The sequence below is a fragment of the Paraburkholderia phenazinium genome, from assembly GCF_900100735.1.
In the GTDB taxonomy this organism is placed as follows: domain Bacteria; phylum Pseudomonadota; class Gammaproteobacteria; order Burkholderiales; family Burkholderiaceae; genus Paraburkholderia; species Paraburkholderia phenazinia.
The window spans coordinates 1-96,580 of the sequence record NZ_FNCJ01000007.1; the positions used below are offsets into that span (position 1 = coordinate 1).

Annotated in this window: 117 protein-coding genes, 1 tRNA gene, 1 rRNA gene and 2 pseudogenes; 33 read left to right on the plus strand and 88 right to left on the minus strand. The window is 59.6% G+C overall.

Features of this window, described 5'->3' with window-relative positions; all coding sequences use genetic code 11:
- Positions 1–164 precede the first annotated feature (164 nt).
- Positions 165–277: ribosomal RNA gene (rrf, locus tag BLQ92_RS16825) — 5S ribosomal RNA — on the plus strand.
- Positions 278–402: 125 nt separating this feature from the next.
- Here rrf and BLQ92_RS16830 read toward each other — a convergent pair.
- The 5 genes from BLQ92_RS16830 to BLQ92_RS16850 all read right to left on the minus strand — a co-directional run bounded on the left by BLQ92_RS16830 (position 403) and on the right by BLQ92_RS16850 (position 4,891).
- Entirely contained in the window at positions 403–1,908 is a 1,506-nt protein-coding gene (locus BLQ92_RS16830) for a coniferyl aldehyde dehydrogenase (protein ID WP_244106473.1), read from the minus strand.
- Positions 1,909–1,931: 23 nt separating this feature from the next.
- On the minus strand, positions 1,932–2,621 hold the full coding sequence (locus tag BLQ92_RS16835) for a type 1 glutamine amidotransferase domain-containing protein (RefSeq protein WP_090685673.1): 690 nt from the start codon (positions 2,619–2,621) through the stop codon (positions 1,932–1,934).
- 148 nt (positions 2,622–2,769) lie between these two features.
- Positions 2,770–3,300 (minus strand): MerR family transcriptional regulator, encoded by a 531-nt coding sequence (locus tag BLQ92_RS16840; protein WP_090685674.1) that lies wholly within the window; start codon positions 3,298–3,300, stop codon positions 2,770–2,772.
- Between the two features lie 84 nt (positions 3,301–3,384).
- Entirely contained in the window at positions 3,385–4,284 is a 900-nt protein-coding gene (locus BLQ92_RS16845) for an acetoacetate decarboxylase (protein ID WP_090685675.1), read from the minus strand.
- Positions 4,285–4,453: 169 nt separating this feature from the next.
- Entirely contained in the window at positions 4,454–4,891 is a 438-nt protein-coding gene (locus BLQ92_RS16850) for a MerR family transcriptional regulator (protein WP_090685676.1), read from the minus strand.
- A 318-nt stretch (positions 4,892–5,209) separates the two neighbouring features.
- Here BLQ92_RS16850 and BLQ92_RS16855 point away from each other — a divergent pair.
- The 5 genes and pseudogenes from BLQ92_RS16855 to BLQ92_RS16875 all read left to right on the plus strand — a co-directional run.
- Positions 5,210–5,389, plus strand: a pseudogene (locus BLQ92_RS16855) (hypothetical protein); the annotation flags it as partial.
- A gap of 184 nt (positions 5,390–5,573) precedes the next feature.
- Complete coding sequence (locus tag BLQ92_RS16860; protein ID WP_090685677.1) at positions 5,574–6,806, plus strand: NADH:flavin oxidoreductase/NADH oxidase family protein; 1,233 nt, start codon at positions 5,574–5,576, stop codon at positions 6,804–6,806.
- Positions 6,807–7,066: 260 nt separating this feature from the next.
- On the plus strand, positions 7,067–7,759 hold the full coding sequence (imuA, locus tag BLQ92_RS16865) for a translesion DNA synthesis-associated protein ImuA (RefSeq protein ID WP_090685977.1): 693 nt from the start codon (positions 7,067–7,069) through the stop codon (positions 7,757–7,759).
- Positions 7,689–9,170: a Y-family DNA polymerase gene (locus BLQ92_RS16870; protein WP_143016605.1), complete on the plus strand. Its 1,482-nt coding sequence runs from the start codon at positions 7,689–7,691 to the stop codon at positions 9,168–9,170. Before imuA ends, BLQ92_RS16870 begins: the two co-directional genes overlap by 71 nt.
- A gap of 6 nt (positions 9,171–9,176) precedes the next feature.
- Positions 9,177–12,326 carry an error-prone DNA polymerase gene (locus BLQ92_RS16875; protein ID WP_090685679.1) on the plus strand — a complete coding sequence of 1,050 codons (3,150 nt, stop codon included), beginning with the start codon at positions 9,177–9,179 and terminating at the stop codon, positions 12,324–12,326.
- A gap of 118 nt (positions 12,327–12,444) precedes the next feature.
- On the opposite strand, the gene BLQ92_RS16880 is transcribed toward BLQ92_RS16875, so the two are convergent.
- A complete protein-coding gene (locus BLQ92_RS16880; RefSeq protein ID WP_090685680.1) occupies positions 12,445–13,380 on the minus strand; it encodes a dTDP-4-dehydrorhamnose reductase family protein in 936 nt (311 codons plus the stop codon).
- A 12-nt stretch (positions 13,381–13,392) separates the two neighbouring features.
- Positions 13,393–13,596, minus strand: a complete 204-nt coding sequence (locus BLQ92_RS16885) for a heavy-metal-associated domain-containing protein (protein ID WP_090685681.1) — start codon at positions 13,594–13,596, stop codon at positions 13,393–13,395.
- A 124-nt stretch (positions 13,597–13,720) separates the two neighbouring features.
- On the opposite strand from BLQ92_RS16885, the gene cueR reads away from it, so the two are divergent.
- From cueR to BLQ92_RS16900, 3 genes are all read left to right on the plus strand, one after another.
- Complete coding sequence (gene cueR, locus BLQ92_RS16890) at positions 13,721–14,146, plus strand: Cu(I)-responsive transcriptional regulator (RefSeq protein WP_090685682.1); 426 nt, start codon at positions 13,721–13,723, stop codon at positions 14,144–14,146.
- Between the two features lie 305 nt (positions 14,147–14,451).
- Positions 14,452–14,598, plus strand: coding sequence for a DUF3563 family protein (locus BLQ92_RS16895; RefSeq protein ID WP_090685683.1), 147 nt, complete (start codon positions 14,452–14,454; stop codon positions 14,596–14,598).
- A gap of 302 nt (positions 14,599–14,900) precedes the next feature.
- Positions 14,901–15,266, plus strand: coding sequence for a hypothetical protein (locus BLQ92_RS16900; protein ID WP_090685684.1), 366 nt, complete (start codon positions 14,901–14,903; stop codon positions 15,264–15,266).
- A 19-nt stretch (positions 15,267–15,285) separates the two neighbouring features.
- On the opposite strand, the gene BLQ92_RS16905 is transcribed toward BLQ92_RS16900, so the two are convergent.
- Together BLQ92_RS16905 and BLQ92_RS16910 are read right to left on the minus strand one after the other, a co-directional pair.
- Positions 15,286–16,131, minus strand: coding sequence for a 23S rRNA (adenine(2030)-N(6))-methyltransferase RlmJ (locus BLQ92_RS16905; protein WP_090685685.1), 846 nt, complete (start codon positions 16,129–16,131; stop codon positions 15,286–15,288).
- 232 nt (positions 16,132–16,363) lie between these two features.
- Positions 16,364–17,335, minus strand: a complete 972-nt coding sequence (locus BLQ92_RS16910; protein ID WP_090685686.1) for a potassium channel beta subunit family protein — start codon at positions 17,333–17,335, stop codon at positions 16,364–16,366.
- A 279-nt stretch (positions 17,336–17,614) separates the two neighbouring features.
- Between BLQ92_RS16910 and BLQ92_RS16915 the strand changes: the two genes are divergently transcribed.
- Positions 17,615–18,412 (plus strand): 3-hydroxybutyrate dehydrogenase, encoded by a 798-nt coding sequence (locus BLQ92_RS16915; RefSeq protein WP_090685687.1) that lies wholly within the window; start codon positions 17,615–17,617, stop codon positions 18,410–18,412.
- A gap of 10 nt (positions 18,413–18,422) precedes the next feature.
- Positions 18,423–19,661, plus strand: a complete 1,239-nt coding sequence (locus tag BLQ92_RS16920; RefSeq protein WP_090685688.1) for a DUF3734 domain-containing protein — start codon at positions 18,423–18,425, stop codon at positions 19,659–19,661.
- 133 nt (positions 19,662–19,794) lie between these two features.
- Here the strand turns inward: BLQ92_RS16920 and BLQ92_RS16925 are convergent, their stop codons facing one another.
- Entirely contained in the window at positions 19,795–20,994 is a 1,200-nt protein-coding gene (locus BLQ92_RS16925) for an amino acid aminotransferase (protein ID WP_090685689.1), read from the minus strand.
- A 456-nt stretch (positions 20,995–21,450) separates the two neighbouring features.
- On the opposite strand from BLQ92_RS16925, the gene uvrB reads away from it, so the two are divergent.
- The 6 genes from uvrB (at position 21,451) to BLQ92_RS16955 (ending at position 27,525) form a co-directional block, all read left to right on the plus strand.
- Positions 21,451–23,544 (plus strand): excinuclease ABC subunit UvrB, encoded by a 2,094-nt coding sequence (gene uvrB / locus BLQ92_RS16930; RefSeq protein WP_090685690.1) that lies wholly within the window; start codon positions 21,451–21,453, stop codon positions 23,542–23,544.
- Positions 23,545–23,866: 322 nt separating this feature from the next.
- Positions 23,867–24,415, plus strand: a complete 549-nt coding sequence (locus tag BLQ92_RS16935; protein WP_090685691.1) for an iron transporter — start codon at positions 23,867–23,869, stop codon at positions 24,413–24,415.
- Between the two features lie 41 nt (positions 24,416–24,456).
- Positions 24,457–24,789 (plus strand): cupredoxin domain-containing protein, encoded by a 333-nt coding sequence (locus tag BLQ92_RS16940; RefSeq protein ID WP_090685692.1) that lies wholly within the window; start codon positions 24,457–24,459, stop codon positions 24,787–24,789.
- Positions 24,790–24,807: 18 nt separating this feature from the next.
- Positions 24,808–25,653, plus strand: a complete 846-nt coding sequence (locus BLQ92_RS16945) for an FTR1 family iron permease (RefSeq protein ID WP_090685693.1) — start codon at positions 24,808–24,810, stop codon at positions 25,651–25,653.
- Positions 25,650–27,074: a 4Fe-4S binding protein gene (locus BLQ92_RS16950; RefSeq protein ID WP_090685694.1), complete on the plus strand. Its 1,425-nt coding sequence runs from the start codon at positions 25,650–25,652 to the stop codon at positions 27,072–27,074. Before BLQ92_RS16945 ends, BLQ92_RS16950 begins: the two co-directional genes overlap by 4 nt.
- A gap of 43 nt (positions 27,075–27,117) precedes the next feature.
- Positions 27,118–27,525 (plus strand): GlcG/HbpS family heme-binding protein, encoded by a 408-nt coding sequence (locus BLQ92_RS16955; RefSeq protein WP_090685695.1) that lies wholly within the window; start codon positions 27,118–27,120, stop codon positions 27,523–27,525.
- Between the two features lie 293 nt (positions 27,526–27,818).
- Here BLQ92_RS16955 and BLQ92_RS16960 read toward each other — a convergent pair whose 3' ends face one another.
- The 4 genes from BLQ92_RS16960 to BLQ92_RS16975 form a co-directional block, all read right to left on the minus strand.
- Entirely contained in the window at positions 27,819–28,085 is a 267-nt protein-coding gene (locus tag BLQ92_RS16960; RefSeq protein ID WP_090685696.1) for a hemin uptake protein HemP, read from the minus strand.
- A gap of 123 nt (positions 28,086–28,208) precedes the next feature.
- Positions 28,209–28,688, minus strand: coding sequence for an SRPBCC family protein (locus BLQ92_RS16965; RefSeq protein ID WP_090685697.1), 480 nt, complete (start codon positions 28,686–28,688; stop codon positions 28,209–28,211).
- Positions 28,689–28,795: 107 nt separating this feature from the next.
- Positions 28,796–29,194: an OsmC family protein gene (locus BLQ92_RS16970; RefSeq protein ID WP_090685698.1), complete on the minus strand. Its 399-nt coding sequence runs from the start codon at positions 29,192–29,194 to the stop codon at positions 28,796–28,798.
- 199 nt (positions 29,195–29,393) lie between these two features.
- The gene (locus BLQ92_RS16975; RefSeq protein ID WP_090685699.1) at positions 29,394–30,266 is read right to left on the minus strand and encodes a pirin family protein; all 873 of its coding nucleotides are present in this window, start codon (positions 30,264–30,266) and stop codon (positions 29,394–29,396) included.
- A gap of 123 nt (positions 30,267–30,389) precedes the next feature.
- Between BLQ92_RS16975 and BLQ92_RS16980 the strand changes: the two genes are divergently transcribed.
- The gene (locus tag BLQ92_RS16980; RefSeq protein ID WP_090685700.1) at positions 30,390–31,397 is read left to right on the plus strand and encodes a LysR family transcriptional regulator; all 1,008 of its coding nucleotides are present in this window, start codon (positions 30,390–30,392) and stop codon (positions 31,395–31,397) included.
- A gap of 459 nt (positions 31,398–31,856) precedes the next feature.
- Here the strand turns inward: BLQ92_RS16980 and BLQ92_RS16990 are convergent, their stop codons facing one another.
- From BLQ92_RS16990 to BLQ92_RS17025, 8 genes are all read right to left on the minus strand, one after another.
- Positions 31,857–32,276, minus strand: a complete 420-nt coding sequence (locus tag BLQ92_RS16990; protein ID WP_090685702.1) for an ExbD/TolR family protein — start codon at positions 32,274–32,276, stop codon at positions 31,857–31,859.
- Between the two features lie 16 nt (positions 32,277–32,292).
- Positions 32,293–33,024, minus strand: a complete 732-nt coding sequence (locus BLQ92_RS16995) for a MotA/TolQ/ExbB proton channel family protein (protein ID WP_090685703.1) — start codon at positions 33,022–33,024, stop codon at positions 32,293–32,295.
- Positions 33,025–33,099: 75 nt separating this feature from the next.
- Positions 33,100–33,840, minus strand: coding sequence for an energy transducer TonB (locus BLQ92_RS17000; RefSeq protein ID WP_090685704.1), 741 nt, complete (start codon positions 33,838–33,840; stop codon positions 33,100–33,102).
- Between the two features lie 243 nt (positions 33,841–34,083).
- Positions 34,084–34,320 (minus strand): (2Fe-2S)-binding protein, encoded by a 237-nt coding sequence (locus BLQ92_RS17005; RefSeq protein WP_090685705.1) that lies wholly within the window; start codon positions 34,318–34,320, stop codon positions 34,084–34,086.
- Between the two features lie 249 nt (positions 34,321–34,569).
- Positions 34,570–35,481 (minus strand): glutamate racemase, encoded by a 912-nt coding sequence (gene murI / locus BLQ92_RS17010; protein WP_090685706.1) that lies wholly within the window; start codon positions 35,479–35,481, stop codon positions 34,570–34,572.
- An 89-nt stretch (positions 35,482–35,570) separates the two neighbouring features.
- Positions 35,571–36,050 carry a bacterioferritin gene (gene bfr, locus BLQ92_RS17015; protein ID WP_090685707.1) on the minus strand — a complete coding sequence of 160 codons (480 nt, stop codon included), beginning with the start codon at positions 36,048–36,050 and terminating at the stop codon, positions 35,571–35,573.
- Between the two features lie 222 nt (positions 36,051–36,272).
- Entirely contained in the window at positions 36,273–37,796 is a 1,524-nt protein-coding gene (locus tag BLQ92_RS17020) for a fumarate hydratase (protein ID WP_090685708.1), read from the minus strand.
- Between the two features lie 55 nt (positions 37,797–37,851).
- Positions 37,852–38,406: a TIGR00645 family protein gene (locus tag BLQ92_RS17025; protein WP_218133043.1), complete on the minus strand. Its 555-nt coding sequence runs from the start codon at positions 38,404–38,406 to the stop codon at positions 37,852–37,854.
- Between the two features lie 620 nt (positions 38,407–39,026).
- On the opposite strand from BLQ92_RS17025, the gene acs reads away from it, so the two are divergent.
- From acs to BLQ92_RS17060, 7 genes are all read left to right on the plus strand, one after another.
- Positions 39,027–41,009, plus strand: a complete 1,983-nt coding sequence (acs, locus tag BLQ92_RS17030; protein WP_090685710.1) for an acetate--CoA ligase — start codon at positions 39,027–39,029, stop codon at positions 41,007–41,009.
- A 256-nt stretch (positions 41,010–41,265) separates the two neighbouring features.
- The gene (locus BLQ92_RS17035; protein ID WP_425194966.1) at positions 41,266–41,583 is read left to right on the plus strand and encodes a DUF4212 domain-containing protein; all 318 of its coding nucleotides are present in this window, start codon (positions 41,266–41,268) and stop codon (positions 41,581–41,583) included.
- A 4-nt stretch (positions 41,584–41,587) separates the two neighbouring features.
- Positions 41,588–43,606 (plus strand): sodium:solute symporter family protein, encoded by a 2,019-nt coding sequence (locus BLQ92_RS17040; RefSeq protein ID WP_090685712.1) that lies wholly within the window; start codon positions 41,588–41,590, stop codon positions 43,604–43,606.
- 103 nt (positions 43,607–43,709) lie between these two features.
- Positions 43,710–43,800 (plus strand) — tRNA-Ser (locus tag BLQ92_RS17045).
- Positions 43,801–43,954: 154 nt separating this feature from the next.
- Positions 43,955–44,368, plus strand: a complete 414-nt coding sequence (locus BLQ92_RS17050) for a phage protein NinX family protein (protein WP_176860761.1) — start codon at positions 43,955–43,957, stop codon at positions 44,366–44,368.
- Positions 44,369–44,434: 66 nt separating this feature from the next.
- Positions 44,435–44,653, plus strand: coding sequence for a hypothetical protein (locus BLQ92_RS17055; RefSeq protein ID WP_090685714.1), 219 nt, complete (start codon positions 44,435–44,437; stop codon positions 44,651–44,653).
- The gene (locus BLQ92_RS17060) at positions 44,650–44,982 is read left to right on the plus strand and encodes a hypothetical protein (RefSeq protein ID WP_090685715.1); all 333 of its coding nucleotides are present in this window, start codon (positions 44,650–44,652) and stop codon (positions 44,980–44,982) included. The genes BLQ92_RS17055 and BLQ92_RS17060 overlap by 4 nt, the downstream gene beginning before the upstream one ends.
- A 102-nt stretch (positions 44,983–45,084) precedes the next feature.
- Here BLQ92_RS17060 and BLQ92_RS17065 read toward each other — a convergent pair whose 3' ends face one another.
- From BLQ92_RS17065 to BLQ92_RS17115, 11 genes are all read right to left on the minus strand, one after another.
- On the minus strand, positions 45,085–45,672 hold the full coding sequence (locus BLQ92_RS17065) for a lipase family protein (protein ID WP_090685716.1): 588 nt from the start codon (positions 45,670–45,672) through the stop codon (positions 45,085–45,087).
- Positions 45,669–46,127, minus strand: a complete 459-nt coding sequence (locus BLQ92_RS17070) for a hypothetical protein (RefSeq protein WP_090685717.1) — start codon at positions 46,125–46,127, stop codon at positions 45,669–45,671. Before BLQ92_RS17070 ends, BLQ92_RS17065 begins: the two co-directional genes overlap by 4 nt.
- Positions 46,128–46,165: 38 nt before the next feature.
- Positions 46,166–46,372 (minus strand): hypothetical protein, encoded by a 207-nt coding sequence (locus BLQ92_RS17075; RefSeq protein WP_090685718.1) that lies wholly within the window; start codon positions 46,370–46,372, stop codon positions 46,166–46,168.
- Positions 46,369–47,013 carry a phospholipase D-like domain-containing protein gene (locus tag BLQ92_RS17080; RefSeq protein ID WP_090685719.1) on the minus strand — a complete coding sequence of 215 codons (645 nt, stop codon included), beginning with the start codon at positions 47,011–47,013 and terminating at the stop codon, positions 46,369–46,371. The genes BLQ92_RS17075 and BLQ92_RS17080 overlap by 4 nt, the downstream gene beginning before the upstream one ends.
- Before the next feature lie 54 nt (positions 47,014–47,067).
- On the minus strand, positions 47,068–47,352 hold the full coding sequence (locus BLQ92_RS17085; protein ID WP_090685720.1) for a hypothetical protein: 285 nt from the start codon (positions 47,350–47,352) through the stop codon (positions 47,068–47,070).
- 9 nt (positions 47,353–47,361) lie between these two features.
- A complete protein-coding gene (locus BLQ92_RS17090; protein ID WP_176860762.1) occupies positions 47,362–48,684 on the minus strand; it encodes a GDSL-type esterase/lipase family protein in 1,323 nt (440 codons plus the stop codon).
- A gap of 118 nt (positions 48,685–48,802) precedes the next feature.
- The gene (locus tag BLQ92_RS17095; RefSeq protein ID WP_143016606.1) at positions 48,803–49,675 is read right to left on the minus strand and encodes a hypothetical protein; all 873 of its coding nucleotides are present in this window, start codon (positions 49,673–49,675) and stop codon (positions 48,803–48,805) included.
- Positions 49,676–49,783: 108 nt separating this feature from the next.
- A complete protein-coding gene (locus BLQ92_RS39400) occupies positions 49,784–50,269 on the minus strand; it encodes a hypothetical protein (RefSeq protein ID WP_143016607.1) in 486 nt (161 codons plus the stop codon).
- Between the two features lie 7 nt (positions 50,270–50,276).
- Positions 50,277–50,717, minus strand: a complete 441-nt coding sequence (locus BLQ92_RS17105; RefSeq protein WP_090685724.1) for a hypothetical protein — start codon at positions 50,715–50,717, stop codon at positions 50,277–50,279.
- Between the two features lie 62 nt (positions 50,718–50,779).
- Positions 50,780–51,223 (minus strand): lysozyme, encoded by a 444-nt coding sequence (locus tag BLQ92_RS17110; RefSeq protein WP_090685725.1) that lies wholly within the window; start codon positions 51,221–51,223, stop codon positions 50,780–50,782.
- Between the two features lie 7 nt (positions 51,224–51,230).
- Positions 51,231–51,440 (minus strand): hypothetical protein, encoded by a 210-nt coding sequence (locus BLQ92_RS17115; RefSeq protein WP_090685726.1) that lies wholly within the window; start codon positions 51,438–51,440, stop codon positions 51,231–51,233.
- A gap of 426 nt (positions 51,441–51,866) precedes the next feature.
- On the opposite strand from BLQ92_RS17115, the gene BLQ92_RS17120 reads away from it, so the two are divergent.
- Genes BLQ92_RS17120 through BLQ92_RS17125 form a run of 3 tightly spaced genes read left to right on the plus strand, consistent with a single transcriptional unit; the run spans position 51,867 to position 53,819 of the window.
- Positions 51,867–52,562: a hypothetical protein gene (locus BLQ92_RS17120; RefSeq protein ID WP_090685727.1), complete on the plus strand. Its 696-nt coding sequence runs from the start codon at positions 51,867–51,869 to the stop codon at positions 52,560–52,562.
- Positions 52,563–52,614: 52 nt separating this feature from the next.
- Positions 52,615–52,782, plus strand: coding sequence for a hypothetical protein (locus BLQ92_RS40025; RefSeq protein ID WP_176860763.1), 168 nt, complete (start codon positions 52,615–52,617; stop codon positions 52,780–52,782).
- A complete protein-coding gene (locus BLQ92_RS17125) occupies positions 52,779–53,819 on the plus strand; it encodes a class I SAM-dependent methyltransferase (RefSeq protein WP_090685728.1) in 1,041 nt (346 codons plus the stop codon). The genes BLQ92_RS40025 and BLQ92_RS17125 overlap by 4 nt, the downstream gene beginning before the upstream one ends.
- 209 nt (positions 53,820–54,028) lie before the next feature.
- Here BLQ92_RS17125 and BLQ92_RS17130 read toward each other — a convergent pair whose 3' ends face one another.
- The 4 genes from BLQ92_RS17130 to BLQ92_RS17145 are packed head-to-tail and all read right to left on the minus strand — an operon-like array spanning position 54,029 to position 57,707.
- The gene (locus BLQ92_RS17130; RefSeq protein ID WP_090685729.1) at positions 54,029–55,381 is read right to left on the minus strand and encodes a glycine-rich domain-containing protein; all 1,353 of its coding nucleotides are present in this window, start codon (positions 55,379–55,381) and stop codon (positions 54,029–54,031) included.
- A 60-nt stretch (positions 55,382–55,441) separates the two neighbouring features.
- Complete coding sequence (locus BLQ92_RS17135) at positions 55,442–56,155, minus strand: hypothetical protein (RefSeq protein ID WP_090685730.1); 714 nt, start codon at positions 56,153–56,155, stop codon at positions 55,442–55,444.
- A 2-nt stretch (positions 56,156–56,157) separates the two neighbouring features.
- Positions 56,158–57,345 (minus strand): hypothetical protein, encoded by a 1,188-nt coding sequence (locus tag BLQ92_RS17140; RefSeq protein WP_090685978.1) that lies wholly within the window; start codon positions 57,343–57,345, stop codon positions 56,158–56,160.
- A 14-nt stretch (positions 57,346–57,359) separates the two neighbouring features.
- Positions 57,360–57,707 (minus strand): hypothetical protein, encoded by a 348-nt coding sequence (locus BLQ92_RS17145; protein ID WP_090685731.1) that lies wholly within the window; start codon positions 57,705–57,707, stop codon positions 57,360–57,362.
- Between the two features lie 15 nt (positions 57,708–57,722).
- Here BLQ92_RS17145 and BLQ92_RS17150 point away from each other — a divergent pair, with 15 nt between their 5' ends.
- Both BLQ92_RS17150 and BLQ92_RS39405 read left to right on the plus strand, forming a co-directional pair.
- Positions 57,723–58,391 (plus strand): hypothetical protein, encoded by a 669-nt coding sequence (locus BLQ92_RS17150; protein ID WP_090685732.1) that lies wholly within the window; start codon positions 57,723–57,725, stop codon positions 58,389–58,391.
- Positions 58,363–58,551 (plus strand): hypothetical protein, encoded by a 189-nt coding sequence (locus BLQ92_RS39405; protein WP_143016608.1) that lies wholly within the window; start codon positions 58,363–58,365, stop codon positions 58,549–58,551. The genes BLQ92_RS17150 and BLQ92_RS39405 overlap by 29 nt, the downstream gene beginning before the upstream one ends.
- On the opposite strand, the gene BLQ92_RS17155 is transcribed toward BLQ92_RS39405, so the two are convergent.
- The 51 genes and pseudogenes from BLQ92_RS17155 to BLQ92_RS17380 all read right to left on the minus strand — a co-directional run bounded on the left by BLQ92_RS17155 (position 58,548) and on the right by BLQ92_RS17380 (position 93,239).
- Positions 58,548–59,231, minus strand: coding sequence for a hypothetical protein (locus tag BLQ92_RS17155; protein ID WP_090685733.1), 684 nt, complete (start codon positions 59,229–59,231; stop codon positions 58,548–58,550). The two genes, BLQ92_RS39405 and BLQ92_RS17155, sit on opposite strands and share 4 nt — an antisense overlap.
- Positions 59,224–60,225, minus strand: a complete 1,002-nt coding sequence (locus BLQ92_RS17160; protein ID WP_244896652.1) for a hypothetical protein — start codon at positions 60,223–60,225, stop codon at positions 59,224–59,226. The genes BLQ92_RS17155 and BLQ92_RS17160 overlap by 8 nt, the downstream gene beginning before the upstream one ends.
- The gene (locus BLQ92_RS17165; RefSeq protein WP_090685734.1) at positions 60,226–60,501 is read right to left on the minus strand and encodes a phage baseplate plug family protein; all 276 of its coding nucleotides are present in this window, start codon (positions 60,499–60,501) and stop codon (positions 60,226–60,228) included.
- Positions 60,498–61,073, minus strand: coding sequence for a hypothetical protein (locus tag BLQ92_RS17170; protein WP_244896653.1), 576 nt, complete (start codon positions 61,071–61,073; stop codon positions 60,498–60,500). Before BLQ92_RS17170 ends, BLQ92_RS17165 begins: the two co-directional genes overlap by 4 nt.
- Before the next feature lie 107 nt (positions 61,074–61,180).
- Complete coding sequence (locus BLQ92_RS17175) at positions 61,181–63,007, minus strand: lytic transglycosylase domain-containing protein (RefSeq protein WP_090685736.1); 1,827 nt, start codon at positions 63,005–63,007, stop codon at positions 61,181–61,183.
- A 115-nt stretch (positions 63,008–63,122) separates the two neighbouring features.
- Positions 63,123–63,710, minus strand: a complete 588-nt coding sequence (locus tag BLQ92_RS17180) for a hypothetical protein (protein ID WP_244896654.1) — start codon at positions 63,708–63,710, stop codon at positions 63,123–63,125.
- The gene (locus BLQ92_RS17185) at positions 63,710–64,156 is read right to left on the minus strand and encodes a hypothetical protein (protein ID WP_090685737.1); all 447 of its coding nucleotides are present in this window, start codon (positions 64,154–64,156) and stop codon (positions 63,710–63,712) included. Before BLQ92_RS17185 ends, BLQ92_RS17180 begins: the two co-directional genes overlap by 1 nt.
- 13 nt (positions 64,157–64,169) lie before the next feature.
- Positions 64,170–65,501 carry a hypothetical protein gene (locus BLQ92_RS17190; protein WP_090685738.1) on the minus strand — a complete coding sequence of 444 codons (1,332 nt, stop codon included), beginning with the start codon at positions 65,499–65,501 and terminating at the stop codon, positions 64,170–64,172.
- Positions 65,502–65,563: 62 nt separating this feature from the next.
- Entirely contained in the window at positions 65,564–65,857 is a 294-nt protein-coding gene (locus BLQ92_RS17195) for a hypothetical protein (RefSeq protein WP_090685739.1), read from the minus strand.
- 65 nt (positions 65,858–65,922) lie between these two features.
- A complete protein-coding gene (locus BLQ92_RS17200; protein ID WP_090685740.1) occupies positions 65,923–66,885 on the minus strand; it encodes a hypothetical protein in 963 nt (320 codons plus the stop codon).
- Entirely contained in the window at positions 66,885–67,346 is a 462-nt protein-coding gene (locus tag BLQ92_RS17205) for a hypothetical protein (RefSeq protein ID WP_244896655.1), read from the minus strand. Before BLQ92_RS17205 ends, BLQ92_RS17200 begins: the two co-directional genes overlap by 1 nt.
- Positions 67,346–68,035, minus strand: a complete 690-nt coding sequence (locus tag BLQ92_RS17210; RefSeq protein ID WP_090685741.1) for an HNH endonuclease — start codon at positions 68,033–68,035, stop codon at positions 67,346–67,348. Before BLQ92_RS17210 ends, BLQ92_RS17205 begins: the two co-directional genes overlap by 1 nt.
- Entirely contained in the window at positions 68,035–68,694 is a 660-nt protein-coding gene (locus BLQ92_RS17215; protein ID WP_090685742.1) for a hypothetical protein, read from the minus strand. Before BLQ92_RS17215 ends, BLQ92_RS17210 begins: the two co-directional genes overlap by 1 nt.
- Positions 68,694–68,903, minus strand: coding sequence for a hypothetical protein (locus BLQ92_RS39410; RefSeq protein ID WP_143016609.1), 210 nt, complete (start codon positions 68,901–68,903; stop codon positions 68,694–68,696). The genes BLQ92_RS17215 and BLQ92_RS39410 overlap by 1 nt, the downstream gene beginning before the upstream one ends.
- 2 nt (positions 68,904–68,905) lie before the next feature.
- Complete coding sequence (locus tag BLQ92_RS17220) at positions 68,906–69,427, minus strand: hypothetical protein (RefSeq protein WP_090685743.1); 522 nt, start codon at positions 69,425–69,427, stop codon at positions 68,906–68,908.
- A 142-nt stretch (positions 69,428–69,569) separates the two neighbouring features.
- The gene (locus BLQ92_RS17225; protein ID WP_090685744.1) at positions 69,570–70,103 is read right to left on the minus strand and encodes an HNH endonuclease; all 534 of its coding nucleotides are present in this window, start codon (positions 70,101–70,103) and stop codon (positions 69,570–69,572) included.
- An 87-nt stretch (positions 70,104–70,190) separates the two neighbouring features.
- Complete coding sequence (locus tag BLQ92_RS17230) at positions 70,191–71,216, minus strand: DUF2184 domain-containing protein (protein ID WP_090685745.1); 1,026 nt, start codon at positions 71,214–71,216, stop codon at positions 70,191–70,193.
- A gap of 12 nt (positions 71,217–71,228) precedes the next feature.
- Entirely contained in the window at positions 71,229–71,831 is a 603-nt protein-coding gene (locus BLQ92_RS17235) for a hypothetical protein (protein ID WP_090685746.1), read from the minus strand.
- Entirely contained in the window at positions 71,832–73,739 is a 1,908-nt protein-coding gene (locus BLQ92_RS17240; RefSeq protein ID WP_090685747.1) for an NUDIX hydrolase, read from the minus strand.
- A 59-nt stretch (positions 73,740–73,798) separates the two neighbouring features.
- The gene (locus BLQ92_RS17245) at positions 73,799–74,629 is read right to left on the minus strand and encodes a hypothetical protein (RefSeq protein ID WP_090685748.1); all 831 of its coding nucleotides are present in this window, start codon (positions 74,627–74,629) and stop codon (positions 73,799–73,801) included.
- Positions 74,626–76,077: an anti-CBASS protein Acb1 family protein gene (locus tag BLQ92_RS17250; RefSeq protein ID WP_244896656.1), complete on the minus strand. Its 1,452-nt coding sequence runs from the start codon at positions 76,075–76,077 to the stop codon at positions 74,626–74,628. The genes BLQ92_RS17245 and BLQ92_RS17250 overlap by 4 nt, the downstream gene beginning before the upstream one ends.
- 39 nt (positions 76,078–76,116) lie before the next feature.
- Positions 76,117–76,785, minus strand: a complete 669-nt coding sequence (locus BLQ92_RS17255) for a hypothetical protein (protein WP_143016610.1) — start codon at positions 76,783–76,785, stop codon at positions 76,117–76,119.
- A gap of 47 nt (positions 76,786–76,832) precedes the next feature.
- Complete coding sequence (locus tag BLQ92_RS17260) at positions 76,833–78,107, minus strand: hypothetical protein (RefSeq protein ID WP_090685750.1); 1,275 nt, start codon at positions 78,105–78,107, stop codon at positions 76,833–76,835.
- Positions 78,104–78,529, minus strand: coding sequence for a DUF2280 domain-containing protein (locus tag BLQ92_RS17265; RefSeq protein WP_090685751.1), 426 nt, complete (start codon positions 78,527–78,529; stop codon positions 78,104–78,106). The genes BLQ92_RS17260 and BLQ92_RS17265 overlap by 4 nt, the downstream gene beginning before the upstream one ends.
- A 28-nt stretch (positions 78,530–78,557) precedes the next feature.
- The gene (locus tag BLQ92_RS17270; protein WP_090685752.1) at positions 78,558–78,779 is read right to left on the minus strand and encodes a hypothetical protein; all 222 of its coding nucleotides are present in this window, start codon (positions 78,777–78,779) and stop codon (positions 78,558–78,560) included.
- Between the two features lie 19 nt (positions 78,780–78,798).
- Complete coding sequence (locus tag BLQ92_RS17275) at positions 78,799–79,029, minus strand: hypothetical protein (RefSeq protein ID WP_090685753.1); 231 nt, start codon at positions 79,027–79,029, stop codon at positions 78,799–78,801.
- Positions 79,026–79,688: a putative metallopeptidase gene (locus BLQ92_RS17280; RefSeq protein WP_090685754.1), complete on the minus strand. Its 663-nt coding sequence runs from the start codon at positions 79,686–79,688 to the stop codon at positions 79,026–79,028. The genes BLQ92_RS17275 and BLQ92_RS17280 overlap by 4 nt, the downstream gene beginning before the upstream one ends.
- Positions 79,689–79,746: 58 nt before the next feature.
- Positions 79,747–79,843: pseudogene (locus BLQ92_RS17285) on the minus strand.
- A gap of 466 nt (positions 79,844–80,309) precedes the next feature.
- On the minus strand, positions 80,310–80,435 hold the full coding sequence (locus tag BLQ92_RS41095; RefSeq protein ID WP_260858720.1) for a hypothetical protein: 126 nt from the start codon (positions 80,433–80,435) through the stop codon (positions 80,310–80,312).
- Positions 80,432–80,716: a phage capsid protein gene (locus tag BLQ92_RS17290; RefSeq protein WP_143016611.1), complete on the minus strand. Its 285-nt coding sequence runs from the start codon at positions 80,714–80,716 to the stop codon at positions 80,432–80,434. The genes BLQ92_RS41095 and BLQ92_RS17290 overlap by 4 nt, the downstream gene beginning before the upstream one ends.
- A complete protein-coding gene (locus BLQ92_RS39415) occupies positions 80,713–80,916 on the minus strand; it encodes a hypothetical protein (protein ID WP_143016612.1) in 204 nt (67 codons plus the stop codon). Before BLQ92_RS39415 ends, BLQ92_RS17290 begins: the two co-directional genes overlap by 4 nt.
- Before the next feature lie 264 nt (positions 80,917–81,180).
- Positions 81,181–82,422 (minus strand): BCS1 and AAA domain-containing protein, encoded by a 1,242-nt coding sequence (locus tag BLQ92_RS17295; protein ID WP_090685756.1) that lies wholly within the window; start codon positions 82,420–82,422, stop codon positions 81,181–81,183.
- On the minus strand, positions 82,419–82,961 hold the full coding sequence (locus BLQ92_RS17300) for a hypothetical protein (protein ID WP_090685757.1): 543 nt from the start codon (positions 82,959–82,961) through the stop codon (positions 82,419–82,421). The genes BLQ92_RS17295 and BLQ92_RS17300 overlap by 4 nt, the downstream gene beginning before the upstream one ends.
- Positions 82,962–83,037: 76 nt before the next feature.
- Positions 83,038–83,241, minus strand: coding sequence for a hypothetical protein (locus BLQ92_RS17305; protein ID WP_143016613.1), 204 nt, complete (start codon positions 83,239–83,241; stop codon positions 83,038–83,040).
- A gap of 181 nt (positions 83,242–83,422) precedes the next feature.
- Positions 83,423–83,740, minus strand: coding sequence for a hypothetical protein (locus tag BLQ92_RS17310; RefSeq protein WP_090685759.1), 318 nt, complete (start codon positions 83,738–83,740; stop codon positions 83,423–83,425).
- Positions 83,737–83,949, minus strand: coding sequence for a hypothetical protein (locus BLQ92_RS17315; protein ID WP_143016614.1), 213 nt, complete (start codon positions 83,947–83,949; stop codon positions 83,737–83,739). Before BLQ92_RS17315 ends, BLQ92_RS17310 begins: the two co-directional genes overlap by 4 nt.
- 8 nt (positions 83,950–83,957) lie before the next feature.
- Entirely contained in the window at positions 83,958–84,095 is a 138-nt protein-coding gene (locus tag BLQ92_RS40030; RefSeq protein WP_176860764.1) for a hypothetical protein, read from the minus strand.
- Positions 84,092–84,973 carry a recombination protein NinG gene (locus BLQ92_RS17320; RefSeq protein ID WP_342342405.1) on the minus strand — a complete coding sequence of 294 codons (882 nt, stop codon included), beginning with the start codon at positions 84,971–84,973 and terminating at the stop codon, positions 84,092–84,094. The genes BLQ92_RS40030 and BLQ92_RS17320 overlap by 4 nt, the downstream gene beginning before the upstream one ends.
- Positions 84,945–85,361: a recombination protein NinB gene (locus tag BLQ92_RS17325; RefSeq protein WP_090685762.1), complete on the minus strand. Its 417-nt coding sequence runs from the start codon at positions 85,359–85,361 to the stop codon at positions 84,945–84,947. The genes BLQ92_RS17320 and BLQ92_RS17325 overlap by 29 nt, the downstream gene beginning before the upstream one ends.
- Positions 85,354–85,872 carry an HNH endonuclease signature motif containing protein gene (locus BLQ92_RS17330; protein ID WP_090685763.1) on the minus strand — a complete coding sequence of 173 codons (519 nt, stop codon included), beginning with the start codon at positions 85,870–85,872 and terminating at the stop codon, positions 85,354–85,356. The genes BLQ92_RS17325 and BLQ92_RS17330 overlap by 8 nt, the downstream gene beginning before the upstream one ends.
- Before the next feature lie 100 nt (positions 85,873–85,972).
- Positions 85,973–86,161, minus strand: a complete 189-nt coding sequence (locus BLQ92_RS17335; RefSeq protein WP_090685764.1) for a hypothetical protein — start codon at positions 86,159–86,161, stop codon at positions 85,973–85,975.
- Positions 86,158–87,897 (minus strand): DNA methyltransferase, encoded by a 1,740-nt coding sequence (locus tag BLQ92_RS17340; RefSeq protein WP_176860765.1) that lies wholly within the window; start codon positions 87,895–87,897, stop codon positions 86,158–86,160. Before BLQ92_RS17340 ends, BLQ92_RS17335 begins: the two co-directional genes overlap by 4 nt.
- A gap of 31 nt (positions 87,898–87,928) precedes the next feature.
- Entirely contained in the window at positions 87,929–88,510 is a 582-nt protein-coding gene (locus BLQ92_RS17345; RefSeq protein WP_090685766.1) for an ArsR family transcriptional regulator, read from the minus strand.
- Positions 88,507–89,004, minus strand: coding sequence for a hypothetical protein (locus BLQ92_RS17350; protein WP_090685767.1), 498 nt, complete (start codon positions 89,002–89,004; stop codon positions 88,507–88,509). The genes BLQ92_RS17345 and BLQ92_RS17350 overlap by 4 nt, the downstream gene beginning before the upstream one ends.
- Positions 88,985–89,863 (minus strand): hypothetical protein, encoded by an 879-nt coding sequence (locus tag BLQ92_RS39420; protein WP_143016616.1) that lies wholly within the window; start codon positions 89,861–89,863, stop codon positions 88,985–88,987. Before BLQ92_RS39420 ends, BLQ92_RS17350 begins: the two co-directional genes overlap by 20 nt.
- The gene (locus BLQ92_RS17360) at positions 89,863–90,489 is read right to left on the minus strand and encodes a hypothetical protein (RefSeq protein WP_143016617.1); all 627 of its coding nucleotides are present in this window, start codon (positions 90,487–90,489) and stop codon (positions 89,863–89,865) included. The genes BLQ92_RS39420 and BLQ92_RS17360 overlap by 1 nt, the downstream gene beginning before the upstream one ends.
- The gene (locus BLQ92_RS17365) at positions 90,449–91,249 is read right to left on the minus strand and encodes a hypothetical protein (protein ID WP_143016618.1); all 801 of its coding nucleotides are present in this window, start codon (positions 91,247–91,249) and stop codon (positions 90,449–90,451) included. The genes BLQ92_RS17360 and BLQ92_RS17365 overlap by 41 nt, the downstream gene beginning before the upstream one ends.
- Before the next feature lie 100 nt (positions 91,250–91,349).
- Positions 91,350–92,207, minus strand: a complete 858-nt coding sequence (locus BLQ92_RS17370; RefSeq protein ID WP_090685771.1) for a ParB/RepB/Spo0J family partition protein — start codon at positions 92,205–92,207, stop codon at positions 91,350–91,352.
- A 125-nt stretch (positions 92,208–92,332) separates the two neighbouring features.
- Positions 92,333–92,647, minus strand: coding sequence for a hypothetical protein (locus tag BLQ92_RS39425; protein ID WP_143016619.1), 315 nt, complete (start codon positions 92,645–92,647; stop codon positions 92,333–92,335).
- Positions 92,644–92,841, minus strand: a complete 198-nt coding sequence (locus tag BLQ92_RS17375; protein ID WP_090685772.1) for a hypothetical protein — start codon at positions 92,839–92,841, stop codon at positions 92,644–92,646. Before BLQ92_RS17375 ends, BLQ92_RS39425 begins: the two co-directional genes overlap by 4 nt.
- Positions 92,838–93,239: a hypothetical protein gene (locus tag BLQ92_RS17380; RefSeq protein ID WP_090685773.1), complete on the minus strand. Its 402-nt coding sequence runs from the start codon at positions 93,237–93,239 to the stop codon at positions 92,838–92,840. The genes BLQ92_RS17375 and BLQ92_RS17380 overlap by 4 nt, the downstream gene beginning before the upstream one ends.
- Before the next feature lie 614 nt (positions 93,240–93,853).
- On the opposite strand from BLQ92_RS17380, the gene BLQ92_RS17390 reads away from it, so the two are divergent.
- The 3 genes from BLQ92_RS17390 to BLQ92_RS40675 all read left to right on the plus strand — a co-directional run.
- On the plus strand, positions 93,854–94,840 hold the full coding sequence (locus BLQ92_RS17390) for a S24 family peptidase (protein ID WP_176860766.1): 987 nt from the start codon (positions 93,854–93,856) through the stop codon (positions 94,838–94,840).
- A 151-nt stretch (positions 94,841–94,991) separates the two neighbouring features.
- Positions 94,992–95,327 carry a hypothetical protein gene (locus BLQ92_RS17395; RefSeq protein WP_090685776.1) on the plus strand — a complete coding sequence of 112 codons (336 nt, stop codon included), beginning with the start codon at positions 94,992–94,994 and terminating at the stop codon, positions 95,325–95,327.
- 794 nt (positions 95,328–96,121) lie between these two features.
- The coding region (locus BLQ92_RS40675; protein ID WP_425312447.1) for a DUF7666 domain-containing protein at positions 96,122–96,580 on the plus strand (459 nt) is incomplete at its 3' end.

Sequence of the window (96,580 nt, forward strand, 5' to 3'; positions counted from 1 at the left end):
TTACAGTGATCCCACCCCCGAAGGGGGCAGGACACCACGCACAGGTTGAGTGATCAGTGTTGTGCCAGAAACAACACAACCCGCATCAAACGAGAGGCATCCTCTCAGCTACTTCTTCCAGATTGGCTGTGCCGCCCACAAAGGCGACACGGCAACAAGTCATGCCTGATGACCATAGCGAGTCGGTACCACCCCTTCCCATCCCGAACAGGACCGTGAAACGACTCCACGCCGATGATAGTGCGGATTCCCGTGTGAAAGTAGGTAATCGTCAGGCTCCCTAGCAAGACCAGAAACCCCGCCCCTCAAAGGCGGGGTTTTTGCGTTTACGCGCCCGGAAATCATGTTTGCGGCGAATCGGCGCGTGACGTGCACTTGCGGTACGGCTGCGTCTTTCCATCCTCAAAAGCTCGCCTTCGACGAATAGCCAGTAGCGCGCCCATGCGCTTTCCCGAGCGTCGCAGAAAGAGCCAGATTTGCCAGCTTACCGAACGGTGCATGCAGCAGTCTTGCGAAGCTCCATCGTCCCTGGATGAACACCCCCTTCGCGTGGCTCATCGCGCGAAAGCCCTCCGGGCCGTGGTAAGCCCCCATCCCGCTCGGCCCAACGCCCCCGAACGGCAGATCGTCCTGCGCAACATGCATGATGGTGTTGTTAATACCGACATTGCCCGATGTGGTGCGCTGAAGCAGACTTTCACATTCAGCGTCCTCGGCACCAAAGTAATAAAGCGCTAGCGGGCGCGGCTGCCTATTCACATAAGCGATGACCTCGTCCATCGTTCGGTACGTACGCACCGGGAGAATCGGACCAAAAATCTCCTCCTGCATAACCACCATGTCGTCACATGCTCCGACAATCAGCGTAGGAGGAAATGTGCGCGGCCTCCCGGCGGCGCTCTCCGGTTTGACGCCGGCCGCGATCACGTTCGCACCCTTGTGCCGGGCATCTTCAACAAGACGTGTCAGGCGGCCATAGTGTCTGTCACTGACAATCGACGTGTAGTCATCGGAGGCAGGCCCGTCCGGGTAGAAGCGAGCCACCGTCGCCTTATACTGAGTGACAAATGCCTCCCTGTCGTGCTCATGGACCAGGGCGTAATCAGGCGCGACGCACGTCTGCCCAGCGTTTGCGAGTTTGCCGAAGACGATACTGCTCATGGTCCGATCGTCGACATGGCCGCGCGCCACGATCACTGGGCTCTTGCCGCCGAGTTCAAGGGTTACGGGTACGAGGTTCTCGCTTGCCGCCTTCATGACCTTGCGCCCAACCTGTGTGCTGCCAGTGAAAAACAGGTGGTCGAAGGCCAGAGCGCTGAACGCCGCGCCGACATCCGGGCCACCGATCACAACCGCCACTTCTTCGGACGGAAAAGTGTCCGCGAGCATGCGCTGGATTACGTCACTGGTGCGAGGGGTCAGTTCCGATGGTTTCAGCATCACGCGGTTGCCGGCAGCAAGGGCGGTAGCGAGCGGAATGAACGTCAGGGAAAAGGGGTAATTCCACGGTGCCATCACACCGACGACGCCCTTGGGCTGGTACTCGACATACGCCCGACCTGAGCGATAGATAAAGCCGACATGCCGGCGTTCGGGTCTCATGAAGCGACGCAGGTTACGCGTCAGATAGTCAATGGCCTGGATGACGCCGACGAGTTCCATGATGCCTGTCTCGTGTCGCGAGCGATGCCCGAAATCCGCGCTGATCGCTTCTTCCACTTCACTGCGGTAAGCAAGTACGGCCGCACGCAGCCGCGCAAGGCGCGCCTTGCGTTGGTCATGATCCGGCCGCGGCTCCTTCAGAAAGGCGGCACGCTGACGGTCCAGGAGCGCTTGCGCGTCGGCGTCGTGAACGGGTTCTACATAGAGGTCGAAGTCGTGACTTCTGATGCCATTCAAAGTGGACACAATCAACTCGCTGAGAGAAGGATTCAGTTATCAAGAAGTGCTGCAACCTGGCTTGCCGTCGCCTTGGCCGATTGCGGATTCTGACCGGTCACGAGGCGCCCGTCGGTGACCACTCTTGAGACGAAAGGCAGCAACGCCTTCTCGTACAATGCGCCGCGGCGGACCATTTCTTGCTCAGCGTTGTAGGGCACTTTGCTGGCAACCCCCGCGAGTACTTCTTCGACCCAGGAATAGCCGGTAAGCCGGTGTCCGGCGACCAGCAGCGCGCCGTTTGAAAGCCTGGTGTTCAGCAGACCGCAATAGCCATGGCAGACGGACGAGACGATTCCGCCATGCTCATAGATGTCGCGCGTGATTCGCTGCAGAGGCTCGTTGTCCGGAAAGTCCCACATGACGGCATGGCCGCCTGTGAAATAGATCGCATCGAAGTCCGCCGGATCGATCTGGTCGGGACGGGCGGTTGTTGAAAGTAGCGTCTGCCGGTTCCTGTCGTTGAGCCATTCCTTCACTGAAGCATCGGCAAGGGGCCACTTAAGGGAGCGCGGCTCGAGCGGCGAAACACCGCCTTTCGGACTGACGAGCTGCTGCTCGTATCCCTTTTCGCCGAAAACGTGCCACGCATGCGTCAACTCCGACAGCCACAAGCCAGTGGGCTCGGTCTGGTCGGCATAATTGGCGACGTTGCTGACGACGTGCAGTATGCGTTTTGTCATGTTGAAACATCCTTTCATTGTTCCCGTGCTGACATCGCAGACGCGCTGCGGCATTGCTGCAGCATGCCCACTACATGCCCGACTTGTTGAACAATAACCTTGAAGTCAAGTTCAAGCTCAAGACCTTTGGATATCTAACGATCGACCATCAGCCGGGAGAATGATCCGGACAGTGCGTCGGGGTGACGTTGACCTGGCGGGACCTTTTCGGTCGCCGGCGGCTTGCCTTCCCCAGGGCCTTGACATCGCCGGACGCGAGGGCGGGGCTTGTCATTTCGCCCCGGCGCATTCGCGACAGCACTCTCTTCGCGTTGGTCGTGCAATCGATCTCTGCTGGCTTGGCTTCGATCTCCGCGATCAGCGAGACGAGATGCGTTTTGCTCTGCGCCAGTCGTGCCTCCAACGCTTCGATGTCCTGCACCTTGAGGCGGAGCGTTTCGAGTAACGTGCCGTGTTGCCACTGCGTCGGATCGGGCGGCAGCAGCATGCCAATTTCATCGAGGCTGAAGCCGGCCTTTTGCGCAGTCGCAACCAGATCGAGCACCAGCAGGGCCTCGGCTGGATAGGTCCGATATCCGTTGGGTTGGCGTTGGACGGTCTTCATCAGCCCAATGCGCTCGTAGAAGCGGATGCGTGACGGGGTCAGTCCAGTGCGCTCCGAGAGTTCCCCGATCTTCATAGGCTTGATACTCCACCGTTATTTCGGAATCCGCTCCTGCGTGACGCTCGTTGCGGATCTTCGTAGCTGCATATTGCTTCAGGCTTAATCAAAGGCCCTTAGACGCGCGGGCAGATTCAGAACCACTTGCGCGTCCTTGACCACGTCGAAGCGAACAATTGTCGAGACGCCCAGTCCATCGAGAAGCTGGCTCAACGGACCGCCGTTACGCACCAGTTTTACTTTCCGGGGGAGAATACGTTGAGCGAACGATAACGTGTTGGTCTGGACCGAAGTCTGATGCCATTCACCGTCGATAACGTGCACCATTGTCGACGTTCCCATGTGAGATTGCGGCGTGACGTTGTGCAGTGTGGGCAGCGGCGCGCTCAACACCAGATCCGGCGTTCCACCGAGGGAGGATATGCTGGCCTTGACGCCCGCACCGAGATCAACAGTGATCCCGGCGAGCCACTTGGGCAACTGATAGCCATACACCCCACGCACCCTCGCTATTTCGGTGGTGACCGGGAGCGCCAGGACGTGCGCGAAAAAGCTTCGACGCCGCATTGAGTCAAGCAGTTCGATCAGATGCGACCCACGCGCGCCCGGCCGGCGGATAACGACTGCAACCGAGACCTCGTCGTAAGGATCGTTATCGCAGACGGCGTACGAAAAGAAAGTCAGCGCCACTAACCCGTAGCCAGGCAATGCATGCAACGGCTCAAGAGGCGTCGGCAGCGCGGACCGCAATCGCTCCAACGGGGCTAGCATCAGGACCTGGACACTGCTCGCGCGGTAGTAGAAATTCGGCGCCCATATCGGGCCGACCCTTGACTCGACCTGATGCTTCGGTATTCTGCGGAAGAAATCGATGTTCCCGACAGCGGGATCACGCGCCACCTCGTCGAGGTTCGGATGCATGCGGAAACGGTCGTAGTATCCGCCCTCGATAACTTCAACCTTGTGTGATCCAAACTCGACCTGTGTGAACCGCCTGTCCATATCCCTTGACCTTTCTAGATGGTTGACCTGCGGACGGTCGTGATAAACCGATCGCCCCTGCAGGACATACTCTAAGATTCAACTCAACTTCAAGGTCAAGCATTTCAGCGCAGGTAATTCATCACGACCTCGTGAAAGCCGACAATCAATAGGCAGGGAATACCGTAAATCAGCGCGAGCCTTTCTTCCGTTCCGGCACCCCCCCGTTGTCGCGCAGCCGGCCCATAACCCACTCCTTTCTATCTGAACAGTTCAGATTTGCTGGTCTGTTTTCGATGCTCTCAATGGCTACGAGTAGCTGCGCCCTGTTCTGATTCAGGCGCTCCTGCATCTCTTCGATTTCGGTCACTTTATGCTTCAGCGCTTCGACTAACGACTCATGCTGCCACGAGCCCTGACCCGTTGGCAGCAGATGCCGGATCTGTTCAAGAGAGAAGCCCGCGCGCTGGGCACTGGCGATGATCTCGAGCATTGACAGCGCTTCCGGAGGGTAGTCGCGATAGCCGTTCGCCGTGCGCTCGACCGCCTTGATTACGCCAGTCGCCTCATAGAAACGGATGCGAGACGCGGTCAGGCCGCTGAGTTCTGCCAGTTTTCCGATCTTCATATGGCACTTTCAAAAAGTGTTGACCTTAAAGTTCACTTTAATCCTACAGTTAAAAGACGGTCAAGCAAGGCTCAACGGACTCCGGAAGCCCGCCGCCGCGGACCGTGATGGAGGAAAGCGACGAGGACGGTGAAGGCTCGCTTGGCCAACAGTCTCGTGTGCCGCGTCGGCGCGCTACTCGCCGGCACCCGAGATGCGAGCGCTTCAATCACCGTCGCCGTCTATCCATCAGACAGAAGGAACAGTACGTTAGCCGGACCGGCCGCGACCAGGCGCGCGAGGCCGATTGACTGCGAACACAGCACCGGAGAAGCGAAAATGGGATTTGTCACAACGAAGGATGGCGTCGATATTTTCTATAAGGACTGGGGCCCGCGTGACGCACAGGTCATTTTCTTTCATCGGAACGGTACGCTGAAGACCTATTCGGGTTTTCCTCACGGCATGCCGACGACCAACGCCGACGCGATCAATGCCGATCTGCTCGCGTTCATCAAAGAGTCGTAAAGCCGTCAATCGCGTGCGATCACGCTGCTGCTGACGCGTGCAGGCAAGTCAACGAGCTACCCACGGGTGGCTCGTTCCGTTTTGATCCCATCGTCAAATTCACCGCCAAAAATTGCTTGACCTTGAACTTAACTTCAAACTTAGAGTGTGCAACACGATCAATTGAGGTGTTCCTATGAACGTGTTCGACAAGCTGATTCTCCCTAACGGTTCGGTCATCCCCAACCGTATCGCCAAAGCCGCCATGGAAGAAAACATGGCGGATGCCAGCCAGGCTCCATCAGAGAAATTGATGCGGCTCTACGAGGCGTGGGCAAACGGCGGCGCCGGCCTGCTGATAACGGGCAATGTGATGGTCGACAACCGCGCCATGACGGGACCGGGCGGAGTGGTCCTGGAGGACGACACGCAGTTGGCAAAATTCGCGCGCTGGGCGCAGATCGGCCGATCCAAAGGCGCACAGTTCTGGCTGCAGATCAATCATCCAGGCCGTCAGATGCAAGCCAATCTTGGCCAGCAGACATGGGCGCCTTCGGCCGTACCGCTCGACCTGGGCAAGCTATCCAAACGCTTCAATACGCCGCTCGCGATGACACAGGAAGTCATCGACGACGTGATTGTGCGATTTGCCCGGACCGCGCGACTCGGAGAGCAGGCGGGATTCACCGGTGTAGAAATTCACGCGGCCCATGGCTACCTGTTGAGCCAGTTCCTTTCGCCGCTCACAAACCGGCGAACGGATGAATGGGGAGGAACGCTTGCGAACCGCGCGCGTCTGCTACTGGAGGTTGTCAAAGCGGTTCGTGCTGTGGTTTCTCCGCACTTCTGCGTTGCTATCAAGCTGAACTCAGCCGATTTCCAGCGCGGCGGCTTCACTGCCGACGACGCACGGCAAGTGGTCAAACTGCTCAACGGTTTGAAAGTGGATCTGGTTGAGCTGTCCGGCGGCAGCTACGAAGCGCCAGCCATGCAGGGCGAAGCTCGTGACGGCCGCACGTTGGCGCGCGAAGCCTATTTCGTGGAGTTCGCACGCGACATCCGGAAAGTGGCGGAGATGCCGGTCATGGTCACGGGAGGGATCCGCCGTCGGCAGGTCGCCGAACAAGTGGTCAAGAGCGGTGTGGACATGGTCGGAGTGGGCACCGCTCTCGCGATCGAACCCGATTTGCCCCGGGCCTGGCAAGGCGGAAAAGACGTTGCTCCTGAACTTTCGCCGATCACCTGGAAGAATAAGACACTGGCTTCGCTGGCGAACATGGCTACCGTCAAGTTCCAGTTGCGCAAGCTAAGCCTGGGCATGAAAACTGATCCGAAGGTGTCGCCGCTGCGCGCGTTGATTCTGCAGCAAACAACTGATGCATGCCGAACTCGCAAGTACAGACGCCTGATGGCGCAACGGGTAACGTGACCGGGTCTGACTGGACCCATTGATACCCCTGATTCAAAGAAACCAGCCCCCGCTTGACGCTCTGACGCCCGACCGCTGCCCCACCGCATGGCGGGGGACCTCGGCGGCTCACCCGCAAATTTGAGATCTTGCGCTAGAATTACTGTATATTTATACAGTACTTTTGGAGCTTGATCGTGAATCGCACTGACGCGGCCGCTCAGCAGATACGTGCCCCCGGTGAACGGGCGCGCTCCATTGATGCCGTCCTCGACTCAAGTATGTATTCGGAGGCGGGGGGAATCGCGCTCTGGCGAGCCTCGCAGCTTGCGCGCGGGCGTGGGGGGACGGTGGATACAGGCTATCCGGCACTGTCAGCGGAGTTGCCCGGTGGCGGCTGGCCAGTTGGCGCGCTGATCGATTTGCTGGTTCAGCAGGCTGGCGTTGGGGAAATGCGGCTTTTGCGGCCTGCGCTTAGCTCACTCGGTGAGCGGCCCATTGCGCTGGTCCAGCCACCACACATTCCGGATGGGCTGGGACTGGGGTATATCGGGCTGTCGCTCAATCGCTTGCTGCAAATCAAGCCGCCCAAAATCGCTGACGCCCTGTGGTCGGCCGAGCAGATTCTGCGTGCCGGCAGTTGTGGGGCGCTGATTTTGTGGGCGCAGCACGCGCAGTCGTCATCGCTGCGGCGTCTGCATCTGGCTGCGCAGTCATCCGAGACGCTGTTCATCATGGTCCGGCCGCTCACGGCGGCTCAGGATTCATCGCCGGCCTTACTGCGGCTGGCTTTACGACCAGCCGCAGAGGGCCTGATGGTCGATATCGTGAAACGACGAGGTCCAACACGCGCGGAGCCTCTGTCGATTTCTCTCCAACCCACTCCAGTTTTGTTTTCCCGTCATGCGCGTCTTTCTCGCCGTCCACTTGCCGAAGTTGTCCCTCGAAGTCTTCCGGCCGAGGTGGTTGTCTGAGCCGGAGCACGGCAGTGCGGTGCTCGAGAAAGACAAGGTAATGATCGTGGACCGCGCGGCACGCGAAGCAGGTGTGCTGCTGGGCATGAAGCGCGGCGGTGTGCTGACGCTATCGCCGGAAACCGCAATGTACGAGCGCGACGTTACACGTGAAGTCGCTGCGCAACGAGAAGTCGGCGTGGCGTTGATGAAGTTTTCGCCGGATGTAGCGCTGCTCGATGAGGCAACGGTCATCGTCGAAGTCGGTGCGAGTCTGCGGCTTTTCGGCGGCCTGCTGTCGCTGTGCAGGCAAACCAGGGCGATACTCGACACGTTCGGAGTGACCGCGCGCATCAGTGTTGCGCCAACCGGGCAGGGCGCATGGCTGCTGGCGAAGTACGGGCGGGGGCAAGGTGCGCGTCGAGTCTTGCAGCTCGCCTCGCTCGAGCGTGCATTGCTACCGCTGCCGATGTTCGCGGTGCCGGAGATCCGTCCGTTCGCCGACTGGTTTGCCGGGCTGGGCTGCGAGACGATCGCCGACGTGCGCCGCCTGCCGCGCGCGGGTTTGCAGCGCGGCTGTGGCGAACATCTGCTGGATTCTCTGGATCGCGCCTTCGGCACGGCGCCGGAGCTGTTCGACTGGCTCGAATTGCCGCCCACGTTTTCCGCGCGCATCGAATTGCCCGACCGGCTCGAACATGCGGACGGCGCGGTGTTCGCCGCGCATCGGCTGATCGTGCAACTGTGCGGCTGGCTGTGCGCGAAGCAACTGGCAGTCACCGCGGTCACGCTGTCCATCGAGCATGAACGCGGCAGGCAAGCGCTGCCGCCGACGCTGATCGAAATCGCCCTCGGTGAGCCGGCATGGCGCGAAGACCATCTGCTGCGTCTCGTGAAGGAGCGGCTGCACCGCGTGGAACTCGTCGCGCCTGCCATTGCGCTGCGGCTCGATGCAACGAAGGTCGAGCCGGCTGCGCCCGATACGGACAGTCTGTTTCCCGAGCCCGGCGGCTCGCCGGAAGAGCACGCGCGTCTGATCGAATTGCTGATCGCGCGCCTTGGCGATGAAAACGTGCTGCGTCCTGCGCCAACCGCGGATTACCGGCCGGAAGTCGCGAACCGCTGGGTGCCGGTTAGCCAGGTGGCGAAGAATATCGCGTTGCCCGACGGCTTGCCGCGGCCGACGTGGATGCTGGCCACGCCCGTGCGTCTGCTGATGCGTCAGCATCGGCCGTTCTATGGTTCGCCGCTGCGCATGGTGTCGCCCGCAGAGCGTATCGAAGCCGGCTGGTTCGACGGCGAACTCGTCACGCGCGATTACTTCGTCGCGCAAGCCGACGACCGCAGTTGCTACTGGATTTACCGCGAGCGTATCAGCAGCCGCGATGCCGAAGAAGAGCAACGCTGGTTTCTTCACGGCCTGTTTGGATGATGCGCAATGGACTCGACCTTCACTGCGCTGCCGGCGTACGCCGAGCTGTTCTGCTTCTCCAACTTCACGTTCCTGCACGGCGCGTCGCATGCGAATGAACTCGTCAAGCGTGCAGCGCAGCTCGGTTACGCGGGACTGGCCGTCACGGACGAATGCTCGCTCGCAGGCGTGGTGCGCGCCCATGTCGCGGCGAAAGAGGTGGGCTTGCCGCTTGTCATCGGCTCTTATTTTCAGTTGCGCAATGCCGATGGTTCGCCTGCGTTCGGACTGATTCTGCTCGCGCAGAACCGTGAGGGCTACGGCAACCTGTCTGAGTTGATTACGCTTGCGCGAACCCGCGCGCCGAAGGGTGAGTACCGGCTGACGCCACACGATCTGTCACGGCCCGATCGCAACAACGCCCACCTGCGCGGCATGCCGGATTGTCTTGCGATTCTGGTGCCGGCATTTCCTGCCAAAGAAGAGGCACTGGAAGCGCAAATTGAATGGCTCGACCAGACCTTTGCCGAGCGCGCATGGGTGGGTCTCGTGCAGCATCAGCGTGCGATGGACGATATTCATCGCGGGGCAGTCGAGTATGTCGCGGCCTCCCAGAATGTGCCGGTCGTCGCGCTCGGCAATGTTGTGATGCATGTGCGTTCGCGCAAGCCGTTGCAGGATACGATGACGGCGATCCGTGTCGGCAAGCCGGTTCATGAGTGCGGTTACGATCTCGCGCCTAATGCCGAGCAGCATTTGCGCTCGCGGCTGCGCATTGCGAATCTTTATCCCGAGCAGACACTGCAAGAGACGATCAAAGTTATCGAGCGTTGTACGTTTTCGCTCGAGAATTTGCGCTACGAATACCCGGACGAACTCGTGCCGGCGGGTTTCACACCTGCCGCATACCTGCGTCAGGAAACCTATATCGGTGCGCAACGGCGTTTTCCTTCCGGGATTCCGTATCACGTCCAGCAACAGATCGAGCACGAACTGGCGCTTATCGCGGACCTGGAGTATGAGCCGTTTTTTCTGACGGTTTACGACATTGTTCGCTACGCACGCAGCCAGAACATTTTGTGTCAGGGGCGAGGGTCGGCCGCCAACTCTGTCGTGTGTTATTGCCTGAGCATTACCGAGGTGGATCCGGCGCGCAGCAGCATGCTGTTCGAGCGCTTCATTTCTAAAGAACGTGGCGAGCCGCCGGATATCGATGTCGACTTCGAGCATCAGCGGCGCGAAGAGGTGATCCAGTACATCTATAACAAGTATGGGCGTGATCGCGCGGCGATTGCGGCGGCGGTGTCGACTTACCGGCCGCGTGGCGCATTGCGTGAGACAGGCAAGGCGCTGGGGATCGATCCGCAGATTGTCGATGCGGTGGCGAAGTCGCATCACTGGTTCGACAATAGTCACGATCTGCTGAAGCATTTCGAAGAGACGGGTCTCGATCCGGAAAAGCCGTTGATTCAGGCCTGGGCGAGATTGGCGTCGCAATTGCTCAATTTCCCGCGCCATCTGTCGCAGCATTCCGGCGGTTTCGTGATCAGCCGCGGCAAGCTCACGCGTCTTGTGCCGGTCGAGAACGCGGCAATGGCGGATCGTCAGGTGATCGAATGGGACAAGGATGATCTCGAATCGCTCGGACTTCTCAAGGTCGATGTGCTTGCACTCGGCATGCTGTCGGCGATCCGGCGCACACTCGATCTTGTGTCAGAGCGGCGTGGCGAGCGCCTCGAGATGCAGGACATACCAGAGGGCGATGAAGAGACGTACGACATGATTTGCCGCGCCGACACGATCGGCGTGTTTCAGATCGAATCGCGCGCGCAGATGAGCATGCTGCCGCGTTTGCGCCCTCGCAAGTACTACGACCTCGTCATCGAGGTGGCGATTGTGCGTCCTGGGCCGATTCAGGGCGGTGCGGTGCATCCTTATCTGCGCCGACGCCAGAAGCTGGATCCGGTCACTTATCCACGCGAAGAGCTGAAGATTGCACTAGAGCGCACGCTTGGCGTACCGATCTTCCAGGAGCAGGTCATGCAGGTCGCGATGATCGCGGCGGGCTTCACGGCAGGCGAAGCCGATGAGCTGCGCCGGGCGATGGCCGCATGGAAGCGCAAGGGCGGCCTGGAGAAGTACTACGATCGCATCATCAACGGGATGCAGAAAAACGGCTACGAGCGCAGCTTCGCCGAAGCGATCTTCGAGCAGATCAAGGGCTTTGGCGAATATGGCTTTCCGGAAAGCCATGCGGCGAGTTTCGCCTTGCTCGTCTATACGAGTAGCTGGTTGAAGTGTCACGAACCCGAGGCGTTTCTTGCTGCCATGCTCAATAGTCAGCCAATGGGTTTCTACTCGCCGTCGCAACTCGTGCAGGATGCACAGCGGCATGGTGTCAGGGTGTTGCCGGTCGATGTGACCGTCAGCGGATGGGATTCGACGCTCGAATCGATCGATGGAGCAGAGCGCCCGGCAGTGCGTCTTGGGCTGTCGATGCTGCGCGGCATGAAGGATGGCGCCGCTGAGCGCATTGAGAATTCACGCGCGGTACGGCCGTTCAGGAGCGTGCAGGATCTGGCGCGTCGCGCCCAACTCGATCGGCACGATCTGCAGGTGCTGGCCGATGCGAATGCACTGGTGGTGCTTGCGGGCAATCGTCGCGAAGCATTGTGGCATTCGGTGGCCGCCGTGCCCGATAAAGACATGCTGGCCGGTACCGCCGTGCAAGACGATACTCCCGAACTGGGCGAGCCCTCGGAAGCGCACGAGATCGTCGCGGACTACCGGTCCGTGGGGCTGACGCTCGGCCGCCATCCGCTCGAACTGTTGCGGCCTCAACTGCTGGCCAATCGGCTAATGCCCGCATCGACGTTACGCAGTTATCCTGATGGAAGACTGGCACGCGGCTGCGGCATTGTCACGATGCGACAGCGGCCGGGTACGGCAAAAGGGGTTATCTTCATGACGCTCGAGGACGAGACCGGCAATGTGAATGTAATCGTGTGGCCGGGTTTGCTGGAGAGACAGCGCAAGGAGGTGTTGGGGGCGGCGCTGCTAGCGGTGTACGGCGTTTGGCAGCGTGAAGGGGATGTCCACCATCTGGTCGCGCAACGGCTGGTTGATATGTCGCATCTGCTGGGTGGACTGCAGTCCACCAGCAGGGATTTTTGCTGAAGGCCTGTTTCGCCGGATTCAGACTGCGCGGAGAGGCCGGTTTGGGTTGGGACGTGGCGCTGTCTCAACAGACCGTGGTGGCTTGTCGCGGCTCGCCACGGCGAGCCGCAATTTCGACCTATGCCGTGTTCCTGACGTCGCTGGCTAGCCAGGGAAACTTCTCCAGCACTTGCCGGATCGCTGTATCGAACGGCGTGCGGCGGCCGATGCCGAGCGCCTCTAGACGGCTCGAGTCCAGATGGCAGTTATGCGGGCGCGGGGTCGCATCCGTCGGCGTGTGCTGCGGCGTGAGCCGGGCCTCGACTCGCAGCGCCCCGGCAAGGCGGATTGCAATCTCGTACTTCGTCATCGGCTCATCGCCCGACCATTGCACGATGCCGCGAATCGCTTCGCCACGCGCATGCCGTTCGAGCATCTGACGGATGACGTATGCCACGTCGGGAGTAAACGTCGGGTAACGGATCGCCCATGCGTCCATCACAGCCGCCTTCGTACCTGGCGAGGCGCTCGCTGATGCCGCGATGGCCGGCACCAGACTGGTCACGGCCGATTCCGCCCAATCGACGATCGGCCCATACAGCAAGGGCAGACGCAGCACACAACCGAAATCGGTCGTCTCAGTGAGCGCTCGCTCACCGTCGAGCTTGCTGCGGCCATAGGCGTTGAGCGGCGACGGTTGGGCGTCATAGCGGTAGGGCGGGTGCGCGCCGTCGAACACATAGTCGGTGGAGATCGACAGCACCCACGCACCACGTTGTTTGGCCGCCTCGGCCACGCTGCGCACGGCGTCGACGTTCAGCGCGCGAGCCAGCGCCGGATTGTGTTCGCAGATATCCGGGCGGCGTTCAGCCGCCGCAATGACGATCGCATTGGGCGCCTCGCGCTCGACAAACTGTTTGACCGCCGCGGCATCGCGAATGTCGAGCGTGATGCTGTGCGGGCCGGCGCGCCGGAACCCGGTCGAAACGACTTGCCAGTCCGCTTGCTGCGCCAGTTCCTCTACGAGGGCGCGGCCCACCAGGCCGGACGCGCCGATCACTGCAACCTTGAACATGCGTGTCTCGCCTCAGTGAGTCTCGACGACCGTGTAGCCGGCCTCGTCGATGGCTGCCTTGAGCGCGTCGGCCGGTTGTGCCGATTCGACTGCCACACGGCCGCTCGCGAGATCCACCTTGACCTGCGCGGCGCCGTCCTGTTCGCGGATCGCCTTGGTCACCGCCGCCACACAATGCTGGCAGCTCATGCCTTCTACCTGAAATTCGATCGTCATCTGCTTTGCCTCGATAAACGTGAAGGGTGCAACGGTTGAATTATGCCTGCCGAGACGCACTTGAGTGGCTGACCTTCCCATGGTGGGAAGGTGTAGGATCGGCGGGCATACTAGGGAAACAGTCATGAACATCGGTGAAGCGGCCCGCGCCTCGGGCGTCACGGCGAAAATGATTCGCTACTACGAAAGTGTCGGCTTGCTGGCGGCGAAATCCCGTACGACGGCGGGGTACCGCGTCTACGGCCCGCAGGAAGTGCATTCGCTACGCTTTATTCGTCAGGCGCGGCGTCTGGGCTTTCTCGTAGAGGACATCCGCCGCCTGCTGGCCTTGTGGCAAGACCGCTCGCGCGCGAGCGCCGAAGTGAAGGCGATTGCGCTCGAACACGTCGCGGATCTCGAGCGCCGCATTGCCGAGCTGACGGAGATGCGCGACACGCTCGCGCACCTCGCCGACCATTGTCACGGCGACGAGCGCCCCGATTGTCCAATCATCGAAGGTCTCGCGGCTCCAGAGATGGCTATTAGTCATGGCTGCCACACCAACGAATGAGCGACTTATGATGAAAGGTGCAACCTTAACGGCAATTCGTTGCAACCTAGTCACATTGTCGCACCAATGTGGTGCGATCTCGTGACCCAAGTCCGTGAAAAGCGCGATGAAACACCGCTAACTCCATATAAATCAATCGCTTGCATTGCAATTCAGGATGCACCATTCCAAAACGGAATGCACGCCATTCGGGCATTTCACTAGCCAGGTTGCATGAGAAGGCTATAATCCGGGTTAACCCTTCATAAGGGAAATCCCTGATGCCCAATCCACCGGGGATTCATATCTGATCCTTGGAGAACATCATGTTTGCATACGTTATTGAAAAGCTGAGCACCTGGTTTGAAACCGCTGAACGTAGCCGCCGTGAGGCTTACCTCGCGTCGTCGTCGGACATCGTCCAGCTCGAACAGCGCATCCGCTCGCTCGAAACGAACGGCTACTCGCTGTAAAGCAGTCTGAAGTCTGTCTGACCCGCGGCGGCGCAGCCTGTCCCAATCCCCGAGAGGGATTCTCTTCAGGGCGCGCAGTCGTAGTAGTAGAGCGTAAGGCCCCGTATCGACGGGGCTTTGTCACATCTGGCGCCTGCGCTTTTGTCCACACTCGTCAACGGCTCATCGCTCACTCATTGAGCCAGCTTGCTGGTCGCCGCTCACGCGCCACTCAATATCGACTAGCTTGAACGTTGCCACCGCGGTAAGGTAAAGCGTTTTTTTGCGCAATCCGGCATTCCCGCAACCCACCCGGTCCGCTCATGGCTCCTGTTCGATTGATTCGCGCCTTACCGGGCGCCGTTGTCCTCACGCTGTGCGCTGCGGTTTCGCTGCTGGCGCTAGCTACACCCATGGCATTTGCCGCTTCGTCGAGCGGTGGGCAGCCTTTGATACTCGATACGCAGCATGGCATTAGCGATGGCCAGAGCGGCACGGTGCTGCAGACCGCGCCGCTTTCGCGCGAGCGGATCGTGCAGGCCCAGCCTATGGCGACGCCGACCGAACTGACGCCGAACTCGTCCGTGCCCCTGATCGTCGCGCCCTATATCCAGTTGCCTGTGGGAGGCGGTGGAGCGCCGGCGCCGTATCCAAGGCCGCAGCCTCGTCCGGCGCCGCCGTCGCAGTAGAAGCCTGAACCGTCCTGGTTCAGTCGCCGCGGTGTTCTACCTTGAATTGCGCGGCCTTGTCCTGTCCGAGAGCCTGCACCAGCCACGGCATGGTGTCTTTCAGCGTTTTAGCGAGGGTGTACGGCGGGTTCAGAATGAACATGCCGCTGCCGAACAGACCAAAACCATCTGTCGGCGGATTGCTGACCGTCAGCGTGACGTGCAGCCAGTTGCGTTCCTGCAGGCGCTTCAACTGGTCCGGAAAACGCTGCGATTCCGGGCGTGTGACCTGCGGATACCAGATCGCATAGGTGCCGGTCGCAAACCGCTTGAGACTTTCCTCGACGCAATTCAGCGTGCGGGTGTAGTCGCGCTTGTCTTCGAACGACGGGTCGATCAGCACCAGCGCACGACGCGGCGGCGGCGGCAGCAAGGCCTTCACGCCGTCGAAGCCATCCCCTGCGTAAAGCATGGCGCGCCGGCCGGCGTCGCGGAAATTGTGCTGCAGCACGTCGATTTCGGTGGTGTGCAGTTCGAACAGGCGCATGCGATCCTGTTCGCGCATCAGCCGCCATGCGAGATACGGCGAACCGGGATAGAAGCGCAGGTTGCCGTCGGCATTCAGCGCTGCCACTTCATCCACGTAGTCGGCCAGCATCGGGGGCAGGTCGGTACGCCCCCACAGCTTGGCGATGCCGGTCTCGAACTCGCCCGTCTTGGTGGCATAACCTTCCTTCAAGGAGTAGACGCCGGCCCCCGCGTGCGTGTCGATGTACCAGTACGCCTTGTCTTTCTGGGCGAGGTAGCGCAACAACTGCACGACGACGGCGTGCTTGAGGACGTCGGCATGATTGCCTGCGTGAAAGGCGTGGCGGTAACTAAGCATGATGAGGTGAGGCTCGAAAGAGGGCGTGCCGGTCGATTGAGGTCCCGCGCGAGGCTCCACGGCGGGAGCCTGCAGCAACGGGGGCGCCGCGTTGCGACCGGATGGGCACGTGCAAGGCGGTCGCGTATTGTACGCGAGCCTGCGTTGCAGTCCGAACCGCCGGTCGCCGCCGGCCCGAACCGCGCCCGTCCGGACGCCGCATCATGGCGTGCCGTCGGCGCGGCCGCAACGCTCAGTCGTACGCGTCGCCAACGATCTCTTCGATCCTCAGCTTGATCTCGGGCGTGATGTTCGCCGCAACTTCCTGCGCCTTCATATTCTCGGCGATCTGCTCGACCCGCGACGCGCCGGTGATCACCGTGCTGACATGCGGGTTCTTCAGAATCCAGGCAATCGCAAGCTGGCCGACCGTGCAACCGAGTTCGTCCGCCAGGTTGCCGAGCTTGCCGACCACGCTGTTCTTGCCGGCGTCGGTGACCTGCTTGCGCAGCCAGTCGTAGCCTTGCAACTGGGCGCGGCTGTCGGCCGGCACGCCGTCGCGGTACTTGCCGGTCAGCAGGCCCGAGGCGAGCGGACTCCACGTTGTCAGCCCAAGGCCGATGTCCTCGTAGAGCCGGCGGTATTCCTGCTCCACACGCTTGCGGTGGAACAGGTTGTACTGCGGCTGTTCCATGACAGGTTTGTGAAGGTGATGCCGTTCCGCGATGTCATAAGCCGTCCGGATCTCGTCCGCGCTCCATTCGGAGGTGCCCCAGTAGAGCGCCTTGCCGCGCGTGATCATGTCGCTCATCGCCCAGACGGTTTCTTCGACCGGTGTGTTGGGGTCGGGCCGGTGGCAAAACGCCAGATCCACATAGTCGAGTTGCAGGCGCTGCAGCGAGGCGTCGATTGCGTTCAGCAGATACTTGCGGTTCAGCGTGTGGTACTGGTTGGGCGCTTCCTGCAGGCCCCAGAAGAACTTGGTGGACACCACGTAGCTAATGCGTGGCCAAGCCAGTTCTTTCAGCGCCTGCCCCATGATCTGTTCCGACTTGCCGCCGGCGTAAGCCTCGGCGTTGTCGAAGAAGTTGACCCCGGCGTCGCGTGCGGCCGCCAGCGATTCGCGCGCCGCATGGGTGTCCACCTGATTGCCGTAGGTCACCCAGGAACCGATGGACAGTTCACTGACCTGCAGGCCGGAACGGCCCAGTCGTCGATAGTTCATGCACTTCTCCTTACGAGGTGATGCAATGGGCATCCAATCCGGTCAGCGGAATCGAGTGCCGAATCGGGTGTCGAATGGGGCGCTGAATCAGGCGCAACCCGCACAGTTTAAAGAGATATGCGTTTGTGCGTGATTTCCCGATGCCTTTCCCGGGGTTCATGCACAATAGCAAAGTTGGCCGCAGTGCAGCATTCGTCTGAACGGCCTATGCCGTTTGGTCAGCTTCACGCCGCCTGCGCGTTGTGGTGTCATTGCTCATCAACTGTATGGAGGTTCTGGATGTCGTCACTGAACACGAATCTGAATGGCAAGGTCGCGGTCGTTACGGGCGCGGCGAGCGGGATCGGCAAGCAGATCGCGCTGACATTGTCGGCCGCGGGCGCTGCGGTTGCCATCGCCGACCTGAACCAGGATGGCGCGAACGCTGTTGCTGAAGAGATCAAACAGGCCGGCGGCAAGGCCATCGGCGTCGCCATGGACGTCACCAACGAAGAAGCCGTCAACCAGGGCATCGACAAGGTGGCCGCCGAATTCGGCTCGATCGATATCCTCATCTCGAACGCCGGTATCCAGATCGTCAATCCCATCGAGAACTACGCATTTTCAGACTGGAAGAAAATGCAGGCAATTCACGTCGACGGTGCGTTCCTCACCACCAAGGCGGCCTTGAAACACATGTACAAGGACGATCGCGGCGGCATCGTGATCTACATGGGTTCGGTCCACTCGCATGAAGCTTCCCCGCTGAAGTCGGCGTATGTCGCGGCCAAGCATGCCTTGCTGGGTTTGGCGCGGGTGCTGGCCAAGGAAGGCGCGAAGCACAACGTGCGCTCGCATGTGGTCTGCCCCGGCTTCGTGCGCACCCCGCTGGTCGACAAGCAGATTCCTGAGCAGGCCAAAGAACTGGGCATCAGCGAAGAAGACGTGATTCGCAACGTGATGCTCGGCGGTACGGTGGACGGCATCTTCACCACGGTGGAAGACGTCGCGCAAACCGTGCTGTTCCTCTCCACCTTCCCGAGCGCGGCCTTGACCGGCCAGTCCTTCATTGTGAGCCACGGCTGGTTCATGCAATAAGGAGACCGCTATGGCGCAACGCAATGTCAAGCGGGCGCGTGCCGGCACCCTCGGCGACGGGGATGGCGAGCACGCCGGAGCGGCGGCTGGCGTTCGCGCCAACCACCATATCCACTTGCCCCAGTACGAAACCATCGCGCTGATGCTGCAAGGCGGCGGCGCGCTGGGCGCTTACCAGGCCGGCGTGTTTCAGGGCCTCGACGAGGCCGGCATCCGGCCGAACTGGGTCGCCGGTATCTCGATCGGTGCGCTCAACACGGCGATCATTGCCGGCAATGCGCCGGAGCATCGCGTCGAACGGCTGATCGAGTTCTGGGAGACGATCTGTCAACCGGCTTTCGCGCCGCCGTTGCCGCCGTTCATCGAGCAGGCGCTGTTCAACTCCAACGACACCATCCGCAAGGCTTTCACGGCCTTGCAGGCCACCGGGGCGATCGTTCAGGGGCAGAAGGGCTTCTTTGTGCCGCGCTTCCCGACGCCCCTGCCAACCGTGTCCGGGCCACCGCAAAACGCCAGTTACTACGACACGACGCCCATGAAGGCGACGCTCGAAAAGCTGTGCGATTTCGACCGGATCAACTCGGGTGAAACGCGGGTTTCGGTGGGGGCCGTGAATGTCGGTACGGGTAACTTCGCGTACTTCGACAACACGCGGATCAAGCTGCGGCCGGAGCATTTCATCGCCTCGGGTTCGCTGCCACCGGGTTTCGGTGCGACGGAAATCGATGGGGAGTACTACTGGGACGGCGGCCTGATGTCGAACACGCCGCTCTATGAAGTGATACAGACTACGCCCCGTCGTGACACGCTCGCGTTTCAGGTGGATCTGTGGAGCGCCATCGGGCCCGTGCCGGACAATATTACGGACGTGCAGGGCCGTATGAAGGACATCCAGTACTCGAGCCGCACGCGTCTCGTGACCGACATGCTGCAGCGTTCGCAACGCTTCCGCCATGTCTTGCGCGAGGTGCTCGACCGCGTAGCGCCGGAGCATCGCGACGATCCCTGGTGCAAACTTGCCGATGAACTGTCCTGTTCGAAGCGCTACAACGTCGTCCATCTGATCTACCGGCAGAAGGAGTACGAAGGGCATTTCAAGGACTTCCAGTTCGGCCTGTCCACCATGCGCGAACACTGGGAAAGCGGCTTGCAGGACATCCGCGCTTCTCTGGCGCAACCGGACTGGCTGGCGATGCCTGAGAACGACGCCGGTTTCGTCACGCACGACATTCACCGCGACAAGCGCTGATGCTGCGGTCGTTTCATTCCGGTTGTTCAGCACCAAACAAAAACGGCGCCCAGATAAAAATGGGCGCCGTTTTTTAACAGCGAAGCCGAAGCAGGGGACGCAGCGCTAAAGCGCGCCGCATTCCCTCACGACATTACTTCAGAACGTGGGCAATCGCGCCGGCAACCACGTCCAGGTTGCGCGTGTTCAGCGCAGCCACGCAGATACGACCCGTGCCCACGGCGTAGATGCCGAACTCTTCGCGCAGACGGTCAACTTGCGCTGACGTCAGGCCCGAGTACGAGAACATGCCGCGTTGCGAGTTGACGAAGCTGAAGTCGCGGTCCACGCCGCTTGCCTTCAGACGTTCAACCAGACCGTTGCGCATAGCGCGGATGCGGTCGCGCATTTCGCCGAGTTCCGTTTCCCACAAGGCACGCAGTTCCGGCGAGCCTAGCACCGCGGCGACGACCGAGCCGCCGTGCGTGGGCGGGTTCGAGTAGTTCGTGCGGATCACGCGCTTGAGTTGCGACAGCACGCGGGTGGCTTCTTCCTTGCTGCTCGTGATGATCGACAACGCGCCGATACGCTCGCCGTACAGCGAGAACGACTTCGAGAACGACGACGAGACGAACACGTTCAGTTCAGCCAGCGCGAAGAGGCGCACGGCTGCAGCGTCCGCCTCGATGTTGTCGCCGAAACCTTGATAGGCGATGTCGAGGAACGGCACCAGTTCGCGCGCCTTGACCACTTCGACGATCTGCTGCCATTGGGCCGCGGTCAGGTCGACGCCGGTCGGGTTGTGGCAGCACGCGTGCAGCACGACGACCGTGCCGGCCGCGTAGCCGTTCAGCGCGCTCAGCATGGCTTCGAAGTTCACGCCGTTGGTCTTCGCGTCGTAGTACGGGTACGAGACGACTTCGAAGCCCGCGCTTTCGAACAGCGCACGGTGGTTTTCCCAGCTCGGGTCGCTGATCGCGACCTTGGCGGCCGGGTTCACGCGCTTCAGGAAGTCTGCGCCGATCTTCAGCGCGCCCGTGCCGCCCAGCGCCTGCGCGGTGACCACGCGGCCCGCGGCGATCAGCGGCGAGTCGTTGCCGAGCAGCAGCTTCTGTACCGCAGCGTCGTAGGCAGCAATGCCTTCGATCGGCAGGTAGCCGCGCGGCAGCGCCGCTTCGACACGTGCCTTTTCTGCGTCGCGCACGGCGCGCAGCAGCGGAATCTTGCCTTCTTCATTGAAGTACACGCCCACGCCCAGGTTGACCTTGGTGGTGCGCGCATCTGCGTTGAAAGCTTCGTTCAGGCCCAGGATCGGGTCGCGGGGAGCAAGTTCGACGGCGGAGAACAGAGACATGATGGTTCGGCAGTAGTGAAAAGAGGGACGGCTTCAGGCGTGGCTGCGGTCCGGCGGTGAATGCGTGTGCGAGCGCTGCGGTGACGCAGGCCGGGCACAGGCAGGCAAAGCGGTTCGGACAAGCCGAATTCGGGACGGCAGCTGCGAGCGCAGCATGCCATTGTAGCGAATCCTGGCGGGTTTTTTGGCCCATCCTGTCCACGGCGATGGATTATTTGCTTGTAAAACAGCGCTTTGGCGCCAGATTCGACACACGGGCAGCGTCTGCTGCCCGCTGGATCAGCTCCGGCAGATGGGCGCACAACGCCGTTGCGTGGCGCTCCGGTAGCCCTTCAGTAACCTTCACAAGACCGGCTGTAGTGCGCATTCGGCAAATTTACCCGCCGGGCACGCGCACAGCCCGCGCTTGCGCAAACCGCTAGAATAGTCCTTTGCCCAGGCCCTGGTGCCGCACACATGTCCGAACATCATCTGACTGAAGTCAACGACGCTCTCGACGAGTCGAAATTCGTTACGTTTGAAGGCTCGCCGTTTCAGCTCTACCAGCCGTACCCGCCCGCCGGCGACCAGCCCACCGCCATCGACACACTCGTCGAAGGGGTTGAGGACGGCCTGTCGTTTCAGACCCTGCTCGGCGTGACCGGCTCCGGCAAGACCTTCACGATGGCCAACACCATCGCGCGGCTCGGGCGGCCGGCAATCGTGTTCGCGCCGAACAAGACGCTCGCGGCGCAGCTTTACTCGGAGTTTCGCGAGTTTTTTCCGCGCAACGCGGTCGAGTACTTTGTCTCGTACTACGACTATTACCAGCCGGAAGCGTATGTGCCGCAGCGTGATCTGTTCATCGAGAAAGACTCGTCGATCAACGAACATATCGAGCAGATGCGGCTCTCGGCCACCAAGAGCCTGATGGAGCGGCGCGACGTGGTGATCGTGGCGACGGTATCGGCGATCTACGGTATCGGTAACCCGTCCGAATATCATCAGATGATTCTGACGCTGCGCACCGGCGACAAGATCGGTCAGCGCGACATCATCGCGCGGCTGATCGCGATGCAGTACAACCGCAACGAAACCGAGTTCCAGCGTGGCGCGTTCCGCGTGCGCGGCGACACGATCGACATCTTCCCGGCGGAACACGCGGAAATGGCCGTGCGGGTCGAGCTGTTCGACGACGAAATCGACACGCTGCAACTGTTCGACCCGCTGACGGGCCGGGTGCGTCAGAAGATTCCACGCTTTACCGTCTACCCGTCGTCGCACTACGTGACGCCGCGCGAAACCGTGATGCGCGCGGTGGAAACGATCAAGAGCGAACTGCGTGAGCGGCTGGAGTTTTTCTACAGCGACGGCAAGCTGGTGGAGGCGCAGCGCCTCGAGCAGCGCACCCGTTTCGATCTGGAAATGCTGCAGGAGCTGGGCTTTTGCAAAGGCATCGAAAACTACTCGCGGCACTTTTCGGGCGCCGCGCCGGGCGAGCCGCCTCCGACCCTGGTCGACTATTTGCCAAGCGACGCATTGATGCTGCTCGACGAATCGCACGTGTTGATCGGCCAGTTGAACGGTATGTACAACGGCGACCGGGCGCGCAAGGAAAACCTCGTCAACTACGGCTTCCGGTTGCCGTCGGCGCTGGATAACCGGCCGCTCAAGTTCAACGAGTTCGAACGCAAGATGCGCCAGGTGGTGTTCGTCTCCGCCACGCCCGCCGACTATGAGCAGAAGACGGCAGGGCAGGTGGCCGAGCAACTGGTGCGGCCGACCGGCCTCGTCGACCCCGAGATCGAAGTGCGCCCGGCGCGCACTCAGGTCGACGATGTGCTTTCGGAGATCAACGAGCGCGTCAAGGCGGGCGACCGTGTGCTGGTGACGGTGCTCACCAAGCGCATGGCTGAGCAGTTGACCGAGTTCCTCGCCGACCACGGCGTCAAGGTGCGCTATCTGCACAGCGACATCGATACGGTCGAGCGGGTCGAAATCATCCGCGATCTGCGGCTGGGTACGTTCGACGTGCTGGTGGGGATCAACCTGCTGCGCGAAGGGCTCGACATTCCGGAAGTGTCGCTGGTGGCGATTCTCGATGCCGACAAGGAAGGCTTCCTGCGCGCCGAGCGCTCGCTGATCCAGACGATCGGCCGGGCTGCGCGGAACGTGAACGGCCGGGCGATCCTGTACGCGGACCGCATCACCGATTCGATGCGCCGCGCCATCGACGAAACCGAGCGGCGCCGCAACAAGCAGATCGCCTTCAATCTCGAGAACGGCATCACGCCGCGCGGCGTGGTCAAGCGCATCAAGGACATCATCGACGGCGTCTACAACGTCGACGAGGCGCGTGCCGAACTGAAGGAGCAGCAACAGCGCGCCAAGTTCGAGGACATGTCCGAGAAGCAGTTGTCGAAGGAACTCAAGCGGCTCGAGAAGCAGATGATGGAGCACGCCAAGAACCTCGAATTCGAGAAGGCGGCTCAGACGCGCGACGAGCTGGCGCTGCTGCGTCAGCGGGTATTCGGCGCCAATGTCGGCGACCATCTGACCGGCACGAACTGATCGACGTATCGCGCCGCTGGATCGCTTCTTCGGTCCAGTAGCCGCTCAGCCTCATTCTGACCCCGGGCGAATCCATTCTGTAAGGCTTCGTCCGGCGGCTCTGTCGGAAAATCCCCGGCCCACGCTTTCTGCTAAATCCTTGTCCTACAAGGACTTCACGGCATCCTGATTTGTTCTCAACCCCGAAGAATGATAAACTTCATCCAATATTGAGAATGGTTCGCATTAACGTTAGTAATGAGATGCAATAAGATTGCATGGATGCGATGCGCCACTTTCAGCCTGTTTTTCGTCGTCTCAGTCTAAAAAACAAGGAGTTTCAATGCGGTTTTCTTCAATTCTGCGCGGCGGCGTGGCTGCCGTCGCCGCAATGGCCGCGATCTCGGCAACGGCCGCTGAATATCCGATCGGCAAGCAACAGATCCAGGGCGGCATGGAAATCGGCGCCGTCTACCTGCAGCCGATCACGATGGAGCCGGAAGGCATGATGCGCAAGGCCTCCGATTCGGACGTTCACCTCGAAGCCGATATCCACGCCGTCAAGAACAACCCGACCGGTTTTGCCGAAGGCGACTGGATGCCGTATCTGCAGGTGAGCTACGAATTGTCGAAGGCTGGCTCGACCCAGACGCAGAAAGGCGACCTGATGGCCATGGTGGCAAGCGACGGTCCGCATTATGGCGACAACGTCAAGCTGCAAGGCCCCGGCAAATACCACCTGAAGCTTTTCATCGCGCCGCCGATGCAAACCGGCCACATGGCCTTCGGCCGTCACGTCGACAAGGAAACCGGCGTGGGTGCGTGGTTCAAGCCGTTCACGCTCGAGTACGACTTCACGTACGCAGGCATCGGCAAGAAGGGTGGGTACTAAACAATGGACTGCGTGACGCACGGCGTCTTCCGGAAGGGCCAATGAGAATCAATCGAAAGATCGCCATCCTCGCCATGACGAGTTCGCTCGTCGGCGCTGCGCATGCGGCCGACTTACCGACCTTCAAGCTGGAAATGACGGACGGCAAGCTCAATCCGGCACGTATCGAGGTGCCGGCCGGCCAGCGCATCAAGATCGAAGTGCGCAACTCGGGTAAGGGCGCCGCCGAGTTCGAAAGCGTCCAGTTGCGCAAAGAGAAGGTGCTCGCGCCGGGCGCGGAATCGTTCGTGGTGATCGCGCCGCTGTCGCCGGGCGAGTACAAGTTTTTCGACGATTTCCACCAGCAGGCGCAGGGCGTGATCGTCGCGAAGTAGTCGAGTAGGAGAAGTTCGATGGGTCAGGTGTTGTTCATCGTGTGGCGGGAGAGCGTCGAGGCGCTGCTGGTCGTCGGCATCCTGTATGCGTGGCTTAAAAATGGCGACGACGACGCGCGGCGCGGTTTGCCGTATCTGTGGGCGGGTGTCGGCGTGGGCATCCTCGCGGCGATCGGGCTCGGCGCGGCGCTGATCGGCTTTACCGAAGTGTTGTCCGGCGATGCGCAGGACTACTTTCAGACCGCGATGGTGCTGGTCGCGTGCGTGCTGATCGTGCAGATGGTACTGTGGATGAAGCAGCACGGCCGCACGCTCAAGCGCGACATGGAGCAGTCGCTGCAACAGAGCACGCGCGATTCGAACTGGTGGGGCATTGCCGTGCTGGTCGCGCTGGCGATCGCCCGGGAAGGCAGCGAGACGGTGATCTTCCTGTACGGCCTCGGCTTCGGCCAGTCGGGCCATGTGGACGGCAGCCAGATGCTCGCTGTGCCGATCGGTCTTGGCCTCGCATTCCTGACCTTCTACGTGCTGCAACTGGGCGGCAAGTTCTTCTCGTGGCGGCTCTTTTTCCGCGTCACCGAAATCATGCTGCTATTCCTCGGTGCGGGCTTGTTCCAGACCGGTGTCGACAAGCTGATCGACAAGGAAATTCTGCCCACGCTGGTGGATCAACTGTGGAACAGCTCGGCGCTGCTCGACGATTCGAGCACCTTCGGTTCGCTCGTCGCCACGCTGACCGGCTATCGCGCCCATCCGGCACTGATGAATCTGGTCGCCTACGCGGTGTATTGGGGCGTCGTGTATCTGCTGGTGCGCCGGGCCAACCGGCGGCCGGCGCAGCAGGCGGCAGGGCGCGCAGCATGAATGGGGCGCTCAGTCGCTCCAGTAAGCGCTCCGGCCAGCCCGGCCGGCTCGCTGCAGCTGGCCAATGGATGCAGCGCCATGGCGGGCTGATTCGCGGCATCCAGTGGGTTGTCGTAGCGGTATATGCGTTCCTGATTCTGGTGCCCGCTTTCATACCGCTGCCCGACGAGACAGCGCATCTGTGGAACAACCTGACGCTTGCTGCGCAGTTTGTGTTCTGGGGCATCTGGTGGCCGTTCGTGCTGCTTTCGATGGTGATGCTCGGCCGCGTCTGGTGCGGCGTGCTGTGCCCCGAAGGGGCGCTCGCCGAGTTCGCCAGCAAATTCGGCCGCGGCTGGGCGATTCCGCGCTGGATGCGCTGGGGTGGCTGGCCGTTCGTCGCCTTCGGTCTCACTACCATTTACGGCCAGATGGTGAGCGTCTACCAGTACCCGAAGGCGGTGCTGCTGGTGCTCGGCGGCTCGACCTTTGCCGCCATGATCATCGGCTTGCTGTACGGGCGCGAGAAACGCGTCTGGTGCAAATACCTGTGCCCCGTCAATGGGGTCTTTTCGCTTCTGGCGCGGCTCGCGCCGTTTCACTACAAGGTCGACGAGGACGCCTGGCGCCGCTCGTACACAGAGGGTGAACACGGCCATCGCGTGATTCCGATCAACTGCGCGCCGCTCGTGCCGTTGCGCAACATGAAGGGCGCTGCGGCGTGTCATATGTGCGGCCGCTGCAGCGGTCACCGCGACGCGATTGCCTTGACGTGGCGCGCGCCATCGTCTGAAGTGGTGGAGCTCGGCGGCCAGCAGGCGAGTGCGTGGGATACCGCGCTGATCCTGTATGGCCTGCTCGGCATCGCGATCGGCGCGTTTCATTGGACCGTGTCGACATGGTTCGTCGATCTGAAGATGTTCCTCGCCACTTGGCTGGTGGACCGCGATATCACCTGGCCGCTCGACACCAACGCGCCGTGGTTCCTGTTCACGCACTACCCTGAGCAGAACGACGTATTTTCCTGGCTCGACGGCACGCTGGTGATCGTCTATATCGTCGCCACCGGGCTCGTCTACGGCACGATCCTAGTGGCGCTGCTGATGGGCGCAACCCGAAGCCTGGGCCGCTTTAGCGCGGTGCGGCTGCATCATCTCGCGCAAGGGCTGATTCCGCTGGCGGGCGCGGGGGTGTTTCTCGGGCTGTCGGCGACCACGCTGTCGCTGCTGCGCGCCGAACATGTCTCGCTGTGGTGGGCCACCGATCTACGTCTTACTATTCTGACCGTGGCCAACCTGTGGAGCGCATGGCTCGCGTGGCTCGTCACGCGGCGTTACAGTGCGCGGCTTTTCCAGCGTGGCCTTGCGATGGTATGGTTTATCGCCGCACTCGCGGTCGTCGATAGTGCGTGGTGGCTGATGTTCTGGGGCTGGACACGCTAGCGGCGCGTTGTGTCGTTGTGTCCCAGAAACGAAGAGGCTGCCCGTGAGAACCAAACCTGCACTGACCGACGAAGACGTCAAGAAAATGGCCGCCGCTGCCGAAGCGCACGCGCTGGCCAACCAATGGCACGTGACTGTCGCGATCTTCGACGACGGCGGTCATCTGCTCCATCTGCACCGCATGGACGGTACTGCGCCCAGCACCGTCGAAATGGCGATCGGCAAGGGCCGCACAGCCGTGCTCGGACGGCGCGAAACCAAGGTCTATGAAGACATTATCAAGAATGGCCGCACCGCCTTCCTGAGCGCGCCGCTGGTGGCGATGGTGGAGGGTGGCGTGCCCATTGTCTTCGAGGGCGAAGTGGTGGGCTCGATTGGCGTGTCCGGCGTGAAATCGGAGCAGGATGCGGCCGTGGCACGCGCGGGCATTGCGGCGCTGGGAACCGCCTGAGCCAGCCGTCGATCCGCTAGCGCTAGCGATGGCCGAAGCCAAAAACACGAAAGCCGTGGGATGTTGCCATCCATACGGCTTCGTCGTGCGACTCGTTCAATCGTTGCTTTGCGACACGCGCTCATGCGCCTGTCCGCATTGGGTGAGAACCAAAAAAGCGGCCTGGCTTGCTGCGACGGCTGGCTTGGTGTGTTGCACGAAGGGGTCTAGATCTCGCGTGCAAGCCGTCGTGGCTGGCTAATGCCCAACACCTCTCGAGGAGGTGGTCCCCACAATACCCGGTAGATACCTCGTTACTTGGTCAAAATCAGCTTGCCCAGACGCGTGGCGCGCAGCTGGTAGGTTTCGCCGTTATGCACGATGTTGACGTGGCTGCGGCCTTGCAGCAGCGTCTCGCTGCGTACTGCCGGCGCGGCGGTTCCTGCTGCTGCCGCTGCGGGACTGCGCTCGGCGGATTGCCGCGGCGCGGCGGCGCTGGTGCTGGCTTTCGGACGGCTGGTTAGCGCCGCAGCCGCAGGGCGGCGCAGGCTAAGCGTGGAAGAGCGGTTGAGATCGTTCATTCGTTCCGTCGGTTTGTCGATTCGATGGAGTGATTCTAAATGATAATCGTTCCCATTTACAAGATCGGCAAATTCATCGGATTAATGTTTCGATAGCCGCCTCCGCCGTTGCTCAAAGCATGCTCAATGCAGTGCGCCGGGCTCCTTGCCTTGCACGTATTGGCGAATCAGCCGCACCGTATCGATATCCGACTCGCGGTATGCCGACTTGACGATCTCCTGCGTCTGACGAGCATCTTCATCGTCGGAGACGGGCAGGGTGGTGCTGTACTCGAAGCGCAGAAACAGTTGCAACTCGTCGGGCTGCTCGATCGTCATCGTCAGCGAGCCGCCCACGTAGGTTTCGGTGGCGAGGATGTCGTAGCGCACGCTCTGGTCGGGCTGCAACGTGACGCGGTCGCGCACCGTCACCTCTCCGTAGTGCAGCTCGCGCTCGAGCGTGGTCTCGGTGCGCGACAGGATCGTGCACGTATCGAGTCCCAGCACGAAGAGTTGCGGCTGTTCGGCGCGCAGCACGAGGCCTTCCCACAACTGCTCGCGGGTCAGGGTTTCAACGAGCGGATTCAGCGGGTCGTTGATCTGGATAAGGTGTTCGAAATTCAAAACGGAGGCTTCCTTTTTTGGGGGGGGGCGCTTGCGGCGCTGCGCCATGTGCAATGTGTCCGTGCCAGCCAGGCGCGCCCTCTGGCAAGTCTGCTGAATCAGGCGAGTCAGGCAACCGCGAGTCCCGAGCGGATCGTGATCGAATGCGTCAGGATCTTGTGGACCGGGCACGCATTGGCGATCTGCAGCAGACGTTCGCGCTGCTCATCGGACAGATCGCCTTCCAGCACAATCTGCCGGTCGATTGTCGAGCCTTCGTCGCTGGTTGTCATCTTGAGCGTCACACGTACGTCGGCGAGCGGCCAGCCTTTGCGTTGCGCATACATTTTCAGCGTAATCGATGTGCAGGCGCCGAGACTCGACAGCAAGATCGACACCGGGCCCGGTCCGCGGTCGCCGCCGCCTTGCGACGCCGGTTCGTCGGCGAGCCAGGTATGCTTGCCGTCGTCGAGAAGAACCTGAAAATTCGTCGAGCCGATGTGGGCGGTGACGGTGGACTCTGCCATGCGCGCTCCTGAACAGGGACGGGAATCGCCGCGCGGCGCAGCGAGCTACGGCGCGCGGCACGAGCCGCTATTGTGAACGAAATTGTCCGGCTTCGCGCCGCGCGCGTCGTGGCGCAGCAGGGCCTGTCCAGCCAGGGCGGCGAGCGGCGATCTTATGCGAGGCGCAAGCCTGCCGCCGCTTGCCGTGGGCAGGCTTACTTTAGTGGGTAATCTGCCCCATGCGGCCAGCCTGGTAGTCGGTCACGGCCTGGCGAATTTCATCTTCAGTGTTCATCACGAACGGGCCGTAGCGTACCACCGGCTCTTTGAGCGGCACACCGCCCAGCAACAGTACATCGAGCGGTTCCTCGCCGGCGGCGAAGGTCACGGTATCGCCGTCGTTGCCGAACACGACCATCTGCTGCGCACCGATTTCGCGGCGCGCCTCGCCGTAGAAGCCCTTGCCCGACAGCGCATAAGCGAATACCCGGTAGTTGGCCGGCACCGTATGCTCGATCTTCGCGCCCGGCTGCAGCGTGAAATGCTGATACAGGATTGGCGTGCGGGTTTCGATGGCCGCCGCTACGCCCAGCGCTTCGCCTGCGATCACTTTCACGCGAACCTTGCCGTCCTTGGAGGTCGCGACCGGAATTTGCGCCGATGGTATTTCCTGGTAGCGCGGCGCGATCATCTTGTCGTTGCGCGGCAGGTTCACCCACAACTGCAAACCGTGCACCCGGCCGCCGGTGCGCACGAACTCCGGATCCGGCATTTCACTGTGGACCACACCGGCGCCTGCAGTCATCCACTGCACGTCGCCGGGGTGCAGCGTACCCGAGTGGCCTGCCGAATCCTTATGGCCGAACTGGCCCTCCAGCGCATAGGTGACCGTCTCGAAGCCGCGGTGCGGATGGTCCGGTGCGCCTTTCGCCTCGCCTGGGGCGTAGTCGATCGGGCCCATTTCGTCGAGCAGCAGAAATGGATCGAAGTCCATCAGATTGCGGGTCGGAAACGGGCGGTGGACGATAAAGCCGCCGCCTTCGGTCGTGCGAACCGCGGGATACGTGCGTTCGATCGTGCGTGTCGAGCTCATCAAAAGTCACCTTGAAAAATGGGGAATAGCGTTATTTCTGAAACATAGAGCTATTATAGGGACCGTTTTTCGAGGTGCCAGCCACCGTCACGCAATGGATTGTTCTATTCATGGAACGATGAGATGAAGATCGATTCACACAATCTGAACGACCTGATGTACTTTTCTCAGGTCGTCGAGCACGGTGGATTCTCCGCCGCGGAGCGGGTGCTGGGCATCTCGAAGTCGCGCCTGTCGCGACGCCTGACCGAGCTGGAGGCGTCGCTGGGCGTGCGCTTGCTGCAGCGCTCCACACGCAAGCTCGCGCTGACGGAAGCAGGGCAACTGTTCTACCAGCATTGCCAGGCGATGCTCTCGGAGGCCCAGGCGGCCGTCAACGTGGTGCAGCAATTGCGCTCGTCGCCGCGCGGCACGGTGCGAGTGAGCGTGCCGGTCACCATCTCGCAGACGCTGCTGTCGCAGATTCTGCCGGAATTCATGCACCGCTTTCCGGAGGTGCGTGTGGTGATGCGCGTGACCAATCGCGTCATCGACCTGTTCGAGGATTCGATCGATGTTGCGCTGCGAATACGCTCGGAGCCGCCGGAAAACGCCAACATCGTAGTGCGGCCGTTGTGGCGCACGCAGCAGATGCTGGTGGGGGCGCCGAGCCTGCTGCAACAGAATGCACCGCCGCTGTTGCCGGCCGACCTGGCCCGCTTCGAGACGCTCGACACACCGACCACCGACGGCCGTCACGTGTTTCAGCTGATCTCGCCGGACGGTACGCGGCACGCGCTCGAACACGAGCCGCGTCTGGTGAGCGCCGACCTGATGACGATCCGCGAGGCGGTGCTGGCGGGCGTCGGCATCGCCGCCTTGCCCGAGATGATGTATGGCGCCGCTTTGCGCGCGGGCCAACTGTCGCCGGTGATGCCGGGCTGGACGCTGCCGTCGCCGCAGCTCTACGCGGTGTTCGTATCGCGTCAGGGGATGGTGCCCGCGGTGCGTGCGTTCGTCGATTATCTGGTCGAGATGCTGGATCCCGATACCGGCAAGCACATCATGGGCGAATGCCCGACCGCTGCAGAAAAGCGCAAAGCGGGAGAGCGTACCCAGTCTGCGCAAGTCATCGTGCCGGCGACCGCGTAGGCCGTTGCCCGGGCTTTTATGCAAGCGTGTGCAAGCACCGTCAAGCATGAAAGAGCGGCTTGCAAAGAGGCGAGTCATCCTGCATGACGGCGTTCAATGTGCACAGCGTCATATCGTTTTCGCATTTAAGCGCCGCCAGCGATGAGTACTTTCAATGGGCCTTTGCTTGAACCTCTGCGCCAACGGGCTTATATTGAAATCCCTTCGCTAAGGAGTCTCTTACGCGAAAACTCATGGCCGCTATCATAGCGAGCCTGATAGGGCTGATCGCGCTGTCCGTGTCGACCACGGCTGTCGCATGTGGAGACATTCGCTACTCATCCGATGGCGGGTGTTCTCGCCGCCCGAAGGCGCCGAGTGCGCACAAAAAAAGGCCTTCATCCGACGATGAAGGCCTTTTACTTTGGGCCCTGAAAACAAGGGCCGTTTGCGTCCTGCCAGGTCGCGCCCAGCCGGACTCTAGTGGCTCACGGGTTGCGTCACAAAGCCGATCTTCGTGAGGCCGCCGGCCTGCGCCGCCGACATCACTTCGGCTACCTTTTCATAGGCCACCTTGCGATCCGCGTTCAGATGCAGTTCAGGTTGCGGGCTCGCTTGCGCGGCCTGGGCGATCTTCGAACGCAGTTCGTCGCCGCTGACCTTCTGTTGATCCCACAGCACAGTGCCATCGGCTTCTACCGACACATTCACCTGGACCGGCTTGGTCTCTTCTTTCTGGCTGCTCGCATGCGGCAGATCGATTTTCACTGCGTGACGGATCACCGGAATCGTCACCATGAAGACGATCAGGAGAACCAACATGACGTCGACGAGCGGCGTCATGTTGATTTCGTTCATCAGGCCGTCGTCCTCGTCGCTGGCGAAGGGGCTCATTCCCATCGGAGTACCTCGCTGATCAGTTGGCGCGGGTGGCGAGGCGCAGGCCGTCGCCGCGCTTGGACGACGACAGGCGCGCGCCGGTCACGAAGAACGCATGCAGGCCGTGGGCAAAGCGGTTCAGCTTGGTGACGATTGCCTTGTTCGCACGGGTCAGTGCGTTGTAGCCGAGCACGGCCGGAATCGCGACGAACAGGCCGAACGCGGTCATGATCAGCGCTTCGCCGACCGGACCGGCGACCTGGTCGATCGAGCTCTGGCCGCTTGCGCCGATCGCCAGCAGCGCGTGATAAATGCCCCACACCGTGCCGAACAGGCCGACGAACGGCGCCGTGCTGCCGATCGACGCGAGAATCGCAAGACCGCTCTGCATGCGCGCGACGCTATCGTCCATGGTGTCTTTCAGGCAGCGCGTGATCCAGTCCGACACGTCCATGCGGTCGTGCAGATGCGGTTGCGTCTGGTGATGGTGATCCGCGGCTTCCTGGCCCGACAGCGCGAGCGCGAGGAACGGGTTGTCCTGCGGGGTCGAGGCGCCGGCGCCGAGTTTTTTCACGCCGTCGGAGAGGTCGTCCGAATGCCAGAACGACACCTCGGCATTCTTCGTCAGACGCTTGAGACGCATCACGTTCCAGGCCTTGATGACGATCACGCTCCACGACAGCACCGACATGATGAGCAGTGCGAGCGCGATGCCGCGCGTCACGAAATCCCCTTGTGCCCAGACGTGGGCCAAACCGTAGTTCTGCATTGCAATTCCTTTTTTTAAAATCCGCTTGAGCCGTTCAGTTGCACGGGCCGCTCAATCGCTCGCTGATCCAGGCGCTTAGTCATCCAGGCCGAACTGGTACGGCTGGGTGTAGGCGGCCCGGATCGGTACGCCGTTTTCCACATAGGGCTTGCAGGTGGTCGCGCGCACGGCGGCGAGCGCCGCGTCGTCGAGACGGTCGAAGCCGCTGCTCTTTTTCAGTTCGATGTTCTCGAGACTGCCGGTCAGGCCCACCACGAACCTGACGTAGGCGGTACCGGTTTCACCGCGGCGCCGCGACAGGGCCGGGTAGTCGGGCTTCGCGATACTGCAGTCGAGATGCGCGACGTTCTTGGGCGCGCTGATTTCCATCGTCGGCCGGCCGATCGCGGGCGCAGCGGCGGCGGCCGGCGCCACGGGGGCTGCGGGAGCAGGCGGTGCGGACTCGGCAGCGGCGGGCGCCGTAGACGAGGGCGCCGCCGCTTGCGGCAACGGCATCGGCGTGGGCTTTGGCGTCGGGGTGGGGTGCGCCTGAACCTTCGGCTTCGGGTGCGGGACGGGCGGGGTCGGCTTGGGCGGCGGCGGGGCGATCGATTGCACGGCTGCCGGCGCCGCCACAGGCGCGGGGCTCAACAGTTCGGCGGTCATCGTGCGCGATTCGAGCGGGCGAACCGGCTCGTCGTGGCGCATGCTTAGCACTACCGCAAGTAGCGCGACGTGGATCACGACAACCGCGGCGGTCGCCGTTACGGCACGGGAATTCATACGGCTGGCAAGTACCGGCGCGAGGCCGGTTGGGACGGTATGCGAGGCGCGCATGTTAGCGCGACCGCGCGCCGTCGATACCGGGGCTACGACAAAGCAACGTCATTTTCGGAATATCAGCAGCGAAATGCACAGTGTGGTCACGAAACCAATCAGCAATTCCATCTCAAACTCCTGTTACGGGGTGAGCGGTAGCTGGCTGGTACGTGTACTGGCTTGCTGACGGCAGTGGACTAAAGCGTGAGGCGCGTGGGGCCTGCAACGCTCGAGGCACGGCGGGAGGCCGTGCCGGTAGGATCAGGCGGCCTTGCGTTCGTAAAACGTCACCGGCATCGGATGCGCATGATGCTCGACGCCGCAGCGGCTCGCACACACGCCGCTTTGCGCCATCACGTCGCGCACGGACTCTTCGCACTTGCCGCAGCACATGGCGACGCCCAGCTCGAACTGGAGTTCGTCGAACGAGTCGACGCCTTCCGCGATCGAGGCGCGAATCTTCCGGTCGGATACAGACTTGCACACGCAGACAATCATGATGGGGCGCAATAGCTAACGTTAATGCGAATTATTATCATTATGTTTGATGCGTTTGGCAAGCACCCTGTGGGAATTTTTGTAACAAAACCAGACTGTTAGCAGGGATACCCCAGTTTGGGATGGGGCCAGATGCGGGGGCGGGAAGGGCGAGGGGAGGTGTGGCCGCCAGGCAGCCGCACTAAGGGCACGAATAGGCGGCCGGCCTGGATGGCCGCCCTAAGCGGCTCTAAGCGGCTCTAAGCTGCTTTAAGCGGCCCGAGAGTCAGCTGCGAGGGTGCGCCGCGAGGGGATGACCACTTGTTCCACCGGCGCCTCGATCTGGAGCAGGGTGGCGGCAAGCTGCTGCAGGTGCGCGCCGTCGCTGGTCGAGCAAAATCGGGGCAGATCGACGGCTTGATCCGTTGCGGCGCGCAGGCCGTGCTGGTCGAGGACGCGCTCCAGTTGGCGGGCGATGGCCACGCTGGTGTCGATCAGCGTCATCCGGTCGCCGACGATATCGCGGATCGCCGCGTCGAGAAACGGGTAGTGCGTGCAGCCGAGCACCAGGGTGTCGGCGCCGGCATCGAGCATCGGTTGCAGATAGCTGTCGAGCAGCGCACGCAGTTCGGCCGAGCCGACGTCGCAGCGTTCGATGGCCTGCACCAGTCCGTGGCCAGGCTGGCAGAGAAAGCGGCAGTCGGCGGCGTAGCGTTCCAGCAGGCCCTGAAAGCGGGTGCTGCGCAGCGTCACCTGGGTGGCGAGCACGCCGGCCACGCGGGTTTTCGACTGCTGGGCAGCCGGCTTGATGCCCGGCTCCACGCCGATCAGCGGAATCGGCAAGTGCTCGCGCACCAGCGCGATGGATTGAGCCGTCGCCGTGTTGCAGGCCACCACCAGCACCTTGGCGCCCTGTTTGACGAGCCATTGGCCGATGGCGAGCGTGCGGTCGGCAATGAAGTCGTCGTCGCGTTCGCCATAGGGCGCGTAGAGTGAGTCGGCCACATAGATGATCGCTTCATCCGGCACTTGCGCGCGCACCGCTCGCAGCACGGACAGGCCACCCAGGCCCGAGTCGAACACGCCCACCGGGGCATGAGCCGCCAGAGCCGCAGACAGCGGCTCGCTGGCGGGGCAAGACGCGGGTGCGTTAAGACCTGCGTCTGACGAAGCAGTATGCATGGGAGCAGTCACGGGAACGGACAAGGGTGCAAACAGGAGCAAACGATCGAGCCCGTGCAGTTTATCTTGAGTTGCACGGGCTGGGCCGCTTAGGACTCGATCGAGCCCATGGCGGTTTGCTGGTAGTTCTGGATGCCGACCTTGTCGATCAGGTCCAGTTGCGTTTCCAGCCAGTCGATGTGCTCTTCCGTGTCGTCGAGAATCTTGACGAAGATCTCGCGCGAGATGAAATCGCGTACTGATTCGCAATACACGATGGCTTCCTTGCAGGTGCTTTGCGAAATCTGCTCGAGCTTCAAATCGCATTCGAGGATCTCTTTGGTCTCCTCGCCAATCAGCAGCTTGTGCAGGTCTTGCAGATTGGGCAGTCCATCCAGCATGAAAATGCGTTCGATGAGCCAGTCGGCGTGCTTCATTTCGCCGATCGATTCGTCGTATTCATGCTTGCCGAGTTTTTCAAGCCCCCAATGCTTGTACATCCGCGCATGCAGGAAGTACTGGTTGATCGCGGTCAGTTCGTTCTTCAACTGAGAGTTCAGATATTCGATAACCTTCTTGTCGCCTTGCATGATTTTTTCCTTGTGGGGGCTCTGAATTTCAATTTTCAACAACAATAAACGCCCGACCCGAAAAAGCCAAGGATCGCAGCATTTTTTGACACATGTCCGTGGCGAGTCACGGTTTGCTCGCACGAATTCGCACAAGCTCGTACAAGCAGCTGTCCCATCAAATGCAAAAGCCGGGACCGTAGGCCCCGGCTTTCTCAACTGACGTTGGGCTTTGAAACGGGGTTAAGCCGTTGCGACCGGAATCTTGCCGATCTTCGCTTGCCATTCCTTCGGGCCGGTCTGGTGGACCGAGGTGCCGTTCGAATCGACGGCTACCGTGACCGGCATGTCCTGCACGTCGAACTCGTAGATGGCTTCCATGCCGAGGTCTTCGAACGCAAGCACCTTCGCGCTGCGGATCGCCTTCGAGACGAGGTATGCCGCGCCGCCCACGGCCATCAGATAAGCGGCCTTGTGCTTCTTGATGGCTTCGATGGCGACCGGGCCGCGCTCGGCCTTGCCGATCATCGAAATGAGACCTGTTTGCGACAGCATCGTCTCGGTGAACTTGTCCATGCGGGTCGCCGTGGTCGGGCCAGCCGGACCGACCGCTTCGTCGCGCACCGGGTCGACCGGGCCGACGTAGTAGATCACGCGGTTGGTGAAGTCCACCGGCAGCTTTTCGCCCTTGGCGAGCATGTCCGCGATACGCTTGTGAGCAGCGTCGCGGCCCGTCAACATCTTGCCCGACAGCAGCAGCGTCTGGCCCGGCGTCCACGAAGCGACTTGTTCCGGCGTCAGCGTGTTCAGATCGACGCGCTGGCTCTTTTCCGTGTCCGGTTCCCACTGCACCTTCGGCCATGCGTCGAGCGACGGCGCTTCGAGCTTGGCGACGCCCGAGCCATCCAGCGTGAAGTGAGCATGACGCGTCGCCGCGCAGTTCGGGATGATGGCGATCGGCTTGGATGCAGCGTGCGTCGGTGCAGCCATGATCTTGACGTCGAGTACGGTAGCGAGGCCGCCGAGACCTTGCGCGCCGATGCCGAGCGCGTTGACCTTCTCGTGCAGCTCGATGCGCAGTTCTTCGATCCAGTCCTGCGGGCCGCGCGCGATGATGTCCTGAATGTCGATCGGATCCATCAGCGATTCCTTCGCCATCACCATCGCCTTTTCGGCGGTGCCGCCGATGCCGATGCCGAGCATGCCCGGCGGGCACCAGCCGGCGCCCATGGTCGGCACGGTCTTGAGGATCCAGTCGACGATCGAGTCCGACGGGTTCAGCATCGCGAACTTCGACTTGTTCTCCGAGCCGCCGCCCTTGGCTGCAACCTGCACGTCGACCTTTTCGCCCGGCACGATCTCGTAGTGGATCACGGCCGGGGTATTGTCCTTGGTGTTCTTGCGACCACCTTCCGGCGGGCTCACGATCGAGGCGCGCAGCACGTTGTCCGGGTTCAGGTAACCGCGGCGCACGCCTTCGTTGATCATGTCGGTGACGCCCATCGTCGCACCGTCCCAACGCACGTCCATCCCCACCTTCACGAACACCGTGACGATGCCGGTGTCCTGGCAGATCGGGCGCTTGCCTTCGGCGCACATGCGGCTGTTGGTCAGGATCTGCGCGATCGCATCTTTCGCCGCCGGGCTCTGTTCGAGCTCGTAGGCGCGGCCAAGGGCCTGGATGTAGTCGAGCGGGTGGTAATAGCTGATGTACTGAAGCGAATCAGCAATGCTCTGAATCAGATCTTCCTGTTTGATGACGGTCATGGCTAGCTCAGTGGGGACAATGGCGCTTTTCGTACTGATTGCATGGGCTGCGCGCTCAGTCTTGCGCCTTCAGGGGAGTGGAAACGGGTTGCAGTGCAGCCGGCTCATGGAAATGCGCCGGGTGGGTATGCGTGGCCAGACGATCGACCAGGGCCATCACGACCGCGGACAGCAGGAACGCCAGGTGAATGATCACCTGCCACATAATGGTGTGAGTCGAATTCTGGTCGGGGCTGATGAAGGTCTTCAGCAGATGGATCGACGAGATGCTGATCAGCGCCATCGACAGCTTCACCTTCAGCACGCCGGCGTTCACGTGGTCGAGCCATTCAGGCTCGTCCGGGTGGCCTTCGACGCCGAGGCGCGACACAAAAGTTTCATACCCGCCGATGATCACCATGATCAGCAGGTTCGAGATCATCACCACATCGATCAGGCCGAGCACGACCAGCATGATGTTGGTTTCGTCGAGCGTCATCGAGGCCGTGACGAGGTGCCAGACTTCCTTGAGGAACAGGACGACGTAGACGCCTTGCGCGACGATCAAGCCGAGATAAAGCGGCACCTGGAGCCAGCGGCTCATGAAGACGATGGCGGGCAGCGGGCGCATCGGGCGGCGCGTTTTACCAGCGGAATCGGGACGCGAAGCGGACATAGGCAAGAATCAGGGCGATGAGATCGGGTGGCGCAATGGCCTGAGCACCGGGCAAAAGTGCAGACAGGCGCACGCACAGGCGCGCGGAAAACCCCGCGGCAGGCGCGCTATTGTACAGCCACACCCGGGTTTACCTGGCGGAGACGGGCAAACGCGCCGGCGGTGCTGGAATCCGGCCGGCCAGTTCAGTTAGCATTGTAAAAGGGCACGTACGAGGCGACAGGCGTTTGACGCCCAGTTTGGCATTTGCTTCAGAGGTTTGCGCCGCGTTAGATGACGAGCCCGCCCTGGCAACACGCTAACGGCCAAGCGGGTAGCATCCCGTTCTGGAGGCCTGCGTAAGTGGCCGGTAAGTTGCGACGTTTATCGTGATCGATGAACGGGTCGATCGTTGGAGCATGCGCATGCTGCAGTGCGGCATGCGGGTTCAACGGTTGGCTGCGCAGGGGGTGAAGCCCTGCGCGAGGGTTGGAGACAGGCGCCGCGGGTAATACCCAAGCAGCGTCACCATGACATGGCGCGCCACCGGCGCGCCGGCACAGAATTTACGTTTCATCTTCACCAAGGGGTAGTCGATGTCTGCGATTGAATCGGTTCTTCAGGAACGCCGCGTTTTCCCACCTTCCGCCGAGGCAATGGCGGGTGCGACGATCTCCGGCATGGACGCGTACCGGGCGCTCGCCGCCGAGGCGGAACGCGATTACGAAGGCTTCTGGGGGCGTCTGGCCAAAGAGACGCTGAGCTGGCACAAGCCCTTCAGCAAAGTGCTCGACGAGTCGAAAGCGCCGTTCTACACGTGGTTCGAGGACGGCGAACTGAACGCCTCATATAACAGCCTCGACCGTCACGTCGAAGCCGGCCACGGCCAGCGCACCGCGATCGTGTTCGAAGCGGACGACGGCACCGTCACCAACGTCACCTATCAGGATCTGCTGCAGCGCGTGAGCCGCTTTGCCAATGCGCTGAAAAAGCGCGGCGTGAAGAAGGGCGACCGCGTGGTGATCTATATGCCGATGTCGATTGAAGGCATCGTTGCCATGCAGGCCTGCGCGCGCATCGGCGCGACGCATTCGGTGGTGTTCGGCGGCTTCTCGTCGAAGTCGTTGAATGAGCGTCTGGTCGACGTGGGCGCCGTGGCGCTTGTCACCTCCGACGAACAGATGCGCGGCGGCAAGGCCTTGCCGTTGAAGAACATCGCCGACGAAGCACTGGCGATGGGCGGCTGCGAGGCCGTCAAGAGCGTGATCGTCTACCAGCGCACCGGCGGCAAGATCGCATGGCACGAAGGCCGCGACCTGTGGATGCATGAGATCACCCAGGGCGAGTCGGATCAGTGCGCGCCGGAGTGGGTGGGCGCGGAGCATCCGCTGTTCATCCTCTATACCTCGGGCTCGACCGGCAAGCCGAAGGGCGTGCAACATAGCACCGGCGGCTATCTGCTGTGGGCCGCGCAAACCTTGAAGTGGACCTTCGACTGGAAGCCCACCGATGTGTTCTGGTGTACCGCCGACATTGGCTGGATTACCGGTCACAGCTACATCACGTATGGTCCGCTGACGCTCGGTGGCACCCAGGTGGTGTTCGAAGGCGTGCCGACCTGGCCGAACGCGGGACGCTTCTGGGACATGATCGCCAAGCACAAGGTCTCGCTGTTCTATACGGCGCCGACTGCAATCCGCTCGCTGATCAAGGCCGCGGAAGCCGATGCGAAGATTCACCCGAAGAGCTATGACCTGTCGTCGCTGCGCGTGATCGGCACGGTTGGCGAGCCGATCAATCCGGAAGCCTGGGTGTGGTACCACGAGAACGTCGGCGGCGGCCGTTGCCCGATCGTCGATACGTGGTGGCAAACGGAGACCGGCGGCCACATGATCACGCCGCTGCCGGGTGCGACACCGCTGGTGCCGGGTTCGTGCACGCTGCCGTTGCCGGGCATCATGGCCGCGGTGGTCGATGAGACCGGCCAGGACGTGCCGAACGGGCAGGGCGGGATTCTGGTGGTCAAGCGTCCGTGGCCTTCCATGCTGCGCAACGTGTGGGGCGACCCGGACCGCTACAAGAAGAGCTACTTCCCGGAAGAACTCGGCGGCACGCTGTACCTCGCCGGCGACGGCGCAGTGCGCGACAAGGAGACCGGCTACTTCACGATCATGGGCCGTATCGACGACGTGCTCAACGTCTCGGGCCACCGGCTCGGCACGATGGAGATCGAATCGGCGCTGGTGTCCAACCCGATCGTCGCGGAGGCGGCGGTGGTGGGGCGTCCCGACGATACGACCGGCGAAGCCGTGTGCGCCTTCGTGGTGCTGAAGCGCTCGCGTCCGGAAGGCGAGGAAGCGGTGAAGATCGCCAACGAACTGCGTGCGTGGGTCGGCAAGGAGATCGGTCCGATCGCCAAGCCGAAAGACATCCGCTTCGGCGACAACCTGCCGAAGACGCGCTCGGGCAAGATCATGCGCCGCTTGCTGCGCTCGCTGGCGAAGGGCGAGGCGATTACGCAGGACGTCTCGACGCTGGAGAACCCGGCGATTCTCGATCAGCTTGGTGAGTCGCTTTGAGGTTCTGAGTTGAACTGGGTGGCTGGTTGAGTTACCCGAACGACGGCGCATCTTTCGATGCGCCGTTTCTGTTTGACGAGCCTTCGCTTGCCGCCGGGCGCAGGCGGCGGTCACCGGGATATCCGCAGGCCCACGCGCGGACAATCCCGATTGCCTGCCCGGTCCCTTTTTGATACATAGGCGCATGGCCGCGCCGCATACCCCCTCTCAGTCCGCGCTTCACCCACCTCCCGAACCGCCACCCGTCTCGGAAGCGATGGCGCGCGCGCATCGCCGCTACTGGCGCTACAACGTCGTATTGATCGGCGTGTTGATGACGCTCGGGTTTCTCGTCTCGTTCGTGGTGCCGCTGGCGGCGCCCTCGCTATCGAAGCTGCGCTTCGCCGGTTTTAGCCTGCCGTTCTACGTCGGCGCGCAAGGGGCGATTCTGATCTACGTGGGCTTGATCGTCGTGTACATCGTGCTGATGCAACGGGCCGACCGCATCCTGCAACGCGCATTCGATGCGGATGCGCGTACGGAAGCCGACGCGGGCGCGAGCGCGGCAGTTTCCGCCGCAGCTCGCGGAAACTGAGCCGATGACGCTCACGCACCGGCTCATCCGTTCATACGCGCTCTACACGCTGGGCTTTCTGGTCTTTATCTATGTGATGTGGCGCATCGAGCAGGTGACGGGGCCGGGCGTGTGGATCGGCTACGTGTTCCTGTTCGTGCCGATCGCCGTGTATGCGGTGATCGGCCTGCTGTCGCGTACCTCCGACCTCGTGGAGTACTACGTCGCGGGACGGCGAGTGCCGTCCGCGTTCAACGGCATGGCGACGGCGGCCGACTGGCTCTCGGCAGCGTCGTTCATCGGCCTCGCGGGTTCGATCTACGCGACGGGCTACGACGGCCTCGCGTATCTGATGGGCTGGACCGGCGGCTATTGCCTGACCGCGTTCCTGCTCGCGCCGTATGTGCGCAAGCTTGCGCGCTACACGATTCCCGATTTCCTCGGCACACGCTTCTCGAGCAACGCGGTGCGTGGACTCGCCGCGCTATCCGCGATCCTGTGCTCGTTCGTGTATCTGGTGGCGCAGATTCAGGGCGTGGGGCTGATTGCGACGCGCTTTATCGGCGTCGATTTTGCGGTCGGGATCTTCTGCGGACTGGCGGGCATTCTGGTGTGCTCGTTTCTCGGCGGTATGCGCGCGGTGACGTGGACCCAGGTGGCACAGTACATCATCCTGATTGCAGCGATCCTGATTCCGGTCTCGATGATTGCTCACAAGGATGGCCTTGGGTGGGTGCCGCAATTCAACTACGGACGCCTGATGGCGCGCGTCGAAACGCTCGAGCGTCAGGTGCGCAACTCGCCACAGGACCAGAGCGTGCGCGCGAACTACAGCGTGCAGGCGGCGCGACTGCAGACGCAGATCGACAGGCTGCCGCAATCGTTTGTGGATGCGAAAGCGCGACTGACCGAGCAGGTCGCGGATTTGCGGCGGCATAACGGCCCGCTGCGCGACATCGACACGAGCGAGCGTGCGCTTGATCTGTTTCCGCGCGACGCGGACGCTGCAAGAATCGTCTGGACGCAGCAGCGTGAGGCGTTGCTGATGCGTGCGTCGTCGCCGGTGCCGATGACCGAGCCGTTCCCCGCGATCAGCGCGGAAGACCGGCAGACGCACGAGCGCAATTTTCTGTCGTTGCTGCTGTGTTTGTCGCTGGGCACGGCGAGCTTGCCGCATATTCTGACGCGCTATAACACGACGACATCAGTGGCCTCGACGCGGCGCTCGGTTGGCTGGACGCTGCTGTTTGTGGCGCTGTTTTATCTGACGGTGCCGGTGTTGTCGGTGCTGATCAAGTACGAGATCCTGACGAATCTCGTGGGGCACTCGTTTGCCGATCTGCCGCAGTGGCTGACACAGTGGCTCAGGATCGAGCCGAACCTGATTAGCGTGGCCGATACGAACCACAGCGGCATCGTGCAATGGAGCGAGATCCAGATGCAGCCGGATATGGTGGTGCTCGCGGCGCCGGAGATTGCGGGGCTGCCGTATGTGATGTCAGGGCTGATTGCGGCGGGGGCGCTGGCAGCGGCGCTTTCCACTGCGGACGGTCTTTTGCTGACGATTGCGAATGCGCTTTCGCACGATGTCTACTATCACATGGTCGATCCGGCGGCATCGAGCCAGCGCAGGGTGACGATCTCCAAGATTTTGTTGCTGGGGGTGGCGCTGTTTGCTTCGTATGTGGCGTCGCTGAATACAGGGAATATTCTGTTTCTGGTGGGGGCGGCGTTTTCGCTGGCGGCGTCCAGTCTGTTTCCGGTGCTGGTGCTAGGCGTGTTCTGGAAGCGCACGACCCGGCTCGGCGCGGTGGCCGGGATGGTGGCGGGACTCACGGTCTGCGTCTACTACATTGTCTCGACGTATCCGTTTTTCACGCAGTTGACGGGCTTCGCAGGGGCGAGGTGGTTTGGGATTGAGCCGATCAGTTCGGGTGTGTTTGGGGTGCCGGCGGGGTTCCTGGTGGCGATCGTGGTGAGTCTCTTGGATCGTAAGCCGGATGCTTATACGCGGGCGCTGGTGGACTATATTCGCCATCCCTGAAGCGCTCGGATGCCCGCTGGGCAGGCGTTTGCGCGATGTTTGAGGGGCGTTTTCGGGTAGGGGTGGCACAGGCCCCAGAGTTTGCTATAATTCGGCTCCCGCCGGAGAGATGGATGAGCGGTTTAAGTCGCACGCCTGGAAAGCGTGTATAGGTTAATAACCTATCCGGGGTTCGAATCCCCGTCTCTCCGCCAGCGTCAAATAAGGCTCCCAGCTTGGGGGCCTTTCTCATTTGTGCTATTCGAATCGAAGTGTGCTATTCAGAAGAGGTGGAATCCTCTCATTTGGCGCATGCCGCTGTATATCCAAACAGGTTAGATGACGAGCCTCAGCGCTCCAGGAGGTGGGATGCGAGTAACAGAATTGGAAGGCGATACGCTTGACCTGTGGGTGGCCAAGGCTTGGATGGCCCGGTCCACATACGCCACGGTCGATGCCTCTTATGTCCGGGATTATGACTTCCATCCGTCGACCGACTGGGCGCAGGGAGGCCCGATTCTCGAACGCGAGCATCTAACGCTGGAAGCCGGCAACCACTATGGCGGCGGAAACACGTATAAAGCGTGGTTGCGCAACCCCGATGGATTCTTCCATGCGTACGGGCCAACGCTGTTAATCGCTGCGATGCGCGCCTACGTTTGTTCGATTTTTGGCGAAGAGGTTGAGGATTCAGCAATCAAGCCATCCGCAGAAGGGAAAACCGATCATTGGGTCGATGGCGGATACGACCAAAAGATTGACGATTTCCTTCGGGCAAAGTGAAACGTGAAAGTTCGGAGAGGAAGTGCCGGATTCGGCCAATGACGCGCTACTTGCGTAGGAGATTGTATGGGCGATGATCCGCGAAAGCCGAAATGGGGCAGCGCCCCATACTGGGCAAAATTCGTCGCGATGGACGAAAACGGTCGCTGGATGTGGTACGAGGGATATCCTGAGTTTGACCGGGAGTCGGGGCTATGGAACTGCGATCACGGCAGGCTACAGGAAGCCTACGTTGAGCAGCTAGAGGCATCGGAGACGCTTGAAGGGCGTCCGGAGGGACAATGACCGAGATTGAAGAACGATTGCTGCGAGATGCTTTCGACGCACTCAACCCGATGAAGTCAGGCAGCAGCGATGAGGCGCAGAAAGCGCAGCAGGCCCGCGAAAGGATCGGCGAATACCTGAAATACCAGGAGCAGCGCAAGCCGGTTGCATACGTGGCCGCAGGCGTGGAAGATGGCATCTGGATTGTGCTCGCGCAGTATGCTGGCCGCAACGAGTCGGAAGTATATTCGAGAGTCTTGGCCCAGGCCATGAAAGAGGGCTATCGGGGAACTGGCGTGGATCGCATGCGTGAACTTGGATGGGAAATCAAGGGATTGTATTTGGACTGACGCGCAGCACAAGGCTGGCTAGAGAGGGGTGAGCCGACCCCGCAGGATCGGCTGGTAGCTTCTGGCGAAGCAAAAGCGGGGTGGGTGCTGCACTGTGGGCTATCAAGACTGTGGCAAATTTGCCGTGACGTTCGGCAAGAGGTGATCGGCAATGACGGGAATGATCCCCGCCGGTTTGCCGATGTGCGTCAGTCGACCGGGATGCATTCCGCCGAGAGGAAGGTTGGGCACAGGATCCGACCCGTTCCGCCAAAGGTGAAGAGGAACCTTTGACATCAGGTTTCGCAAGGTCAGGTCGAAACTCACGCGAGCTGGCTCGAAAGCGTACACGGCAATCGGCGGCTTACCAGCGAGCGTCAGGGCAGCAGCAGCGAGCAGGCTTAATGAACCGCCAAGGGAATGACCGGCCAGTGTCACTGGCTTGCTCCCCACTGCCGCTATCACCTGATCCGCAATAGCTTGCCAGGCAAAGTAAAAACCCTGATGGCAGTCACCCATACCCGGAACCGAAACCGGCACTGCGTCGAGGTTGTGTATCCACGAGTCGAGGTCATCCGACCCACGGAACGCCACAACCAGACCGCCCGCAGTCTCTCGCACGATCGCCCGGGAAGCGCTATCCGCAATGCCGATATCTGGCGGATCGTCGTAGGCTGCCTGGGCGAGCGCGGCGTAGTCCCGCGCATTCATTGCGAGGCTGCAACCGGTGCCGAAGCGGCAGGAGCAGCAGCGGCAGTCGGCGTGCCATACGCCGCATAAGCCGCGGCAACCGCCAGATTGGCAATTGTCAACAGATTGCCAAGCTTCGTTTGATCGGCGGCACTCAGGCCCGCAGTAGCCAACCCCTTGACCGCAGCAGGAAGCACGGTCTGTGAGATGGTTTGCAGCGACGTGACGTTGATGGCCGCGTTATTTGCACACAGCCCAGCTACGGCGGACATGCCTAGCGCGACGTCGGGATTTGTCACAGTCGGATAGAGCGCTGTCACGTCCGCAGCAATGGGGTTGTACACATCACACACCTTCGTGATCTGTGCATTGACCTGCTGGGCGACAGTGAGAACCTGGGCTTGCTGGGGTGCTGAGCAGCCAGCGAAGGCGAACGCGACTGCGCCCGCCAGAACAACGGCGATAGTGCGGAACATGGAATTTCCTTCAGAAGATGCCGCGGAGCGGCCGGGGATTACTGCGCGGGAGTAGCCGGCGTGGCGCCGAACTTCTTCTCGATGTACGGCTTAGCCAGATGGCCAGCCCACACGAATGCGCCGGTGAGGATCGGTAACACCTCGGCTGGTACCGGATGGCCTGCAGAGGTGAACAGCCATTGGATGAGGGCTGCAACCGAGCCCGATGCGACGCCAATGCCGCCGCTGACGAGTGCGTTGTTCATGCTTTAGTCCTTGCGCGCTTGCGCTTCGATGCGACGCCGTGTTGCGCCGCCATGTGTTCGGCCAGCAATTCGGCCTGGAACCGAGCCACAGCATCGGGATCGGTGAAAACGGATTGAGTGTTGTTTTGCGCGCGGTACCCGACGCCGCCGGCCGCGCCCTTCACGACGAAAGTGCCCTCGCCTGATGCACTCCAGTTCGTCGAGCCTTCGGCGCCGACCTTGCCATCAGCGACAAAGCCCTTCGTGTGGCTGATCTGGTGTGTGGCCGACTGGCCAAGAACGAAGTGCGTCGAGAAGCCCACCGGATCCTTTGCGGCATCCGACTCGAGCAGCCGTTTTTCGTGCACGCCCCCGGCTTGCGACTTGTCGAGCGTGATCACGCATGTGATCGACCGATCGTGGACGATCTTCATGAGGACGTCGTTGAGCTCCTCATCGTCGAACCCGAACATGTTCAGGTAGAGCGAGACGGTCACGCGCGACAGCACGTGCTTGAGGATGTTATGCACGTCGTCGCGCCCCACGTAGAACATGTGGAAGTCTTTCGACGCGTTGGGTGAATAGCTGCCCTCCTTCGTGTATTCAGCGAGATCCGTGAGATCGAAGGTGTGCAGCGTTTTAGGAAAGATTTTTGTGGTCATGGCCGTAAACGAAAAAACCGCCCGAAGGCGGCTTGTGATTGGAGAGGATGAGGATCAGTCGGGGCTGCGCGTATTGACCGCCTCGATCCATGCCTCTACTTCGGCAGGAATCGGCTGCAGCGTCGGCGGTGTTTGCCCGGTCAACTCGAACGATCCGTCCGTGACTTTGCCGACGACCCACACGCCCGGCTGCACAACATTGGCGTTACCAGAACTGCGAAAGTCGGCCCAGCAGTTGTTGTAGTTGTCCGTGGCGACGATGACTGCGTTATCGCCAGAGCTATAGGACAGTTGCGCCCCGCCATTGAGGATTTGAATCGCGCTTCCGATAAGAGACATGAGCGGTCCTTAGAGAATGGAGGCAATCAAAGGCGCTTTTCGTCCAGCAAGATATTCATTGCCGGCATCGCCGTTCGGATGTGTGTTGTCGCTCGCGCTCGTATAGCGCCCGTGATTTGCTGAAGTGACGAAATTCAGCACGTCGACAAACGGAAAGTTGAACTGCGCGGCAACCGCCATCACCGCTGTGCGCACAAGGCTAAGATTGGTCGTCGTCCCGAGTGGCGTGGCGGGGCCCATGACCCAGATTCTGGTTGTCGGCCACGCTGCCTGGATGGCCTGGACGCAGGCGACCATGGTTGAGGAGAGCGTCGTCATACTGCTACCTGCGTCGTTGTAGCCCAGATCAAGCTGAACGTATTGCGGGACGATCGGAACAGCAGTTCCCTGCGGCGTTGACACCTGCAAGGTCGACAGGATGCTTTGCACGCGAGTCAGTGCAGCATTGCTGCCGGTCGTGTTCCAGCCGGAGCCGCCAATGCCGTTGGCTAGCACCTCGAGACCGAGTGCGGCATAAGCAATGCAACAGTTAGCGGCAGCCGGGCTGCTTGCATCCGTGCCGTAGGTGTAGCTGTCGCCAAAGATCAGGGCTAACGGTTTGCGAGGCTCGCCGGGATACCAGACCGATCCAGTAGAGTTTGTGTAAATGCCACCGAATGCCGTGTTGACGCCCACCAGTTTGTACGAACGGGGTTGAAAAACGCCAGCCCAGTCCACCGTCAGCAGATACGGCGCGCCGCTCGCATCAGTCGAGAAACCTGCCGAACTGATCCGCTGCCATTGCCCATTGACGCGGATGAACAACATGTACAGAGAGTTGTTACCGGTGAGCTTGATATCGAAGTGCGCCTCGTCCGACTCCCATTCAACGAGAGTCGCGACACCGTTATTTGCGACACTGCCGAGATATCCGCTCGTGACATCACCAATGGAATAACCCGTATAGCGATACGTGCCGTTGCTCACCGCACGCTGCCAGTACACGGCGTTCGCGCAAGTCGACATCACACCAGCGTTAAAGCCAAGCGTGAAGGTGGCGCCCGTACCAACGCCAGTCGTGGAACTCTGCGCAACAGGATTCGTAGGATTCGCTTGATAGACGCCCGGGGTAATGACGAATGCGCTCGTAATGGAGCCGCCCGCGCCAATCCCTGACACCTCAACGACGCCAGCCGTCGTGTACGTTCCGGCTGCCAGCGTGATCATGTCACCGACGACATACCCCGTCCCCGCCGCAGATACGCCAACGGTAGAGATGCCGCTTCCCTTGTTGAGACTTGTCGTGGGCGGTGCGGCCATGATCGGCATGACGTTCGCGAGCGCCACCTCCATCGGCCAGTTGCGCCGACGCGACGTGTCCGAAAGCCAGTTCGACAATGGGCGAGATACGGTATTGCCTGAATCCGCAACGGGACTGGAACTGCCGAACGGAGGAAGTGACGATCCCATATCAGTCCACCATCACAGAAACGATTGCGGTTGAAGACGGTGCGTAGATTTGCAGCCGCCCTTTGAATGTCTGCGATGACCATGCGCCGCCCTGAGCGCCGGCAGCCGATCCACCTCCGAGCGCAAACACGCTGGCATTGGCCGGTGCCGCACCGCTCGCGGCAGTACCGTCATCGCGCACCACGGCGATCTGGGCGCCGCTCGTGTTTTCGATATCGACGTTGTTGCGGGATGGGGATGCGGGAACGGTTGCGATCAGGACGTAACTGGCGTATGGGCCTGCGGCGGCAAAAGGCTGGCCGACGACGGGCAGCGCTGGTTGATTGGCCGAATGATCCTGACCCACCGACCCCGCAGATACGACCGTCGCATTCAGATCCGCCGCATTGCCATTCTTTACGCCGACGTGCTTGATCGCTGCGGTGCCGTTGAACGTAACGCTGAATGTGCCAGAGCTGAGCGCGCTCAGGCAGACGCGGAATTGCTTGAACGCCCCCGGGTTGGCTTCGAAGTCACCAATCGTGGTAGTGCTGGTAACGCCCTGCGCACCCACACTGATCGGGTAGACCTTCGGGTTGTCCCACGTGACGCCATCCACCGATCCCTGAAACAGGATCGTGCCGACACCGCTACCAGCGATCTTGATACCCAATCCACCGATGGAATCGGTATTGATCGTCACCGTGCTGCCTGCGGTATTGCCTGTGGGGTCCGCGACGGTCAGGTTGCCTGTGACCTGGACGTTCTTCGTGAAGACCGAAAGGATGCCTGCCAGAGCAGATGAAATTGCGGTAAGGAGCGTATTTCCCGCAGTCTGATTGGCCGCCGTGGAACCCGCCGCCGTGCTTGCCTCAATCGCATCGAGCGCAGCCACTGCTGCATCATCGCTCGCAAGCGTGACCGATACACTCCCAGCACTTGCTGCACGGCCGAGCTTTGCTGGCAGATTGATAACGTACGAAAGAAAGGACATTCGCGCCTCTTAGGTATAGGAGATGCCGGTCGGTGCGCCGGAGCTATAGGAAACGGTGCCGACCGAGCCGCCGCCGGTGATGGTGTTTAGCGTGCCGTCCGTGTTGTAGGCGAGTTCGTACGCAATGCCGTCTTCGGTATAGCCAGTCAGTTGGCCTGCGCCGTTGTAGGTCAGTCCCGAGACTGCGCCGGGGGTCCACGCGCCATCACCGCGGAGGAATGCGCCCTGACGATCTGCTGCGGGAGCGGGGACCGAGCCAGCCGTGCCAGCGACGGTGCCGGTTGAGCCAACCATTGCGGGGGCCTCTACAACTAGCATCCACTGGAGCGGTGCCGTACCCGGAGTGACGCCCTGAACGGACTGAAGCGCGGCCCAGCAAGCGCCCTCATAATTGACGGCCTGCCCTTGCGTGTAGGTCGTATTCGGGTTGTATGTACCCTGCAACGAGAGTCCAGGCGCACCCTGTGGCCCGGGAATGCCAACAACAATTGTCATGTTTGCCTCAAACGTCCAGGTTGAGATAAAGCTTGCCGCTGAACTCGCGCACGACTGCGCCGGCGGCGTTCGTTACTTTCATTGTGTAAAACCCCATCTGGAACGCAGTGCCGCCGGTCTGGAGTGGGGCGGGCAGTCCTGTTGGCGTGAAAGTCGACGTCATCGAGGCGGGTACATTCCACGCAATTGAGCCGGCCGCAACGTTGATGACGAGCGTTCCTGCGGCAGTCGAAAGCTGAAAGATGTTGACCGGCGAGCCGAGGCAGGCCGCAGCCGTCATGACTGCGGAACAGCCAGAGAGATTGACGGCGTTCGCGGGATTCGTCGGGGTCGTAGGGTTGACTGGGTCGTTCTGGATGAAAGCGACGTAGCTCCAGTCGGCTCCCTGATTCACCAGGAAATCGATTGTTTCGTTCATGCTGGCCCAGAAAGCAAAATAGCCGCTCAAGGCGGCGCGTTATACCTTGCGATTGGATCGCAGGGGATAATTTGAGGTGAGGGGATTCGGGATCAGACTGGCGTATTGAACAGCGCCTGTTCTGCTGCGCGTCGAGCGACGAGGCCGGGTAAGACGTGGCCGGCCGCCAGATTCCATCGCGCGAACTGTTGAGCGGCGCCAGCGAAGTCGCCAGCATTCAGAAGACGTAGCAGCGTGGACGACCGGAAGTTGCCCGCGCCCACGTTGTAGACAAAATCACACAAGCTATCGAACTGGTTCTGATTCACCACGACATGGACGAGGCCATTCACAGCTTGGCCGGCGCGATTGAGGCCTTCTTCAAGCCGCGAATCGGCCTGCGCCTGCGTCCAGACTGTGCCCTGGGTAATGTCCGGCCCAGTCGATCCCCAGCCACACGTCCAAGGCTCCGCACCAGTACCCGGATCCGGATAGGCAGTCAGCCGGCACGATTCGAATTTCTTCGTGAGTGCGATTCCGTTGGGGGAGACTTGCATGGTTACCTCACTTCAATAACGCCTCAAACGCCTTGAAAGCACCCGCCGGCCCAAACAGCAGGACGAGCAGCAGGAAATAAATGATGTATTCGATGCGCTGCATTCGCTTCTCGCCGCGCGTGAACTTGTCGATGATTCCCTGGTACCGTTCCGCGCAAACCGCCTCGTGGACGGCAATGCGCTGTTCGTTCTCTGCAATCATTTCTTTGGTGTCCATGAGGCCCCGGGTAGAAAATAAAAAGCCGCTCGGGGCGGCTTGTATGTGGTATGGACGTAAAAAAACCGGCTCGGGGCCGGTTTCGTTATTTGTCTGGCGGTGGCTTCGCGCGCTGTATCAGTTGGCGTAGCCAGTCAAGGCCGTATGCGTCGATCTTCGCCCATAACTCAGGTGACAGCCGAATCGATCGCTGCACCTGCTTCTGTTCGTCCGGTAGACGCGGTCGTCCGCCGGGGTGTTTGGGTTTCGTTTCCATTCCCGGATTGTACACGAGAAAAAGAATCACAAAAACTCCTTGTCTTTAGGAGGTTTGTGAATCACAATAACTGCATCGAAAAACGTTTTATGAATAGGAGCGCCCCGCACGGCGGCAACCGGCGAGGCGCTGATGACCCGAAACCAAACTCTGACGTAAGGAAACGAATCATGTTCGAGAATATCACGACGGGGGTCGTGGTGGCGTCGCTCGCCCTCGCAGCATCAACCGCCAGCGCTGAAAGCTGGTTCCAGTTTGAAGCCGGTATTGGTGCATCCGTCTACAGCAAAGGGCCGGACGGTCTCTGGCTCCAGGATGCTTTCCCACACAAGCTGCGCCTCGAAGCGCCAGCATTCGAGACCGGCCTAACCGGCCCTGTCTGGCAATCAGCAAACTGGGGTGTCGATTGGCACGCGGACTGGGCGTGGCTCGGGTCGGTTCACACAGATGCACTCGCTGTGCCTTTGGACAGCAATTACAATTCGAAAACAAAGTCTTGTAATGGGACATGTCTGCCGCTGGCCGACTACAGCGGCAGCGGGCATGCGCAGGTTGCTTTCATTGCGCTGGAGCCGCACTACGACATTGGAAAGTGGCGCCTCGGCGTCGAGGCCGGACCGTCCCTATACCGCACGACCTGGGTTGAGAACGTCAATAACATCCAGTATTCAGCCGGCGCGCCCCCGATCAGCATGCGCCTCGCGAGCACTGATGGGTGGCGTGTCGGTGCGGTCGTCGGCGCATCGGTCTCGCGCGGACCGTTCTCGCTCGTCTATCAACACTTTTTTATGAAGTCGAGCACATCGAACCCGGCACCGCCGATCTGGCATTCGGTTGACTCTCTTTTCATCAAATACCGCTTCTGAGGCTGGAGCCGCAGCTTCTGGTAAATTAGCGCTTTCGCTCAGGGAGCACGGGATGACGGACGACACAAAAGAAGTGACATACCGCGTCGAATTCGAAACCGGCGATGTGATGCATACCACCGACAGGGATCTAGCCATCCTTCACCGCGAGAAAGGTCGTCTCGTCACGCCAGACCCGCATGAGCAGTCCGAGCACCACTCCACCAAAGAAAAAGAATGAGCACGACAGCCGTTATCGAAGAATCATGGCCGGAGTCCGATCTGGAGGCGGTGGCTGCCTGTCCTTATTGCGGCAGCAGTCAGCGCGAACTCGCCTATGCTGATGCGCAGGACTGGGCATTCTATTGCGCACCCGGCAAATGGGCATATTGGAATTGCTCAGAGTGCCAATCACTTTACCTCGACCCCCGGCCGACACCGCAAAGCATAGGCAGGGCCTATGGAAACTACTACACGCATGGCGTATCGGGCCTTCGCGGATTGGCCCAGAATTTTAAGTCAGCCTTGCGGAACGAATGCTACAAGCACTGGCATGGCATACGTCTAAGTCCACGCCTGCATTTACCGGGGTTCGCCGCACCATTAATCAGCCCGCTGAAAGGAAAATTTTTTATTCCTTTCGGCCTGCTGGAACTGGCACAAATTCAGCCTGGCAAGTTACTCGACATAGGCTGTGGCAGCGGAGACTTCCTGTTGCAGGCCAAACAGATGGGCTGGCAAACCTTGGGCATTGATCTGGATAGCAAGGCCTGCGAAATCGCGCAAAGCAAAGGGCTGCGAGTTATCAACGGAGGGTTTGAGCAAGTGGGTAATCTGGACGACAAATTCGATTGCCTGTTTTGCTCCCATATTCTGGAGCACACCTATGATCCGATTCATCTACTGAATTTGATGAAATCCGTGCTGAATCCCAACGGAACTATCTTGTTGTCTCTGCCCAATTCGCAAAGCGCTTTCCGTCATTATTTCGGTAAAGAGTGGCGCGGCCTAGAAGCACCGCGCCATATCGCCATCCCGTCTGCCGCTGGCCTTAAGGAAAAACTTGAACAATTGGGTTTTCACGTGCACGCGGGTCTGCATCACACGATATTTTGCGCGACAGAATCCTTCAAGATCCGCCGACGCTCGGAAGTTTTATCGGAAGAGGACAAGCAAAAAGCCCAACAACTCAGCGAACAGGTGCCGTTAGACAATTACGAGACAGCCGACTTCATCCATTTTACCTGTAGCCTGCGCGCCGATACTCCGCTCGCTTGAAATCAGGAAGGCGTCTTGGGCGTTGCCGGCGGCGCTGTGTAGCTTGTTCCGTCGAACAGATATCCAATGGTAGCGGGCGAGCCATCAGGCAAGGGGTGCGCCGTAGTGCCCGCGGGAGGCTCCCAACCAGATTGGCCATCCCATAAAATGACGTTTGTTACCGCGCCATTCTCAACCACGGCGTATGTGCTGATCGTCATGCGATATCCTTAGAAGTATTCGGTAATGATAATCACGCCTTGGCCTCCCGCGCCCCCCGTTTGAGCCGACGTGCTTGCCCCATTGCCTGCGCCACCGCCGCCAGCACCATATGCGCCTGCAGGATTGCCGGGTAGCGTGTTTGTGCCAATCGGCGCGCCACCCCCGCCGAATTTTGTAGGCGCACCGCCACCGGAAAGAAATGACCCCAAAGCGGCCGCAGTCGAAGGCTGTCCCGGTTGCCCACTCTGCGCAAGAATATTACCCGTTCCAGCAGCACCCCCGGCACCACCCGCCTGCACATAAACGGGGGCACTACTTGAACCGCCCTGGCCGCCAAATCCGCCGTTAGCTCCCATCAATGCGCCGAACGAGGTAGATCCGCCCGTGCCACCAGTGCCGCCGCCCGATGCGCCACCCGTGCCAGCGGCGCCAACGGTCATCGTTACGCCCGAAAATCCGGTTGTGAATCGGGCGCGAGAGTATGCGCCCGCCCCACCGCCGCCGCCGATTGAGACTGCGGATGATCCGGTTGCCACAGTTCCGCCACCGCCACCGCCACCACCGACCAACTCAACATCGACGCTATTTGTACCCGCAGTAGGCGTATAGGTACCACTCGCGGTGAATACGCGGACGCTGATAAGCCGCCCCGTCGCCTGCCCAAGCTGCATGGCATGCTGGGATGCGGTGGCGGCACCAACGACTAGCGGTTCGTACTGGCGCAGCGCGGAGCCGGCGGTTGCCTGCCATTGCCCGCTTGTGGTCGAGGCGTAGAACGAGAGATCATCGCCGGGTTGCATGACGATTGACGTCACCTGACCGGTTGCTACGACGAACTTGTCGCTACCGTTAGCCGTCAGGGTGAGTGCTGCCGTGCCATCGTTGTAGACGGCCGTAGGCGTAAGTGACGGAACGGTCGATTGACCGGGCATCGAGAATGTAGCCGCAGAAGTCCCGGTGAAGCCAACCGACTCGCCCGCAATGGCAGCGGTCAGGGTCTGCGATGAACTGAACGACGCCGATGCCTGATACTGCGTGCGCATGGTCGTGAGCCCGACCGTGCCCGCAGTGGGGCCGCAGAATGCGAAATCGCCCACGTTCCAGTTCAGCGCAGACGTACCTTCCTGCCCACGAAGCACCGTCAATGTCGCACCACTGATGGCGGTCACGTAGACGATTTCATAGATCGCGCCTGTCGCTGCATCATTGAGTGTGAGCGGCATCTGCTGGCCGATCGCGGTGTTGAGCGGCGGCAGGTTTGTGCTGCTTGCCAGCACTACCGTGGTCGACCCCGCACCCGACGCGGGCAATGCCGCGGCAAGTTGGGTATTAACGTTGTTCGCGATGACGAATTGCGCCATTTGGTTTGCCCAAAAGAAAAAGCCCGCTCAGTGGCGGGCTATGAATGGAGTGTTGCGGTGTCAGGCGACGATGACGGTGAAGCGCACCTGAAAGGGAAGGGCGAGATACCCTTCGTTGACCAGTGCCTGGAATATCTGCGAGTTCTGGCCGGCCGGGACTGTAATGGTTATCGACCGTGCGGCGAGGTTGTTTCGGGTCTTGCGGGTGTTGTAGGCTTGGGTGTTGTAGGCGGCACTCCCAAATGCTCCGCTGAAGCCCGTCGAGGACCGCTCGATGCTTATCTGAAACGAATCCTCGACTGGAATATCCGAACCGTTCGCGCCGAAGATGAAACGGGCCACTCTCATGCGCAGCCACTGGATCGACATTTGCCGGCCGTCGCCCAGGTAGGTGTGCCAGGTGAGTGTCCGCTTATAGATGTCGTCACTGGCGGCTTGTGCAGTCCCTGAATTGATGTGTTTGCGCGTTCCGTATGGCAGCGTGTTGTACGGGACGGTGTTGTATGCCCCATACGATCTCGACATTAGCGTTGAGATAACCGGCCGGCTGATTCCGTAGATTCCTTGACCGATCCAGTCGAGCAGCGGGCCGTTTATGTTCGCCGAGGTGTAGACCGACAGAGGCGTCGCGTTGAACCAGTCCACATAACCTTGGGCCGTAGTATTGACCCCGGCAAAGAAGGCCTGAATATCTGGATCGTCGGCGTATTGGGCGTACACATAAGTAGGCACCACCGTCGCCAGCGGCGAGGCGCTAAAGGATTCGGTCGTCATGCCTAACCTTGTGTAACTGTCACAGCCGTGTTCGACGCCTGAAAATAGGATTCAGGGTCGCCCAGGATAATTCCCGTCCCAGCTTCTGGCGTGACAACGGATCCGTTGATCGTGACCGTTACCGTGAAGGCCGAAAGGTTCGCCACGGGCAACACTGATGCAATTGCGGCCTGAAACGCCGCGGACATCGCATTCAGATTCATCGGCTGGCCAACTACGATGCTGTTCACGTAGCTCTGAATTGCCGGGGCACCCAACTGATTGACCTGTGCGCCCGCCGTGAAATTCGACAAATTGGTGTTCCAAATCACCGAGACCGTCACGACTTGCTGCGGCGGATTGACATAGGTGACGTTGTACTGGTTCGGAGATGAAGTGATCGTTGCTGTAACGTTGCGCGCGGTCGTGTTCGAGCCGACGATGGTCGAGAGATCCAGCACACCAAGGTAGATCGCGCCAGCCACCTGGTAAGGGTCACCGCCACCGCACAGCACTTCCCAGCCAAACGTGGATTGCAGGATGGAGACGAGGCGCGGAATCACGCCGGGCACGTCCATGAGGAGCGACTGGATATAGTCAGGCGTTCCCTGTCCTGCCACCTGATTTGCGACGATGATCCGCGAGCGGTAGCTCGGTACGGTTTCGGTCGAAGTGGACGGGGTTCCGGCCTGCGGATTTGTGACCGTCATGGTCTCGTTGTACGGCGTCGGCAGGGAGGTGACGATCTGCGTCACCGAGCCTTCTGGCACCGCCCACGTCCCACTCTGGTTTGCCACCGCGAGCAGAGGCGCGCTGACGCCATTGGATGCAAGTACGCCGCCATCCTGCAAGACGTACTGATACGTTCCATCGCCGACAATGAATCCCTGCGGCAGCACATACCCGGGCGCACTGGTGTCGGTGAAGACGACCAGCACGCTCGTATTCGTCGGCTGGCCTTGTGGAATGCCGAGCATGACGCCTTGTTGGGCGAGAATGAAGGCATTCGCCCCGTACGGCGTGACGCTATCAATCGCATCCACGCGCGCCTGGTCCATCTGCGCCAGCATGGCCGTGCCGGTCGAGGTCAGGTCTTCGAGAAGAAGACCAGGGAGATTGGCTGTAAATCCCGCGTCTTCTGCCTCTACCGTGGCAATGAGGTCGCTGTTGAGCGCGGCCGGCGAGTTCGGCACGGGGCCGCTCGCGGTCATGATGACAGGTAGCGTCATGTGGGAATGTTCTGGCTGATGATGGCGCCGGAATGAGTCACGGCGCGCACGTTATACTGAGGCGGCAACGACCCCGGAACGCGGGTGATCGTTAGCGAAGCGAAGTACTGGGCATACTGTTGCTGTATCCTGGACATATAGAAGTCCGGGAACGTCTGGGTCATGATCGTGGTGTACTGCGGAATTCCCGCATTCGCGTAAATCGGGCTTTCTCCGAGATTCAGCTTTATGCACTGCGCGAGCGCTGTAATGTAGAAGGCGTCGTTCAGGCCATTTTCCTGAGTCGTGACAGCCACCCATTGATAGGTGCCGTTTTCGTTATACGTTCGCCCCCATGCACGCATTGCTTAACCTTTGCTATGTTTGATACCCGTCCGGCCAACTTTTTCACGCACGAGAGCCTGTGCGACCTGTCGCGCGAATATCTAGCGCTTGTCGTGTTCGTGAAGAGTCGCTCGGGGGCGTTTGATCTGGCGATGGACGTGGCGAAACTCGCGCCCCTGCTCGTGGAGCGCGATCTCGAATCATTGAAAATCTATGTGGCTGGCTTTCCCCAGACCCTGGAAGGGGCCATTCGCGCGATGGATCTGATCCATTACGTGCGCGGATGGAAGGGGACTCACTTCTACGCGCGCGGGCGGATGATCATCGGGGAAATGAAGCAGGCGTACGATATTGAGGCCGTACTCCAATGTTTTTCTGAGTCATGTGCGGCAAGCGACTTTCGGGCGCACTGTCACCGAACTATCGATACGCCATATTTCCCGATCGTCCAACTCATCAAACTAGAGCGGATTCACCCGATGTTCCGGCATATCACTGCGCAGTCGGACGAGGGAATTTACACCTTCCCCTGCAAACACATGCTGCAATGGTTTCAAGCGCAGGAACATCACCAGGCCTCGGTACGAGACCAGATTCAGGCCGAAGGCGTCGCCAAGATGTGCGATGTGTGCCCGAGGTTCAACCCAGACGATTTCAGGAAGCGAGAGGAAAGCAATGACACAAACGATTCAGAGAACCGGTAAACCTTACAAGGCAATGATTGCGCTTGGCGCCGCATCCGTGGTCATCGGCACGCCAGTTCTGTTTTTCAATCACCACGGGTATGCAGCAGGAATCGCCTTGCTGGGCGGGGCCGTGGTTTATGTTATCGGCAAGGCCGGCGCATGGTGGAATCACGCCTAGCCAGTCATCGTGCCAGTATTGCCGGTACCAGTCTGCACCCCGGGGTGATAGTGACCATTCACCGCGCCATTCGGCAGGATGACGTCCGGCGCCTGGATTGGCAGAGTCGATACCGCCTCCGTCCCGCCCCATGTGAACGTCTGACCGCCGACCGTCAACGTGATGCCAGAGGCGTTAATGACCAGGGTAGTGGTCTCGAATGTGATGGTCGTGCCACTTGAATTCGTAACGATTGACGATGTCGGGCCAGTTGTCGTCCGGATAATCGCGCCGTTTGGCCCCTGCACTTGAGCGGCATTCGGGTCGATCGGCGGGGAGTTTGCGTTGCTGACCGGCGTAAAGACCAGATTCGACAGGTTGCCGCGGCGAAGAAAACTGGCGATGCCTTTGCCAAGCCCCGAGATTCCGCCGAGATAGACATCTGCCGGCGCGGTATATCCGAAGTCTCCAACCTGTGTCGGCATGCGCACCCAGTTGCTCTCCGCCTTCGGGATCGTGATCGGCGGCAGCGTCCATGGTGCCGTATCCATCTCGAATTCGACAGTCACGACCGCCCCTATGACCTGAGTCACGCGGCAAGGTAGGGCGCGGCCCTGCTTCTGGATCTCCTGCGCAGCCCGATTGATGGCCAGCTGGTTCTGGTTCTTCTGGAGCCAGAGCTTTGCGAAGTTGTCAGCCATTCGAGTACGGCACGCAGTTGATGATTGTTACCCAGGAGCGGCCGTCACCGGAACGGAAATTGCCGACGTGACGCATCTCGACAATCTGGAACGAACCGGAGAATGTCGTCACGTAATTGGCGCTCGACGGCAATGAATTACCTGAGGTAAGCACCTGCCCGACTTGCCCTGAAAGTCCTGTCGGCATCTTCACCGTGGTTCCGATCTGGAGATCGCCGCGCATCACCAGTTTCACCTGAAGCGTGTTGACGTCAATCCAGGTGGGCTGCCCGACCAGATCCGCGAAGTTGAGTTGAACAGTAGGCGATTGCCACGTGCTATCAAATACCGAGAGTGCGCCGCCTTGCATGGCGATCTGAACGCCCGGATAGGTCGGACCCAGAAACTGCCCATTCGTGATGCCTTGAACGTACTGCGCCAACTCCTCGAGCGTGCCGCAGTGATGCACTTCCTGGTCCGACTGCACGAGTTGATTGCTGATGTTCACCGTCAACGGCGTGTTGGGATAGGCGACCGACAGGCAATTTTGAAGCGCCGTCGAAAGCGGCTGACCTGCCTGCCAGTTCAGGACGAAGTTGCCGGGATTGTCTGAATCATAGCCGCCCGGGTTGATGACGAAATCGAGCGTCATCTCTGTGCCTTCCCAGTTGCCGAAGGCCTGCCATATCTGCCCCTTGAGTAAGGTTCCTTGCTGGGCGGGATTGGCGAGCGGAAGCCCCTTTCCCATGCCGCCCTTCAGCACGAACGTCATGCCGGGCTGCTGCACACCATTAACGATCTGCGGGGCAAACTGCTGCGGCTGCATCAGGTCGGCAATCGATATTCCTTCGATTGTGACTGATTGACCGCCAATCGGCGTTCCGTAAGGGGCGACCGTCAGATCAAACTCGACATTCAATGCGCCTGGATCGAACTGCCCACCCGGAAAGGATGTCCAGGTGCGCGTTGGCGTCGTGCTGCCCGGTGCGTACAGGTCGATCTCGTAGAAGCGCATTTATGGCGTGATTTCGAAGTTGCCGCTGTCCTCGCGGTAAAGGATCGTGCTCGTCGTGAATATCCCGGGCGCGAGCGGAATGTCGTAGTTCAATGGCGAGCCGACTAATGCTCCATACCAGGCCACGCTTCCCGACGCATTCACAAGCGATACATACCAGCGCTGCGCCGCGAAATTCCACATCGCCGTGAGGTTGTACGGCACGCTATCAAGCGTCACCGTTACCTGAAAGGGCGGCGTTTGTGTGGGCGACGGAGCGAATGGAATGGTCGTCATGAAGAGGGGTAGATACCGAAAAGAGCGGACGTGCCCTGAACAGGCGTGCCGGCGACAGACGCAGCATCAGACCATGACGAGGTTGTGAGTTGCTGACCGCCCGAGATCATGGATAGCATCCCGTTGAAAGCGGTCTGGGCTTGCTGCTGCGTGACCAGCGGCTGCACAAAATCGATCTGCCACTGAGCCTGCTGCTGGTACCCTTCGCCGCTCGTGACATCTGTCATGCCCGTCATGATGCAATCGAAGTACGGATATGACGGCGTCATGACGTGATACGTCCCGCCCGCTGCGGTGTGCGCCTCGAAGGTGCTTTGCAGTGCCATGAACAGCGCCTGCTTAAGCAGGTAGCCACCCGTCGAATTGACCGGAGCAATCATCAGCAGCGAAATATTCTTCGGATTGCGGATGACGGCATTGCCGGCCACAAAACGGTTTGCGAAAGGGTAGGTCGCAGCCGTATTGCTGATCGCTGTGCCGCCTGGGATCGGCACAAACTTGACGGTGGGCGCCGTGTCAGATCCCGTCACATCGTTGACCAGGCTTCCGAGTGCAGTCAGGATCGGCGCCATGCCGCCTAGCGCCGATGCGAACAGGCCGCCATTGAAGATAATTGGGCTTGTCTGGTACGCCAGGTCATAAGCCACCCGCGCAGCATTGCCGAGAGTGTTTGCTGTGCTCATGATCCAGTCGCCGCCGCGTTAGTCGACACAGCCACTCGCGCCGATGTGTCGTTTTTGACATCCACCTTGAGATTCACCGTCGACTTCTGTGCAAGCGCGGTTGTGATCTTGTTCAGGTAGCTGCGGGTCTCGGCCGGGAGATGCTGCTCCCAACTCGCGCCGTTCTTCGCGATGTCCTTGTCGAGGTTGCCAGTGCCCCAGTTGTACCCAGCCAGCGCCTTCCGGATATCTCCCTTGTACTTTCGCGTCAGGTCGCCCATCATCCGAGCGGCCGCGGCGGCTGAATCGTGAAGGTTGTACGGATCCTGCAGCCCGTATTGATTGGCCGTGTCGGGCATGAACTGGAACGGACCCATGGCACCTTTCGGCGACAGTGCGCCGATTTTTCCACGCGACTCAACCATTTCCTGTGCGTACAGCAGCCCTGCCGGGAGCGACTGCGATTTTTCGAATGCTCCGAAATAGCTCGGCTCCCCGCCCATCTTCTGGACGGTGCCTGCAAGCTTGTCGACAAGGGTAGGCGACAGCGCTTGATACTTCGCCGCATTGCTGTTCATTGCAGCAGAGAATCCGGCAACAGTGCCATGCGTTTCGCGCTGGACTTCATTGGCATCAAGCGAGCCGCCAGTGCTCGAAGAAGACCCAGTGTCGATGCCCAGGAATTTTGCTGCCTTGCGCATGGCTCCCGCGACATCGCCTACGAGACCTGCCAAATACCGCATATCCTGCCGGAATTGAGGCGAGCCAAGATAGGTTGCCAACTCATGCAATCCATCGCCGGCCGCCCTCAGATTCTGTGGTGACAGGACGTCGTCAATCAGAATCTTGGCGTCATCGCTCAGACCGCTAACAAACTCCTTCAGATTCGGCGCCAACTCAGCCAGGCGGTCTGTCAGATCCGTCTTCAGTAGCTTGCCGGCCGCCTCAACTTCCCGCTCGAATCCGTACCATGCGTCCGTGCTTTTGTCCGAGACATTGAAGGACTTCACATCCTTGCCGTAATTCGCTCTCGCTTCGGAGAATTCCTGCGGCGTCATGGCGCCAAGTTTGCGCACTTCCTCGAACGACATGAACTGGTCAAGACCGGTGCCGCGGAGCGTCTGGGCGTTGCGCATTGCGACCGGCGTCTTGCTAAACCAGTCGTGCGCGCGCTGCATCATGCGCAGCGATAGCTCATCGGGGCTTTCGTTCTGGATGGCCGACATGCTTTGGCCGGTCGCCAGCATCGCGTACGGAAGCTTGCGCATGTCCGATTGCGCATCGGCCGCACGATTCAGGATCGACGGATCGACGTAACGCCCAAAGTCCGTCTGGAAGGCTGAAAGTTGCCCGGTTGTGACGCCGATGCTACGCGCCTCGCCCTGCGTCGAAATAGCCGAACGCGCGAGATCGCGCAAACCCAGACCAGAAAGGATGGCGCCTAGCCCGGTCAAGCCAAACCCCAGCGTTCCGATCTTCATCAAAAACTTGCCGATGCCGAACACTTCGGAGCCGAGGGTTTTGGCATGCTTTGCCATCTTCTCGAGCTCGGAACTGCCATTACGCGCGACGCTGGCGAACTCCTTCTGCGCCTTGATTGCCACGCCAACCGATTTGCCGATCGCGTCAGCCTGGATGGCGGCGATCATCAGCGCTTCTTTCGATGTGTCTGAGTGCTTCGCAAAATCGCTTACCGATTTGCCCGCTTCTGCCGTCGCGCCGTTGATCTTCTTCCAATCGTCAGGCATTTCCTCGACCTGCGTCGAGTACTGCTTGAAGAGTTCGTAGAAGGAGCGAAACTGCTGGTCATTGACATCGACCTCAATGATCGGCTTATTGCTCATGTGATGGATCCGCGAAGTGCTTCGAGAATGAGTCGCTCCCGGAACTCTCGGGCGCTATGGAAGGGGATTTCATTCCGTTCGGCGAACTCGGCAAACCCTTCTCGCGAAACGTATCTCAGACAGGCAGCGACGATACCGGCTTCGGTGTAGGCTCGACCTTCGTCGAGGTCTGCAAGGAAGCGGCCAGGTCCATAGGTGTGGACGATGTAATCGACCCACCCGCTACTGAAGCCGTTGCTTTTGCGATGCCCATCCGATCCATCTTCTTGGCGGGCATCACATGACACGTAAAAAAAACTAGAGCCGCCTCGAGCTCGGACCAGTCTTCGGCGTCAATCTTGCCTTGCGAGATAGCGACGTCGATCGGCATGTTTTCATAGCCGGAGGCGCCAGGAACGAGAACGGTCGTCAAGCGCTTGATTTCAGCGAGCAGAGCGGGGGTGCGCCCATCAAGTGGCTGCCCCTGTGCGTCCAGGCTGTCACGCTCGGCCGCGTCTTTCAGCCCCTCGTCTTTCAACACAAGGTTGGCGATGCGAGGGCCGGAACCCATCTGGTAATGGATGCCTTTCCTGGAAAGCGCGGCCCTGGTGGCGTTGATGACGCCATAGTTCTGTTCGTAGATGGCACGCGAGATCGGACTGTGGAAAGCCGTGAGCCCGTCGCCGAATGGCAGCGCGAGATTCAGGTTATCTGTGATCTGCATCAGTATGTCCACAACGACGAGTTCACCGGCAGCGCACCAGCCAACACGAGCGTGAAGTCAGGATTGGTGCCATCGAACGGACCTGGATCAATGTGATTCGCAACGACATCCTGCAGAGCGATCGGCGGGAAGATCGACGAATCGCTATAGATCGTTGCTTCGCCGATGTTGCTGTCCGTGAGAATCTGCGACATCCAGGATACCGAGATTTGCTGCGTGCGCAGCAGCGCAATCGTGATGGTCGCGCGAATGAACGGCTCCGGCGAATTCACAAGGCCTGTACCGGTCGGAATCTGGTTGACCAGGTTGTCAGAAAACGAGATGCGGGCCAGTGCGCGGCCCATGTTCGCGGGGATAATATTCAGCGACGCGAAGCCCGGCACGACCACCGAGCACCGGACGCGATTCAGGACGCCACGGGCGATCCCGGGATTTTGGGTAGGCATTTATGGTGTCCTGTTAAGCGAACTGAATAGCGTCGAGTTGGACGCCGACCTGGAGGAAGCCGTTCTGGCCGACGATGTTCACGCCGAGGCCTTGGTAGATGCCCGCTTTGTAATTGGCAGGGTTCGCCGTCGTATAGGCCTGGAACGACTGCGCCGTCACGGTGCCGGTCAATGCGCAACCGAACGAGATCGCGACATTCAGATCGCTCTGCGCTGTCGCGGCCAACTGGTTGATCCCGTTCTGGTCATACAGCAGCGGGGGCTCTTCGTTCGAGCCATTGATGACCTCGAGCGCCAGATCATTGACAACCCGGATCTGATACCAGTCGATCCCATACCACCATGACGACTGCGATCCATCCATCGTCATGCCCTTGAAAATACAGGTGTTGGTGATGCCACCCTGCGGCGGGACGAGGTTGATATTGCCGAATGCGGTGAGGACCGTCTGGATGTTCGCTGCGTAGCCCGTTGCCGGCCATGGCGTGACGCCCGTCAGGAAGCGATAGGCCATCGGAGCAAGTGGACTCGTCGCGCTCGGGTTGTTCACCAGCCACTGATAGAAGTGGGCAGCGGCACCGAATTCCTGCGAAGTTGCGGTCGGACTCGGCACGAACGCATAGACGCTCTTGTTCGGCGCGTACGTGCCCACGTTGGCAACGGTGGTCGTCACAAAGAAATATGTGCGACTCGTCGGGCTTGAGTATTGCGACGCGACGATATTCAACTCGGATGCGAGAGTTGCGGTACCCGCCGCACCAGTACCGCTGCCGCCGCTGAATGCGACGGTCGGAGCAGACGTGTATCCGGAGCCCGGATTCGTGATCGTGACGCCCGTTACCGAGCCGTTGGCAATGGTTGCCGTGCCGGCTGCACCCGTGCCACCGCCGCCACCTGAGAATGCAACCGTAGGCGCTGAGGTGTATCCGCTGCCGCCCGCGGTGATCGTGACGTTGCCTACGACTTCCGACGTGTTATCCCATGCAGCAGGGACGAGGAAAGCGTAGAACGTAGCCGGATTATTGGTGATCCACGTACCCAGCGCCTCGACGCCCGCTGCACCGGACGTTTGCGTGCCCAGTTCAAGCACATAGGCGCCGACTGATTGACCTTGGGCGAAGAACGTCGTGCCCATGGTATTCAGTTCGGTATAGTTGCCCGAGCCGCTGGTTTGAAGCACGGCCTGCAATGCCGAGAGCTGGCTGCAGTAGAGATAAGTCCCGGTCGTCAGCGTAGTGCCGCCCACAGACACAAACGCGCCGCTCTGCTGTAGTTGCGACGGCGCAGGCGCGACCGTGAGAACCGCTGTCAGATTAACGATCTGCGGCGTGATTGTGTTTGCCATGAAGGCTCCAGAAAAACGAAACCCCGCTCAGTGGCGGGGCTGGGAGGGTGTGAAGCTGAGGGTTACGACCAGGAGACGGAGATCGTGCTTGTGGTGGGAGGCGTTACGACAATCCCTGTCGCGGTGGGGATGCCATAGAAGTAGTAGGTGCCGACAGCTTCTGGAATCACTCCGATCTGATTGGCAACCGTATTGCCGCTTGTCGATGCAGAGTCAAAGATCGCGCCGACAGCAGTTCCAAGAGACAGGACCGAGACGACATAAACGCGGCCCGGTGAATTCTTGATAACCGCCGCAGCAGTGATGTCGAGCGTGGTGGTATTGCCGCCAGGTTGGGGCGGGAAATATTGGGGCATTTCGAAGACTCCAATGAAAAAAGCCCGCGCGCGGCGGGCAGGAACGTCCAGCGGGGATGCCCCAGCTAGGAAACGGTGATGGAACTGAATCCGGCAGAGAGAATCAGCCGGCGGGCGATTGCATCAGCGGTGCCCTGGTAGTACGAGGCCTGAATGACCATGATCTTTTTCATCGCCAGAACGGCGATTTCGACCTGTGTGCGCTTGTCGTCGACGATGGCCGGAGAGTTGCAGAAGCCAAAGTCATCGGTGTTGACCGAGTAGTCCATCAATGCGGCAAAGAACTGGATTGCCTGCTGATTCGTGAATCCGTAAAACGTCAACTTCACCGTGTCTCGCATCAACTGCCAACTCGGCACCTCGTAGAGAGGCGACGGATCGGCATTGGGATTCGATCGGCCGGACCAGTCGAAGAGTGGGAACGCTTGCAGCGCAATCGTCTGGTTCGGATCGATGTGCGCTGTGATATAGGGCGGCACAACGTTGTCCGGCACGAGAAAGGACGGGTAGACCGGCGCCAGACTGTTCTGTGCAAGCCAGATAGGCAGGCTGTTTGATACGATCGGACCAACCGGCAAATCTGCGGCACTGTCAATCAGTTGCGAGGCGAGGGCTGGATAGACCGCGAATCCGCGGTAATGCCACAGTCCGGCCTGCTGATAATTCATTCCGGTCGATGAGAACGCAACCTGCAGCATCGTATCGTCAACCTGCCAGGCGCCGACCCATAATGTTCCAGGGGCAACGCTGTTCAGTTGCGAGACTTCCTGCTCGGCCGTGAATACGATCTGGTTCGCGGCGATGGTCTGGTCTTCGTCCTGCTGCCTGTCGGACAGGATGTGCAACGAACCTGCGAATGGAATCGCATAGCCAGTCGCCACCCAGAAGACATAGCCGTCTTCCGAAAACGTGTATTTCGTGTACTGCTGGAACGTAACGGTCTGATTGCTGGATATCTGCTCGAGACCACTATCAAGCGCAGCCTCTAGCTGGCTGGGCGCTGCAGATGCTTCGTTGATGATGCCCATTATTCAGTCCAGGCGCGAAAGGATGCGGCGTAAAGACCTGTATCGACGAACTCTGCACGGGCCGGACGCTTCTTGAGTGGCTGCTTTTTGCGATGGCTCACGCCTTGATTCGCGGCCTCAACACTTTGGCCGCTGGTCTGCTTCCATTCGCGCAGATCAAGGTAATTATTGAAGGCCCGCTCAATCTTGCCGTTGACGCTGGCACCCGAAATCATGACTTTGCCGAGACTTGTATTCAGGTCTTTGCCAAAGACGGCGAGCGGCCGACCTTGCGCCATGCTCTCGATTTCGCCCACCATGGCATCAGCCAGAAACTCGCCGATCTGATCCTCGTAAAGCTCGAGGAACGTGCGCATGATGTGATACTGGTCTTCGAGATAGCCTGCCACGTCGCCCGTGGTCTTGGTCCCCTCGCCATCTGAATACCCGACGTCAACAACCCCTAAACACAAAGTAACCATTACGCAGCCTCTTCATGGGCGATGCCGACCTTTTGCAACCAATCCTCGTAGTCAAGTGCGCCCTTACTTAGATTGCAAAAGGCGCACAACCACTGAAGATTGGCAATATAGTTTGACCCGCCACGGCTGATAGGCTGTTTGTGATCGAGATGCCTTTTCTCTACACGAAGATCAACGCAGCACTTTGGATTGGCGCATTGGTAGCCCTGTCGCTCTAGCAACTGGATCAGTTCTTCCGGAGTGTGAGACCCATCCGATTGTCCATAAGCCGCGCGCCTGGCATGATTACGAGCCGCAACCTTGTCGGGATTACTCGCTCGCCATTTGGCATGGATTGCTTTCGTCTTGTCCGGATTCTCTGCGCGCCAGTGGCGATCCTGTTCAGCACGAAGTTCTCTGTTCTCAGCATAGTGCCTAGCGCTTTTGGCATTGATGCGCCCTGCATTGTCCTTTCGATACTGAGAGAAGTAGTCGGCGCGCTTCGCATCCTTTGTCTTCTTCTTTTCGGGATTGCGCCTCCACCAGTCCGCGATGGCCTTCCTGTTGCGCTCCGGATTCGCCTCTTTCCACGCTTTGCTGTGTGCATTGACGCAAGCCTTACACTTTGGATTCAGGCCATTCTTGCCACTCGAATGCTTGCCGAAGTCAGTCTCAAACTTAGACTCGCCACATTTCGTGCAAGTCTTCATCAGCTAGCCTCAACAATATTCGGCCCGTACATCTGGGAATAGGCCAGATACTCTTGACCCCATGGCGTCTTGATCAGATCCAGGCCGGACATCGTCAGGCCCTTGAGAAAATCGGCAGTCACAAGCGTGTTCGACGTCGACTGGTCTGCCGACGCAGCGACAGGGCCGGCGATGAAACTCAATAGCTTGAACGCCGCGCGCTGCGCTGTAAAAAATGTCTGCCCAGGCTGGTCCTGTCCGATCTTCAACAGTTGATGCATGCCGAAGTTATAGACTGCCATGACGTACAGAATCGCCGGCAAGGTAGCAGGCGGAATCAGCGTCACGCCAATGGCAATGTTGAATGCCCATTGCAGATATGGCGACAGCGTCAATGCGCTCGCCGCATTGATCGCTTCAGGCGGCGCAGGGGAAACGGTTCCGCTATTCGTGCCGCCGTTCCACGTCACCAGATATGTATTCGCAGGAATGCCGGGGCCAACCAGCGCCGACCCGACTGCGATTGTCCCGGTGGTGCCGGTTGCGGTCAGGTTGCCCGACACATCAATGCCGATTGTGCTCAGCGTGCCGCTAGGCAGATCAGCCGGCGGCACACCCTGATCGAGCACGAATGCAGCGAAGTCCGAAACGTTCGGATGGGTTGGGTTGGCAAAGCTCATTACACCGCCGTCTGAACGATTTCACCGCCAGAAGCCATGTAATCAGGCAGGTCGGCTGCTGCTGGCATTACGGCAATGAACGGCGTGCCGCACACCTCGGCGAGTTTGCGCGGAGCGAACGCCCACACGCACCATTGCCCGGTCACTGTGATCTTCATGCCCTTTGCCATGAGCGCCCTTACTTCTTCAGCACGAGTCATGGTTTCCATAGTCAGATCGGCAACTTGGCGGTCCGGTTATCCGCATGGCCGTCCTCGGCAATGGTGAGGTGCATCTTCACCTCATTGCCTGTGGCCTTCTGCCGCGGCGGGATGTCCTGCTCCACGGTGATTTCAGTAATCTTCGCAAGGCGTTTGCGCTTATCTTTCGGAGCGCGGTTCGCTGTGTCGAAGGCGAGGGCCGATTTCGTTGCTTCCGACGCCGATCGGTATTCCTGATGCTCAACCAGGGCTTCGTTGCCCTGATAAATCTGGTCTTCCGCGACCGGCTTGCTGACGTTGTATAGAAGGCCAGCGAACTCCGGAAGTTTGCGGCTCGTCTCATTGGCGCGACGAAAGCCACACTTCTCGAGATGCTCAATGAAGCCCTCAACCTGAGAATCCGTCCAGTTGTCCCCTACCAGTACTTGCCGGCCAGAATCAATTTCAGCCATCGAAAGCTTGTTGCTTTCACGCAAGCGGTAGCAGTGCTTGAGGTGTTGCTGAGTGCAATTTGCCAGATAGATCTTTGCCATGACGGTATTCCCTGTGAAATCCCTGTGCACGGATGACCATGCCAACCCGCACAGGGGACGGGCTTTCGGCTCCGGAGCCTAGGCATGGTCAAAACAAAAAGCCCGCACTGGGCGGGCTTCGTAGATTCGTTATGCTGCTTTGCTAGAGCAGGAAACCTTGCTCTTGCATGAATTCTATTGGGTCTTTCGCATGCTTCCGCATGTTGCAGCGTGGGTGCAACAACTGCAAATTCATCCAGTCGTTGGAGCCACCACGCGCGAGCGCAATTCTATGATCGACGTGGTAGACGTTATTCAGAGGCTTATGGCAAACGGCACAACATCCGCGCTGAAGACCTAACAGGCGCTTGATGTCTGCTACGGTATGCGTTCCAGGAGCAGACTTTTCAATGGCGCGACGTTTCCGTCTTTGAAGTCTCCCGGACTCCGGATTTTCCCGGTTCCATTGCTTGCAATATTTGAGGTGCTGCTCTTTATTGGAGGATTTCCACTTGCGCGCATGCACTCTCGTAGCGATGGAGTTGATTTTGTTCCATGCCGAATGAGCGATGCTCTGACATTCTTTGCAATATGATCGGAGCCAACCTTTGCTCTTATCCTTGAACCCGTATGCCGAAAACGGCTTTTCGATCTTGCAAGTTGAGCAAATTTTGGATGCTACAATGGATGTAGACATGAGGGCCTCTTGTATAGGTTTCTCAGGTTTAGAGGCCCCTCGCGATTCGCAGTCGCTTGGGGCTTCGTCATTTTACGCTTCTAAATCCTAATACGGCAACGATAAGAGATAGAGTCCTTGGGGTCTGATACACCAGCCACTGGTTATTCTCATCTGTTGCACTTCGGTGATCGCCCCGTCCGGGATCGGAGTCGGGATCTTCATCGGAGCAGCCATGTCGGCGTACTGCAGGTTCACCGCCTTCGTGGCTGGCTGGATATCGCCGAACACGTTGGTGTTGATCCCCGGCATATCCGGCTGCTCGATTTCGGGAATGGTCATGATGACCATATCCGCGCCGCCCGCGCCCTTGCCGATCAGCGTATCGTCGTAGTAATACTCGACTTCATCGCCGGCTTCACGCGCCACGTTCTGAACCACTTCAGCCGTGGTCGACGTGCCTGCACCAGGACGTTGATATGCCACCACCTGAACGATGTTGGCGAGCTGGAACTGCAGCAAAACGCGTTGCGGGCCGATGAAGCGGATGCGGTTCGTGATCTGCGCGCCGGACTGATACATGCCCGACTTCAGGTTCACGATCTGGCTCAGCAGCCACAGCGACATTGCACCGTTGTCGTAAGTGACGACGGTTGTGTTGCCGTACTCATCCGGCGGAAGCGTGACCGAAGTAGCGCCAGCCGTATTGATGAGGCCTTCGCCGTTCGCCGGTTGATAGCCGTAAAGCAGACCTGTACGCATCTGTTGATAGATGCCCTGGCGAGCCGCCAGATCCTGTGCGGCAGGCAGGCTTACGGCATAGTGAGCAGCCGCAGCGATGTCCTGCTCATCCCAGATCGAGCGGGTACGTACGAGGTACGTCTGCGTACCGTAGTACGTGCCCTTCAGGGTTGCCGAAGGCAGGTAGTTGGCACCAGCCTGCGCCGAAAGCGTCTCAGTGCGCAGATCGAGTGCATTGATGTACACGTACAGATCGTCCTTGCTGATCTTGACGCGCGGCTTGCCGCCTTGCAGGGCGGCGAATGCACCCGACGCCTGGGCATAGGTGACGATCAGGTCCGGCTCCGAGAAATGCGGGGAGACCCGGGTCTGTGCGGGGAAGAGGTTTGCCATGTGATGGGCTCCTTAGATCGAGATCATCGCAGCGGCGCCCGACGTCCAGGTCAATGCCCCGGTCCCCGAGTTGTAGCTAACGATCTGGCTGTTGGAATTGAGCGAAAGGATGCGAGTCGTCGCCGGCAATGCAAACGCGCCGCTCGCACCCGATGCCGTGAGTTGCTGGAGTGCCGGGTCCCAGTACAGCGTCTGGTTGATCGCGCCACTATCTAGTGTGGCAACGATGGAACTGAGCACGGAGACGGCAATGCGGGCATTCGAGCCGGTGCGGAAAAAATTCACCGTCATCCCCGCAACGGCTTGCTGCACGCTGTTGCCCGGGATGATCACCATGTTGTTGGCCTGATTGAAGACCGTCATGCCGGTGAAGTTGCCTGCGGCGCTAGCCAGCACAAGCGAGTTGCCCAATGCGTTTGCGTTCACCGTCGCGACTTCTTCGGTGATCGCCATGCCGCCCCAGACGGGTTGCGTGACGCTGGCAGCAACAACGCCGCTCATCAGCCAGTTCTTGGTGCTTGGATCGTCGAAGAACGTGCCGCCGACGTAGCCTTCCGTCGACTGGACGAAGGTGTTCTGCGGCGCCGAGGTGAGCGCCGGATTGAAGTTAATCATTTATCGAGCTCCGTTCGAAGGACGCAGTACCTTGGCGACCATGCCATGGTGTTTGAAATGGTTCAGCCAGACGTCCATATCGCCCGACCATTCGGTGATCTGACGACCGGCGCTGTCGTGGCGAACGATCGGAATCAACCGGCCAGCCGGCGATACAGCGGGGCTGCGCGCGTAGGCCTGTGCGTCGTTGAGGATCTGCGCCTCGATACCGGTGAACGACTCATCGTCGATCGAATCGAAGCGGATGGCCTTAAAGCTCTGGCTGTGCTTCTTGAACTTCTCCGCAAGACGCTTGCGATACGCGATCGGGCTTTCGCCATGCAACGGAGCCGAGACGGTTTCGCCGAACATCTGAGCGACCGAATCCCAGCGGGATTGAGCAGCGCTCAAAGCGTCGCGGTCGGACGGGGAGAGCGGTGTTGCCAATGACGTGAGCCGCGCGTCCATGGCTTTGATCTGGGCCTTGAGCGCCGCATTCTCGCGAGCCTGCGAGTCGGCGCGCGCGGCATCCTTGCGCTCCTTCTCGAGACGCTCTTTCTCGGCTTTTTCTTCCGAATCCAGACGGGCTGAATCCATCAGCATTTCAGCGTCCTTTCGTTCCTTGGCTTCGCGGGCAGCTTTCGCTTCGGCCGTTTCTTCATGCTCGCCGGCCGCCAAAGCAGCAGCCTCGAGGGCATGCTCCTTGCGACCTTCGACCTCTGCGACGCCCAATTCACTGGCAGCCGAGTCGGCAGTCAGTTCGGCGGTAGGCATCTGATCGCCGCCCTTGTTTTCGAGTGCATCCAGCCGCGCACCCAACGTCGTGCATGCCTCATCGAAGCGCTTACCCAGCGCATCGGCCCAGGCCGGGACTTGCTCTTCAATTCCATCCATTTGAGTTTCTCCAGTGTTGACTCCGCTGGGCTCGCCGCCTTTGTCCCACACGCCCTCCTTGCAGATTGCGAGGTGGTCGAGGTAGGACGGCTTGCCTTCGATAAGAACCGTCTTGCCGTCAACATCAACGGAGACAGCCGAGCCCGCGTCGCGGAAGACAACCGCGGGACTAGTCGATGCGTGCGTCGTCAACATGAGTTGAGCGGCGTCCGCATCTAAAATCTTCACAACGCCCCGCACCTCGTCAGTCGTGAGGTAGGGCACAAAGACCGAGCCAATGGAGCGGTCGCGGAACTCGTCGGTATCGAGACCGCCCTTCTTGGGGTGTTCGAAAATGACGGGCAGGCCGTAGCAGCGCTCTCTGAATTCCTCGGTCAGAAACTCTTCAGGTGTGCGGTACGAGTACTCATCAAGCGCCGTGCGGTAACTCGTGCCCGTGCCCGTGATGCGCAGATCGAAAAGCCAGATGCTTTCGTAGCGCTGCGGCGAGAGAAGGTCGCGATAGGCAATACGTTTGGCGATGTCCAGTTCATTGCCGGTGACCAGCGCAATGGTTCTGGCTACTTCGGGGTGAGTGTTTTCGGGAAGTGCGTCAGGGAAGACCCACTGCCATTCGGTATGCTCATCGTTTAGCTTTGGCTCGAATGTCCCGTCGACTTCCTGCTGAAAGCACGTGTAATCGCCACCATCAGGATTCTTCGTGATGCGGATTGCCCATCGATCACCGTCAGGGCACGAACCGATTTCCTCGACGCACTCACGCCCTGCGGCTTCTTCGGGCGATTCATCCGCTTCGATGTGCCCGCCCGGCTGCTCCCACTCACCCGTGTCGCTGCGCTTGACGAGCAGGTATTGCGGACCGGGGGCGCGGAAGAGGATGCCAGCGCAATTGGCAGACATGACAGAATCGTGGCGGCTTTCGCCGGCTTCGCTATATGCAATGGCTGCCGCCTGCTTCGGATCTTTGCCTGCGTTAATCTCGGTCGCGATGTTATGGCAGATGGCCTCGCGCGACGATCCTTGTTCGAGAGGCATTCCGATTTACCAAAAGAAAAAGCCACCGGATGGGTGGCTTCGTGTGGGGTGGCGCTGGGTCAGGCAGCGACTTTGCGCTTGATACGAGTTTCTTCGAGCAGTTTCCGACCTTTCTCGGTCAGCATGCGATCAGGCAGTTCGCGAAGGGCATTGAGATAGGTGTATGAGCACTGGCACGCGACTTCTTCGGCCGGCGCCGTGATCTCGTCCGTGTAGCCGTCGCCCTTGTTGATCAGGCCTTGCTCCATCGCCCAAGACCCGCGAATGGCGTAGATCTTGCCATCACGTTCCTTATGGTCCTTGCGATAGTCATAGCCCGGGCGTTTCCAGCGCGAATTCCACTCTGCCGCAATGGCTCCGGTCTGTTGGGCGATCACCGCATTGATGGATGAAATCAACTTATGCCCCTGGTCGATCGTGACGCGCCTTTCTTCGTAGCGAACCTGTTTGATCGACTTGGCGATGCCCTCCTTGACGTCGATCTTGTCGACCACACGCGAGCCACCATCAGGAATTGATGTCGCCCAACCAGAAGCACGCTGCAACATCTTTTCAACAGCCTGCTCGCGATTGATCTTGATCAGGTTGACGCTTGCGAGAATGCGCCGGTCCAACTCCGAGCGAAGCTGAGGCTTGATGCGTTCAATGGTGAAGAGCGGCACGCCAGGGTGATGACGCAGCATCGCCGTCTTGGTGAAGTTGCGACGGAACACTGCGTCCATCGCCAGCTCCATGCGGGTGCGCACCTCTTCCTCGGTCGGCAGATCAACCAATGCAGCGATGCGCAGGCGTTTGAGCCACTCGTTGATTCGGGTCAGGTCGTCGTAACCGTTCTCGGAGATATCCCGCACCGCCTCAGTCAGAACTTCCTGGAAGGTGCGGGAACTCATGTGCGCCCCGATTCGACCATTGGCTCAGGTTCACTCTCTGTCATCGGCGTAGGCGGCACATAATTGGCAATCGCCTCGCGATCCAGTTCGAGTGGCGCCGAGAACATCAGTTCACGCTCATTCATGATGTCAGCCAGCCACAACGCGAGATCTGCTTTGCTTTCTGGATCCAGCATCGGCGAGAGCACTTCCACGATGGCGATTGCGGCCTTCATGACAATGTCGTCTACCTTGGCTTTCTCGCTGTCGGGCTCGACCAGCAGATTCGGCCATTCGGCTTCAAACGCATTCTTCCATTCGTAGAACGCGGTCTCGTATGGCGTATCCGCATAGCCAGGATACTTGCGCTGGATCGATGCGTAGAAATCCGGATTCCATGCCCGCCGCATGACGATGTTGTCAAAGAAGCGGTAGATCGGAGCCATGCTCTTGCGGAACTCGGCGATGTATTCCGCGATCACCTTGGCGTCTTCAGTGCCTTCGCCAAATCCCTCGGCCAGCGTTTCCTGATTGATCAGGCTCGCCGGCATGTTGTCCGACGTGGCGATGTTCTTTAGGACATTATTGCGCGCGAATTCAGCAGCATCCCGGACGTTCTTCAGATCTATCGACTCGATGCTTTCATTGACGCCGATCGAAATGACATTGCCGGTCTTCGCGCCTTTGAGTGCCTGGCGCTTGAATCCGAACCATGCGCGCGACTGCTGGTCGATCACTGCGCCAGGCGATTGCATCTTCATCACCAGCAGCATCGCCTTCTCAAGGATGGCGTTGTCAGTGATCATCGACTGGACAAACGACTTCAGCGGATAGAGCGCGCGCTGATAAACAGAGCGGCCCACAAAGCCGAACGCGCTATTCGACCACTCAATATAGATCGGCTGCTCATTGAGCATGACGACCGCGCGCGAAGGGTGGTAATCCGCCTTTCCCACGCGGATATGCTGCGGCTTCTGAAAGTCGGGCGCGTTCGGATCCTGATTCAGAACCAGCGAGCCAGCCGTATTCAGCGGATCCAGGACGTTGTAGTACAGATCCAGTTCGTGCAGCCGATCCATCGGAAGCGGCTCGTCAGTTGGAAAATCGAGCGCGCCCGCTACAACCGACCCGGCGCCATATGCGCGACTCGTGCGCATCACGTTGGCGATGACCTTATCCGCACCGATGCTGCCGGTTTGTTCCCATTCCTTCTCGAATGCCTTGATCAGGTCTTTCTCGGGACCACCGGGAATTTTGATGGTGCGCTTCTGCGACTGCGCTTTCTTGATCGGCGCATCAACCATTTTGGCGCCGATCGGGTGGAAGGCCAGGATGGTCTTGCACAACTCGTACGATGGCGAATCCCCCGGCTGGATATCCTCAGCCATCAGGATTTTCATGAGCGGGGAGTTGTTGCCCATCGATACCCCGAGTGTGGCCGCGCCTCCCTCTTCGTTGTTTCCGCTCATTTATCAGCCTTGCGATTGCCAAGGCTATAAGCCCGGCGATTAGTCAGTTTGACCGTATCGAGGTTTCTGGGTAATGGCGCGCTCAGCGGTCCATCCCATTTGAAGGCGGCAATGGATAAGGCCGCGCCGGAATCCGCGCCGGTCTTCCCATTGAGCCACCGTTAAAGTCTCGCCATTGAAATCGAGCATCCGGCTCGATCGGCGGTTGTTGGCCTGCTCTTTCTTTGTGGCCCAGCGGACATTACCCGGCTCGTAGTTGCCGTCGTTGTTTGGATAACGGTCAAGCGTTAGTCCCTTCTGCGGCGGGAGGCCGACATCTGCGAGGAAGTTTTCAAACGTCATCCAGCGATCACAGACCTTGACGCCACGGGCGCCATAATCCATGTAAGCCTTGCATTGCGCATCATTGCAGCGCTGGAGCATGCTCATCCATGTGTTGTGGATGGGCGTATGCGACATGCCGTGCTGGAGAGATGCGGCCTTTGCTCGCTCTTTTTGAAGGCAACCGCAAGACTGTGTCATCCCTCTCCGGAGATTCTGCGATCCCACTATCGCCGCAGCGCCACAATCGCATGCACACTCATAAAAGAGTTTTTCTATTCCCGGCTTACGGTGCGGCCTAATGGCGGTAAGCCGCCCGAACTTCTGCCCCGCAAGCTCAATCCGGTTAGACGCTTTTACTCCAGTGACCACGCCTTTTGCTGTCATCTCAAGCCCCAGTAGTAAGGAGCTAACAGCATACTACAATCTATCTGTTAATACCCGTCCGTATCACCCAATGATATAGCTATGCTGTAACAGAAGGTATCTAAAAGGTCCATGTTGTGGGGCGTCTTCGTCCCCATGCGGAACCCGCAGACCTGAGATACCAGGTGATTGCGTGTTTGCCCCTTGTAGTTCACAAGCTTGTCGTGCGCATACCGACTGATCTTGACCTCGCCGCGGTGAACGTACCCGCTGACCGACAGCGCGCGGCCTTCCTTGCCAAGATCAGTCAACTTACTGTCGATCGGATAGAAGGGCAGACTGCGTCGCGCCGCCTGTTGCAGCAGTACGATGCCCGATGCTTTATCTTCGATCCACGCGCCGACGTTGCCTTGCCGCGCCTTGGTTTGGATTGCCAGTTCCTCACAGCGTTGATTGACGCTTGGAAGCCAGCTCTCGAGCAGTGATCCCTCTATCTGGAGAAGATCCCAATCAAGAATGATGAGAGGGTGGCCTGCATATTTGCTTTTGGCGCAATAGATGACCGCAGTCCCATCGTGCTCGAGACCGTCTTTGAGGGCGGTGTCGATGACCGCGAATATCTGATCCGTCTTGACCGGATAGTCGACCGGTTGGCCATCTTCGAGAAGACTAAGCTCAGAGAAGAATGCCGAGCCGCGCCAGTCCACAAAATCAGCGAGGTATTCCTGCTGGTAGACCAGCGGCGGGTAGTCATGAATCAGCTTCGCGACAACATCCGGGTCCAGGTGCGGATTGGATGCGGTCGGGGCGTGATACTCGACCCAGCCTTCAACAGGATTGGTGCATGCCTCGTAGAAATAGTTGTCAGGGTCGATGCCTTTCGGCGTACCGGCCATGATGATCGAGCCGTTATAGTCCAGCAGCGTTGGACGTATCGACTGATCGATGATCTCTTTCAGGCCCTTCGCCTTGAGGCTCGCCTCGTCAACGATGACCTTGTGATACTTGCGTGACCGGCCGGCGTTCTCATCCTCCAGCGTCCAGAACTCAACCAGCCCGCCCGTGTTGAGCTGGATAAGCTGGTCGATCTTGGACTTGGACTGAATGACCGGCTTGAGCGTATGGATTAGGTTCCCATACGTCGGCGCATTCAGCTTGTACTTCGGGCCGAGCCAGCCGACGCGCTCGCCATTGAACGCCCACTTCGCAGCGCACCGCTCAAGCAAACTAGTTTTCCCGAAGCGTCGACCGCAGCGGATCACTACCTTCTTATGCTGCTTGAACCCTTGGGCGATCTCGATCTGGCGCTCGTGAAGCTTCTGCAGCTTGACGGATTCCTTCATACATCTGGATCCGGGTCGGCAAGTTTGGGAGTCTGTTCGTCGTCGGCCCTAATCCGAGCCGCAAACATACCGCCAGCCTCTTTCGCCGCCTGCTCAATGAGTTGCGCAGCCATTGCGTAATTGCCGCGGCGCGATGTCTTCTCGTACATGCCTTGAAGCGCACGCAGGCGGAAAGACTGGTTGGCTATCGGAATGGCTGCAGTGTTGGCAAGGAAGGTCTTACGCGTTTCATGGAAAATCGCCTGCCATTTCTTCGCGAGCCCGCGCGTTGTCTTCTTCGTGGGGTCATACGATGCGATCTGCTGACGCGTCAATTCCAGGCCGAATTCTTCCTTAACCGCCTCAGAAACCTGTGTGGGAGTATCAAAGCATGCCAGCGCTTGCACGATGAACGCTTTCACGTCCTCCGTGAGCGTTGCCATTTTTCATTCCGTAAGAGGTGAGTAAGGGCTATGCGGCGATCACCGGCTGACCATTCCTGCGAAACCATTCGTCCCAAATAGAATCAGGATCTCCGCCCAATTCCCGAATCTTCTCGGACATCAGGCCGATGATTTCGCTTCGCTGACGAGCGGCTAACTTGTGAACTTCGATGTCATCCGGAGACATGTAAGCTTCCGCCAAAACTAACGGCGCCTCATATGTCACGCCATCAATGCGCTTTTGTCCCATGACATTCTCTTCGTAAAAGTTATTCGCCCTCAGGATCGACCGTATCGAAGATGTCCGGCATATCGCGCAGGAGGATCGACAACTGAGCCGTGGTCGGAGCAACCGTGATCTTCCAGCGCAGAGGACTGATGTGCTCAGGGCAACTCTCATCCCATGCGACGACGCCCTTGGTCATCTCGACTTCAAGGCCCTGGATTGTGGTTAATCCCATGTCGCCGCTGTTCCGGTATGTCTTTGTCAGATCCGTCATGCCGCCCTCAATAAACAAGTCCCGCACATCCGCGCAATATCCACATTTCCGATCTCCGGCGCACGCTTTGCCGCCTCAACGAGAGCAGCCGTTTTGCCCGCAGCGGCGCCGACTCCATACCTGCGAACAATGCCAACGAACTCCTCGACGTCGTGTGATTGGATGCCGATCTTGGGGAGACCGTCTTTGGTGAAGGCCGGTTGGTCGAACTCATCGGGCTTGTGTGCGATGTGAAAGAGTTCGTGTTCGATGAGCGCACAGAACTCAATGTCGGAGCACTCCCGCGCGTAATTGGCGTCAAGCGTAATCAGGTAGGCCGGGACTCGCCCGAACCATTCCTTCATCTGCTGTTCCTGCCGGCCCTTCTGCCACGCTCCACAACGGAAGGTGACTTCCTCGCATTGTCCGACCACCCTGCGCATCTGGCGTTTGTTCTCGACTGCAGCCCAGAGGTATTCGATGTCGGCGTAGTGGAGATGTTTGTGATCCTCGTTATAGAGCGGTGAGGATTCATCCATCAGGGTCTTGGCTACCCACTCGGCGAGGCCATCGGCCGGCACGAAGTGTTTTGTCCAGTTGCTCTCGTCGAAGAGGATTTCTGGCGGAGCAGGGCGCAATGGAGAAATATTCTCGACGCTTTCCCGTTTCTTGCGTGGCATTCGTTTCTTCCAGGGGCGCAAAGTGCCGGAAGAATTCACTTCTTCCATCCAAAACAGGTCGTCCCGGCTGGATTCGAACCAGCGACCGGCTAAGCGGAGCAAAGGAACTCACTTCCAGTGCTCTGCACCCTCTCTACCAACTGAGCTACGGGACAATATAAAAGCGCCGCCGAAGCAGCGAACTCGGTGAGGGCCGAGGAGGAGAATAGAGCCGCCCGGGTGTGCTCTGCGTAGCCGTCCTACGCGTGACGGCAAATCAATCCGGCAGCAGCCAATCACCCCAAGCCACCCAGGCACTGGCCGCGGCAAGGTGGAATTGCGCTATTGCAGCAGCGCAGGCGGCGAGGTATTCGGCGATGGGGATCATGATTTAGGCCGGTGCGCCCGCAGTGGAGCAACTGAAGCCAGCCAGCCTAGTAGGGCAACTGCCGAAATTCGGGCAGACGTACCCAATAGGGGAGCCCAACTCAATATTGCATTTAGAACAGCGCGGCTTAGCGCCCATCGTTGGCATGATTGGCCAGGTAATCGGTGGGGTAGGCACCTCGCCATTGCGATGGATGCCCTTTTCAAGGCGATCGACCCGGCGCTCAAGCTCGGCAATCTTCTCAGCGTCGGTCATCACAGCACCATCCTTCGGAGAGCATCCAGCCGCGCCACAAGCGACGCCTTCAGCGCCTCGTCAATCCTCATGCGCTGGATGTCCGCTTCGAGGCTGTCGATCAGTTGCTGGGCTTCGAGGTTCATTTCTTGGCCCGTTCCGCATCGAGCTCATCCTGATCCATATCGGCAATCGAGGTGATGAAGCCGCCAGGGACGAGCGCATTGGCTGAGATCTTCGCTGCCAGCACGTCACGCGCCCATGCGAGCGCCTTGGTGTTGTGCTCGCGGCACGTACCACCACTGGCGAACTGGAAGCCGTCCACGGTGATTTCAACGCCGCGCGAGGTGTGGTCGATCGTGATGCGGCCGAACTTCTCCAGATCGGAGTAATCCAGATCGGTTGCTTTCAGAATCATTCCGCTCATTTAAACAATTCCTCTAACGCCATCCATGCCGCACTGCGTTTGCGCGGTTGCCCTTCTTCTGCCAACCATTGTTCTAGTGGCTTGTGGGGTGGGGTGGGTTCGCTTTCCCATCGACGCGGATATTCGGGTAATGGGCTGTTCTGGACTGGCTGGCGTTCCTGGCGACGTTCGCGGGCCTGCTTGGCGGCGAGAATATCCATCGGATCGCCGTACAAGTGCGAGGAGAGAGCCATGGCATGCCTGAAACGCAAAAACCCGCCGGGTGAGGGCGGGTTCGGGGAAATTTCGGGAAAGCTTCGCCATCGAAGGGCGATTTTTGCGATGTTATCTAGGGCTCTTGGCTGGTTGCTCCGGGATCACCGCGACGTGCGCGACAACCTTATGGTCCGGACCTGGCTTCAAGTCAATATTAGGATTCGCTGCCGGATAGTATATGACGAAAGTTAGGTGTATACAACAATTATTTATGCTGCTTCTTTCGCCACCAAATCGGAGCGTGCTGCCTGCCAGTCGTCAGGGTGAACCATGAACGCGGCCTGCATGGCAGCGGGCGAGACGGGTTCGGGCAATGCAGCAAATCCGCAATCGCCGTAGAACCGGCTCGCCATCACAACCTGTTCGCGCGCTTCCAGTTTTTCGAACCGCTCATGCACATCAGCCCGGCCGGGGCGAATCAGCGCGGCGTCCAGATGCTCGGCGAAATTGGTCGTCATGATGAAAATGCGGCCATCAGGTGTCGTGATTCCATCCAGTGCGTTGAGCAATCCTGCTTTGGTAACGCCCTGCGATTCCTTCTCGGGCTCTTTCGGGTCTTTCTCGACGGCGCGGATCTTGGTCGCCTGGGCGCAGTCGATATCCTCAATCAGGACAATCGCATTGGATGGGGCCTCAGTGATCGCGGAGAACAGCGCGTCATCGTCGTCAACCGATCCAAGATTGAGAACGCATACCGGGCGACGCACGTGGCCCGCCAAGGCGAGAACGATGGATGTCTTGCCGGTTCCCGGTGGCCCGGAGAACAGGTAGCCGCGACGGTAGGGAATACCGCGCGATTCGTACCATTCCCGCGATTCCATGAACCATGCGAGGTCAGCCAGGATTCGGTCCATCTGCCCAGCCTTCAGGGTCAGCGTGTCGATGCGGCGCGGTGTGCGGCCTCGGATCGTGTTCCAGTAACCATTCCAGATGCGGAGCGACACCAGCGAGCTTTGCATCGTGATGTCGTGCGCCTCTGCCACCAGGGAACGCAGGATCGCCTGTGAGCGTCCGAATGTGCGGAAGTGGATCTTTTCGATGGGGCGCATGTTGGACTTGTTGCCACCCGGCTTGTCGCCTTCCTCTCGGTTGATGAAGAGAATACGCCGACGCCAGATGAACCAGTGCGGCCCCACGCCCGGAGCCAGAAAATAGGCGGGCATCGAATCCGATTGACCCGGCGACATAATGGAGTTGTTGTCGGCCGGCGAGCGCAGTGTAACCTTGTGCGTCTTGCGTGCGTACGGTTGCGCCGACAGCCAGCGATCAATCCACGCGAATGTCGGGTCCATGTTCGACACCGTCAATTCGACAGTAAGCGAGCGAAGCAGCGCGCCGCCGATCATCGCGGGAATCTGGCGCAGTTGGTAAGCGATGCCGCCTAAGACTGTTGCCGTACCGAGGCCGGCGACGATGGGATTGCGCAGGGTTGAGGCGATAAGATCAATCACACAACCTCCGCCGCTTCTTCCATCACCCCAAAAGCCTTCATCGCGCCGACTCTATGCGAGGACACAGCGCCGCGAAGGCATTCGAGAACGATTTCATAATCACTTTCATGCTTCTTCCATGAACCGGCCGCCAGGTTTGCCATGTGTGCGCGCTCGAATTCCGTATGCTGATGCAACCCGGTTCCGTTGCATTTGGTGCACTCGTTGATGACGCCATGCTTGTTGGTCACGATCCCGCGCCCCCCGCACTTGCGGCAATTGTCTGCAAGCCACTCCCTCACTGCCGTATGGCAAAGCGCCTTCAGCACATTCCGCTTGCGACGCTCATAGAACCGCTCGCCCAGCAGGAATACGCAGCGACCGTAGACCGTGTGATCGTGTGCCCATTTCAGGCGCTCAAGTAGCGAACCTAGCTTATCGCCAGACAGGCCCCGTGCTGCAATGTAATCGGCGTCGGTCGGGCCGGTGTCGCGCCATCGGAGATCGCCCGAGTTAATCGCCCGCGCTTCACGTCGTCGGAAACCACTGAAACTTGCCATGTGTCGCTCCGAATTGATGCCGGATATCATACCGGATATGTCGTTAGGAGTCCATCGTAAATGCTTGAATCTACAGCTAATCCTGCGTAGAGCCATCATGCACATCGCGCGGATACGCCGCCTCTACTCCGAATGTTGCAGGATCGGCGTCACGGTGCTTTCTACGGCGATGCAAGGTCGGGGGTAGGGCGTGACGTGCATAGAGCCACACATCCACCAAGACCATGAATGTTCCCATTGAGATCACGCCAAGCGCCCAGAAGCCGAGTTTCGTCAGCATGATTCTTCCCTCTGCCCACAAGGGCATGGCAGATTGCCGTACGGATCGGGTTTGGCGCCGCACGATATGCAAATCCGATGCGGTTGAATTGGCCTATAGACGCACCCAAACCAGCCAACTCCGTTTTGGTCGACGATTACTCTGCCAAGTCCTATCAGGTCTTCGCGGTTGGTGTCGTGGTTCATTTCGGCTCCTTGGCTCGATGCGCATCGATTTCGATGTTGATGCTTCCCGGCATATCAGGTCCACAACTGACGACCGCGGCGTATAGCTGCTCAACGTTGTCTTCGAGAGAGATTGCCCAGCGGTAGCGCTCCGCATCCTCCCTCAACTCACAAACCTCCTGATTCATCTCCCCGCAAGCAGTCACGAAGCTGTTAAGTTCGGCGCGCAACCTCCTTACCTCTGCAATAAGCTCAACCACAACACCAGGCGTGATGTGCCCGTAGCGGTCTCCGGCGGTGTTGATGCGTTCGATTTGGTCGAGGTCGAGGGTCATTTTCCGACTCGCTCAAACGGATCGGCTGATTCTTGGCAGAACGTGCAGACCACACTGATTATCCATACGATTGCCGCGAGCGTGTAGAAAACGCCCCATCCCCAGCCAGGAGCATGCAGGCGGTCAAGCAGCAGCCACCATGCAGCGGTAGCGGTGAGCGGCCAGCGCGACGGCAGATTCTTTGCGGAGACGACTTTGATCTTTTTCATGGCGGCCATTAGTTGTAGTTGATGGCGAAATAAATCACGTAGAACCACGAGAACATCCCGTGCAAGATGGCCCACCAGATGCTGTGCCACTTCGCATAGCTCATAACGATCGCAAGCACAGAGCCGAAACTGATGCCTTCTTTCATGCCACTTCCTCCAAAAGTTGATTAACTTCCGCCTTCTCAGCTATCCGCTTCTCAAGCCGTCTAGCTTTCTTCTGCATCACCTTCTTGAGCCGCTTGAGGTAATCGATATCCCACTTGGCTGCCCCTTGCATTGCCTCGATTTCTTCGACGCGGTTGACGCCGATGCGCTCGATGAGGCCACGGCGGAACTCAACGGACATACCTCCGTAGTCCCTATTACATTGCTTACACTGTCCGCATATTTGCGTAAGGTAGTAGCGCATGTGCGGGGCGCTTCCTACGCTCCGATAATGCCCAGCGTCCATGCCGCCGCCGTATCGCGCTTTTGGCCGGCCCTCGCACGAGATGCACCCATACCCAGCCAGTTGATCGCGCAACCGGGCAACCTTGTTCACCGCGACTTGCGCCTCGGCAATCCACTCACGGCGCGTCTTGAGTTTGATGGCGCGCTCTTTCATTGACTTGCGCTCGACCTTCAGTGCCTTGGCCGCTGACTTTTTCTTTGCCGCATCATTCAAAGCCAGCGCACAGGGAACGCTACAGGCTTTGGACATGCTTGAGATTGGTGCGAAACTATTTCCGCAATGGCGGCAGCGCTTGGGTTTGAGCGCCTTCTTTACCGGAAGAGCGGTTCTTATCACCGGACCTCCCTGATTGCTTTCGTCGCCATAACAACACAGGTATCTTCGCCGTCGCACTCGCTCGAAAACCCGTACTCTGTCGATCCAGCCGGAATCCATGCTGGCGCGTCGATGCAATGTGCGAGTTGCCAATCGTGATCCTGTGGCCATCCACATGACTTCGAAGCCCATACCGAACCTTGGCCATTCAGATTGACGGTGAGCGTTCTCATGCCACACCTCGCGCCATCTCTTCATACCCTTGGTCGGCAGGCTCACTCCACTTCACATCACGCTCAGATCCGAACGCGCTCATCAGCTCCTGCAACTCCGACATTTCCGCCTTTGTCATCTTGCTTGTCGATTGACCCAGCACAACGAAGCCCCCATCCAGCCCTGGAACCGCGCGTTGCTTTTTGAGTCCCGCAGAGAAGATATGCTTCCAGTCTTCCGGTGCGAGTTTCAGCCCGTGCCATTCAACTTGGCGCGATATGTCGGTCAGCATTGCCCATAGACGAGCGTTCTGGAGGATCGAACGTGTCGCAGGCTTCACCTCGACGCAAAATCCGTCTGGCGCGCACTTAATGGCCTCGATGGCTTTTGAGCGAGCGACGGCATGGGACAAAACAAACGCCTGCTTATCCATGTGAATCCTCCGCGGGCCAAACTGCACCCTTAGAAACACGGCAAGCATGAACCTGCGTAATCCCAAATTCCAGAGACAACTCCTTCAGGGATGCGCCGTTTTCCCTCATCGCCCTTAATCGAGCGGCTGATTCAATGGTGAGCTTTGCCTTGCCGTTCCGCGTTAGCGCCGGCTGTCTGTTCTTCTTTACGCAGTCTTTGGCGTTGTCGAGATAAGTGCCAAGAAAGAGATGATTTGGATTGACGCATGCAGGCACATCGCAGCGATGACAAATAACCATTCCCTTGGGAATTTCCCCATTGTGGGCCTCAAATGACCAGCGATGTGCAAAGCCCTGTCTGCCGTTCGCTTTCATAAATCCGTATCCTTGCGCATTGACGGCTCCCATCCATATCCAGCAACCACATTCAGGGACGCGCTCAATATTCATTTCGATCCGAACCGAAATTGGCGCCCGGTAAGCAAGTTGCGCGCGACGCAATGGCCCGACTTGTTTTCTCTTTCCGCCCATCAGTAGTTCCCTCCTCGACCGTCAGGAGCATGTGTGATCGCACGCATTGCCATCTGACGGGCGGTGGGGTGGACTAAACGGAATATCTGCTTCGAGTCACTCACTTTTCCTCTCCCAAAACCCGGATCTCAACGGCCGGTCCATCCGTCGCCACAAACTGCGTGAGTGCCTTTTGCTGCAACTCGATTGCGAGGCGCTTGAAGCGGTCTAACGAGCAGTGAATCCCGGCATTGCCCATGGCTTCGATAAGCTCAGCCGTGGTGTAACCGATTACTATAGGTGTGGTCATGCGATCTCCGCAAACATGTCGGATTGGCGAGAGGCGTCGATGCGCCGCTGTTCAACGCGCTCGTATTCGAACTTGATCCGTGCTTCCGCGATCGCCACGTATTCCGGCGTCATGTCGATACCGATGAACTTGAAGCCTTCGCGCATTGCCGCTTTGCCTGTGCTGCCCGATCCCATGAAGGGGTCGAGGACGATGCCGCCCGGAGGTGTCACCAGGCGGCACAGATAGGCCATAAGGTCGGTTGGCTTGACGGTTGGATGGTGGTTGCCATTGCGCTCTTGCCAATCGGCCGTTTCGCGATCGCGCATCGTTGCATCGGTCTCGACCGCCGGCGCATCGCTACCGCCGATGCCTTCGTTGCGATCGGTTCGCGATGCTTTGGCACAGTACATAAATCGGCTACCAGTCGACGGCGCGCAATCCTTCTCCACAACTACCGAGTTCGTCGGCGTGATGCTGAATGTGATGCTCCCGGCAGAGCCATCTAATTCGGAGTGGCTGGCTGTAATCGTCATGGTGCCGGTCGGCGCCAGGCTTGCCGCAACGCTCACAGGGTTCGGGATCAGGGAATGCCTTCCTTGCGGCAGCGCGAGCAAGGACGCGTTGCCGAAATGCTGAATCGTCTCGATAACGCGTTCGGCGATCTGCCTTGATTGCTTCGGCGTTACGATCGTAGAAGGTGCCTTCGAGACGCTTAACCGCCTGCCCACGGGGAGCACCGATATTGCTGCATCGCTTTGAGCAATAGCGTCGGATAGCTTTTGCAGGGACAAATTGGCTGCCGCAGTAAGCGCAGGCGATAGGGCTTCGAGCCATTCCTCATCCTCCATTTGAACGCAGTAAAAGAAGCGGGCCGCAGATCCTGTATCGAGTCGACGCGCGCCGGGCTTCATGGCGAAGTTCGTACTACCTGCATCGGAATAGACGCGATCGACGCTGGGCTCATTCGCACGACCTGCGCGCAGAGAGCCATAGACGTTCTGACTGGCGCGCGCAGCAGGATTGAGGCTTGCATCCGCCATCTGGCCCGGCGCATCGGGAAATTGCTCGAGTACTTCGGGCGAGCCGTCGTGAATGACGTTGGCTGGCCAGCGCCCGATATCGCTTGGTTGCCAGTCTTCGGGGCGCTTGTGCATGCGCCAGCCATCGGCTGCAGTAGGGTTGCCGAATGGCTGTGCCTGGCCGGCTATCCGGCACGCGTCAATATTGATTGCGCCGGTACCGTATGCCTCAACGTTTGCTGCGACGGTACCGATAAGCGGCTTGCGGGCCATGCAAATCGGTTCCGTAGCTGGCTTGAGCGCGGTTCCCCAGCCTTCCCATTGCCCGTCGAGATTCTTCGATTTCGGGAAACCGCTGCCGTAGTGCCACGGCACCATGTCGCGGATCTCGAAACCAGCATCCTCGATCGCACAAGTCATGCGGTGATAGGTCCGCGTAGCTGCGAACGCCAGAAGGTGGCCGCCCGGCTTAAGTACGCGCAGGCATTCGGCCCATAACTCGACGCGGTGCGCAATGTCGCCGCCGTCCCAAACCTTGCCCATGAAACCCTTGTCGCCGATGCGATGGCGCCCATGCGGCATTTCTGGATTGTTCGTGCGTGCGTGGCCGCCACGGGAAACCTGCGTGAGGTGATAGGGCGGATCGCAGACGACAGAATCCACAGAGGCGTCGTCAAGCGTGCGCAGGACATCCATGCAATCGCCAAGGCGAAGTTCGTAAGCGGCGTTCATCATTCCCCCGCCAGCCAGTCGAGTACTTTTGTGGTCACGCTGCAATCTCCTCAGGTTCATCCCACAGGTTGTGAACCACGCGACCGTTCGCGGCAGTCGGCACCTGAACAAGCCCAAGCGCCGGAGCAAAGGGATTTACCATCGTCGCGCCGGTTTTCCTGAGGCGCCGGCGGATGCCATATAGCCTTACTTTTTCGGATTGAGACTGGCGGGGAGGGCGAGGCACGTTTTTACCGGGGCCGATTGCGTAGATGGCCGCTGCACGGCCGCCGCCTCCCTGACGCCAGCCGATGACATGGGTCTTGCCATCCGGGCCGGGGTTTGAAGCGCGGAGATGCCGGTCAATGACCGATTGGGAAAGCCCGGTACGTCGGGTGATGTCGGACACGGTGCTGGGCAGTCTCTCGATTTCGGCCTTGACCAGATTCCACGCAAATCCCGCAGCACCGCGATCAGAATGAGCGCGCGGGCCGAGGCCCATCACATCTCGAGCATGCGAGACCGCAGCGTGATAGCTGTGGCGCGGAATCTGGATAAGCTGGCGCTTAAAGTTTTCCGTACCAAGCCACGCCTTGCTCAGGATTTCTTCCTCTTCAGGTGTCCAAGCGTTTCTCATGCTGCCTCCAGTTGGCATTCCTCGGCCGAATACATGTGCCCTTCGTTCGCCCGCTTCACGATCGCCCGAAGGGCTTCCTTGATCTCGGCTCGCGTGGCGAGTGCGCATTGCTGGTCGTGCAGGGTGATCGCATGACGCATGGCCGCAATCCCGGACTCATCGAACGTCCACTTACCAGTGCGATCGGCGCGATATTTCACGGCCATGAGCGATTCCATCGCAGCCTTGACTTCGGGAATAAACTCTTCGCCGTAGCCACGCTCAGCCAAAACCAGAGCGACGTTCATCGAGCTGGCGAGGACGTACCAGGATTCCTCGTCGCCGTCGCGCAGCATCTGCTCGAATGCGATGTGGTAGACAAGGCCCAGATCGCGCTGCTGGTCGTCGGTCAACGGGTTAGCGTCGCGGCGCTTCTCGGCACTCGAGACAATGCGGGAGACGAAACGTGTCGGGTCGTACTTGCGGCGAGTCTTTTTAGAGGCTGGCATTTTCATGCTCCGACTGTTCAATCACATTTGCGATTCGCACGGAACCAAGTGGCGCGGATAAAAGTTCTTTCGGCCACCCATTTTTTGCTCGCTTCCAGACGACATAGGGAGGCAGACCCCAACTTCTCGCCCATTCGGAAGCGCATTTCTCAACGCCATCGATCTCAATGATCATCGGTGTACTCTTGGGTTTTTCTCTCACTTCCGGCGACGTGGACAGCGCGCGATCAATGGTCCAGCCGCGATTCCGAATACGATCTCTAAGCGTCGCGTAGCCAATTCCGGTTTCTTTGGCCCAGTCTTTCAAACTCAACCTCCTGCCTTTGAATTCGTAGGCCAAGGAGTTGCGCTTGTTTTCGTTTTGCTCTTTGATTGTTGCCCACCGGCAATTTCCGGGTTCGTAATTCCCATTCACATCAGGGTATCGATCCAGAGACAAGCCAGCTGGCCGCTCACCCATATCCTCCAGAAATCGTTCAAACGAGTTCCAGCGCTCGCAAATAGTGATTCCACGGCCCCCATATTCGGCGAAGTGACTATCTTTTTCCTGAAGGCAGCGGCGACGCATGGCTTGCCATGTGTGATAAGTGCGCGTATGCGAACCGGGGCGCGCGTGGCCATGAACGCGTGCATGCACCTTCGCCGCATCGGCAATCAGGCATCCGCATGAGCGAGTCTTATCGGTGCGAAGGCTCTTTCCAGAGACCACAGATTCTTCGCCGCAATCGCATGCGCAAAGCCAGTAGGCGCGGCCTTGATTGCTGACATGAGATGGCGTCGCCGCACGAGATAGGACCAACAATCGACCGAATCTCTGCCCGGCCATATCGACCATCTTTGTGTTGTGTTTCTGTGAGCGAGCCATTACGCGGCCTCCGCTTCAAGCACGCATTGCGCGAGAATGGCGGCGCACTTCGCCGCACGCTCCGCGGTCTGCGTTGACGGATAGGCGCGACCGACCGCAGACAGGATCGCATCGCGGCAGTGGATCGGCGTTTCGACAGCCATTGACTGACCGTTGAGCGCCTTCCCGCGCATGAGAAAGTCGTACGCCCAGCCCGGATGAGCCGAAGAAAATCTTGCCGTTCGGGTCAGCCGCTGGATGCGGCCCATGTTTTCGGCGATGACCTTCGGGTCTGCCGGCTCGATATGCTCGATCTGCCGCGCGGTGTGTGCCGCCTGCTCCGCACGAGCCTGCTTGCAGAGATTGACGAACTCCGGGAGCGTCGGCGGCTTTGGGATCGCGGTCAGGGAGTCGCTGCCGGCCTTCAGCTGCTCACGCGAAAGCTTGAAAAGCTCAACCGCCCACGCCTTCTGCACCTCGTCGACTTTCGAGCCTCGCCACATGTCCGCGAAGCGTGCGCCGTAGAACGCGCTCATCTTCGAAAACAATGTTTCGATCCAGCGCTTAGGAAGGGCGTTAAGAGGCCAGTCCGGCGCAGCCGGGCGCTCATACATCGATGATTCGGTCATTGTGCTCAGGTCGTTCATGGTCGCTATTCCTGCCAGTCAATGCTGCGATGGTCTCTGCGCGTTCGTCGTGGTAGGTGCGAGGCGAAGCACGGGCTTGCGCGGTCCGGGGAGAGTTGGCTTCGCGCGTCCACGCCTCAGCGATCGAGACCACATAGCCCGCACTGATCCGCTGCCCCGGCTTTTTCGACTTCGCCTCTCCGCATGCAGCCTCAACGGTCTCGACCGTTACGCCAGCCTCGGCGGCAGCGATAATTCGCGGATCGCCCGACTGAGATTCAATGCTATGCCCGCGCATTGCTGCGCTCAGTTGTGCGGGGCTCGCGCATGCACGCGAGGAATCTGCAGAAGCGTGTGTATTGCCTATGGTTTGTTCTTCTCTTCTCTTCTCTTCTTTAGCTAACGCACTCGTAACGGCCTCATCCTGTTTTTGTAACGGTTCCTGCGTTACAGCGGCACTTCCTCTGTGTTTTCCGACGCGCTTGGCAGTCTGCGCGCGGCTCTTGGCGGATGCTCCGTTGTGATCGTCGAATTTGAAGATGCGCACGCCGCCTTCAATTTCCTCAATCCAGCCGATTTCCACGAGCGCACTTCCAAGACTTGAAACACCAGTCTTTCGAGTGATTGCCGCCGCAGTGAGACCGGGCAGAATCCCATCTGCCGAGTGATCATCGGCAGTCGCCCAAAGCCAGTACAGACCGCCAATGACGGCAGCCTCTTCGCATCCGGTCAGGTCGCACAGATGCGAGACTCGAGGATCATTCCAGAGATTGGTGCGCATCTTGATCCACTCACCAGCCATACATTTCTCACTTACGTAACGTCGTAGTTCGGAGTGCGTAACGCTGTGAGCGTTACATGTGCGTTACCGAAACGAGCGGCTATACCGCCGCCTGCACCTCAAAGTCCCACATCGCCTCCTTGGCCTCAGCGAGCCCCGGCAGCGCGACTGGCTCGTCGATCCCCAGCACCCAGCGCAATGCCTTGGCTCGCTCGCCAGTCGGATCGACTTCCAGTTCGGCCAGAATCTGCTTGCGGGTCTTCATGCGAGGCCTGTCATCGCCCAGCACCTCTCGCTGCTTCCGGGCGCGCTCATGCGGCCCTACGCCATTGCCAGCGGCAACCAGTTCTGCAACCTTGGCTCGCTGTTCGGCGGGTTCCAGAGAGGCGAGTTGCTTCGCGTGTGTGACGCCGATCCTTCCCGACTCGACAGCCTTCTGGACGTCGGCGCAACATTCGAGCAGCGCGAGGGTATTGCGTACCGTGGCGGGTTTGCAGCCGAATACCACAGCAATATCCCGCTCGTCGCGGCCGATCGCCATCAGCCGGCGCATTTTCTCGGCGCGGCCCAGCGGCGTGTCAGCCTGACGGACCTCGTTCTCGCTCACGATCACGTCAAGCGCGTTGCGTCGCTCGCCCTTATGGACGTAGGCCGGAACGTGAATCGGTGCGACGCCGCGACCCTTGCGCCATTCGTTGGCGAGCCGTGTGGCCTTCACTCGTTGGCGGCCGACGATCACCTCAACGTCGCCCGTCTCGGGATTCTTCTGGATCAGGACCGGCTCAAGCACTCCTTGATAGTCGATGTTCCGTGCGAGGTCTTCATCGACCGGCAGATGCACGCGCGGATCGTAGAGCGGTGAAGCCTCGTCGGTAACCAGCATCAGCACTTCGGGATCGAAGTAGAGGAGGTTGGTCTTGCCGGATGCGCCGTAAGCGTCGATAGAGTTTTTAGCCAATTGAGGCTCCTTGCTTGTCGTATTGGTCGCTCACAAAGCCCCCTGAACCCGCATAACCAGCGCACAAACTGCCCAGAGCGCGAGGAATCCGCCGAGGACTAGGGAGGTGAGAATCAGCAGAGGCTTCATGCTGGCTCCCGGAGGTCTTCGATAATCTCGTCGTCGACAGGAACGCCGGAAATCGGGCGAAGAATTGCGTCTTGAATGCTTCTCTCGCGAAAGAGAAGGAATCGGCCTAGGCTGGTTTTCATCGGCAAAGGCGTCGAACTTCTGACGAACCAGCAGGGAGCCTCTATCCGCAGATACACCACATCTCCAGCAATAGACGGATAAGCCTCTCCGGGAACTGCGCGACGCAGGATCTCGACCACGCGACCGGTAAGACCGGGTGTTGCACATGGGCCTACGATGATTGCCAGATCGCCAGGTTTTACGTTCACAGCACACCTCCAATCAAACACTCCACGACACCAGCAATAGCCAGTGCACAGAGCAGGGCAAGCGAAACGAAAAACGTCGCCGGCGACTCAAGAACCCGGTCGACGATGGAACGGTCGCGGGGCACGTAGCGAAGGCTGCGATACCAGTGGTCGCGCTGCATGGCGGTAGTGACTGCGCCGTTGGTGGGGGTCATGCCGCACTCCTGATCTCAGTGAACAGACGGCGCTCGACCGCGCGTTCGGCTCTTTCTTGCGCGAGTTCCTCGCGGGTAATCCTCAACTCGCGCTCAAGTTCCGTCTCTTGCCGGCGCAGGCTGTAAAGGTCATAGCCACGTTGATGCAGCATCCACAGGAGCGGCGCATCGTTACCGCACACGTCCATCAGCTTCACGAACTTGGCCCACACGATTCCTTCCTGCCCCGACTGCCAGCGGCTGAACTGGGCCTTGTCGACTTCCAGTTCCTGCTGCAGCGTCTTATCCAGTTCAAAGCCTGCTGCCTTGGCGCAAAGACCGATCGCGCCGCCTAGTGACTTCTCCCGCTCAATCTCGCGGGCCGTTACTTCAACAGGGATTCCGGCTTGGGTACTCATGGTCAGCAACCTTGTTGTGTGGTGTTGAGAGGCTAAAAAGGGCCAAAGTAAAGGCTGACAACTTCGCCAGCCTTCTGCCCTGATATGAACTACTGCCCCCAACCCGCTAGTTATGTATTGTTGTTAAACAGCTCGCGTTGCGGCTCGCGCCTGCTTAGTAGTACTACTGGTCCCGCCGACAGGTGGCTGAACATCGTCGCTTGCGTCCAGATCCCTCAGGTGCTCCGGCAACCCATCAGATGGATGGGGATAAAGCCGAGGTGCCAGTTGATGCGGAGTCCACTTCCACTGCGTTTGCTCGGACAGCCAGAGCACCCGGCCCGGAGGCAGCTTCTTGCGCCATTTACTGATCGCCCAGGGACTCAGTTTCAGCAATCGCGCGACAGCGCTGTCTCCGCCAAGGTCATCAAGGGCCTCAGCGACGGAGGGCGGAGCGGATTCGGTATCATGTTCGGTAGCCATGACCACATGATGCTACACAAAGTAGAAAACATCAAGAACAAAAAGTAGAAATGACGGATGCTCCTACTCCTGATAGCCTTCTACCTATGGTAGAAACAACAGATCAATACCCGGTGAGGTACCCGGAGTTCGCGGCACGCCTGCAGAAAGCAATGGCGGATAAACCTATCGACGTGAACGGGGTAGTTGAGTACTTCAAACAGAACCAGAAGAAAATCACGTACGAGATGGTGCGTCGCTACAAGGAGGGCCGGGCGATGCCGAGAACGGAAAGGCTCGAGCTATTGGCCGCCGCCGTGGGCGTCAAGCCCGTGGATCTCGTCTACGGAGAGGAAGAGGGTGCAGAAGATGCATCCGATGAGCATAAAAAGGACGCCGGCGATGTTCCGATCAGCGAGCCGTTGGGACTCATATTTGACAATTCAGCAGAAAGCGAAGAGGCTACGCTACTTGCTGGAATGTCCTCCCCTCAGCAGCGTCTTAAAGCAGCTCTAGGACCAGAATCCGTGTCTGCCGAGGCTTTAGCGAGCATCGCAAAGGTCGGCATAGACGTCGCTTCCCAGTGGTTGGCCGGAGAGGGCCAGGAAATTACACTGCTGCAGGCGATTGCGATACAAAACACATACGGGGTCAACTCTGTTTGGCTGACAAAGGGATTGGGCAATCCTGGCGTCGCGGTGCGCTGGAGCGATGAGTACCGTCCGATCCCCATTAAAGGCTTCAGAGTTATTCCGGTGGTAGGCATGGCACAGCTTGGAGACAACGGGCATTGGTCGGACCTGGAATATCCTGTAGGGCATGGCAACGGTTACGTCGACTTCCCCTCAAGAGACAAGGACGCCTATGCTTTGAAGTGCGAAGGGGACTCAATGTCGCCCCGCATAGAAGCAGGTGAGTTTGTAATCTGCGAACCCAATACACCCGTCAAGGCGGGGAAGAACGTTCTCCTGAAGTCCAAGGATGGACGGGTGATGGTCAAGAAGTTCCTCTACAGCGCTGCGGGGCGCGTCTACCTCATTTCCATCAACAAGGCTCACCCGCCGATCTCCTTCGCCAGGGAAGAGATCGAAAAGATGCACTTCATCCGAGCCATCGTCGACGAAGATTCCTGGATACCCGATCTTCCGACCTCGGTCTGATTTACTGACCGGACCCAAACAGCCCGCCTTGAGCGGGCTTTTTTACGACTGCAGAAAATCAAATGCTACTTTCGGTCGAAAAAACTTGACATCGATGCTACGCAAAGTAGAATGAAGTCATCGAGTCACCCACACCACCCTGGAGGAAGAGATGAACGCAGACCAGCGAGAGGAACTGATCGCCACAGTTAAGCAGACCGGCGAAGCACACGACGCAGCGAAGTTGGCGCTCGAGCTTTTCGAACGCGACCCGAAGAACAATGTTTTCGAGTCCCTCGCCAAGGCGGAGTACGAGCTTGAAGATGTTCTGCGCGACAGAGCGTCGGCTGATTGCGAAGGCTCGTATAACTGCGGCGCCGACGAATACCGCCAAGGGTTTTTCGTTGATGGTGTCGAGTATGTCGCCATTGCGTCGGTGGAGTACAACCGGCACGACAAGACGTATTACTACGTCGAAGAGTTCGATTTCAGCATCGAAGCAGTTTAACTGTCCGCAGCGAGAAGCCTTCCACGGTTTCTCAGTACGGATACCGCTTTAAATGCGCATGGCCGCGCAGAAAAAGGCCCGTGACCCGGCAGAGCCGATAGCGAACGATCTTTAACCTGACCAGAAGGCATACCAGTAATGGCGGGGCCAACGCGCTACCCCGGAGAAGATCGGCGCCTATCAAACCGTGGTGGTTCGGCTAGTGATCCACGGTGAGATTGATAACAGACATACGCAACCCGGAGCTGGCTCGGCCAGGTGTAGCCGGGTGCGTATGTGTAGCAGTTTTTCTGAAAGAGCGCTGAACTCCCAACACAGACTGAGTATCCGTCGCCAGTAGCCGCGTAGATCCGTTGGCCTCCCATAGCCCGGTAGCGCCGAACCCGACACGAAGGTCTCCCTGATAGTACCAGCGCTCTCCCAGAAGAATTGCAAGTTACACCCCGAGAGGGCCACGCTGCAGCAGCACGCAGCAATCCAGGCACATTCGAGAACTGGGTGAATCGCCTGGTAGGTCCGCACGCTAGGCAAGTGCGCCGAGTCTCCGGCAGCTTGCTTGACCCTGCGCTGACGCAGTGGCACCCGACTCAAGATGTCCCGCCTCATATGGGGAATGACGAGCCGCCGCACGCGGGTAAGCGGCACCAATTCCTCGCCCTGCGGACAAAAGGGCATACGACCGGCCACTAGGCCATCAGCGAAAGGGGATGCCGCCCGCCAGGCGGCTTATTGAATAACTTGGGCGTCGCTTTGATGTAGGCGCTTAGGACTACAAATCTACGAAGGGGATCGACATGAGTGATGAACAGAAGCAGGAACCGATTCAATCCGTGAAAGGCTTCAACGCAGACATGACGTGCCGAGGCTTCCAATTCGAACCGAACGGAACCTACACGCATTCAGGCGACGCGGTTGCATGCGAATCCGGCTTTCATGCGGTCTCTGGTTATCCGCTCGAAGTTCTGAAGTACTACCCGCCAGCAGGTAGCCGATTCTTTCATGTCGAGCAATCCGGCCAACTGGCTACGCATGCGGAAGATTCGAAGGTTGCCAGCACGGTCCTGAAGATCGGCGCGGAATTGAGCCTTGCGGGCCTTATCAGGCTGGCCGTTGAATACACGACGTCTCGCTGCAAGCCGATTGATCCCACATCGCCCGCATGGTCGACTGAGACCAACGGGGCGGCGGTCGAGACCATCAAAAACGGTGCTGCCACGGCCAGCGGCGACAGCGGTGCTGCCACGGCCAGCGGC

Coding starts and splice junctions, on each gene's coding strand:
- bfr (WP_090685707.1), bottom strand. CDS start 36,050: ATGCAAGGCGACAAGAAGGTTATCGAATATCTGAACTCTCAGTTGAAG.
- BLQ92_RS17060 (WP_090685715.1), top strand. CDS start 44,650: ATGACCGAGATTGAAGAACGATTGCTGCGAGATGCTTTCGACGCACTC.
- BLQ92_RS17230 (WP_090685745.1), bottom strand. CDS start 71,216: ATGGCAAACCTCTTCCCCGCACAGACCCGGGTCTCCCCGCATTTCTCG.
- BLQ92_RS17110 (WP_090685725.1), bottom strand. CDS start 51,223: ATGCAAGTCTCCCCCAACGGAATCGCACTCACGAAGAAATTCGAATCG.
- cueR (WP_090685682.1), top strand. CDS start 13,721: ATGAACATCGGTGAAGCGGCCCGCGCCTCGGGCGTCACGGCGAAAATG.
- BLQ92_RS39420 (WP_143016616.1), bottom strand. CDS start 89,863: ATGGCTCGCTCACAGAAACACAACACAAAGATGGTCGATATGGCCGGG.
- BLQ92_RS17165 (WP_090685734.1), bottom strand. CDS start 60,501: ATGACGACCATTCCATTCGCTCCGTCGCCCACACAAACGCCGCCCTTT.
- BLQ92_RS16895 (WP_090685683.1), top strand. CDS start 14,452: ATGTTTGCATACGTTATTGAAAAGCTGAGCACCTGGTTTGAAACCGCT.
- BLQ92_RS16870 (WP_143016605.1), top strand. CDS start 7,689: ATGCGCGTCTTTCTCGCCGTCCACTTGCCGAAGTTGTCCCTCGAAGTC.
- BLQ92_RS17140 (WP_090685978.1), bottom strand. CDS start 57,345: ATGACCGCGAGCGGCCCCGTGCCGAACTCGCCGGCCGCGCTCAACAGC.
- BLQ92_RS17280 (WP_090685754.1), bottom strand. CDS start 79,688: ATGCCACGCAAGAAACGGGAAAGCGTCGAGAATATTTCTCCATTGCGC.
- imuA (WP_090685977.1), top strand. CDS start 7,067: ATGTATTCGGAGGCGGGGGGAATCGCGCTCTGGCGAGCCTCGCAGCTT.
- BLQ92_RS16925 (WP_090685689.1), bottom strand. CDS start 20,994: ATGTCTCTGTTCTCCGCCGTCGAACTTGCTCCCCGCGACCCGATCCTG.
- BLQ92_RS41095 (WP_260858720.1), bottom strand. CDS start 80,435: ATGAACCTCGAAGCCCAGCAACTGATCGACAGCCTCGAAGCGGACATC.
- BLQ92_RS17055 (WP_090685714.1), top strand. CDS start 44,435: ATGGGCGATGATCCGCGAAAGCCGAAATGGGGCAGCGCCCCATACTGG.
- BLQ92_RS17195 (WP_090685739.1), bottom strand. CDS start 65,857: ATGCCCCAATATTTCCCGCCCCAACCTGGCGGCAATACCACCACGCTC.
- acs (WP_090685710.1), top strand. CDS start 39,027: ATGTCTGCGATTGAATCGGTTCTTCAGGAACGCCGCGTTTTCCCACCT.
- BLQ92_RS17160 (WP_244896652.1), bottom strand. CDS start 60,225: ATGCGCTTCTACGAGATCGACCTGTACGCACCGGGCAGCACGACGCCA.
- BLQ92_RS16915 (WP_090685687.1), top strand. CDS start 17,615: ATGTCGTCACTGAACACGAATCTGAATGGCAAGGTCGCGGTCGTTACG.
- BLQ92_RS17025 (WP_218133043.1), bottom strand. CDS start 38,406: ATGCGCCCGCTGCCCGCCATCGTCTTCATGAGCCGCTGGCTCCAGGTG.
- BLQ92_RS17340 (WP_176860765.1), bottom strand. CDS start 87,897: ATGATGAACGCCGCTTACGAACTTCGCCTTGGCGATTGCATGGATGTC.
- BLQ92_RS17225 (WP_090685744.1), bottom strand. CDS start 70,103: ATGTCTACATCCATTGTAGCATCCAAAATTTGCTCAACTTGCAAGATC.
- BLQ92_RS17155 (WP_090685733.1), bottom strand. CDS start 59,231: ATGGCTGACAACTTCGCAAAGCTCTGGCTCCAGAAGAACCAGAACCAG.
- BLQ92_RS17235 (WP_090685746.1), bottom strand. CDS start 71,831: ATGATTAACTTCAATCCGGCGCTCACCTCGGCGCCGCAGAACACCTTC.
- BLQ92_RS17020 (WP_090685708.1), bottom strand. CDS start 37,796: ATGACCGTCATCAAACAGGAAGATCTGATTCAGAGCATTGCTGATTCG.
- BLQ92_RS17310 (WP_090685759.1), bottom strand. CDS start 83,740: ATGACCCTCGACCTCGACCAAATCGAACGCATCAACACCGCCGGAGAC.
- BLQ92_RS17380 (WP_090685773.1), bottom strand. CDS start 93,239: ATGAGTACCCAAGCCGGAATCCCTGTTGAAGTAACGGCCCGCGAGATT.
- BLQ92_RS17115 (WP_090685726.1), bottom strand. CDS start 51,440: ATGGACACCAAAGAAATGATTGCAGAGAACGAACAGCGCATTGCCGTC.
- BLQ92_RS17300 (WP_090685757.1), bottom strand. CDS start 82,961: ATGGCAAGTTTCAGTGGTTTCCGACGACGTGAAGCGCGGGCGATTAAC.
- BLQ92_RS16905 (WP_090685685.1), bottom strand. CDS start 16,131: ATGCTTAGTTACCGCCACGCCTTTCACGCAGGCAATCATGCCGACGTC.
- BLQ92_RS17240 (WP_090685747.1), bottom strand. CDS start 73,739: ATGCCTCTCGAACAAGGATCGTCGCGCGAGGCCATCTGCCATAACATC.
- BLQ92_RS17180 (WP_244896654.1), bottom strand. CDS start 63,710: ATGCAGATCACAGATAACCTGAATCTCGCGCTGCCATTCGGCGACGGG.
- BLQ92_RS17250 (WP_244896656.1), bottom strand. CDS start 76,077: ATGAGCGGAAACAACGAAGAGGGAGGCGCGGCCACACTCGGGGTATCG.
- BLQ92_RS16960 (WP_090685696.1), bottom strand. CDS start 28,085: ATGAACGATCTCAACCGCTCTTCCACGCTTAGCCTGCGCCGCCCTGCG.
- BLQ92_RS17350 (WP_090685767.1), bottom strand. CDS start 89,004: ATGAAAATGCCAGCCTCTAAAAAGACTCGCCGCAAGTACGACCCGACA.
- BLQ92_RS17135 (WP_090685730.1), bottom strand. CDS start 56,155: ATGACGACCGAATCCTTTAGCGCCTCGCCGCTGGCGACGGTGGTGCCT.
- BLQ92_RS17200 (WP_090685740.1), bottom strand. CDS start 66,885: ATGGGCATCATCAACGAAGCATCTGCAGCGCCCAGCCAGCTAGAGGCT.
- BLQ92_RS17040 (WP_090685712.1), top strand. CDS start 41,588: ATGACGCTCACGCACCGGCTCATCCGTTCATACGCGCTCTACACGCTG.
- BLQ92_RS17125 (WP_090685728.1), top strand. CDS start 52,779: ATGAGCACGACAGCCGTTATCGAAGAATCATGGCCGGAGTCCGATCTG.
- BLQ92_RS17395 (WP_090685776.1), top strand. CDS start 94,992: ATGAACGCAGACCAGCGAGAGGAACTGATCGCCACAGTTAAGCAGACC.
- BLQ92_RS16945 (WP_090685693.1), top strand. CDS start 24,808: ATGGGTCAGGTGTTGTTCATCGTGTGGCGGGAGAGCGTCGAGGCGCTG.
- BLQ92_RS17090 (WP_176860762.1), bottom strand. CDS start 48,684: ATGGAGGTGGCGCTCGCGAACGTCATGCCGATCATGGCCGCACCGCCC.
- BLQ92_RS16850 (WP_090685676.1), bottom strand. CDS start 4,891: ATGAAGATCGGAAAACTGGCAGAACTCAGCGGCCTGACCGCGTCTCGC.
- BLQ92_RS17205 (WP_244896655.1), bottom strand. CDS start 67,346: ATGGTTACTTTGTGTTTAGGGGTTGTTGACGTCGGGTATTCAGATGGC.
- BLQ92_RS17035 (WP_425194966.1), top strand. CDS start 41,266: ATGGCGCGCGCGCATCGCCGCTACTGGCGCTACAACGTCGTATTGATC.
- BLQ92_RS17145 (WP_090685731.1), bottom strand. CDS start 57,707: ATGCGTGCATGGGGGCGAACGTATAACGAAAACGGCACCTATCAATGG.
- BLQ92_RS17315 (WP_143016614.1), bottom strand. CDS start 83,949: ATGAAAAAGATCAAAGTCGTCTCCGCAAAGAATCTGCCGTCGCGCTGG.
- BLQ92_RS16980 (WP_090685700.1), top strand. CDS start 30,390: ATGAAGATCGATTCACACAATCTGAACGACCTGATGTACTTTTCTCAG.
- BLQ92_RS17335 (WP_090685764.1), bottom strand. CDS start 86,161: ATGACCACACCTATAGTAATCGGTTACACCACGGCTGAGCTTATCGAA.
- BLQ92_RS16950 (WP_090685694.1), top strand. CDS start 25,650: ATGAATGGGGCGCTCAGTCGCTCCAGTAAGCGCTCCGGCCAGCCCGGC.
- BLQ92_RS17000 (WP_090685704.1), bottom strand. CDS start 33,840: ATGCGCGCCTCGCATACCGTCCCAACCGGCCTCGCGCCGGTACTTGCC.
- BLQ92_RS39415 (WP_143016612.1), bottom strand. CDS start 80,916: ATGGATATTCTCGCCGCCAAGCAGGCCCGCGAACGTCGCCAGGAACGC.
- BLQ92_RS16900 (WP_090685684.1), top strand. CDS start 14,901: ATGGCTCCTGTTCGATTGATTCGCGCCTTACCGGGCGCCGTTGTCCTC.
- BLQ92_RS17390 (WP_176860766.1), top strand. CDS start 93,854: ATGGCGGATAAACCTATCGACGTGAACGGGGTAGTTGAGTACTTCAAA.
- BLQ92_RS17330 (WP_090685763.1), bottom strand. CDS start 85,872: ATGGGCGGAAAGAGAAAACAAGTCGGGCCATTGCGTCGCGCGCAACTT.
- BLQ92_RS16860 (WP_090685677.1), top strand. CDS start 5,574: ATGAACGTGTTCGACAAGCTGATTCTCCCTAACGGTTCGGTCATCCCC.
- BLQ92_RS17220 (WP_090685743.1), bottom strand. CDS start 69,427: ATGGCAAAGATCTATCTGGCAAATTGCACTCAGCAACACCTCAAGCAC.
- BLQ92_RS16840 (WP_090685674.1), bottom strand. CDS start 3,300: ATGAAGATCGGGGAACTCTCGGAGCGCACTGGACTGACCCCGTCACGC.
- BLQ92_RS17305 (WP_143016613.1), bottom strand. CDS start 83,241: ATGCTGACGAAACTCGGCTTCTGGGCGCTTGGCGTGATCTCAATGGGA.
- BLQ92_RS17345 (WP_090685766.1), bottom strand. CDS start 88,510: ATGAGAAACGCTTGGACACCTGAAGAGGAAGAAATCCTGAGCAAGGCG.
- BLQ92_RS39400 (WP_143016607.1), bottom strand. CDS start 50,269: ATGACAATTGTTGTTGGCATTCCCGGGCCACAGGGTGCGCCTGGACTC.
- BLQ92_RS17260 (WP_090685750.1), bottom strand. CDS start 78,107: ATGAAGGAATCCGTCAAGCTGCAGAAGCTTCACGAGCGCCAGATCGAG.
- BLQ92_RS16995 (WP_090685703.1), bottom strand. CDS start 33,024: ATGCAGAACTACGGTTTGGCCCACGTCTGGGCACAAGGGGATTTCGTG.
- BLQ92_RS17175 (WP_090685736.1), bottom strand. CDS start 63,007: ATGAGCAATAAGCCGATCATTGAGGTCGATGTCAATGACCAGCAGTTT.
- BLQ92_RS16970 (WP_090685698.1), bottom strand. CDS start 29,194: ATGGCAGAGTCCACCGTCACCGCCCACATCGGCTCGACGAATTTTCAG.
- BLQ92_RS17265 (WP_090685751.1), bottom strand. CDS start 78,529: ATGGCAACGCTCACGGAGGACGTGAAAGCGTTCATCGTGCAAGCGCTG.
- BLQ92_RS40025 (WP_176860763.1), top strand. CDS start 52,615: ATGACGGACGACACAAAAGAAGTGACATACCGCGTCGAATTCGAAACC.
- BLQ92_RS39405 (WP_143016608.1), top strand. CDS start 58,363: ATGACACAAACGATTCAGAGAACCGGTAAACCTTACAAGGCAATGATT.
- uvrB (WP_090685690.1), top strand. CDS start 21,451: ATGTCCGAACATCATCTGACTGAAGTCAACGACGCTCTCGACGAGTCG.
- BLQ92_RS17365 (WP_143016618.1), bottom strand. CDS start 91,249: ATGCGCACCAATCTCTGGAATGATCCTCGAGTCTCGCATCTGTGCGAC.
- BLQ92_RS17070 (WP_090685717.1), bottom strand. CDS start 46,127: ATGTTCCGCACTATCGCCGTTGTTCTGGCGGGCGCAGTCGCGTTCGCC.
- BLQ92_RS17210 (WP_090685741.1), bottom strand. CDS start 68,035: ATGAAGACTTGCACGAAATGTGGCGAGTCTAAGTTTGAGACTGACTTC.
- BLQ92_RS17255 (WP_143016610.1), bottom strand. CDS start 76,785: ATGACAGCAAAAGGCGTGGTCACTGGAGTAAAAGCGTCTAACCGGATT.
- BLQ92_RS17375 (WP_090685772.1), bottom strand. CDS start 92,841: ATGACCCCCACCAACGGCGCAGTCACTACCGCCATGCAGCGCGACCAC.
- BLQ92_RS17360 (WP_143016617.1), bottom strand. CDS start 90,489: ATGAACGACCTGAGCACAATGACCGAATCATCGATGTATGAGCGCCCG.
- BLQ92_RS16940 (WP_090685692.1), top strand. CDS start 24,457: ATGAGAATCAATCGAAAGATCGCCATCCTCGCCATGACGAGTTCGCTC.
- BLQ92_RS39410 (WP_143016609.1), bottom strand. CDS start 68,903: ATGGAAACCATGACTCGTGCTGAAGAAGTAAGGGCGCTCATGGCAAAG.
- BLQ92_RS16990 (WP_090685702.1), bottom strand. CDS start 32,276: ATGGGAATGAGCCCCTTCGCCAGCGACGAGGACGACGGCCTGATGAAC.
- BLQ92_RS17275 (WP_090685753.1), bottom strand. CDS start 79,029: ATGACGGATCTGACAAAGACATACCGGAACAGCGGCGACATGGGATTA.
- murI (WP_090685706.1), bottom strand. CDS start 35,481: ATGCATACTGCTTCGTCAGACGCAGGTCTTAACGCACCCGCGTCTTGC.
- BLQ92_RS16885 (WP_090685681.1), bottom strand. CDS start 13,596: ATGACGATCGAATTTCAGGTAGAAGGCATGAGCTGCCAGCATTGTGTG.
- BLQ92_RS16875 (WP_090685679.1), top strand. CDS start 9,177: ATGGACTCGACCTTCACTGCGCTGCCGGCGTACGCCGAGCTGTTCTGC.
- BLQ92_RS17245 (WP_090685748.1), bottom strand. CDS start 74,629: ATGAGTTCCCGCACCTTCCAGGAAGTTCTGACTGAGGCGGTGCGGGAT.
- BLQ92_RS16845 (WP_090685675.1), bottom strand. CDS start 4,284: ATGGACAGGCGGTTCACACAGGTCGAGTTTGGATCACACAAGGTTGAA.
- BLQ92_RS40030 (WP_176860764.1), bottom strand. CDS start 84,095: ATGAAAGAAGGCATCAGTTTCGGCTCTGTGCTTGCGATCGTTATGAGC.
- BLQ92_RS17085 (WP_090685720.1), bottom strand. CDS start 47,352: ATGTCTCTTATCGGAAGCGCGATTCAAATCCTCAATGGCGGGGCGCAA.
- BLQ92_RS17290 (WP_143016611.1), bottom strand. CDS start 80,716: ATGAGCGGAATGATTCTGAAAGCAACCGATCTGGATTACTCCGATCTG.
- BLQ92_RS17050 (WP_176860761.1), top strand. CDS start 43,955: ATGCGAGTAACAGAATTGGAAGGCGATACGCTTGACCTGTGGGTGGCC.
- BLQ92_RS17130 (WP_090685729.1), bottom strand. CDS start 55,381: ATGGCGCAATTCGTCATCGCGAACAACGTTAATACCCAACTTGCCGCG.
- BLQ92_RS17215 (WP_090685742.1), bottom strand. CDS start 68,694: ATGAGCTTTGCCAACCCAACCCATCCGAACGTTTCGGACTTCGCTGCA.
- BLQ92_RS17150 (WP_090685732.1), top strand. CDS start 57,723: ATGTTTGATACCCGTCCGGCCAACTTTTTCACGCACGAGAGCCTGTGC.
- BLQ92_RS16880 (WP_090685680.1), bottom strand. CDS start 13,380: ATGTTCAAGGTTGCAGTGATCGGCGCGTCCGGCCTGGTGGGCCGCGCC.
- BLQ92_RS17120 (WP_090685727.1), top strand. CDS start 51,867: ATGTTCGAGAATATCACGACGGGGGTCGTGGTGGCGTCGCTCGCCCTC.
- BLQ92_RS16975 (WP_090685699.1), bottom strand. CDS start 30,266: ATGAGCTCGACACGCACGATCGAACGCACGTATCCCGCGGTTCGCACG.
- BLQ92_RS17185 (WP_090685737.1), bottom strand. CDS start 64,156: ATGCCTACCCAAAATCCCGGGATCGCCCGTGGCGTCCTGAATCGCGTC.
- BLQ92_RS17170 (WP_244896653.1), bottom strand. CDS start 61,073: ATGGCGCCGATCCTGACTGCACTCGGAAGCCTGGTCAACGATGTGACG.
- BLQ92_RS17075 (WP_090685718.1), bottom strand. CDS start 46,372: ATGAACAACGCACTCGTCAGCGGCGGCATTGGCGTCGCATCGGGCTCG.
- BLQ92_RS17190 (WP_090685738.1), bottom strand. CDS start 65,501: ATGGCAAACACAATCACGCCGCAGATCGTTAATCTGACAGCGGTTCTC.
- BLQ92_RS16920 (WP_090685688.1), top strand. CDS start 18,423: ATGGCGCAACGCAATGTCAAGCGGGCGCGTGCCGGCACCCTCGGCGAC.
- BLQ92_RS16935 (WP_090685691.1), top strand. CDS start 23,867: ATGCGGTTTTCTTCAATTCTGCGCGGCGGCGTGGCTGCCGTCGCCGCA.
- BLQ92_RS17325 (WP_090685762.1), bottom strand. CDS start 85,361: ATGGATAAGCAGGCGTTTGTTTTGTCCCATGCCGTCGCTCGCTCAAAA.
- BLQ92_RS16835 (WP_090685673.1), bottom strand. CDS start 2,621: ATGACAAAACGCATACTGCACGTCGTCAGCAACGTCGCCAATTATGCC.
- BLQ92_RS17005 (WP_090685705.1), bottom strand. CDS start 34,320: ATGATTGTCTGCGTGTGCAAGTCTGTATCCGACCGGAAGATTCGCGCC.
- BLQ92_RS17065 (WP_090685716.1), bottom strand. CDS start 45,672: ATGAATGCGCGGGACTACGCCGCGCTCGCCCAGGCAGCCTACGACGAT.
- BLQ92_RS17320 (WP_342342405.1), bottom strand. CDS start 84,973: ATGAAGAGATGGCGCGAGGTGTGGCATGAGAACGCTCACCGTCAATCT.
- BLQ92_RS17270 (WP_090685752.1), bottom strand. CDS start 78,779: ATGGGACAAAAGCGCATTGATGGCGTGACATATGAGGCGCCGTTAGTT.
- BLQ92_RS16910 (WP_090685686.1), bottom strand. CDS start 17,335: ATGAACTATCGACGACTGGGCCGTTCCGGCCTGCAGGTCAGTGAACTG.
- BLQ92_RS17080 (WP_090685719.1), bottom strand. CDS start 47,013: ATGACCACAAAAATCTTTCCTAAAACGCTGCACACCTTCGATCTCACG.